At 67.9% G+C, this 114,975-nt stretch carries 108 protein-coding genes, 1 pseudogene and 1 riboswitch (1 of these 110 only partly in view); of the genes and pseudogenes, 55 read left to right on the plus strand and 54 right to left on the minus strand.

Going from position 1 to position 114,975, the window contains the following annotated elements; all coding sequences use genetic code 11:
• Positions 1-100: 100 nt before the first annotated feature.
• Together RU01_RS18645 and RU01_RS18650 are read left to right on the plus strand one after the other, a co-directional pair.
• Complete coding sequence (locus RU01_RS18645; RefSeq protein WP_042576090.1) at positions 101-814, plus strand: phosphatidylserine decarboxylase; 714 nt, start codon at positions 101-103, stop codon at positions 812-814.
• An 83-nt stretch (positions 815-897) separates the two neighbouring features.
• Positions 898-1,743, plus strand: coding sequence for a CDP-alcohol phosphatidyltransferase family protein (locus RU01_RS18650; RefSeq protein WP_156149011.1), 846 nt, complete (start codon positions 898-900; stop codon positions 1,741-1,743).
• Here RU01_RS18650 and RU01_RS18655 read toward each other — a convergent pair.
• Complete coding sequence (locus RU01_RS18655; protein ID WP_042576092.1) at positions 1,740-2,450, minus strand: type 1 glutamine amidotransferase; 711 nt, start codon at positions 2,448-2,450, stop codon at positions 1,740-1,742. The genes RU01_RS18650 and RU01_RS18655 overlap by 4 nt on opposite strands.
• A gap of 39 nt (positions 2,451-2,489) precedes the next feature.
• On the opposite strand from RU01_RS18655, the gene RU01_RS18660 reads away from it, so the two are divergent.
• Positions 2,490-4,661, plus strand: coding sequence for an AAA family ATPase (locus RU01_RS18660; RefSeq protein WP_042576093.1), 2,172 nt, complete (start codon positions 2,490-2,492; stop codon positions 4,659-4,661).
• A 1-nt stretch (position 4,662) separates the two neighbouring features.
• Here RU01_RS18660 and RU01_RS18665 read toward each other — a convergent pair whose 3' ends face one another.
• A complete protein-coding gene (locus tag RU01_RS18665) occupies positions 4,663-5,412 on the minus strand; it encodes an isocitrate lyase/PEP mutase family protein (protein WP_042576094.1) in 750 nt (249 codons plus the stop codon).
• 68 nt (positions 5,413-5,480) lie between these two features.
• On the opposite strand from RU01_RS18665, the gene RU01_RS18670 reads away from it, so the two are divergent.
• Together RU01_RS18670 and RU01_RS18675 are read left to right on the plus strand one after the other, a co-directional pair.
• The gene (locus RU01_RS18670; protein ID WP_042576095.1) at positions 5,481-6,725 is read left to right on the plus strand and encodes a hypothetical protein; all 1,245 of its coding nucleotides are present in this window, start codon (positions 5,481-5,483) and stop codon (positions 6,723-6,725) included.
• Positions 6,722-8,086, plus strand: coding sequence for a hypothetical protein (locus RU01_RS18675; protein ID WP_042576096.1), 1,365 nt, complete (start codon positions 6,722-6,724; stop codon positions 8,084-8,086). The genes RU01_RS18670 and RU01_RS18675 overlap by 4 nt, the downstream gene beginning before the upstream one ends.
• Before the next feature lie 3 nt (positions 8,087-8,089).
• On the opposite strand, the gene RU01_RS18680 is transcribed toward RU01_RS18675, so the two are convergent.
• On the minus strand, positions 8,090-8,500 hold the full coding sequence (locus RU01_RS18680) for an NUDIX hydrolase (protein WP_042576097.1): 411 nt from the start codon (positions 8,498-8,500) through the stop codon (positions 8,090-8,092).
• Between the two features lie 132 nt (positions 8,501-8,632).
• On the opposite strand from RU01_RS18680, the gene RU01_RS18685 reads away from it, so the two are divergent.
• From RU01_RS18685 to mnhG, 6 genes and pseudogenes are all read left to right on the plus strand, one after another.
• Positions 8,633-11,458 (plus strand): Na+/H+ antiporter subunit A, encoded by a 2,826-nt coding sequence (locus RU01_RS18685; RefSeq protein WP_042576098.1) that lies wholly within the window; start codon positions 8,633-8,635, stop codon positions 11,456-11,458.
• Positions 11,455-12,021: a Na(+)/H(+) antiporter subunit C gene (locus RU01_RS18690; protein ID WP_042576099.1), complete on the plus strand. Its 567-nt coding sequence runs from the start codon at positions 11,455-11,457 to the stop codon at positions 12,019-12,021. The genes RU01_RS18685 and RU01_RS18690 overlap by 4 nt, the downstream gene beginning before the upstream one ends.
• On the plus strand, positions 12,018-13,649 hold the full coding sequence (locus tag RU01_RS18695) for a Na+/H+ antiporter subunit D (RefSeq protein WP_042576100.1): 1,632 nt from the start codon (positions 12,018-12,020) through the stop codon (positions 13,647-13,649). Before RU01_RS18690 ends, RU01_RS18695 begins: the two co-directional genes overlap by 4 nt.
• Positions 13,646-14,296, plus strand: a complete 651-nt coding sequence (locus tag RU01_RS18700; RefSeq protein WP_231568775.1) for a Na+/H+ antiporter subunit E — start codon at positions 13,646-13,648, stop codon at positions 14,294-14,296. The genes RU01_RS18695 and RU01_RS18700 overlap by 4 nt, the downstream gene beginning before the upstream one ends.
• Positions 14,293-14,544: pseudogene (locus RU01_RS18705) on the plus strand (monovalent cation/H+ antiporter complex subunit F); the annotation flags it as partial. The gene RU01_RS18700 and the pseudogene RU01_RS18705, both read left to right, overlap by 4 nt.
• Positions 14,545-14,636: 92 nt before the next feature.
• Positions 14,637-14,978: a monovalent cation/H(+) antiporter subunit G gene (mnhG, locus tag RU01_RS18710; protein WP_042576101.1), complete on the plus strand. Its 342-nt coding sequence runs from the start codon at positions 14,637-14,639 to the stop codon at positions 14,976-14,978.
• A gap of 3 nt (positions 14,979-14,981) precedes the next feature.
• Here mnhG and RU01_RS18715 read toward each other — a convergent pair whose 3' ends face one another.
• The 4 genes from RU01_RS18715 to RU01_RS18730 all read right to left on the minus strand — a co-directional run bounded on the left by RU01_RS18715 (position 14,982) and on the right by RU01_RS18730 (position 17,847).
• Positions 14,982-16,121 carry a glutamate--cysteine ligase gene (locus RU01_RS18715; RefSeq protein WP_042576102.1) on the minus strand — a complete coding sequence of 380 codons (1,140 nt, stop codon included), beginning with the start codon at positions 16,119-16,121 and terminating at the stop codon, positions 14,982-14,984.
• Positions 16,122-16,136: 15 nt separating this feature from the next.
• Positions 16,137-16,871 carry a superoxide dismutase[Cu-Zn] gene (sodC, locus tag RU01_RS18720; RefSeq protein WP_042576103.1) on the minus strand — a complete coding sequence of 245 codons (735 nt, stop codon included), beginning with the start codon at positions 16,869-16,871 and terminating at the stop codon, positions 16,137-16,139.
• Between the two features lie 80 nt (positions 16,872-16,951).
• Positions 16,952-17,416 (minus strand): LytR C-terminal domain-containing protein, encoded by a 465-nt coding sequence (locus tag RU01_RS18725; protein ID WP_042576333.1) that lies wholly within the window; start codon positions 17,414-17,416, stop codon positions 16,952-16,954.
• A 104-nt stretch (positions 17,417-17,520) separates the two neighbouring features.
• Entirely contained in the window at positions 17,521-17,847 is a 327-nt protein-coding gene (locus RU01_RS18730) for a DUF3263 domain-containing protein (RefSeq protein ID WP_042576104.1), read from the minus strand.
• 252 nt (positions 17,848-18,099) lie between these two features.
• On the opposite strand from RU01_RS18730, the gene RU01_RS18735 reads away from it, so the two are divergent.
• From RU01_RS18735 to RU01_RS18745, 3 genes are read left to right on the plus strand one after another with little or no spacing between them, the layout of a single operon-like run.
• Positions 18,100-18,696, plus strand: coding sequence for a peptide deformylase (locus tag RU01_RS18735; RefSeq protein WP_042576105.1), 597 nt, complete (start codon positions 18,100-18,102; stop codon positions 18,694-18,696).
• 1 nt (position 18,697) lies between these two features.
• Positions 18,698-19,606 carry an N-acetylglutamate synthase, CG3035 family gene (locus tag RU01_RS18740; protein WP_042576106.1) on the plus strand — a complete coding sequence of 303 codons (909 nt, stop codon included), beginning with the start codon at positions 18,698-18,700 and terminating at the stop codon, positions 19,604-19,606.
• Positions 19,607-19,617: 11 nt separating this feature from the next.
• Entirely contained in the window at positions 19,618-20,430 is an 813-nt protein-coding gene (locus RU01_RS18745) for an exodeoxyribonuclease III (RefSeq protein WP_042576107.1), read from the plus strand.
• Here RU01_RS18745 and RU01_RS18750 read toward each other — a convergent pair.
• Positions 20,388-20,717: a GNAT family N-acetyltransferase gene (locus tag RU01_RS18750; protein ID WP_042576108.1), complete on the minus strand. Its 330-nt coding sequence runs from the start codon at positions 20,715-20,717 to the stop codon at positions 20,388-20,390. The genes RU01_RS18745 and RU01_RS18750 overlap by 43 nt on opposite strands.
• An 87-nt stretch (positions 20,718-20,804) precedes the next feature.
• Positions 20,805-21,131 carry a GNAT family N-acetyltransferase gene (locus tag RU01_RS18755; protein WP_042576334.1) on the minus strand — a complete coding sequence of 109 codons (327 nt, stop codon included), beginning with the start codon at positions 21,129-21,131 and terminating at the stop codon, positions 20,805-20,807.
• 198 nt (positions 21,132-21,329) lie between these two features.
• Here RU01_RS18755 and thiD point away from each other — a divergent pair, with 198 nt between their 5' ends.
• The gene (gene thiD / locus RU01_RS18760; RefSeq protein ID WP_042576109.1) at positions 21,330-22,184 is read left to right on the plus strand and encodes a bifunctional hydroxymethylpyrimidine kinase/phosphomethylpyrimidine kinase; all 855 of its coding nucleotides are present in this window, start codon (positions 21,330-21,332) and stop codon (positions 22,182-22,184) included.
• Here the strand turns inward: thiD and RU01_RS18765 are convergent.
• The 7 genes from RU01_RS18765 to thiO form a co-directional block, all read right to left on the minus strand.
• Positions 22,146-22,883: an adenylate/guanylate cyclase domain-containing protein gene (locus RU01_RS18765; protein WP_082043262.1), complete on the minus strand. Its 738-nt coding sequence runs from the start codon at positions 22,881-22,883 to the stop codon at positions 22,146-22,148. The genes thiD and RU01_RS18765 overlap by 39 nt on opposite strands.
• A gap of 123 nt (positions 22,884-23,006) precedes the next feature.
• Positions 23,007-24,479, minus strand: coding sequence for a M28 family peptidase (locus tag RU01_RS18770; RefSeq protein WP_042576111.1), 1,473 nt, complete (start codon positions 24,477-24,479; stop codon positions 23,007-23,009).
• A gap of 24 nt (positions 24,480-24,503) precedes the next feature.
• On the minus strand, positions 24,504-25,298 hold the full coding sequence (locus RU01_RS18775; protein ID WP_042576112.1) for an ABC transporter permease: 795 nt from the start codon (positions 25,296-25,298) through the stop codon (positions 24,504-24,506).
• The gene (locus tag RU01_RS18780; protein ID WP_042576335.1) at positions 25,295-26,248 is read right to left on the minus strand and encodes an ABC transporter ATP-binding protein; all 954 of its coding nucleotides are present in this window, start codon (positions 26,246-26,248) and stop codon (positions 25,295-25,297) included. Before RU01_RS18780 ends, RU01_RS18775 begins: the two co-directional genes overlap by 4 nt.
• A gap of 112 nt (positions 26,249-26,360) precedes the next feature.
• Positions 26,361-27,134: a thiazole synthase gene (locus RU01_RS18785; RefSeq protein WP_042576113.1), complete on the minus strand. Its 774-nt coding sequence runs from the start codon at positions 27,132-27,134 to the stop codon at positions 26,361-26,363.
• Positions 27,127-27,333, minus strand: a complete 207-nt coding sequence (thiS, locus tag RU01_RS18790) for a sulfur carrier protein ThiS (protein WP_042576114.1) — start codon at positions 27,331-27,333, stop codon at positions 27,127-27,129. The genes RU01_RS18785 and thiS overlap by 8 nt, the downstream gene beginning before the upstream one ends.
• Positions 27,330-28,406, minus strand: coding sequence for a glycine oxidase ThiO (gene thiO / locus RU01_RS18795; RefSeq protein WP_042576115.1), 1,077 nt, complete (start codon positions 28,404-28,406; stop codon positions 27,330-27,332). Before thiO ends, thiS begins: the two co-directional genes overlap by 4 nt.
• A riboswitch (TPP riboswitch) is annotated at positions 28,400-28,506 on the minus strand. It overlaps the preceding gene by 7 nt.
• A 75-nt stretch (positions 28,507-28,581) precedes the next feature.
• Between thiO and thiE the strand changes: the two genes are divergently transcribed.
• Positions 28,582-29,244 (plus strand): thiamine phosphate synthase, encoded by a 663-nt coding sequence (thiE, locus tag RU01_RS18800; protein WP_042576336.1) that lies wholly within the window; start codon positions 28,582-28,584, stop codon positions 29,242-29,244.
• A 7-nt stretch (positions 29,245-29,251) separates the two neighbouring features.
• On the opposite strand, the gene RU01_RS18805 is transcribed toward thiE, so the two are convergent.
• Positions 29,252-29,944, minus strand: coding sequence for an NUDIX hydrolase (locus RU01_RS18805; RefSeq protein ID WP_042576116.1), 693 nt, complete (start codon positions 29,942-29,944; stop codon positions 29,252-29,254).
• Between the two features lie 168 nt (positions 29,945-30,112).
• Here RU01_RS18805 and RU01_RS18810 point away from each other — a divergent pair, with 168 nt between their 5' ends.
• From RU01_RS18810 to RU01_RS18820, 3 genes are read left to right on the plus strand one after another with little or no spacing between them, the layout of a single operon-like run.
• A complete protein-coding gene (locus tag RU01_RS18810) occupies positions 30,113-31,423 on the plus strand; it encodes a hypothetical protein (protein WP_197074824.1) in 1,311 nt (436 codons plus the stop codon).
• Positions 31,423-32,391: a glutamate ABC transporter substrate-binding protein gene (locus RU01_RS18815; protein WP_042576338.1), complete on the plus strand. Its 969-nt coding sequence runs from the start codon at positions 31,423-31,425 to the stop codon at positions 32,389-32,391. The genes RU01_RS18810 and RU01_RS18815 overlap by 1 nt, the downstream gene beginning before the upstream one ends.
• 2 nt (positions 32,392-32,393) lie before the next feature.
• A complete protein-coding gene (locus tag RU01_RS18820) occupies positions 32,394-34,664 on the plus strand; it encodes a serine/threonine-protein kinase (protein ID WP_042576117.1) in 2,271 nt (756 codons plus the stop codon).
• A gap of 15 nt (positions 34,665-34,679) precedes the next feature.
• On the opposite strand, the gene RU01_RS18825 is transcribed toward RU01_RS18820, so the two are convergent.
• Together RU01_RS18825 and pta are read right to left on the minus strand one after the other, a co-directional pair.
• Positions 34,680-35,855, minus strand: coding sequence for an acetate kinase (locus tag RU01_RS18825; protein ID WP_042576118.1), 1,176 nt, complete (start codon positions 35,853-35,855; stop codon positions 34,680-34,682).
• Positions 35,852-37,954: a phosphate acetyltransferase gene (gene pta, locus RU01_RS18830; protein ID WP_042576119.1), complete on the minus strand. Its 2,103-nt coding sequence runs from the start codon at positions 37,952-37,954 to the stop codon at positions 35,852-35,854. Before pta ends, RU01_RS18825 begins: the two co-directional genes overlap by 4 nt.
• A gap of 129 nt (positions 37,955-38,083) precedes the next feature.
• On the opposite strand from pta, the gene RU01_RS18835 reads away from it, so the two are divergent.
• Positions 38,084-39,490, plus strand: a complete 1,407-nt coding sequence (locus RU01_RS18835; protein ID WP_042576120.1) for a DHA2 family efflux MFS transporter permease subunit — start codon at positions 38,084-38,086, stop codon at positions 39,488-39,490.
• Positions 39,483-39,923 carry a MarR family winged helix-turn-helix transcriptional regulator gene (locus tag RU01_RS18840; protein ID WP_231568776.1) on the plus strand — a complete coding sequence of 147 codons (441 nt, stop codon included), beginning with the start codon at positions 39,483-39,485 and terminating at the stop codon, positions 39,921-39,923. Before RU01_RS18835 ends, RU01_RS18840 begins: the two co-directional genes overlap by 8 nt.
• Here the strand turns inward: RU01_RS18840 and fgd are convergent.
• Positions 39,883-40,896, minus strand: coding sequence for a glucose-6-phosphate dehydrogenase (coenzyme-F420) (gene fgd / locus RU01_RS18845; RefSeq protein WP_042576339.1), 1,014 nt, complete (start codon positions 40,894-40,896; stop codon positions 39,883-39,885). The two genes, RU01_RS18840 and fgd, sit on opposite strands and share 41 nt — an antisense overlap.
• A gap of 146 nt (positions 40,897-41,042) precedes the next feature.
• Between fgd and RU01_RS18850 the strand changes: the two genes are divergently transcribed.
• The 4 genes from RU01_RS18850 to RU01_RS18860 are packed head-to-tail and all read left to right on the plus strand — an operon-like array spanning position 41,043 to position 44,901.
• A complete protein-coding gene (locus tag RU01_RS18850) occupies positions 41,043-42,152 on the plus strand; it encodes an LLM class flavin-dependent oxidoreductase (RefSeq protein WP_042576340.1) in 1,110 nt (369 codons plus the stop codon).
• Positions 42,149-42,778, plus strand: coding sequence for an FAD/NAD(P)-binding protein (locus tag RU01_RS23420; RefSeq protein ID WP_231568777.1), 630 nt, complete (start codon positions 42,149-42,151; stop codon positions 42,776-42,778). The genes RU01_RS18850 and RU01_RS23420 overlap by 4 nt, the downstream gene beginning before the upstream one ends.
• Positions 42,678-43,970, plus strand: a complete 1,293-nt coding sequence (locus RU01_RS18855) for a hypothetical protein (protein ID WP_231568778.1) — start codon at positions 42,678-42,680, stop codon at positions 43,968-43,970. The genes RU01_RS23420 and RU01_RS18855 overlap by 101 nt, the downstream gene beginning before the upstream one ends.
• Before the next feature lie 13 nt (positions 43,971-43,983).
• Positions 43,984-44,901, plus strand: coding sequence for a TauD/TfdA dioxygenase family protein (locus tag RU01_RS18860; protein WP_042576122.1), 918 nt, complete (start codon positions 43,984-43,986; stop codon positions 44,899-44,901).
• Between the two features lie 6 nt (positions 44,902-44,907).
• Here RU01_RS18860 and RU01_RS18865 read toward each other — a convergent pair whose 3' ends face one another.
• Positions 44,908-46,254 (minus strand): HNH endonuclease signature motif containing protein, encoded by a 1,347-nt coding sequence (locus RU01_RS18865; RefSeq protein ID WP_042576123.1) that lies wholly within the window; start codon positions 46,252-46,254, stop codon positions 44,908-44,910.
• Positions 46,255-46,325: 71 nt separating this feature from the next.
• Between RU01_RS18865 and RU01_RS18870 the strand changes: the two genes are divergently transcribed.
• The 3 genes from RU01_RS18870 to RU01_RS18880 are packed head-to-tail and all read left to right on the plus strand — an operon-like array spanning position 46,326 to position 48,097.
• Positions 46,326-46,994: a hypothetical protein gene (locus tag RU01_RS18870; protein ID WP_042576124.1), complete on the plus strand. Its 669-nt coding sequence runs from the start codon at positions 46,326-46,328 to the stop codon at positions 46,992-46,994.
• Positions 46,991-47,767: a 2-phosphosulfolactate phosphatase gene (locus tag RU01_RS18875; RefSeq protein WP_042576125.1), complete on the plus strand. Its 777-nt coding sequence runs from the start codon at positions 46,991-46,993 to the stop codon at positions 47,765-47,767. The genes RU01_RS18870 and RU01_RS18875 overlap by 4 nt, the downstream gene beginning before the upstream one ends.
• Positions 47,768-47,821: 54 nt before the next feature.
• Positions 47,822-48,097, plus strand: coding sequence for an ANTAR domain-containing protein (locus tag RU01_RS18880; protein ID WP_042576126.1), 276 nt, complete (start codon positions 47,822-47,824; stop codon positions 48,095-48,097).
• A 63-nt stretch (positions 48,098-48,160) separates the two neighbouring features.
• On the opposite strand, the gene RU01_RS18885 is transcribed toward RU01_RS18880, so the two are convergent.
• From RU01_RS18885 to RU01_RS18915, 7 genes are all read right to left on the minus strand, one after another.
• Positions 48,161-49,132: an isopenicillin N synthase family dioxygenase gene (locus RU01_RS18885; RefSeq protein ID WP_042576127.1), complete on the minus strand. Its 972-nt coding sequence runs from the start codon at positions 49,130-49,132 to the stop codon at positions 48,161-48,163.
• Positions 49,133-49,270: 138 nt separating this feature from the next.
• Positions 49,271-50,065, minus strand: coding sequence for a DUF1684 domain-containing protein (locus RU01_RS18890; RefSeq protein ID WP_042576128.1), 795 nt, complete (start codon positions 50,063-50,065; stop codon positions 49,271-49,273).
• Positions 50,062-51,183, minus strand: a complete 1,122-nt coding sequence (locus RU01_RS18895) for an LLM class flavin-dependent oxidoreductase (protein ID WP_042576129.1) — start codon at positions 51,181-51,183, stop codon at positions 50,062-50,064. Before RU01_RS18895 ends, RU01_RS18890 begins: the two co-directional genes overlap by 4 nt.
• A complete protein-coding gene (locus RU01_RS18900) occupies positions 51,180-52,490 on the minus strand; it encodes an NtaA/DmoA family FMN-dependent monooxygenase (protein ID WP_042576130.1) in 1,311 nt (436 codons plus the stop codon). Before RU01_RS18900 ends, RU01_RS18895 begins: the two co-directional genes overlap by 4 nt.
• On the minus strand, positions 52,487-53,386 hold the full coding sequence (locus RU01_RS18905) for an LLM class flavin-dependent oxidoreductase (RefSeq protein ID WP_042576131.1): 900 nt from the start codon (positions 53,384-53,386) through the stop codon (positions 52,487-52,489). The genes RU01_RS18900 and RU01_RS18905 overlap by 4 nt, the downstream gene beginning before the upstream one ends.
• A 111-nt stretch (positions 53,387-53,497) precedes the next feature.
• Positions 53,498-54,697 carry a GNAT family N-acetyltransferase gene (locus RU01_RS18910; RefSeq protein WP_042576132.1) on the minus strand — a complete coding sequence of 400 codons (1,200 nt, stop codon included), beginning with the start codon at positions 54,695-54,697 and terminating at the stop codon, positions 53,498-53,500.
• Entirely contained in the window at positions 54,697-55,389 is a 693-nt protein-coding gene (locus tag RU01_RS18915; RefSeq protein WP_042576133.1) for a GNAT family N-acetyltransferase, read from the minus strand. The genes RU01_RS18910 and RU01_RS18915 overlap by 1 nt, the downstream gene beginning before the upstream one ends.
• Before the next feature lie 172 nt (positions 55,390-55,561).
• Between RU01_RS18915 and RU01_RS18920 the strand changes: the two genes are divergently transcribed.
• Positions 55,562-56,323 carry an HAD-IIA family hydrolase gene (locus RU01_RS18920; RefSeq protein ID WP_042576341.1) on the plus strand — a complete coding sequence of 254 codons (762 nt, stop codon included), beginning with the start codon at positions 55,562-55,564 and terminating at the stop codon, positions 56,321-56,323.
• Complete coding sequence (locus tag RU01_RS18925) at positions 56,320-57,399, plus strand: isochorismate synthase (RefSeq protein WP_042576134.1); 1,080 nt, start codon at positions 56,320-56,322, stop codon at positions 57,397-57,399. Before RU01_RS18920 ends, RU01_RS18925 begins: the two co-directional genes overlap by 4 nt.
• A gap of 7 nt (positions 57,400-57,406) precedes the next feature.
• Here the strand turns inward: RU01_RS18925 and RU01_RS18930 are convergent, their stop codons facing one another.
• Together RU01_RS18930 and RU01_RS18935 are read right to left on the minus strand one after the other, a co-directional pair.
• Positions 57,407-58,609, minus strand: a complete 1,203-nt coding sequence (locus tag RU01_RS18930; protein WP_042576342.1) for an O-succinylhomoserine sulfhydrylase — start codon at positions 58,607-58,609, stop codon at positions 57,407-57,409.
• Positions 58,609-59,019 carry a rhodanese-like domain-containing protein gene (locus tag RU01_RS18935; protein ID WP_042576135.1) on the minus strand — a complete coding sequence of 137 codons (411 nt, stop codon included), beginning with the start codon at positions 59,017-59,019 and terminating at the stop codon, positions 58,609-58,611. Before RU01_RS18935 ends, RU01_RS18930 begins: the two co-directional genes overlap by 1 nt.
• 82 nt (positions 59,020-59,101) lie before the next feature.
• Here RU01_RS18935 and RU01_RS18940 point away from each other — a divergent pair, with 82 nt between their 5' ends.
• A complete protein-coding gene (locus tag RU01_RS18940; RefSeq protein ID WP_042576136.1) occupies positions 59,102-60,790 on the plus strand; it encodes an MDR family MFS transporter in 1,689 nt (562 codons plus the stop codon).
• Here RU01_RS18940 and RU01_RS18945 read toward each other — a convergent pair.
• Together RU01_RS18945 and RU01_RS18950 are read right to left on the minus strand one after the other, a co-directional pair.
• The gene (locus tag RU01_RS18945) at positions 60,773-61,174 is read right to left on the minus strand and encodes an Rv0361 family membrane protein (RefSeq protein WP_042576137.1); all 402 of its coding nucleotides are present in this window, start codon (positions 61,172-61,174) and stop codon (positions 60,773-60,775) included. The two genes, RU01_RS18940 and RU01_RS18945, sit on opposite strands and share 18 nt — an antisense overlap.
• Before the next feature lie 28 nt (positions 61,175-61,202).
• The gene (locus RU01_RS18950) at positions 61,203-62,282 is read right to left on the minus strand and encodes an alkene reductase (RefSeq protein WP_042576138.1); all 1,080 of its coding nucleotides are present in this window, start codon (positions 62,280-62,282) and stop codon (positions 61,203-61,205) included.
• 246 nt (positions 62,283-62,528) lie between these two features.
• Between RU01_RS18950 and RU01_RS18955 the strand changes: the two genes are divergently transcribed.
• Entirely contained in the window at positions 62,529-63,908 is a 1,380-nt protein-coding gene (locus RU01_RS18955) for an FAD-dependent oxidoreductase (RefSeq protein WP_042576139.1), read from the plus strand.
• A 45-nt stretch (positions 63,909-63,953) separates the two neighbouring features.
• Here RU01_RS18955 and RU01_RS18960 read toward each other — a convergent pair whose 3' ends face one another.
• A complete protein-coding gene (locus RU01_RS18960; RefSeq protein ID WP_042576140.1) occupies positions 63,954-64,823 on the minus strand; it encodes an SMP-30/gluconolactonase/LRE family protein in 870 nt (289 codons plus the stop codon).
• A gap of 66 nt (positions 64,824-64,889) precedes the next feature.
• On the opposite strand from RU01_RS18960, the gene RU01_RS18965 reads away from it, so the two are divergent.
• The gene (locus tag RU01_RS18965; RefSeq protein ID WP_042576141.1) at positions 64,890-65,624 is read left to right on the plus strand and encodes an amidohydrolase family protein; all 735 of its coding nucleotides are present in this window, start codon (positions 64,890-64,892) and stop codon (positions 65,622-65,624) included.
• Between the two features lie 13 nt (positions 65,625-65,637).
• Here the strand turns inward: RU01_RS18965 and RU01_RS18970 are convergent, their stop codons facing one another.
• Together RU01_RS18970 and purT are read right to left on the minus strand one after the other, a co-directional pair.
• A complete protein-coding gene (locus RU01_RS18970; RefSeq protein WP_042576142.1) occupies positions 65,638-66,120 on the minus strand; it encodes a DUF456 domain-containing protein in 483 nt (160 codons plus the stop codon).
• Positions 66,117-67,346, minus strand: a complete 1,230-nt coding sequence (gene purT / locus RU01_RS18975) for a formate-dependent phosphoribosylglycinamide formyltransferase (protein ID WP_042576343.1) — start codon at positions 67,344-67,346, stop codon at positions 66,117-66,119. The genes RU01_RS18970 and purT overlap by 4 nt, the downstream gene beginning before the upstream one ends.
• Here purT and RU01_RS18980 point away from each other — a divergent pair.
• From RU01_RS18980 to RU01_RS19000, 5 genes are all read left to right on the plus strand, one after another.
• Positions 67,345-67,917 (plus strand): DinB family protein, encoded by a 573-nt coding sequence (locus RU01_RS18980; RefSeq protein ID WP_042576143.1) that lies wholly within the window; start codon positions 67,345-67,347, stop codon positions 67,915-67,917. The two genes, purT and RU01_RS18980, sit on opposite strands and share 2 nt — an antisense overlap.
• 62 nt (positions 67,918-67,979) lie before the next feature.
• On the plus strand, positions 67,980-69,068 hold the full coding sequence (locus RU01_RS18985) for a CaiB/BaiF CoA transferase family protein (RefSeq protein WP_042576144.1): 1,089 nt from the start codon (positions 67,980-67,982) through the stop codon (positions 69,066-69,068).
• A complete protein-coding gene (locus RU01_RS18990) occupies positions 69,069-69,671 on the plus strand; it encodes a class I SAM-dependent methyltransferase (RefSeq protein ID WP_042576145.1) in 603 nt (200 codons plus the stop codon).
• 126 nt (positions 69,672-69,797) lie between these two features.
• A complete protein-coding gene (locus RU01_RS18995; protein WP_042576146.1) occupies positions 69,798-71,633 on the plus strand; it encodes an acyl-CoA dehydrogenase in 1,836 nt (611 codons plus the stop codon).
• A gap of 137 nt (positions 71,634-71,770) precedes the next feature.
• Positions 71,771-72,241: a DUF4383 domain-containing protein gene (locus tag RU01_RS19000; protein ID WP_197074825.1), complete on the plus strand. Its 471-nt coding sequence runs from the start codon at positions 71,771-71,773 to the stop codon at positions 72,239-72,241.
• A 24-nt stretch (positions 72,242-72,265) separates the two neighbouring features.
• Here the strand turns inward: RU01_RS19000 and RU01_RS19005 are convergent, their stop codons facing one another.
• The gene (locus tag RU01_RS19005; protein WP_042576147.1) at positions 72,266-73,351 is read right to left on the minus strand and encodes an ABC transporter ATP-binding protein; all 1,086 of its coding nucleotides are present in this window, start codon (positions 73,349-73,351) and stop codon (positions 72,266-72,268) included.
• Between the two features lie 190 nt (positions 73,352-73,541).
• On the opposite strand from RU01_RS19005, the gene RU01_RS19010 reads away from it, so the two are divergent.
• Positions 73,542-74,348, plus strand: a complete 807-nt coding sequence (locus tag RU01_RS19010) for an NAD-dependent epimerase/dehydratase family protein (protein ID WP_042576148.1) — start codon at positions 73,542-73,544, stop codon at positions 74,346-74,348.
• Between the two features lie 43 nt (positions 74,349-74,391).
• On the opposite strand, the gene RU01_RS19015 is transcribed toward RU01_RS19010, so the two are convergent.
• Positions 74,392-75,573 (minus strand): hypothetical protein, encoded by a 1,182-nt coding sequence (locus RU01_RS19015; protein ID WP_042576149.1) that lies wholly within the window; start codon positions 75,571-75,573, stop codon positions 74,392-74,394.
• 42 nt (positions 75,574-75,615) lie between these two features.
• Here RU01_RS19015 and RU01_RS19020 point away from each other — a divergent pair, with 42 nt between their 5' ends.
• The 6 genes from RU01_RS19020 (at position 75,616) to RU01_RS19045 (ending at position 82,088) form a co-directional block, all read left to right on the plus strand.
• A complete protein-coding gene (locus RU01_RS19020; RefSeq protein WP_042576150.1) occupies positions 75,616-76,719 on the plus strand; it encodes a dienelactone hydrolase family protein in 1,104 nt (367 codons plus the stop codon).
• A gap of 91 nt (positions 76,720-76,810) precedes the next feature.
• Positions 76,811-77,761 carry a carbohydrate ABC transporter permease gene (locus RU01_RS19025; protein WP_042576151.1) on the plus strand — a complete coding sequence of 317 codons (951 nt, stop codon included), beginning with the start codon at positions 76,811-76,813 and terminating at the stop codon, positions 77,759-77,761.
• A gap of 6 nt (positions 77,762-77,767) precedes the next feature.
• Positions 77,768-78,646 (plus strand): carbohydrate ABC transporter permease, encoded by an 879-nt coding sequence (locus RU01_RS19030; RefSeq protein ID WP_042576152.1) that lies wholly within the window; start codon positions 77,768-77,770, stop codon positions 78,644-78,646.
• A gap of 44 nt (positions 78,647-78,690) precedes the next feature.
• Positions 78,691-80,022 carry an ABC transporter substrate-binding protein gene (locus tag RU01_RS19035; protein WP_042576153.1) on the plus strand — a complete coding sequence of 444 codons (1,332 nt, stop codon included), beginning with the start codon at positions 78,691-78,693 and terminating at the stop codon, positions 80,020-80,022.
• Between the two features lie 56 nt (positions 80,023-80,078).
• A complete protein-coding gene (locus RU01_RS19040; RefSeq protein ID WP_231568779.1) occupies positions 80,079-81,218 on the plus strand; it encodes an enolase C-terminal domain-like protein in 1,140 nt (379 codons plus the stop codon).
• A 72-nt stretch (positions 81,219-81,290) separates the two neighbouring features.
• Positions 81,291-82,088 (plus strand): IclR family transcriptional regulator, encoded by a 798-nt coding sequence (locus RU01_RS19045; protein WP_042576345.1) that lies wholly within the window; start codon positions 81,291-81,293, stop codon positions 82,086-82,088.
• Between the two features lie 3 nt (positions 82,089-82,091).
• On the opposite strand, the gene RU01_RS19050 is transcribed toward RU01_RS19045, so the two are convergent.
• From RU01_RS19050 to RU01_RS19090, 9 genes are all read right to left on the minus strand, one after another.
• Positions 82,092-82,895: an HpcH/HpaI aldolase/citrate lyase family protein gene (locus tag RU01_RS19050; RefSeq protein WP_042576155.1), complete on the minus strand. Its 804-nt coding sequence runs from the start codon at positions 82,893-82,895 to the stop codon at positions 82,092-82,094.
• Positions 82,892-83,365 (minus strand): MaoC family dehydratase, encoded by a 474-nt coding sequence (locus RU01_RS19055; RefSeq protein WP_331386546.1) that lies wholly within the window; start codon positions 83,363-83,365, stop codon positions 82,892-82,894. Before RU01_RS19055 ends, RU01_RS19050 begins: the two co-directional genes overlap by 4 nt.
• Positions 83,362-84,522, minus strand: coding sequence for an acyl-CoA dehydrogenase family protein (locus RU01_RS19060; protein WP_042576156.1), 1,161 nt, complete (start codon positions 84,520-84,522; stop codon positions 83,362-83,364). Before RU01_RS19060 ends, RU01_RS19055 begins: the two co-directional genes overlap by 4 nt.
• Positions 84,519-86,513, minus strand: coding sequence for an acetyl/propionyl/methylcrotonyl-CoA carboxylase subunit alpha (locus RU01_RS19065; protein ID WP_042576347.1), 1,995 nt, complete (start codon positions 86,511-86,513; stop codon positions 84,519-84,521). Before RU01_RS19065 ends, RU01_RS19060 begins: the two co-directional genes overlap by 4 nt.
• A gap of 8 nt (positions 86,514-86,521) precedes the next feature.
• Entirely contained in the window at positions 86,522-88,114 is a 1,593-nt protein-coding gene (locus tag RU01_RS19070; protein ID WP_042576157.1) for a carboxyl transferase domain-containing protein, read from the minus strand.
• A 75-nt stretch (positions 88,115-88,189) separates the two neighbouring features.
• On the minus strand, positions 88,190-88,693 hold the full coding sequence (locus RU01_RS19075; RefSeq protein ID WP_042576158.1) for a flavin reductase family protein: 504 nt from the start codon (positions 88,691-88,693) through the stop codon (positions 88,190-88,192).
• A 109-nt stretch (positions 88,694-88,802) separates the two neighbouring features.
• Complete coding sequence (locus tag RU01_RS19080; protein WP_052493372.1) at positions 88,803-90,539, minus strand: VanW family protein; 1,737 nt, start codon at positions 90,537-90,539, stop codon at positions 88,803-88,805.
• Between the two features lie 167 nt (positions 90,540-90,706).
• Complete coding sequence (locus RU01_RS19085) at positions 90,707-91,966, minus strand: reverse transcriptase family protein (RefSeq protein WP_197074826.1); 1,260 nt, start codon at positions 91,964-91,966, stop codon at positions 90,707-90,709.
• Between the two features lie 304 nt (positions 91,967-92,270).
• Complete coding sequence (locus RU01_RS19090; protein ID WP_042576159.1) at positions 92,271-93,569, minus strand: acetyl-CoA C-acetyltransferase; 1,299 nt, start codon at positions 93,567-93,569, stop codon at positions 92,271-92,273.
• Positions 93,570-93,715: 146 nt separating this feature from the next.
• On the opposite strand from RU01_RS19090, the gene RU01_RS19095 reads away from it, so the two are divergent.
• Together RU01_RS19095 and RU01_RS19100 are read left to right on the plus strand one after the other, a co-directional pair.
• Positions 93,716-95,065, plus strand: a complete 1,350-nt coding sequence (locus tag RU01_RS19095; protein ID WP_042576160.1) for a 3-oxoacyl-ACP reductase — start codon at positions 93,716-93,718, stop codon at positions 95,063-95,065.
• A gap of 5 nt (positions 95,066-95,070) precedes the next feature.
• Positions 95,071-95,952, plus strand: coding sequence for a MaoC/PaaZ C-terminal domain-containing protein (locus RU01_RS19100; protein WP_156149004.1), 882 nt, complete (start codon positions 95,071-95,073; stop codon positions 95,950-95,952).
• 31 nt (positions 95,953-95,983) lie between these two features.
• On the opposite strand, the gene RU01_RS19105 is transcribed toward RU01_RS19100, so the two are convergent.
• Together RU01_RS19105 and RU01_RS19110 are read right to left on the minus strand one after the other, a co-directional pair.
• Positions 95,984-96,568: a TetR/AcrR family transcriptional regulator gene (locus RU01_RS19105; protein WP_042576162.1), complete on the minus strand. Its 585-nt coding sequence runs from the start codon at positions 96,566-96,568 to the stop codon at positions 95,984-95,986.
• A 69-nt stretch (positions 96,569-96,637) separates the two neighbouring features.
• Positions 96,638-97,813: a glycoside hydrolase family 3 N-terminal domain-containing protein gene (locus RU01_RS19110; protein WP_042576163.1), complete on the minus strand. Its 1,176-nt coding sequence runs from the start codon at positions 97,811-97,813 to the stop codon at positions 96,638-96,640.
• Positions 97,814-97,899: 86 nt separating this feature from the next.
• Here RU01_RS19110 and RU01_RS19115 point away from each other — a divergent pair, with 86 nt between their 5' ends.
• The 3 genes from RU01_RS19115 to RU01_RS19125 are packed head-to-tail and all read left to right on the plus strand — an operon-like array spanning position 97,900 to position 102,831.
• Positions 97,900-98,373: a universal stress protein gene (locus RU01_RS19115; RefSeq protein ID WP_042576164.1), complete on the plus strand. Its 474-nt coding sequence runs from the start codon at positions 97,900-97,902 to the stop codon at positions 98,371-98,373.
• A 7-nt stretch (positions 98,374-98,380) separates the two neighbouring features.
• Positions 98,381-98,548, plus strand: coding sequence for a DUF2613 domain-containing protein (locus RU01_RS19120; RefSeq protein WP_082043264.1), 168 nt, complete (start codon positions 98,381-98,383; stop codon positions 98,546-98,548).
• Positions 98,545-102,831, plus strand: coding sequence for an alpha-(1->3)-arabinofuranosyltransferase (locus tag RU01_RS19125; protein WP_197074833.1), 4,287 nt, complete (start codon positions 98,545-98,547; stop codon positions 102,829-102,831). The genes RU01_RS19120 and RU01_RS19125 overlap by 4 nt, the downstream gene beginning before the upstream one ends.
• Here RU01_RS19125 and RU01_RS22630 read toward each other — a convergent pair.
• The gene (locus tag RU01_RS22630) at positions 102,714-103,904 is read right to left on the minus strand and encodes an acyltransferase family protein (RefSeq protein ID WP_156149005.1); all 1,191 of its coding nucleotides are present in this window, start codon (positions 103,902-103,904) and stop codon (positions 102,714-102,716) included. The genes RU01_RS19125 and RU01_RS22630 overlap by 118 nt on opposite strands.
• 119 nt (positions 103,905-104,023) lie before the next feature.
• On the opposite strand from RU01_RS22630, the gene RU01_RS19130 reads away from it, so the two are divergent.
• Positions 104,024-105,166, plus strand: coding sequence for a DUF3068 domain-containing protein (locus RU01_RS19130; RefSeq protein ID WP_042576167.1), 1,143 nt, complete (start codon positions 104,024-104,026; stop codon positions 105,164-105,166).
• Between the two features lie 17 nt (positions 105,167-105,183).
• Here RU01_RS19130 and RU01_RS19135 read toward each other — a convergent pair whose 3' ends face one another.
• From RU01_RS19135 to RU01_RS19145, 3 genes are read right to left on the minus strand one after another with little or no spacing between them, the layout of a single operon-like run.
• Positions 105,184-106,161, minus strand: coding sequence for an alcohol dehydrogenase catalytic domain-containing protein (locus RU01_RS19135; RefSeq protein ID WP_042576168.1), 978 nt, complete (start codon positions 106,159-106,161; stop codon positions 105,184-105,186).
• A 15-nt stretch (positions 106,162-106,176) separates the two neighbouring features.
• A complete protein-coding gene (locus RU01_RS19140) occupies positions 106,177-107,136 on the minus strand; it encodes a fumarylacetoacetate hydrolase family protein (protein WP_197074827.1) in 960 nt (319 codons plus the stop codon).
• A complete protein-coding gene (locus RU01_RS19145; protein ID WP_042576350.1) occupies positions 107,133-108,368 on the minus strand; it encodes a lipopolysaccharide biosynthesis protein in 1,236 nt (411 codons plus the stop codon). The genes RU01_RS19140 and RU01_RS19145 overlap by 4 nt, the downstream gene beginning before the upstream one ends.
• A gap of 6 nt (positions 108,369-108,374) precedes the next feature.
• Between RU01_RS19145 and RU01_RS19150 the strand changes: the two genes are divergently transcribed.
• Positions 108,375-110,078, plus strand: a complete 1,704-nt coding sequence (locus RU01_RS19150; RefSeq protein WP_052493374.1) for a hypothetical protein — start codon at positions 108,375-108,377, stop codon at positions 110,076-110,078.
• Here the strand turns inward: RU01_RS19150 and RU01_RS19155 are convergent.
• On the minus strand, positions 110,047-111,252 hold the full coding sequence (locus tag RU01_RS19155; RefSeq protein ID WP_042576352.1) for a glycosyltransferase family 4 protein: 1,206 nt from the start codon (positions 111,250-111,252) through the stop codon (positions 110,047-110,049). The two genes, RU01_RS19150 and RU01_RS19155, sit on opposite strands and share 32 nt — an antisense overlap.
• A gap of 132 nt (positions 111,253-111,384) precedes the next feature.
• Between RU01_RS19155 and RU01_RS19160 the strand changes: the two genes are divergently transcribed.
• The 3 genes from RU01_RS19160 to RU01_RS19170 are packed head-to-tail and all read left to right on the plus strand — an operon-like array spanning position 111,385 to position 113,940.
• Positions 111,385-112,203 (plus strand): class I SAM-dependent methyltransferase, encoded by an 819-nt coding sequence (locus RU01_RS19160; RefSeq protein WP_042576170.1) that lies wholly within the window; start codon positions 111,385-111,387, stop codon positions 112,201-112,203.
• Between the two features lie 27 nt (positions 112,204-112,230).
• Positions 112,231-113,001 carry a class I SAM-dependent methyltransferase gene (locus RU01_RS19165; RefSeq protein ID WP_042576171.1) on the plus strand — a complete coding sequence of 257 codons (771 nt, stop codon included), beginning with the start codon at positions 112,231-112,233 and terminating at the stop codon, positions 112,999-113,001.
• A 24-nt stretch (positions 113,002-113,025) separates the two neighbouring features.
• Entirely contained in the window at positions 113,026-113,940 is a 915-nt protein-coding gene (locus RU01_RS19170) for an ROK family protein (protein WP_042576353.1), read from the plus strand.
• Between the two features lie 44 nt (positions 113,941-113,984).
• Here the strand turns inward: RU01_RS19170 and RU01_RS19175 are convergent, their stop codons facing one another.
• Positions 113,985-114,975, minus strand: the 3' portion of a protein-coding gene (locus tag RU01_RS19175; RefSeq protein ID WP_042576172.1) for a phosphoenolpyruvate carboxykinase (GTP). It continues 839 nt past the right edge of the window; only the last 991 of its 1,830 coding nucleotides appear in the window; its start codon lies off the right edge, out of view — the gene reads right to left on this strand; the stop codon is at positions 113,985-113,987.

The raw sequence follows: 114,975 nt of genomic DNA on the forward strand, positions 1-114,975 counted from the left end.
GAGTCGGGGCCCCTCACGTAATCTGTGAGGGGCCCCGACCCGTACGGTCACCATCTTCGGGGCGCGTACCTACTCGCCCCACCCGACGTTAGAGGAGCCTGTGGCCCGCCGACCTGTCCCAGCTGGTACACCCGAACCGACCGGAGCAGGACACCTCGTCGACCTGATTCGCAGGAGTGTTCCGCCGCTGCATCCGGCAGGAACCCCGTTCGTCGCGGTGCCTCTCGCGCTCGCCGCCCTCGGCCGCCGTCACCGCAGCGTGCGCACCGCGTCGCTGCTCACGGCCGGTGCCATGGCGGGATTCTTCCGGCATCCCCCGCGCGTTCCGCCGAACCGCGCCGGCATCGTGGTCTCGCCCGCGGACGGTGAGGTCGCCCTGGTCGACACTGCCGTTCCCCCACCGGAACTGAACCTCGGGACAGCTCCGCGTCCCCGCGTCAGCATCTTCCTGTCGGTTCTCGACGTCCACGTGCAGCGGGTTCCCGTCTCCGGCACCGTCGAGGCCGTCGTGCACAAGAACGGTCAATTCCTCTCCGCCGACCTGGCCGACGCCAGCGAGGTCAACGAGCGCACGAGTATGCACCTGCGCACCACCGGCGGACACGATCTGGCCGTCGTGCAGATCGCGGGCCTGCTGGCCCGACGCATCGTGAACAACACCTCGGTCGGTGACTCGCTCACCATCGGCGACACGTACGGCCTCATCCGGTTCGGTTCGCGCGTCGACACGTACTTCCCGGAGGGGTCGACGACCACGGTCCTGGTGGGCCAGCGCGCCATCGGAGCCGAGACGGTCCTGGCCGAGCTTCCGTGAACGCAGCCCGCGAGAACACCGACGAGCTGGGTGGCAGACAGGGCGCGGTCCGGCTTCTTCCCAGTGCGGTGACCGTACTGGCCATGTGCGCCGGGCTGTCCGCCGTGAAATTCGCACTGGACGGCCGGCTCGGCCTGACTCTGGCCATGATCGGCGCGGCCGCGGTGTTCGACGCTCTCGACGGTCGCATCGCCCGCATGCTCGACGCCACCAGCCGCATGGGCGCCGAGCTCGACTCCCTGGCCGACGCCATCTCGTTCGGCGTCGCCCCGGCACTGGTTCTGTATCTGACGCTGCTCGAGGGGAGCAGCGGCGGATGGGTCGTCGCCCTGATCTACGCGGTCAGCATGGTGCTGCGACTCGCGCGGTTCAACACCCTGATAGACGACGACTCTCGGCCCGCCTTCGCCGGCGAGTACTTCGTCGGTGTTCCCGCTCCGGCGGGCGCCCTCGTCGTACTGCTGCCGCTGGCGGTGGAACAGCAGTTCGGCGACGGATGGTGGTCGTCGTACTACGTCGTCGCCACGTGGACGGTCTTCTCTGCGCTGCTCGCCGTGAGCCGCATCCCGACGTTCGCGATGAAATCCGTCTCGGTTCCCCCGCGCATGGCCGCGATCCTGCTGGTGCTGGTCGGTCTCGCCGGCGCCGCGCTGATCACGTTCCCGTTCGTGCTGCTCATCGTCCTCATCGCCCTGTACCTCGCGCACATCCCGTTCTCGATCCGCTCGCGGCGATGGGTAGCCGCACGGCCCGAGACATGGGAGGCCAAGCCCGCGGAGCGTCGCGCCGTCCGCCGCGCGGCACGCCGTGGCCGCCCGACGCGCACCGGTATCGCGCGCCGACGCACCACCTCTCGCGCGGGTGTGTCGTCCGCGCGGCTGCGGCTGCGCTCCCCCGAGCAGCGCGGTACATCCAGGGACGAGAGCTAGCGGAACCCGGCGGCCCGGTCGAGGAACACATCGACGAGCCTGCCGCACGCCTGCCGTGACGACTCCTCGCGTGCGGCGACCTCGGCGCGGATCGCCTCGACGTCGACAGACGCTTCCACCTCGGCACGGACACCGCGGGCATCCCATCCCTGCACCCACGACTCGAAGACGTCGGCGGTGATCTCGGGGTGGAACTGCAGGCCGAGGTGCGGACCGTGGACGAACGCCTGCTGTGCTGCGGCAGTCTGAGCGACCGACAGACCGTTCGGCGGGACGGAGAACGTGTCGTCGTGGAACTGCATCCACGGTCCGGACGGAATCAGATCACGATCGTCGGATTCGACGTAGACGAACCCGTGCTCCGACTGCTCGGCGCGCGTGACCGTCCCACCGAGCACCCGCGCGAGCAGCTGACCGCCGAAACACACACCGAGGACCGGAACTCGATGCGCCACCGCGCTGTCGATGAACTCGACCTCCTCTGCCAGCCAAGGCAACGAGTCGTCGTACGCGGCGTCGGGTGACCCCATGAGGACGACGACGTCGAACGCCTCCGCGGGCGGGCGCTGCGCGTCGCGGCTGTCTCCTTCGAAGGAGAACGTCGTGGTCTCGAACCCTCGCTCCCGAAGGGCCGGGCCCAGCGACCCGACGTTGCGTACTCCCAGATCGTGGTCGCGTTCGTGGAAGACGACGGCTGCGCGTGACATGAGCGCAGCGTAACGGTGTGCGGTCGATAGGCTCGTCCGGTGAGCTCCCCCGATCTCTCCCTGACCGTCCGCCTCACGACGTCCGCAGCCGATGCCCGACGCGGTGTCGTGCGCGTCCACGCGGAGGTGCTCACCGCGCTGGGCCTGCGTGAGTGGGACGCGATAGAACTGATCGGGTCGCGCCGCACGGCCACCGTCGTCGCCCAGGCTCCGCCCGGAACACCCACCGGCACTGCACTACTCGACGATGTCACGCTGTCCAACGCCGGACTGACCGAGAACGCCTCGGTGGTCGTCGCACCTGTCGCGGTCCAGGGTGCCTCGGTGGTCACCGTCACGGGATCGGCCGGCACTGCCGCGCTCGACGACGCCACGTTGCGACGCGCCCTGCTGGGCAAGGTCGTCGTCGCCGGTGACGCGGTGTCCCTTCTTCCGCGAGATCTCGGACCCGGGACGTCCACGTCGTCGGTGTCGAAGACCCTGTCGCAGACGGTCGGCGTCGCGTGGACGACCGAGCTGCTGACGGTCACCTCGACCGACCCCGCGGGCGCGGTGAGCATTCAGCCGAACACCTCCGTCACCCGCGGGTCGGCCCCCCGAACTGTTCCCGCACCGGCCGCGCCCGCTCCGGAGCACGATGTCGTCGACGTCCAGGATCTTGTCGGCGTGCAGGAGCAGGCGTCGAAGGTCACGGAGTGGCTCGAACTGGCACTGGACCGACCGGAGCTCCTGCAGTCTCTCGGCGCTTCGGCACAGCTGGGTGTGCTGGTGACCGGGCCCGGCGGAGTCGGGAAGTCCACTTTCGTCCGCGCGGTGGCGTCGACACGTCGCGTCATCGAGATCGACGGGCCGTCGGTCGGTTCCCTCGCCGCAGAGGAGCGCCTGGCGGCCGTGTCGGACGCGGCCGACCGTCTGGCCGGGAGTGCCGACGGCGCCGTGCTTCTCGTGACCAACGTCGACGCTCTGCTTCCTGTCGCCGCCGAAGGTCGACCGGCCGATCCCGTGTCGACACTGATCCTCGACCGTCTTCGACGCGTCGTAAGGACTGCCGGAAACGCCCTGCTGTGCACCACGTCTCGACCCGATGCCGTCGACGCGCGACTCCGCGCACCGGACCTGTGCGACCGGGAGATCGCCCTTCCCCTTCCGGGAACGTCAGGACGCACCGCACTGATCGAGATGCTGCTGCGTGACGTACCCACCCGCAAGATCGCGGCACACGATATCGCGCTGCGCACACCGGGTTTCGTGGCGGCCGACCTGGCGTCGCTCTGCCGCGAGGCCGCGGTCGGTGCGGCACTGCGCGCACACCGGGACTCGTCCGAGCCCGTGCTCACACAGGAGGATCTGGTCGCTGCGCTGGCGGTCATCCGTCCGCTGTCACGTTCGGGTACCGAGGAACTCGCGGTCGGCAGTGTGACGCTCGACGACGTCGGGGACATGGTCGAGACCAAGCGGGCACTGACGGAGGCCGTGCTGTGGCCGCTGCGGCACCCCGACTCGTTCGCTCGACTCGGCGTCGATCCGCCTCGCGGGGTGTTGCTCTACGGACCACCGGGATGCGGCAAGACCTTCGTCGTACGCGCGCTCGCCAGCTCGGGTCAACTCAGCGTGCACGCCGTCAAGGGCGCCGAGCTGATGGACAAGTGGGTCGGATCGTCGGAGAAGGCTGTGCGCGAGTTGTTCCGCCGTGCACGCGATTCAGCGCCGTCCCTGATCTTCCTCGACGAGGTGGACGCGCTGGCGCCGCGCCGCGGCCAGACCGGTGACTCCGGCGTCGGCGACAGAGTGGTCGCGGCGCTGCTGACCGAGATGGACGGTGTGGAGCCGCTGCAGGACGTCGTCGTGCTGGGCGCCACCAATCGGCCCGAGCTCATCGATCCCGCGCTCCTGCGACCCGGTCGTCTGGAGAAGTTGGTGTTCGTACCGCCGCCGGACGCCGAGGCTCGACGCGCCATCCTGTCCACGGCCGGCAAGTCCGTCCCGTTGGCCGACGACGTCGACCTGGATGCTCTCGCGGTGGACCTCGAGGGCTACTCGGCCGCGGATTGCGCTGCACTGCTGCGGGAGGCGGCACTGACGGCGATGCGGCGCGACGTCGACACGGCCGTGGTGACGGCCGACGACGTCGCGGCAGCGCGCGACGCCGTCAGACCGTCCCTGGATCCTGCGCAGGTGGCTGCTCTCGAGGCCTACAGCACCCGCGAGTAGGTCACGCCCAGTCGGCGAGAACGTCCTTCGCACGCTCGGCGAGGACCATCTGGAAGATCGGGCCGAAACTGACACGGCCGACACCCAGCTGTGCGAGCGCGGACTTCGAGTTGTTCACCGGGTGGCCGATGGCGTTGACCGGCAACGGAAGTTCCGCGGTGAGTCGCTTCTGGTCGTCGTCCGAGTGGAAGCCGACCGGGTAGAGCACGTCGGCACCGGCTGCGGCGGCGAGCTTCAGTCGAGCGATCGCACGGTCGACACGGTCGTTCTCGTCACCGATCTGCTTGACGAAGAGGTCGGTGCGGGCATTGATGACCACGTGGACGTCGGTGGCATCCGACGCCGCGCGCAGTGCTCCGACGAAGTCGGCGTGTTCCTGCGCCTCACGCAGACGGCCACTCTCGCTGTGCACGGTGTCCTCGATGTTCAGGCCCACGGCGCCGGCGTCGATCAGGCCCTCGATGAGTCGTTTCGGGTCCTCGCCGTACCCGGACTCGATGTCCACGGAGATCGGCACGTCGACGGCCGCGGTGATCTGACGGATGCGGGTAAGCAGTTCGTCGAAGGTGATGCCCTCGTTGTCGGGCTTGCCGATCGAGTCGGAGACCGGATGCGAGCCGACGGTCAGGGCGGTGAAACCGGCGCTCACCGCGAGGTTCGCGGACCAGGCATCCCAGACGGTCGGCAGGATCACCGGGTTTCCGGGGACGTGCAGTTCGAGGAGTGTCGTGGCCTTCGTTGCGAGTGTCATGTCCGGGGCAACCGCCGACCGCCTCGGTCGATTCCCGTTCCCGGACAGAGACCGCTAGGTTTCCTCGCATGGGTCGCCTCCGGACCGTGTCCACGATGGTCGCTCTGATCGTCGGCGGCCTCGGCGCCGTGTACGCGGTGTGCGCTCCAGATGTCCTGCTCGGCACCGACTCGGCCCCCGCCGCGGTCCCCGCCGCCGTGCTCGCCGCGCTGTTCCTGTCCCGCCGCATCGGAAGAGTGCCGACGACCCTGGTTGCTGCTCTCGGTGTCGGAGCCCTGGCCGTCGCCGTTCTCGGACCGAACGACGCACCGATATCGCTGGTCGGCGGGCTCGGGTCGGGACTGGTGCTCGGCGCGCTGGCTGCGTTGGCCGCGGCGCGCCGTGCGCTGATCGCGATACTCGGCACGAGCGTGGTCGTGGGATTCGTCCTCGCACGCAGCGTCGCCTCGGTCGTCCCTCGACGCTATGCCGACTACCTCCCCGCCATGCCCCCGACCGCGTCGGCCGGCGCTGTACTGGGCGCACTGGTCGTCGCCGTCGTCGCGGTGGCTCTGGCGGAACATCGGGAGCGGTCCGCGTCCTCGACTCTGTCGACATCGGTGGCGCTCGCCATCTCCCTCAACGCACTGGTCCCCGTGTTCGTCAGCAATCTGTCAGCGGCTGTCGGCGCCGCCGGGATCACCGGCCCGGTCGCCACGTCCAGTTCCTGGATCCTGTCGACAGTGCTGGTCACGGCGTTGATGGTCGCCGCGGCGGTGGCGGTGCCGTCCGCGGGTGCACTGATCTTGGCGGGGACCGTGCTGTGGTTACTGCTCCGGACGGCGGCGCTCACGTTCCTCACCGCCTCGCGCGGTATCGAGGCTCTCGATCCCCGGCTCGCCGCGGTGGTCGTGGTGTCGGCGTCTCTCGGAGCCGTCGCCGGTGTCCTGGCACGCCCCGGGATCGGAGTTCCCGTCGCGATCCTGTGCGCTGCTGCCGCTGTCGTCGCTGTTCACCTCGGCGGGACGGGAAGCTGGGGTGCTGTCGTCGCCGTCGCTGCAACTGCCGGCGCGGTCGTCGGAGGATGCTCGAGTGCCACGGACGACCACCCGGCGCCGACCGTGGTAGCTGCGGGACTGCTGGTCCCGCTCGCGCTCTCCGACATGCCGTCCTCCCCGATCACCGCAGATTTCGGGTGGACCGCGTACACCCCGCTGACCCTGCAGCCGGACTCGATCACCGTCGCCGACCCGACGGCAGGGACACTGGTGGCGATGATCTCCCTAGCTCTGTGCGCCGTGGGCGCCGAACTCGTCCGACGGCGCCGCGCATGAGAACTGCGAGTGCACTCCTCGCCTCCGCGCTGGCCGGTGCTGTCGCCGGGATCGCATGGTCGGGTCCCCGCAGCGACAGGTGGCCGTTCGCCGCGACGGTCGACGACCTCATCGGATGGTCCTCGACTCAATCCACCGCCACCACGGTCGGTCAACTACTGGTCGTGGTCACCGTCGCGCTCGCCGCGGCGATGCGTCTGTCCGCTCGCATCACGCCGTGGGTGCTCGCCGCCGTCATGCTGGTCGTCCTCGCGTTCACCAAGGTCGCGCTCCCCGAGGCCGCGAGTCTCTCCGTCTTCACCGCACTGCACATCCTCAAGTCCTGCGCGGCCGGACTGCTGGTCGGACTGGTGCTCCATGCGACGCGTCGTTCCAGGGCGGGGTGGGTCGCGCTCGCGACGGGACTGTTCGGCGGCACGCTGCTGGCCTCGGTCGGAACGATCGCGACGTCCGACTCCTTCGTCGCGTCCCGGCTCGACAGTTCCAGTGTGTTCGGCGAACCCGCCTGGTGGCTGCTCGGCGCGGCATTCGTGCTCTGTGTCGCGGCCGCCGCGCTGTACCGCCCGGGTGTCGACGACAGTGCCGATCCGTCCCGCAGCGAACTCACCCGACTCGTCGTCTACGCCGGCATCGTCGCGCTCGTGTGCCGACTCTGCGTCGAGTTCGTCGGGACCTCCGAGTACCAGCTGTGGAAGGCGATCACCGTGCTGGTCGTCGCCCTGCTCGTCATCGACCGTGTGGCCGCGCGATGGGAAGCAGCCGACGCCCGAACCGTGATCATCGGTGTGCTGATCACCGCGTCGGCAATCGCGATGTGGAACGCCGGGGCGCGCACGACGATCGACCCGCGAGTTCTCACCGCCGCCGGAGTCGCCGGCCTCGTCGTCGGGGCAGCGATCGCTTGGCGGTTGCCCGTCGGGCAAATCACCTCGTGGGTAGCGGCAGCTGTGCTGGCCGCCGTCCCGATGATCGCGGCGGCCGTCCACGTCGACGCGGTCACCGCCGTCGCGCTCGGAGTGGTCGCCGCGCTGGTCCCGATCGCACTGACCGCCGTCACAGCGGATCCGCATGCGTCGGTGCGACCGTTGGCAGTGTCGCTGCCGGGGCTTGCGATCCTCGTCGCCGCGGCGGTGCCGGTCCCGGTGGGAGTCGCGACCACCCGCGATCTCAGCCAGTCCGACCTCGACGCACTGCTAGCCGATCCCACCGCCGGTGCGACCGATCTGCTGCAGGGAAGCGCCGTCCTCACCAGCACCGATCTCACGTCGGCCTACCTCGCGCTCGCGGTCGGGGTGCTGTGCACACTGCGCATCGTGTGGCTCTCCCGCCGCCCGGACTCACCCGAGCCGGGCACGGCGTGACGCTCAGTTCACGAGCCCCCGGGCCTGCAGGTGGCGGAAGACCAGCATCGAACCCGGCGCCACGTCGGGCATCGCGGCGTATTCCGCAACGGTGAACCAGCGGAGTTCGGCGATCTCGCTGGTCGCGGCGGGCTCGCCGGTCAGGTCCGCGGTGAAGCAACTCATGTGCAGTTCCCGGCCCTGCGGGTCTCCGAAGGCAGGGCACTCGAACACCCCGAGTAGTTCGACCGTAAAACCGACGACGTCGACTCCGAGCTCTTCGCGGACTTCGCGCTGCAGCGCGTCGATCGGCGTCTCACCGGGGTCGATCTTGCCGCCGGCCATGTAGAACGCACGCTTGCCGTGCGATCTGGCCTGAAGCATCCGACCGTCACGGACGAGAGCCAGAGCAGCGGTGCGGAGAGGTCCGTTCATAGCGAGCAGACGATACCCGTACCGGGGGCGGGTATGACGATCGCGACTGCGGTTCACGTCCCCCGTAGTATGGACTCCGAAGGATTCACGTCCTGACACCCCGCCGCCCCGACGTCCCCGACGGAGTGCCACTTGCTTTTCATCCTCGTTGCCCACGCGGTAGCAGCGCTTGTCGCGCCCGTTCTCGTCCGGTTCTGGGGTCGTCATGCCTTCCTCCCCCTCGCCGTGGTGCCCGCCGCGTCACTGGGATGGGTGGCCGCGAACTGGAACACCGAGCAGCGGTTGTCGATCGAATGGGTTCCCGGCCTGTCGATGAACATCGACCTGCGATTCGACTCGCTGGCCGCGGTCATGTCGACTCTGGTGCTCGGTATCGGCGCCCTCATTCTGCTGTACTGCGCGCGCTACTTCGAGGACGACGAGCCCCGCCTCGGCATCTTCGCCGCAGAGCTCGTGGCGTTCGCCGGCGTGATGTTCGGTCTGGTGACCAGCGACAACATGCTGATGCTCTACATCTTCTGGGAATTGACGACGGTGTTGTCGTTCCTCCTGGTCGGCCATTACGCCGAGCGCGCCTCGAGTCGCCGCGCCGCGACGCAGGCCCTGCTGGTCACCACGGCGGGTGGACTCGCAATGCTCGTCGGCATCATCGTGCTGGGCGAGATGGTGGGCAGCTACAACCTGTCCGACGTCGTCGAGGCCGCACCTCGCGGGTGGCTCGCCGGCACGGCGCTGGTCCTGGTCCTGGTCGGCGCATTGAGCAAGTCGGCCATCGTTCCGTTGCACTTCTGGCTCCCCGGCGCCATGGCCGCACCCACACCCGTCAGTGGCTATCTGCACGCCGCCGCGATGGTCAAGGCCGGCATCTACCTCGTTGCCCGGCTCGCCCCGGGCTTCGCCGACGCAGGACCGTGGCGTGTCACCATCCTCGTCCTCGGATTGGGGTCGATGATCATCGGCGGCTACCGCGCGCTCCGCGCGTACGACCTGAAATTGATCCTCGCGTTCGGCACGGTCAGCCAGCTCGGCTTCCTCGTCGCCATCGTCGGCATCGGGTCTCGCACGGCGATGCTGGCGGGCCTCGCCATGGTGTTGGCACACGGCTTCTTCAAGGCCGCGTTGTTCATGGTCGTGGGCATCATCGACCACTCCACCGGCACCCGCGACGTCCGTAAGCTCGCCCACCTCGGCGACCGTGCCCCGGTGCTGGCCGCAACGGCCGTCGTCGCTGCCGCCAGCATGGCGGGCCTCCCGCCGTTCCTCGGATTCATCGGCAAGGAAACCGCGTTCGAATCGACTCTGGACTCCGACGCGATGGGCCCGCTGGCCTCGGCACTCGTCCTCGCCGCGATGGTGGTGGGGTCGATCCTGACCGTGGCCTACAGCCTGCGGTTCGTGTGGGGCGCATTCGGACGGAAGAAGCTCCGCGGCCCCAGTGCGGCTGTCGCCGGAATGCACGCCCCGGGAGCGTTCTTCCTGTTCCCGCCGGTGCTGCTCGCAGTTCTGGGCGCCGTAGCGGGACTGGCAGCACCTGTTGTGGACACGCTGATCGCCCCGTACAGCAAGACTCTCCCGACGTACGGCGCGAAGGACTACCACCTGGCGCTGTGGCACGGCGTCAACCTCCCGCTGATCCTGACCGCTGTCGTCATCGCCGCCGGCGTTCTTCTCTACCGGGTGCACAAGACCATCGCGCGGACGGTCCCGGCGGTTCCGCTCAATGCCGACCGCGTGTACGACCGGGTCCTCTACCTGATGGATCTGCTGTCGCTGCGCCTCACCGGAACCACTCAGCGCGGTTCGCTGCCCGGCACGCAGGCCACGATCCTGGTGACGCTCGCTCTGTTCCCGCTGATCTCGCTCGTGGTCTACACCCGCGACGGCGTGCAGGGACGGCTGGCGGACTCCCCGATCCAACTCATCGTGGGCGCCATCATGGTGGCCGCCGCGATCGGTGCGGTCGTGATGCGGAACCGCCTCGCGGCCGTCCTGCTCGTCGGTGTGACCGGGTACGGCTGCGGGGTGCTGTTCGCCATCCACGGCGCCCCCGACCTGGCCCTCACACAGTTCCTCGTCGAGACGCTGACGCTGGTCGTCTTCGTCCTGGTGCTGCGCAAGCTGCCCGCCGAGATCGACGAGGGCCGCAGCTTCGGACGCAAGAAGTTGCGCGCCGCACTGGCCGTCGTCGTCGGCATCACCGTCACCGTGGTGGGCGCCTACGCGATGAACGGGCGCAGCACCCGGCCGATCGCGGACCTGCTCCCGGACGCCGCCTACAACCTGGGCAACGGCAGCAATGTCGTCAACGTGATCCTCGTCGACATCCGCGCGTGGGACACCCTCGGGGAGATCTCGGTTCTGCTCGTGGCCGCCACCGGCGTCGCGAGCCTGGTGTTCCGCAATCGCCGGTTCGGTAGCGCCCCCCGCGTGTCGGACGCCCCGTCGTCGATGGACGGCCAGCAGGTGGCGTCGGAAATCACGTGGCTGAGCGGCAGCGATCTGATCGATCCGAGGCATCGAGTGCTGGTCCTCGAGATCACCACCCGACTCGTCTTCCCGACCGTGATGATGTTGTCCATCTACTTCTTCTTCGCCGGACACAACGCGCCCGGCGGTGGTTTCGCGGGTGGGCTCACCGCCGGTCTGGCTCTCGTCCTGCGGTACCTCGCCGGTGGTCGGTACGAACTCGGCGAGACGCTGCCGTTCGACGCCGGCAAGATTCTCGGCATCGGACTGCTGTTCGCCGGAGGCACTGCCGCGGCGTCCCTGTTCCTGGGTGCACCGGTGCTCTCGTCGGCGACCTTCGAGCTGACGCTGCCCATCCTGGGTGACATCAAGATGGTGACCGCCCTGTTCTTCGACCTCGGCGTCTACCTCATCGTCGTCGGACTCGTCCTCGACGTCCTGCGCAGCCTCGGGGCTCGCCTGGACGCACAGATCGAAATGAGTCGCCAGTGACCGCGAACATCGGAATGCTCGTCCTCGTCGCCGCGCTCATCGCGGCGGGCGTCTACCTGCTGATCGAACGCAGCATCATCCGCATGCTTCTCGGCGTGCTGCTGATGGGCAACGGTCTGAACCTGCTGATCCTCACCTCGGGCGGCGGTTCCGGTAATCCGCCGGTGGTCGGCCGAGTCTCGGAGGTCGCCGAGGGCGACGCCGATCCGTTGGCGCAGGCCCTGATCCTCACCGCGATCGTCATCACCATGGGTATCGCGGCGTTCGTGCTGGCATTGGCCTACCGCTCGTACACCATCAACGTCGCCGACGTCGTCGAGAACGACCCGGAGGACACCAAGGTCCTCACCCGTCGCAGCCTCGCGGACGCACCGGACCGCGACAAGTCCGACGATCCGATCACGGGCGAACCCGGCGAGGCCGGCGACGCCTTCGACAAGGACGGAAATCCCATTCCCCTGGACAAGCTGGCCAACCGCGAGGACCTCGAGTGCTACGAGGACCTGCACGAAGGCAAGTTCCGTGATCGCGACGACGTGGAGACCGGCGGTACCAGCCGATGACACTGTCACCCGACATCATCGGGACGCTGACGCCGCTCCCCGTCCTGATTCCACTGCTCGCTGCGGCGCTGTGCCTCGTCCTGGGCCGCAAGCCTCGTGCTCAGCGGGCGGTCACGATTCTCGCGCTGGTCGCGGTCACCGCGATCTCCTGCGTGCTGCTCTACCTCGCCGATCGCGACGGCACCACTGCACTGCAGGTGGGCGGCTGGGAAGCCCCGATGGGCATCACCCTCGTCGTGGATCGACTGTCGGCCCTCATGCTCGTGGTCTCGACCATCGTTCTACTCGCGGTCATCGTCTACGCCGTCGGGCAGGGCATTCGCGACGGCGACGCCAACCAGCCCGTGTCGATCTTCCTGCCGACGTACCTGGCCCTGACCGCCGGTGTCTGCAACGCGTTCCTCGCCGGTGACCTCTTCAATCTCTACGTCGGGTTCGAGGTCCTGCTCGTCGCATCGTTCGTGTTGTTGACGCTCGGTGCCAGCGCCGAGCGTGTCCGGGCGGGCGTCTCGTACGTCATGGTGTCGGTCGTGTCGTCGATGATCTTCCTGGCGGGCATCGCCGCGACGTACGCCGCGACCGGCACGTTGAACTTCGCTCAGCTCGCACTGCGATTCGACGACATCCCGCACGGCACGCGGTTGGCCATCTTCTCGATCCTGCTGATCGCCTTCGGCATCAAGGCCGCGGTGTTCCCGTTGTCCGCCTGGCTTCCCGACTCCTATCCGACGGCCCCGGCTCCCGTCACCGCGGTCTTCGCCGGGTTGCTCACCAAGGTCGGTGTCTACGCCATCATCCGGACGCACACGCTGCTGTTCCCGGACGGCGCGATGGACAACGTGCTGCTGGTCGCCGGCCTGCTGACCATGGTGATCGGCATCTTCGGTGCCATAGCGCAGAGCGAGATCAAACGACTGCTGTCGTTCACACTGGTCTCCCACATCGGCTACATGATCTTCGGCGTCGCGTTGTCGACGAAGGCGGGACTGTCGGGGTCGGTCTACTACGTCGCGCACCACATCCTGGTGCAGACCACGCTGTTCCTCGTCGTCGGACTCATCGAGCGTCAGGCCGGCTCGTCGTCGCTCCGGCGGCTCGGCGGCCTCGCGGCGGCCAGTCCGCTGCTGGCGATCCTCTTCCTCGTCCCGGCGTTGAACCTGGGCGGTATCCCCCCGTTCTCGGGCTTCATCGGCAAGGTTGCCCTGCTCCAGGCCGGCGCGGAGAAGGCGACGTCGCTGGCGTGGATCCTCGTTGCCGGCGGAACCGTCACCAGCCTGCTGACGCTCTACGTCGTGGCACGTGTGTGGACCAAGGCGTTCTGGCGTGCACGCGCCGACGCGCCCGACGGCGACATGTCCGACGACTCCCCGAACGCGCTGTTGGACAACGCGAACGACGTGGACTTCGGCAGTCGGACGGATCCGGGCAGGATGCCGATCGGCATGCTGATCCCGACGGTGGGCCTGGTCGCGGTCGGCCTGTCCCTCACGGTGTTCGCCGGACCGTTCATCGGCATCAGTGATCGAGCGGCGGACGATCTGCGGGATCGGAACGTCTACATCTCCGCGGTGCTCGGCACCGTGGACGATCCGGTCACGTACGCGGACGGCCGGGAGGGCGAGCGATGACCATGATGAGTCGCGACATCGCGCTCAAGGCAGCGTTGCTGGCCTGGCTCACCGGTGTGTGGGTGTTGCTGTGGGGCAACGTCTCTCCCGCGAACATCCTGGGCGGCATCGCGGTCGGCATCTTCGTCATGACCGTTCTGGCCCTGCCTCGTGTTCCCGTCGAGGGCCGCGTGCACCCGTTGTCCATGGTCAAGCTGATCGGGGTCCTGGTCTATTACGCCGCGGTCTCCAGCGTGCAGGTCGCGTGGGCTGCGGTTCGACCCGGTCCGCCTCCGGTCAACGCCGTTCTGCGGTATCCGGTGCAGATCAAGTCGGATCTGGTGCTGACGTTCATGGTGGACGCGCTCAACATGGTGCCCGGCACGATGGTCCTCGACATCGACCGCGAGGACCGCGTCCTCTACATCCACGTGCTGGACGTCGCGAAACCCGATGCCGTGGACCAGTTCCGCACCATCGTGCGGGCCTACGAGACCGCGTTCATCTCCGCCTTCGAGCGTGACCCGGAATGGCACCCCGCTGTCGAGACCACCTCCACGGCCGACACCGACGTCGATTCGGTGGCCGAGACCGTCGAGGACATCTCGACGGACTACTCGGAACACGGCACGACCTCGAGCCCCGACGACAAGGACGAACGATCATGACCGTCGTACTCGTGGCGTCCGGCATCATGCTGCTGGCTGCCGCGGTCATCACCGCGTATCGCCTCCTGGCGGGCCCCAATTCGCTGGACCGCCTCGTCGCGGTGGATACGCTCATCGCGCTGACGGTGTGCGGGGTGATGGTGTGGGCGGTGTACAGCCGCGACACCACCCTGGTGCCGTCGATCGTCGCGCTGTCGGTCGTGGGATTCGTCGGGTCGGTCAGCGTCGCCCGGTTCCGCGTCGCCGACTCCCCCGAGACACGTCGCGCCGCCGCGGCGGCCGCAGCCCGCACTCCCCATCCGCCGCGTGAAAGCGGCTCACGCGATCGGCGGGAGAACTCGTGAGACTCGTTCTGGACATCGTCAGCGGCACGTTCATCATCCTCGGATCGGTCCTCGCGCTGACAGCAGCCATCGGTGTCGTGCGCTTCCCCGACACTCTTTCTCGCATGCACGCTGCCACGAAACCTCAAGTGGTGGGGCTGATCCTGATCCTCATCGGGGCGTTCATCAGCCTGCGAGGGAACGTCGACATCTGGATGATCTTCCTGGTGGGCGTCTTCACCGTGCTCACCGCGCCGATCATCGCGCACACCGTCGGCCAGGTCGCCTACCGGGAGCAGAGCAGCCGCGACGACCTGTTCATGATCGACGACCTCCGCGAGGACGAGCGCAACGACTGAACGTCAGGCCAGTTCGGCGATCAGAGAGTCGACGACGGCCACCAGGTCGCCGCCCGACGTCCGGGCCACCTCACGCTGGCGTTGATACGACGCTCCCTTGCGCGGGATGTCCGCGACGCTCGCCAGCTCGTCGGAGCATCCGAGTCGCACGGCGATCGGGGTGAGCTTCTCGAGCAGGTCGTTCAGGTCGTCGGTCATCAACCGCTCGTTGCTGTCCGCGTCGAGCACGATCTCGGCGTCGAGGCCGTATCGCGCTGCGCGCCACTTGTTCTCCTGCACGTGCCAGGGCGGGATGGTGTGCAGCGTCTCGCCGGCGTCGAGGCGCTCGTCGAGGTAGACGACCAGGCAGTGGATGAGCGCGACCAGAGCGCCGAGTTCGCGTTTGGTGGACACGCCGTCGCACACGCGGATCTCGATGGTCCCCAGCCGAGGTACCGGCCGGATGTCCCAGTGCATGCCCCCGAGCTGAGAGATGACGCCGGTCTTCATCTGGTCGTGCACGAAACCCTCGAACTGCGACCATTCCTCGAACTGGAACGGCAGTCCGGCCGTCGGCAGCTGCTGGAACATCAAGGCGCGGTTGCTGGCATACCCGGTATCGGAGCCCGCCCACATGGGCGACGACGCCGACAGAGCCAACAGGTGCGGGTACTGCAAGAGGATCGAGTTGAGGATCGGGAAGACACGGTCGGCAGAGCGCAGTCCGACGTGGACGTGCACTCCCCAGATCAGCATCTGACGCCCCCACCACTGGGTGCGCTCGATGAGCTCGTCGTAGTGAGGCGCGGCGGTGAGTTGCTGCGACGACCACTCCGCGAACGGGTGCGTGCCGGCACAGAACAGGTCGACGCCCAACGGATCTGCCGCTCGCCGAACGAGATCGAGCGATTCGCCCAGATCGTCCATCGCTTCGCCGACGGTGTCGCAGATGTCGGTGACCAGTTCGACGGTGTTGCGCAGCAGTTCCTTGGTCACCCTCGGTGTCGCACCACCGGCGAGCTCGACCACCCCCTCCATGACTTCGGAAGCGGTGTTGGAGAGGTCGCGTGTCGTCCTGTCGACGAGCGCGATCTCCCACTCGACGCCGATGGTCGGACGCTCCGACCCGGCGAACGGAACCCGGGTGTCGCGGGGCGATGTCAGAGCGACGGTCCTGCTCTACTCGGACTCGACGACGGCGCAGGCGACGCGGCCGCCTGCGTCACCGGTGCTGAGCGTGGTGGCGTCGGGCACTGCGGCACCGTCGGGGAGCGTGTAGCGGTTCGGGATGTTGGCGAAGTTGTCGGCACCGGCGTGCACGATGACCGCGACGCCGCCGCTCAGATCGTCCAGGGTGACCGAGTCCGTGGTGGTGGTGAGGTCGGCGGTGCCGTCCTCACGGACCTGCAGCGACGTCAGGTCGCCGCTGGCCGGGTGTCCGGTGTTGCCGTTCACCTGGAGGTGGCCGCCCGCGGACAGGAAGTTGCCGGGCTCGCCGCCGGTGGGTGCTACCGAGTTGGGCTCGCACACCGGGTTCTGGTGCATGTGGAGGCCGTGGAAGCCGGGGGTCAGGCCTTCCGCCTCGACGGTGACGGACAGGTGGCCGTCGACCTCGGAGAAGGAGACCGTTCCGACGGTGGCGCCTTCGGGGTCGCGCAGATCGCCCGTCATGGCGACCTCGCCGCCCTCGGCGCTCGCGCCCGACGCACTGCCCTCTTCGCTGTGCGACTCGCCGCCGTGGCTCTCCATGCCTTCCGGGGCGGCGGAGCTGGTGAACACGGGCGGGGTGGTGCCGGCGACGTCGCTGGCCTCCTCGCCGTTGCTGCAGGCCACCAGGCCGAACACGGCGACGGCGGCGAGAGGAGCCACCACGAGGTGGCGACGGGCGACTCGGCTGCGCTTCGAGCTGGCCATGGTGGAGGTCTCCTTGACAGGTGGGACGTGTGTGGAATCGACTCTAGTCAACGGTGGGGGCAGGTCCGTCGGTCGGGGAGCTACTGCGTGACGATGACGATGATGCCGGGCGCGGAGGATTCGATGCCCTCGAAGCGCGGCTGCACCTCGTAGCCCAGAACCGTCCCGATCCGCTCGGCCTCGGCCTGCTGCCCGGACACCGCGCTGTCGTAGTAGACCGTCGACGCGGAGATGGTCCCGCTGCTGTAGTTGCCGGTCTCCCCGACGGTGAAGCCGGCCGATTCGAGTGTCTGCGCGGTCTCCGCCGCGAGTCCGCTGACGTTGCTGTTGTTGAGAACGCGGACGCTGTCGGACGCGGCTGCGGCACTGGTCGTGGGTGTCGCCGTGGTGGTAGCCGGTGCAGGGGTCGCTGCCGGCGCGGCGACCGCGGAACTGGTGGTGGCGCTGGTCGCGGCGGCCTCCGCGGGAGCGGTCTCGTCACCGGAGTCGGTCAGCGAGAACGCACCGAGCCCCAGGAACACGATCGCGAGGGACAGCAGAACCATCGCGAGCGCCCGCAGCGGCGGACCTGAGTTCTCCGGTGTCCGACTGTCGGGATCCGGACTGCCCGGGGTCTGGTTACTCACGCTGTCGAGCCTAGCGACCGGAGTCAGATCTCGAATCCGAGGCGCCTGGCGGCACGTGCCTTCTGACGGCTCGCCCGCAGTCGTCGCAGGCGCTTGACCAACATGGGGTCCGCGGCGAGCGCCTCGGGCTTGTCCACCAGTGCATTGAGTACCTGGTAGTAGCGCGTAGCCGACATGTCGAACAGTTCCTTGATCGCTTCTTCCTTGGCGCCGGCGTACTTCCACCACTGGCGCTCGAAGGACAGAATGTCGTGTTCCCGACGGGAGAGTCCGTCACTCGGATCGTCGGTTCCGGAACCCTCGGCTCCTGTGCCGGATCGTCCGTGACTTCGCGCTGCAGCGCTGTCCATCTCGCTCCTGTCGTCTGTGTCGCCCGACCTGCCGTGTACTGCGGGCAGGCGTGATACTCGGGCTACGCCGTGTTCTCGCGCGCGTTCCCCCGGACCCCGAAAGGTCCGCGCACGGCGGTGAATCACATCCGTGTCGTTCGTCGCCAATCTAACCACGGACGGACGCCCCGGACGCGCCGACACTTCCGGCGCGTCGACACCGACGACAGTGGACGAAAGTGTGCCCGGGAGTGGGCAGTATCCTTACCGACCATGGCAATTCTCCCCATCCGCATCGTCGGCGACCCGGTGCTGCACACCCCGACCCAGCCCGTCACGGCGTCGCCCGCGGAACTCGAGACGTTGATCGCCGACATGTACGACACGCTCGAAGCGGCCAAGGGTGTCGGCCTGGCTGCCAACCAGGTCGGAGAGTCGCTGCGACTGTTCATCTACGACTGCCCCGATCACGCAGAGGACGGCACGGTGACGCGTCGCCGCGGCGAGGTGATCAACCCGGTCCTCGAGACGTCCGCGATCCCCGAGACGATGCCGGACCCGGACGACGACGACGAGGGCTGCCTGTCCGTTCCCGGCGAGCAGCATCCGACCGGCCGCGCCGAGTGGGCCCGGGTCACGGGCACCGACGCCAAGGGCGAACCCGTCGACATCGAGGGCCACGGTTTCTTCGCCCGGATGTTGCAGCACGAGGTGGGCCACCTCGACGGCTTCCTGTACGTCGACGTCCTCGTCGGCCGCAATGCTCGCGCGGCCAAGAAGGCCATCAAGAAGCAGGGGTGGGGCGTCCCCGGGCTGAGCTGGATTCCGGGAACCGTGGCCGATCCGTTCGGTCACGACGACGACGACTGACGTGGCCGATCCGGCACCGGGCACCCGGGTAGTGGTGCGCTACCGGCTGCCGGAGGGCTCGACGCCGCCGCTCACCGACGTCATCGGCCGACTCGACGCCGCGGGCGAGAGCCTGGTCGTGCAGCCGGAGTCGGGCGAGGCGGTGACGATCCCGCGCGATCGCGTCGTCGTCGTCAAGGCACTCGCTGCCCGTCCCATCCGGAATTCGGAGATCCGGAATCTCGAGAGTGCCGCCGCCCATGCGTGGCCCGGCGTCGAGCAGGACTGGCTCGACGGATGGTTGCTGCGCGCGGCCGACGGCCTCACTCTCCGTGGGAACTCCGCCGTCCCGGTGCGTCCCGACGCGTCCGAGGCCTCCCTTCCCGACATCGAGCGGTGGTATCGAGATCGGGGCCTGACTCCTCGACTGTCGTTGCCGGACAGAGTCTTCCGGCCACCGTCCGGGTGGACGCTCACGGACGCAGCCGTGGTGCTGACCCGCCCTCTGACGGACGCGCGTGCCCCGAGGGACGCCGTCGCGACGACGACACCCGACGATCGTTGGCTCGCCCATCACCCGCGTTACGACGCTCCGGCCGGTGTCCCGCTGCTGACCTCGGTGGTCGACGGGGTCACCGCGTTCCTCCGGCTCGACGATGCTGCCACTGCCCGCGTCGCCGTCACGTCGGCTCCCGACGGCAGGCGCTGGGCGGGCATCACCGCCGTGACGACGCACCCCGAGCGGCGTCGGCAAGGATGGGCGCGGCGGATCTGCGCCGAGGCGTGCGCGTGGGGTGCGGAGAACGGCGCGACCCACGGGTACGTCCAGGTGGAGGAATCGAACGCGGCTGCTCTGCGGCTCTACGACGGTCTCGGCTTCGGCGAGCACCATCGCTACCGCTACGCGGAGCCGGGTCCGTCCTCGAGTTAGTCTCGCTCACCGTGCGCATCGCTACGTGGAACGTGAACTCCGTCCGATCCCGAGCAGATCGCATCGTCGACTGGCTGGGGCGGTCCGACGTCGACGTCCTGGCGATCCAGGAGACGAAGTGCAAGGACGAGCAATTCCCCTACCAGCGCTTCACCGACATCGGATACCAGGTCGCCCACGTCGGGACGAGTCAGTGGAACGGTGTCGCCATCGCCTCCCGTGTGGGCTTGGACGACGTGCAGATCGGCTTCGAGAATCAGCCCGGTTTCAGCAAGGACCCGGAGGTCCCGCCGGCCGACGAGGCACGCGCGATCGGTGCGACATGCGGGGGCGTGCGGATGTGGAGCCTCTACGTTCCCAACGGTCGGTCGCTCGACGATCCGCACTACCGCTACAAGCTGGACTGGCTCGCCACCTTGCGTGACGACGCCCGGTCGTGGCTGGCCGCCGACCCCGACGCCCGCATCGCGCTGGTCGGGGATTGGAACGTCGCGCCCACCGACGACGACGTGTGGGACCCCGCGCTGTTCGAGGGACGCACTCACACCTCACCGGACGAACGTGCAGCGTTCCAGGCGGTGGTCGACGCAGGGTTCGCCGACGTGGTCCGCCCGTTCACGCCGGGCCCAGGGGTGTACACGTACTGGGACTACACGCAGCTACGGTTCCCGCGCAGGGAAGGCCTGCGGATCGACTTCGTGCTGGGATCGCCCGCACTCGCGGCCCTGGTCACGGATGCGTCGATCGACCGCCAGGAACGCAAGGGGAAGGGTGCGAGCGATCACGCACCGGTCGTCGTGGAACTGAGCGACGCCGGATCCTGATCGGCGACCAGGTCGAGGTACTCGATGTTGGCACCGATGAACCGTCGGACATAGGTGCAGACGGGCCACACCGTCAGATCGCCGATGCGCAGGATGTCGAGCGCCCCTCGGACCAGCACCGCGGCCCAACCGTGGTCACCGAATTCTTCTCTGACGACCGTGTGCTGCAGCACGACGGTGGTGGTTCCGGGTGCGACCTCGTAGGCCAGGATGCCCACGAGCTCGTCGTCCACCGTCAGTTCGAACCGCGAGCGGCTCGGATCGTCGGACACGAGACTGTTGTGCATGACAACAGTCCATCACCGATTCTGTGACTCATGGGACTGAAGTTGCAGTTGATACGCTATCGCGACCGTATCGACACCGTGTCGAGATCAGTCGGAGGTGACCATGTCCCGGTATTCGGGGTTCTCGGCGACGAACCGCTGGACGTAGGTGCACACCGGCTTGACCTTCCAGCCGTAGCTGCGGGCGGCGTCGAGCGAGTTGCGCACCATGATGGCCGCGAGTCCGCGATGACCGAAGTCCTCGGTGATCACCGCGTGCATGAAGCTGACCACCGGTTGACGGCGCGCCCCGCGCCCCACGGAGTCGACCGGGAAATATCCCACGATGCCGACGAGGTCGCCGTTGAGCCTGAGCTCGAAACGGTTCTGATGGGGGTTGTCCGTGACATCGGTGACGGGCGCATCCGACAGCATCATTCATTCTCCTGGCGACCATGGTTCTGTGCGAACACGTGGAACGGGGCGATACACGTGCAGCCTCGTTGCCGCGAGCGTGCGCGTCACGTGGGTGTGTGACGTAGGCCACTATTCCACAGGTCGGCGTTCTTCGCCGGTGGAGCAGGCAAATATGTGGCGAAGTCACTGCGAACGGGCTCGAGTACAGTTCCGCGTGTGACACTGCTCCCGCTCGCACCGTCCGGCTCCACTCCGCTCCGTGTGCTCACGATCGCCGGAACCGACTCCGGTGGCGGCGCCGGAATCCAGGCCGATTCCCGCACGATCGCCCTGTGCGGACTGCACGCATGCGTGGCCGTCGCGGCCGTCACGGTGCAGAACACGGTCGGTGTCAGCGGTTTTCACGAGATCCCGCCCGAAGTCGTCGCTGCTCAGGTCCGAACGGTGGTGTCCGACATCGGGATCGGCGCGGCGAAGACGGGCATGCTCGCCTCGACTCGGATCATCGACGCGGTGACGGACGTGTGCCGCGAGGTCGGCATCGGGCGCGGTAGCGCCGTACCCCTGGTGGTCGACCCGGTCTCGGCATCCATGCACGGCGACTCCCTGCTGCACGCCGACGCGCTGGATGCGTTGCGCAGCAAGCTCATTCCTCTGGCCACCGTGGTCACGCCCAACCTCGACGAAGTGCGGCTCCTCACCGGCATCGAGGTCGTCGACGAGCGGACCGCACGGTCCGCCGCCGAGGCGCTGCATGCACTCGGAGCTCAGTGGGCCGTGGTGAAGGGCGGCCACCTCCGGTCGTCGTCGGACAGCACGGACCTGCTCTACGACGGTGATCGGATGCTCGAGTTCACCAACCCCCGCATCGACACGGGGAACGACCACGGCGGCGGCGACACCCTGGCGGCTGCGCTGGCGTGCGCGTTGGCACACGGATGGTCGGTTCCCGACGCGTTCGCCTTCGCCAAGGAGTGGGTGACGAAGTCCCTGGAGGCGGCCTACGACCTCGGCGGCGGCCACGGACCGGTGTCACCGCTCTGGCGTCTGCACCAGTCTCACGATGCGTAGATCCTCCGGCACCCCGGTCAGCTTCGGCGAGAACAACCCGCGCCGATAGGGCTTCACCGACAGCTGCGCCGCGTCGAGCACCTGCGGCGACACCAGATCCATCGCGGTGTTCGAGATCATGACGTTGCCGTCGGCGCCCGTCTGCATGACGCGCGCGGCGACCGTGACGTCGACTCCCAGCCAGTCGGACCCGACGGCGCGGGGACAGCCCGTGTGGATACCGACGCGCATCCGCGGGGTGTAACCGTTCACGTCGACCCGCGCGAGCGCCGCCTGTGCCTCGAACACGGCCCGCACGGCGTTGTCCGCGCTGGGGAACACGGCCATCAGACCGTCGCCGAGCCGTTTGACGATGTGCCCGCCGCGGTCCAGCATCGGACGCTCGACCGCCCGCGCGACCTGCTTGAGCAGCACCAACGTCGTCGCGTCGCCGGCGCCCAGCGACCAGGTGGAGAAGCCGACCAGATCGGTGAAGACGATGGTCACCTCGCGTTCGCCGCGGCCGCGGCCGGTGCGCTCGAGCAGCGCCTGCCACACCTGGAGTGCGCCGAGCGACATCTCCTTGGAGGCGCCGGGGGTGTCGCTCTGCAGCCGATCGGTCACTCTCGCGACCATGCGTGCGGCTCCCGGCCCCGCCGTGGACAGCGGATCGCCGAACGACGGATCGCCGGGAAGCGCGCCGCGGACACGCTTGACCATCTCCACCACGCGCGGAGTCCTGTTCACGGTGCGGGCAGTGTCGGCTACCTTGCGGAGGGCGGCACCGACATCACGATTCACCTGGCAACCATATCTTGTCGTTACTCGGGGTGACAGTAATTGTCACTCGGGTTGGCGGGCGGCGACCCTGTCCGCACCCACCGGAACCCCGTTCGCGCCGGTCACGGACTCGGCGTATGTGCCGATTCCGTACGCCACGGCCTTCGCATTGATCTCCAGAGCGTCGCGGTCGACGTTCTCCAACGTGTCCTGCGCGGTGTGATAGTTCGGGTCGAACTGGGCGTCGGCCTCCCCGCCCCACTTCTGCGCCTGCTCCGCCGTCTTGTTCTCGTCCGCACCGCTGAACACACCACCCGACGGGATACCGACCTCGATGAACGGGCCGTAGTCCGAGCGGCCGTCGAAGTCGGTTCCGTCGGCGTCTTCCCGTGCCAACGTCTCCTCGAAGACCCGCTCGATGGCGTCGGATCCGTCGGGACCGGCAGGCTCGCCGGTCTTGTCGGAGTCGTCACCGTCGTAGACGAGGTAACCGGCGTTGTTCGACCCGACCATGTCGAAGTTCAGGTACAGCGCGATCGCGTTCCTGTCTTCGTCCGACAGCGACTCGACGTATTTCGTGGACCCGACGAGGCCCAACTCCTCCGCGCCCCAGAACCCGAAGCGCACGGCGTTGGTGACGTCGGGCGCCCCGCCCATCTGCAACGCCGTCTCGAGAACCGCCGCGGTGCCGGTGCCGTTGTCGTTGATCCCCGGCCCCTCGGGTACCGAGTCGAGGTGCGCACCCGCCATGACGACGTCCTCGGTGGATCCCGTCGTCGTCTGCGCGACGATGTTGCGACTCTTCGTGGTCTCGGTCTCCGCCGCGACGGTGATCACCGCAGGGCCGGGGGCCGCGGCCAAAGCTGCGCCGTCCTCGCGGCTCACACCGACCGACGGGATGCGCGCGTCCTCCTTCGACCCCAGGGTGCCGGCGTCGAGCGGGCCGTCCTCGTTGTTCGAGACGACGACGGCGACAGCACCGCGATCCGCCGCGATCTGCCCCTTCTGCGCGAACGAGCAGACACCGCGCGGAACCAGGACGACCGCGCCGGTGACCGGCAGTCCGTCGTAGTCGGACGCTTCACAGCCCGGCGACTCGTCCGCCGGGGCTGCGACGATCGGACCGGTCACCCCGCCGGTGGGTGTGGCCGGGGAGTACGTGAACGCGTTGACCTCGACGTCCCGGTCGAGCGCACGGAGCGCGACCGAGTCGAGGGTGTAACTGTCGAACTGGAACTCGGGTGTCTCGACGTCGAAGCCTGCATCGCGCAGCGCACCGGCCACGTAGTCGACGCTGGCGTCGTATCCGGAGGTTCCCGCCGCGCGGTTGCCGTCGTTGGCATCCGCGATGTCCGTGAGCTTCTGCAGGTGGCCGACGACGGCGTCGAGCGAGACGGCCTCGGACAGCGACGAACCCGTGACCGGTGCGGCCACGGGTTCGTCGGACGATTCTGCGGTGTCACTGCTGCACGATGCCAGGGCCAGAACCCCGGCGGCGCACATCGCGAGGGACAGGGTCGACCGTTTCGTCCGCATACGTCACCCTAACGGGAGACACCGTCATGCGTCGCGCTTGTTCACCACCACCACGGCCGCGCCGAAGATGACGACGACGAAGGCCGCGAAGTAGGCGAGACTGCCCCACGGACCCCAGTGGTACTCGACCCCGCCGGGCGATCCGAGGAAGTTGTTCGCATTCATGAACGGCAGGAACGGCATGATCTCGCGCCCGACGCTGCCGAAGAGGTTGAACAGCGACTCGATGAGCAGCGGCCAGAGCAGGAGAAGTGCCACCGCGGCTGCCGACTGACGCAGCAGCGCACCGACACCGACGGCCAGCACGACGCACAGGAACGCGTAGATCGGCACACCGTAGATCGCCCGCCACGCCTCACCGCCCTCGAGCACCAGAGCCGACCCCGCATCGGGTCCTGCGAACGCCTTGGCGACGTAGAACGCACCGAGAGTGAGCACGAAGGACAGCACCGCCCCGAAGACACCGATCAGAAGGGCTTTGACACCCAGAACCGATGCGCGAGAGGGGATTGCCTGGAACGTCGTGCGGATGATGCCGAACCGGTACTCGCTGGTGATCGCCAGCGCGGCCAGGATCATGAGCACCAGGACGCCGAAGCCGCTGACGCCCGCGACGGCGTCCGGCAGAGTCGGCAGGAAGGGCTCGAACCCGGGGTTCTCACCACTGGTGACGTCGTTCTGGAACGACGAGAAGGACGACTTGGCGGTGATGCCGATGACGGCGCCGATACCCAGTCCGAGCACGACGATGATCACCGTGCACCACCACGGGGATTTGGTCGACGTAAGCTTTATCCGTTCCGCTGCAAGAACACTCATCGCAGTGCCCCTCCCATCGAGTCGTCGCCCGCGCCGGCACCGTGGTACTGCACGTCGTCACCGGTCAATTTCATGAATGCTTCTTCGAGCGACCCGTGCTGCGACGCCAACTCGTGCAGGACGATGTTGTGACGAGCCGCGATCTCACCGATCGCCTCGGTGGTCGATTCCGACACCACGAGGGCGGGGTGCACCTCGTCGAGGCTGCTGGGTTCCTTCACCGTCAGACCGGCGGATGTCAGCGCACTCCGGAGCGCGTCGAGCTGCGGGCTCCGGACGCGCACCGAGGACTCCGATGCATGGTCGACAAAGTCCTGCACGGACGAGTCGGAGATGAGCTTGCCGCGGCCGATGACGATCAACTGCTCTGCGGTGAGCGCCATCTCGGACAGCAGGTGCGAGGACACCAGGACCGTGCGGCCCTCGGATGCCAGGCGCTGCATGAACTTCCGGATCCAGACGATCCCCTCGGGATCGAGGCCGTTGACCGGCTCGTCGAACATGAGGACCTTCGGATCTCCCAGCAGGGCGCCGGCGAGGCCGAGCCGCTGGGACATACCGAGGGAGAACCCGCCGGCCTTCTGCTTGGCCACCTCGGTCAGCCCGACGAGCCGCAGCACCTCGTCCACGCGGGACGAGGAGATGCCGTTCGACGCGGCCATCCACTGCAGGTGGGCCTTGGCGGATCGGTTGGGGTGCACCCACTTCGCATCGAGCAGCGCACCGACGGACCGGAGCGGGTTCTTCAGCTCACGGTAGGGCCGGCCCTCGATGAGAGCAGTTCCCGACGTGGGCTGGTCGAGCCCGAGGATCATCCGCATCGTGGTGGACTTACCGGCGCCGTTCGGCCCGAGAAAGCCTGTCACGATGCCGGGGCGGACCGTGAACGACAGATCGTCCACGGCTTTCTTGGCACCGAACTGTTTGGTCAAGCCTGTCACTTCGATCATGTGCACCACCATGCCCGTGCACACTGCCGTCGCACATCAGCCCCGGGTCTCGACCCGGGTCATCCGAAGGGATGACGTACACCCCGACCCGTCCCTTAGCGGTCCCCCGAGATCAGTCCAGGTCGGGGGAGGACGCCTGGGCCCAGAACCGCTTCGGAATGCGCCCCGCGAGCCGAGCCTGCCGCCCACCGGCGACGGCGTTCGCCATGGCGCAGGCCATCATCCGCGGATCCCGTGCCCGGGTGACGGCCGTGGCGAGCAGGACCGCGTCGCACCCCAACTCCATGGCCAGCGCAGCATCGCTCGCGGTGCCGATCCCCGCGTCGAGCACCACCGGAACCCCCGCGGCGGAGGTGATCATCTCGATGTTGTGCGGGTTGGCGATACCCAGACCCGTACCGATCGGTGAACCCAGCGGCATCACCGCCGCGCATCCCACGTCCTCGAGTCGTCGCGCCAGCACCGGGTCGTCGGTCGTGTAGGGCAGCACCACGAAGTCGTCGTCGACGAGTTCCTCGGCTGCCCGCACCAACTCGATGGCGTCGGGAAGCAGTGTCCGGTCGTCGGCGATGACTTCCAACTTGATCCAGTTCGTGTCCAACGCTTCTCGGGCCAACCGGGCTGTGAGAACCGCCTCGGCGCTACCGCGACACCCGGCAGTGTTGGGCAGGAGCGCGATGCCGAGCCGGGTCAGCAGGTCCAGCACGCCGGTGCCGCCGCCCGCGTCGACGCGGCGCAAGGCGACCGTCGTCAGTTCGGTTCCGGAGGCCACCAACGCTTCTTCGAGGACAGCCAGGTTCGCGGCACCGCCCGTGCCCATGATCAGCCGGGATCCGAAGGAGCGGCCGGCGATCTCGAGGGCATCCGACGCCTGTTGTTCAGCCACCCTGCACCGCCGTGAGCACGTCCACGGTCCATCCGCGTCCGACTTCCTCACCCCACCGGGCGCGCGGGAACACCACGCCGTCGACGGCGACGGCGATTCCCTTGTCGGGGAGACCGAGGCTCGACAGCATGGTGTGCACCGTCGTTCCCGGATCCAGAACGTGCTCGGCACCGTTGACGGTGACTCCGACAGGAATCATGACTGTGCTCCTACTGTCATCGAGAATCGTTGGGGCAGAGCGCATCGCGCCGCGGCGAGAGGCGCGCCGTCCAGCTCTGCGACCACCGCGTCGGCCGTGACGGGCGCGAGGAGGACACCGTTGCGGCCGTGTCCGGCAGCGACGACCACACGGTCGTCGACGGAGCCGATGATCGGGATGTTGTCCGGGCTGCCGGGTCGCAGTCCCGCCGCGGCTTCCGCCAGTTCGTAGTCGCCGATGGCGGGGAACACCGCCTCCGCGTCGGCGAGCAGATCGCGAACACCGCCGACCGTGACCGCCGTGTCGTTGCCGTGCTCGTACTGGGTAGCCCCGACGACCAGACCGTCTCCGCGGGGAACGAGGTAGACGGCGCGTCCGTTGACGCTCGCACGAATCGTCCGGGTGGGCGCGGCGGCCGACCCACTACGAGCGCGGAGCCGCAGGATCTCGCCCTTCACCGGGCGGACGGGAAGTCCCGGCACCAGCGACGCGGCGGCCCACCCGGCAGCCACGACGATCCGCTCGGTCGTCACGGCCCCGAGATCGGTGACGGGTTCTCGCGACACCCGGACGCCCGCGGCCAGGATCTCGGCTTCGAGAAAGGCCACCACCGCACGATTGTCGACGGCCATCTCGGCGGGAGCCGACACCCCGGCCCGCACCCGTGGCGACACGGCCGGTTCCAGTCCGCGGACGTCACTGCGGGAGAGCATCGTCAGGTCGTGCCCCTGCGCGCGCACCCAGTCGGCGGCGGTACGCAGGTCGGCGGCGTCGGCCGCGTCGAAGGCGACGGTCACCGAACCGGTGGACGTGACCACACCCGGCCCCGGGTCGATGTCGTGCCACCTGCGCAACGACTCCGCTCCCAGCGAGAGAAGATCGTGCTCACCGGGCCACCCCTCGGACAGGGGCGCGAGCATGCCGCCGGCGACCCAGCTCGCCGCTCCGTCGCCGACGGTGCGGTTGCCGAACACCGGGTCGTGCAGAGTGACCGACCATCCCGCCGTCGCGGCGGCCCGGGCGATGAACAGCCCGATCACTCCTCCGCCCACGACGGTCACGGATCGCTCCACGGAAACTCACTTCCTCCGCCGGCATGACCCGGGTCAGGTATTTACGGTCTGGGCCTGCGGCCCACTCTCAGCCCCCAGCGGGACTCCCGTGTTCGTTCGTCGTCCACTCTATCCGGTGAGCGTGTCGTCCCGTACCGGCCCACGTACTAGGTTCGTGCTCGTGACCACCTTGGGAATGACTGCCCGCGAGCGGCTCGCGACCGCCCGCCTGTACCTCTGCACCGATGCGCGCCGGGACACCGGCGATCTGGCGAAGTTCGTCGATGCCGCACTGTCCGGTGGAGTCGACATCGTCCAGCTGCGAGACAAGGGTTCCGCGGGCGAGAAGAAGTTCGGGGCCCTCGAGGCCAAGGAGGAGCTCGCCGCCCTCGCCGTCATCTCCGCTGCCTGCCGACGGCACGGCGCGCTGATGGCCGTGAACGACCGCGCCGACATCGCCTTGGCGTCGGGCGCGGACGTGCTGCACCTCGGCCAGAACGATCTGCCCGTCCACTACGCGCGGCGCATCGTCGGCCCGGACGTCGTGATCGGCCGGTCCACGCAGAACCGGTCGCAGGCCACTCTCGCCGACATCGAGGACGGCGTCGACTACTTCGCGACGGGCCCGGTCTGGGCCACTCCGACCAAGCCCGGTCGGTCCGCGGCGGGCGTCGACGTCGTGCGCGAGGTCGCCGACTCGCATCCGACTCGCCCGTGGTTCGTGATCGGCGGGGTGGAGATGTCGACGGTGCAGCACGCACTCGACGCGGGAGCCACCCGCATCGCCGTGGTCCGCGCGATCACGCAGGCACGTGATCCCGAAGCGGCCGCGAGGGCACTGCTCGATCTCCTGCCCTGAGCGTCGGTCAGAGCGACTCGGGGGCGAGGACCGTCACGTCGGCGGAGACGGCCCCACGGACCGCGTCGTCGGCGGTGACGACGACGGTGTGCAGCTCCGTCGGGTGCTGCGCCGCGGCGACGGCCGATTCCACGTCGTCCGCGGCGACGACGTCGACGACCCAGCCGAAGCGTCCGACGTCGAGGCGAACGGTTCTCGCGCCCAGGTCGAGCGACGCGTCCGGCGCCAGCACGGCACGGACCGCGACGGTGCGCAGCGACGGCCAGCTGACGGCGAACGCGGGATGCAGCGGCAGGCTCTCGACGTCCTTCTCGGCCACCCAGCGCAGCTCGGTGCTCTCCCCGTTGGGCACGGTGTCCAGTTCGTGGTCCGTATCGGCGACGACGGTGGTGTACGACCACCCGGAGTCCTCGACGGCGGTGACGTGTTCTGCGCGGACGGTCAGCAGGTCGTCGGTGATGCCGGCTTCCTCGCCCGCCTCGCGCACGGCGGCGTGCTCGGCGCTCTCGTGAGAATCCCGCGCGCCCCCCGGTAGAGCCCACGTTCCGCCCTGATGGCTCCATGCCGCGCGATGCTGCAACAGCACCGACGACTCGCCGGATCCGCTCGGCGCGCGCAGCAGCAGACCCGCCGCACCGTGCCGACCCCAGTGCCGGCTCCCGTCGCTGCTGAAGACCCAGCCGTCGCCGTCACCGCGCATGGTTCACCGTCCGCATCGCTCCACCCTATTCGTCTTCTCGATTCGTCCGCCCGGCCGTGAACGGCAACGCAGGTAGGCATGTGTTCGAGCGCAGGTGGGCCTATGCTCGAATCCGGACACGGTTCCACCTGTGAGGTAGGGCCCGGCGCTCGTGGGGAAGGGGTTCTGGTGTCGCAGCAGTCGAGTGCGCTGACTCTTCGCGCGCCTGTCGACACCCGCTCCGAGCGATCGGAATTCCTCCGGTCCACACCCGTCCGCCTGCTCACCGTCGGCCTTCTCGTCGTGGTGACGCTGGTGACGACGGCGCTGGTCACCACGCTGTCCGTCTCCGATCGCCAGCGCACTCTCGAACTCCTCCTCGCCCGCACCGAGCCTCTGTCCGATGCGGCCCAGAATCTTTACGTCCAGCTGTCCGTCGCCGACGCGACCGCGGCGACGGCCTTCCTGTCCGGGGGACTCGAGCCGGGCGACGTCCGCGGCCGCTACACCGAATCGCTCGGCGCGGCCGCGGGTGAGGTGGTCCGCGCATCGACGGGACTCGCGAGCGACGACGCCACGTCGAGGATGCTTCTCGCGACCATTTCCACGAACCTGCCGCTGTACGCGGGCCTGATCGAAACCGCGCGGACGAACAACCGCGTCGGCAACCCGGTGGGGTCGGCCTACCTCGCCGAGGCGTCGACCCTCATGCAGCGGACGGTGCTTCCCTGGGCCGAGCAACTGCACGCGGAGAAGTCGGGGGACGTGTCCGACGCCCAGCGTCAGTTCGCCACACCTCCGTGGTCGGCGTTCCTGATGTTGGCCGTCTCGGTCGCCGTCCTGATCGCCGCGCAGGTCTTCCTGAGCCGGCGCACTCGACGCACCGTCAACGTCGGGTTCGCGGGCGCGACGGTGGGCGTGGTGGCGCTGCTCGGCTGGATGCTGGTCGCGGGCCTGATCTCCTCCACCGCCACCGACCGCGCGTTGGTCCGCGGCGCCGAGCCCCTCGACCTGCTCACCACCAGCCGGATCCTCGCCCAGCAGGCCCGCGCCGACGAGACCATCGGCATGACGCGGCGCGGTGGCAGCCTCGACTACGAGCAGCAGTACGCCGATTCCGTCGCCGGCCTCGCGAACACGCTCGACATGTTGGCGCACGACGACGACACACACAGTGTGCGACTCGATGACGCCCGCGCACTGGTGTCCCTGTGGTCGACGTCCCACGACCGCATGAACGCCGCGCTGGACGTGGGTGACTTCGACACCGCCGTCGACATCGCGACCGGCAGCGCCGCCGGGGATTCCACCGACGTGTTCGGTCGACTGGATTCCAGCATCGTCGGTGAGATCGATTCCGCTCGGCTGTCGTTGCGGGACGACGTGCAGCGCGGCGCGAGCGTGCTGTCCGGTCTGACCGTGGGTACCGGCATCATCTGCGGGCTGGCCGTCGCCGCCGTGGCGGGTGGCATGTGGTCGCGCGTGCGGGAGTACCTGTGATGCGCCGGGCCGCCCTGGCGGCTCTCGCACTGGTGGCGCTGACCGGGTGTTCCTATGCGACACCGGTGCCCGAGGCCCCCGATCGAGCGACGGTCGCGCAACCTCTTCCCGACGGCGCCGCCGGCGTCACCACCGGCGCACCCGTCCCACCGGCCGCCGAGTGCGGGGACCCCCGGGCGAGTCTTCGCCCGAACTACGCTGCGCCCGACGGAGCTCCGGTTCCCGCACCCAACGTCGACGCCATCCGCGCGAGGGGCCGACTGATCGTCGGATTGGACACCGGCAGCAACCTGTTCAGCTTCCGTGATCCGGTCAGCGGTGAGATCACGGGTTTCGACGTGGACATCGCCCGCGAGGTTGCCCGCGATCTCGTCGGTGACCCCGAGAAGCTCGAGTACCGGATCCTGTCGTCCGCGGAGCGGTTGGATGCGCTGGCGAACGGCGACGTCGACATCGTCGTCAAGACCATGACCATCACGTGCGCCCGACGCGAGCGGGTGACGTTCTCCACCGTCTACTACCAAGCGGATCAACGGGTGCTGGCCGTCAAGGGGTCCGGGATCCGCGGTGTCGACGACCTCGGTGGACGACGAGTGTGCGCGGCGGCCGGCACGACGTCACTGCTGCGCATCCAGCGCCTGCAACCGAGCGCGCAGATCACCACCGTCCCCAGTTGGGCGGACTGCCTGGTCATCCTGCAGCAGGGTGGTGTCGACGCCGTGAGCACCGACGACGCGATCCTGGCGGGTCTGGCGACACAGGACCCGTATCTGGAGATCGTCGGATCGTCCATCGCCGCAGAGCCTTACGGCATCGGCATCACCCTCGGACACGACGATCTGGTGCAGCTGGTGAACAGGACACTCGAGCGACTGCGGAACGACGGCACCTGGAACGCCATCTATGCCCGGTGGCTGTCCGTTCTGGGGCCCTCACCCGGTGCCCCCTACCCGGTCTACGGACGCTGATCATGAGTACGGAACCCGACCTGGACGCCACGCGTGCATCGCTGCGCGAGGACACCGACGCCACCCGCGCGTCACTGCGTGAGGACACCGACGCCACGCGGGCGTCGCTGCGCCCGGAGACGACGACGCGCTCGTCACGCCCGAGTCGTCGCGTGCGGACCGGTTCTCGCCGGCGCCTCGGCGGTGGACTGGTGGAGCTCCCTCGCATTCCCGAGGTCGATCCCGCGACCGCGGTCATGTCGGATCCTCGTGTCCCCGAGAGCAAGCGGTTCTGCTGGAAGTGCAACGCCCCGGTGGGACGGAGCGTCGACGGACGCCCCGCCGACCCGGCGGGCGACTGCCCCCGCTGCGGAACCCACTTCGATTTCTCGCCGCTGCTCGAGCCCGGAGAGATGGTGGCCGGCCAGTACGAGGTGCAGGGCTGCATCGCGCACGGTGGGCTGGGCTGGATCTACCTGGCGATCGACCGCAACGTCAGTGACCGCTGGGTCGTGCTGAAAGGGTTGCTGCACTTCGGCAATGCCGAGGCTCATGCCGTCGCGATGGCCGAGCGGCAGTTCCTCGCGGAAGTGACGCACCCCGGCATCGTCAAGATCTACAACTTCGTCGAGCAACCCCGCAAGGGGGCCGCCGAGTCGGCGGGGTCGACCGGATACATCGTCATGGAGTACGTCGGCGGGCGCACGCTGCGCCAGATCATGACCGACAATCCTGCGCGCACCAAGCTGCCCGTGCAGGAGGCTATCGCCTACCTGCTCGAGGTCATGCCCGCCATGGCGTACCTCCATTCGATCGGGTTGGCGTACAACGACCTCAAGCCCGAGAACGTGATGGTGACCCAGGATCAGATCAAGCTGATCGACCTGGGTGCGGTGAGCGCGCTGGAGGACTACGGGTACCTGTACGGCACGGCGGGATACCAGGCCCCCGAGATCGTCCGGACCGGACCGACCGTCGCCTCCGACATCTTCACCGTCGGTCGGACGTTGGCCGTGCTGACCCTCGATGTCCCCTCCGAGCACGGACGCTACGTCGACGGTCTTCCCGAGGATTCGCCGGTTCTGGCAGAGTACGAGTTCTACTCCCGACTGCTGCGACGGGCGACGTCCGCCGACCCGACTGCACGCTTCCGCAGTGCCGACGAAGCCGCCAGCCAGCTCAGTGGCGTTCTGCGCGATGCACTCTCGCAGCAGACCGGCGATGCGCACCCGTCGCTGTCGACCGTGTTCAGTCCACAGCGCACGACGTTCGGAACCGACGAGCAGGTGGCGGTCACGGACGTCTACATCGACGGCCGGCACCGTGTCGCACGACTCAATCCTCGCGACGTCGTCGCAGCGCTGCCCGTGCCGCTCCTGGACACGTCCGACCCCAGTGCGCACCTCATTGCCGCCGCCGTGCACAGCGAGCCGCATCAGACTCTCGACTCGCTCCGACTCGCCCGCGAGAACGGACTCGACCGTGTCGTGGGCGAGGACACGATGGGATCCGTCGAGGCCGTCCTGACCGAGACCCGGGCGTATCTCGATCTGGGAGAGGGTGACTCCGCTTCCGAGGTGCTCCGCAGACTGGATGACGTGACGGGCAACTGGCGCGTCGACTGGCACCGCGGCACCACCGCCCTGCTGTGCCGGAACTTCGTCGACGCCGCGGAGCGTTTCGACTCGGTGCTCTCCGCGATGCCCGGGGAGATCGGCCCGAAGCTGGCGCTCGCCGCCACCGCGGAACTCCTGGCGCAGCAGACGTCAGACGACGACCACACCACCTGGTGCGCACTCGCCGAGACCATGTACACCACGGTCTGGCGTACCGATCGGAGCATCGTGAGCGCGGCATTCGGGCTCGCCCGGCGCCTGACCGAGCGCGGCGCTCTGCTCGACGCGATCTTGACGCTCGATCTGGTTCCCCCCACGTCGCGGCACTTCTCGATGGCCAGGATGACCAGCGTGCTGACGTTGCTGTCCGGGCCCGCAGCCGAGACCGACGAGGGCGCACTCTACGAGGCCGCCCGGCGCGTCGAGGCGCTTCCTGCCCGCGAACCCCGTGCGCTGCAACTGCGTACGGTCGTGCTGGGCACCGCGCTGGAGTGGATGGAGGCGGGGCACACGCCGGAGTCGTCCGCGCCGATACTCGGACTCCCGTTCACGCGGGACGGTCTGCGGACCGGAGCGGAAGCAGCCCTCAGATCGCTCGCCCGCACGGCGCGCACCCGGTCGCACCGCTTCGCGCTGGTCGATCTGGCGAATGCGGTACGGCCCAAGTCGCTGTTCTGACCTAGCCCACCGGGCCTATCCCACCAGGGCTACAGCCGCACGTGCGATGGCGAGTTCCTCGTTCGTCGGGACGACCAGGACGGTGATCGGCGAATCGTCGGTCGAGATCGTGCGAATCCCCCTGCCGCGCTCGGCATTGCGCGCCTCGTCGAGTTCGATCCCGTACATCTCGAGGTCCGCCAGCGCCGCCGCACGCACCTCCGCGGAGTTCTCCCCCACCCCGGCGGTGAAGGTGATGACGTCCACGTGCCCCAGTTCGATCATGTAGGCACCGATGTACTTCCGCAGCCGGTGGATGTACACGTCGAACGCGAGGGCGGCCGCGGTGTCGCCGTCGTCGATCGCCTGTCGCAGTTCACGGAAATCGGTCACTCCGCTCAATCCCTTGATGCCCGACCGGCGGTTCAGCAGTTCGTCGATGGCGTCGACGTCCATGTCCGCGCTGCGCCTCAGATGCATGACGATGCCCGGATCGATGTCCCCGCTGCGCGTACCCATCACCAGGCCCTCGAGCGGGGTCAGCCCCATCGAGGTGTCCACCGCGACGCCGTCGCTGACAGCGGACGCGGACGCACCGTTCCCCAGATGCAGCACGATCTGGTTCACCTCGTTGCCGACATGATCGGTGACCGCCGAGCTGACGTACTGGTGGGACGTTCCGTGCATGCCGTACCGCTTGATGTCGTGCGCCGCAGCGACATCCGCGTCGATCGCATACGTCGACGCTGCCGCGGGCAGCGTGTGGAAGAAGGCGGTGTCGAACACGGCGACCTGCGGGAGGTCGGGAAGTTCACGGCGCGCGACCTCGATTCCGCGCAGGTTCGCCGGATTGTGCAGGGGCGCCAGCGAACTCAACTCGTCGATGGTGGAGACCACGTCGTCGTCGATGAGGACCGGTTCGCTGAACACCGTCCCGCCGTGCACCACCCGATGTCCGACGGCGGTGATTCCCGCGTCCGTCAACGACAAGCCGGCGTCGGCCATCATCTCGAACGCCAGCCGCAGCCCCGTCTCGTGGTCGGGGATGTCCGTCGTCTTCTCGGTGGTGTCGTCACCCCGAGTCACCGCGACACGGCCGTCGGAGTCACCGATGCGCTCGACGATTCCGTGCAGCGCGCACTCACCGGAGTCGGGATCGACCACCTGGAACTTCACCGACGACGATCCCGAATTGATCACCAGAACGCTCACGAGTTCATCCCCTGTGCCTGAATGGCCGTGATGGCAACGGTATTGACGATGTCCTGCACCAGCGCCCCTCTCGACAGGTCGTTGACCGGCTTGCGCAACCCCTGCAGAACCGGGCCGACCGCGACCGCGTTCGCCGAACGCTGCACCGCCTTGTACGTGTTGTTGCCGGTATTGAGATCCGGGAAGACGAAGACGGTCGCCCGCCCCGCGACGTCGGAGTCGGGAAGCTTGGACTTCGCCACCGACGGGTCGATGGCCGCGTCGTACTGGATGGGGCCCTCCACCAGAAGATCCGGCGCGCGGTCGCGGACCAGGTCGGTGGCCTCGCGCACCTTGTCCACGTCGGCGCCGGATCCCGAGTCTCCCGTGGAGTAGCTCAGCATGGCGACACGGGGTTCGATGCCGAACATCGAGGCCGTCGTCGCCGACGACACCGCGATGTCCGCGAGCTGCTCCGCGGTGGGATCGGGGACGACGGCGCAGTCGCCGTACGCGAGCACCTTGTCGGCCAGGCACATCAGGAAGATCGACGAGACCGTCTTCACGCCGTCCATCGTCTTGATGATCTCGAACGACGGCTTGATGGTGTGCGCCGTGGTGTGCGCGGCCCCGGACACCATGCCGTCGGCAATACCCTTGTGCACCATCATGGTCCCGAAGTAGGAGATGTCGGCCATGACCTCGCGGGCCTTCTCCTCCGTCATCCCCTTGTGCTTACGGAGCTCGGTGTACTCGGCGACGAAATCGTCGGTGTACTCGGAGTCCGTCGGGTCGAGCACGGTGGCGGCGGACAGGTCGACGCCCAACTCGCTCGCGCGGCGGGTGATGGCGGCCTCGTCGCCGAGGATCGTCAGGTCGGCCACCTGCCGCTGCAGGAGTCGAGCGGCGGCGCGCAGGATGCGGTCGTCGGAACCCTCCGGGAGCACGATGTGCTTGCGGTCGGCGCGGGCCCGGTCGATGAGTCGGTACTCGAACATCTGCGGCGTGACCACCGACGGCATCGACACCCGCAGGCGCTTCAGGATTTCCGACGCGTCGACATGCTGCTCCATGATTCCCAGAGCGGTATCGACCTTGCGCTGCGACCCGACGGCCACCCGACCACGTGTCGACGCGGCGACGCTGGCCGTGTCGAAGGTACCGAGGTCCGTGGTCAGGATGGGAAGACGCGGCTGCAGCCCTTCGATGAGCTTGGCGATCATCGGGTGCGGCGTCAGCCCTCCGTTCATGACGATGCCGGCGAGCGACGGGAAGCCCTCGGCCTCGTGAGCGTTGACCAGGGCCAGCAGGACGTCGGACCGGTCTGCGGGGGCGATGACGACGACGCCCTCGGTGAGGCGCTCGAGAATGTGCTCGGCCGTCATGCCGCCGACCATCACCCGCAGCGCTTCTCGCTGCATCAGTTCGGGGTCACCACTGAACAGCGACGCATCCATGGCGTCGTGCAATTCACCCATCGTCGGAGCGACCAGCAGCGGAACCTCGGGGAGCGCCCACGCCGGGACGTCGTCGGTGGCGAGGTGCTCGATGATCTCGTTCAGGGAGTCGGGGTCGCAGCGGTTGGCGACGATCGCCGCCAGATGTGCTCGGTGCGTCGACAATTCGGACCGGCAGACGTCGGCCAGATGGGCGATCTCGTCGGGTGTCCGACCGGACCCGCGCAGGGCCAGCAACACGGGGGCGCCGAGGTTGACGGCGATGCGCGCGTTGAAGCCCAGTTCGCTGGGGCTCGCGATGTCGGTGTAGTCACTGCCCACGATGACCACGGCGTCACACTGCGACGCCATCTCGTGATAGCGACGCACGATCTCGGCGAGCGCTGCGTCGGGGTCGGTGTGGACCTCGTCGTAGGTCACGCCGAGCGACTGCTCGTAGGTGGTGTCCGACGTCGTGTGGTCGATCATCAGCTCGAGGATGTAGTCGGTCTCGGACGACGACCGGGCGATCGGACGGAAGACACCGACGCGGGCGGTCGAGGCACCGAGCATCTGCAGCAGGCCGAGGGCGATGGTCGATTTGCCGGTATCGCCCTCCGGAGACGCGATGTAGATGCTGGAGAGATCGTTCGAGCTGGGCGGTTCTGCGGGCGCGGCGACCATGACGTCAGCCTAGACGGGAGACCACGCCTGTGATCCGAAGCACTGAGCGGATCTTTCCTTAGCCAGAGCAAGCATAATACTTGTGTGCTTACAACTGTCCCGTCGGGCGACCCCGATCATCGTCGCAAGATGATCATCCTGGCCACGTGCTGCCTGAGCCTGCTGATCGTGTCGATGGACGCCACCATCGTGAACGTCGCGCTGCCCGCCATCCGCAGTGATCTCGGTGCGTCGGTCTCGCAACTGCAGTGGACCATCGACGTCTACACGCTGGTGCTGGCGAGCTTGCTGCTCCTGTCCGGCACCACCGCCGACCGCGTCGGCCGACGCCGCGTCTTCCAGATCGGCCTGGTGAGTTTCGCCGTCGGCTCGTTGCTCTGCAGTCTCGCGCCGACCGCCCCGGTGCTGATCGTGGCCCGGATGATCCAGGCCGTCGGCGGATCGATGCTGAACCCGGTGGCGATGTCGATCATCACCCAGGTGTTCACCGGCAAGGCGGAGCGAGCTCGCGCGATCGGCATGTGGGGCGCCGTGGTCGGAATCTCGATGGCACTCGGCCCCATGCTCGGCGGCCTCCTCATCGACGTCTCCGGATGGCGATCGGTCTTCTGGATCAACATCCCCGTCTGCATCGCGGCGTTCGTTCTCGCCGCCGTGTTCGTTCCCGAGTCGCGCTCCCCCGTCGTGCGCTCGTTCGACCCGCTGGGTCAAGCGCTCGGCGTGACGATGCTCGCGGCACTGGTGTTCGGCCTGATCGAGGGCCCGTCGCTGGGGTGGTCGTCGCCCGTCACTCTCGGCGTCTTCGCGCTGGCGCTCGTCGCCTTCCTCGGATTCGTGACCTACGAGAGGCGCCGCACCAACCCCTTCATCGATCTGCGCTTCTTCCGCAGCATCCCGTTCTCGTCCGCGACCGTCGTCGCGGTGTGTGCGTTCGGCGGATACGGCGCGTTCCTGTTCCTGATGTCGCTGTATCTGCAGGAGGTTCGCGGACTCAGCGCCGTCCGCACGGGCCTGTCCTTCCTCCCGCTGGCCCTGGCCACGCTGGTGTGTTCACCGCTGTCGGGCCGGATGGTCGCGCGGTGGGGAGCGCGACCGTCGATGACCGTCGCGGGCACCGTCATCGCCGTCGCCGGGCTCGCCCTCACGCGTCTCGACGCCTCGACGACAACGACCGAGCTGGCCGTCATGTTCACGATCTTCGGCATCGGCTTCGGGCTGGTCAACGCCCCGATCACGAACGCCGCCGTGGGCGGCATGCCCCGTGACCGCGCCGGCGCCGCCTCTGCCGTCGCGTCCACCAGCCGACAGATCGGCGTCAGCATCGGCGTCGCGCTGTGCGGGAGCCTCACGGCCGCCGGTGCGGTGGCCGGTTCGGGCGAGGAGTTCACGTCCTCCACCCACACGGTGTGGTGGGCGCTCGCCGTCATCGGGATCGTCGTCGCCGCACTCGGGATCTTCAGCGCCAGTGCGCGGGCCACACGATCCGCCGACGGTGTCGCCGAGCTCTTCCGGTCCGAGGAGCCCGCCCGTGTCTGACCCCGTCGACTCGGCGTGGCGCGCGATGACGTCGCTGGTCTTCGAGAACCGGGACACCTGGCGGCGACGGGTCGCGGACGAGGTCGGCATGCCCTTCAGCCGTGTACGCGTACTACGCCGCCTGATGTCGGGATCGCTCACCATGACCGAACTGGCGTCGGCCGCGGCGATGGACGCCCCGGCGACGACGGTGTGCGTCAACGATCTGGAGAAGCGCGGCTACGTCCAGCGCACGGTGGAAGCCGATCGACGCAGCAAGCGCGTCACGGTCACGGACGCCGGCCGCGCGGTCATGGAGCGTGTCGGCGACATCAGCGATCCGCCTCCGGCATCTCTACAGCACCTGAGCACCGAGGATGCGGCGCACCTGCACCGCATCCTCGCGCGAGCGGTCAGCCCAGTCGGCGCAGACGGGGTTCGAGATCGGTCTTGAACAGCTCGAGGAACCGACGCTGATCATGGCCCGGCGCATGGAACACCAGGTGGTTGAGACCGGCGTCGACGTACGGCTTGACCTTCTCGACGGCCTCGTCGGGATCGGACGCGACGATCCACCGCTTGGCCACCTGCTCGATCGGCAGCTCGTCCGCGGCCTTCTCCATCTCGATCGGGTCGTCGATGGAGTGCTTCTGCTCCGGCGTCAGTGACAGCGGAGCCCAGAACCGGGTGTTCTCCAGTGCCGCATCAGGATCGGTGTCGTACGAGATCTTGATCTCGATCATGTGATCGATGTCCTCGACGGGCCGCTCCATCTTCGCCGCACCCTCGGCGACGGCCGGAATGAGCTTGTCGGTGTAGAGCTCCATGCCCTTGCCCGAGGTGCAGATGAAGCCGTCGCCGCTGCGTCCCGCGTAGCGTGCGACCACCGGGCCACCCGCCGCGATGTAGACGGGAACGCCGCCCTCGGGCACGTCGTAGATCGATGCGCCCTTCGTCTTGTAGTACTCACCCTCGAAGTCGACGCGGTCGCCGAGCCACAGCTCGCGCATCAACGACACTGCCTCGCGCAGGCGCGCGAACCGTTCCTTGAACTCCGGCCATTCGCCGTCGAATCCGGTCGCGATCTCGTTCAGGGCCTCACCGGTGCCCACGCCCAGCATGATCCGGTTCGGGTACAGGCACGCCATCGTCGCGAACGCCTGGGCGATCACGGCCGGGTTGTAGCGGAACGTCGGAGTCATCACCGACGTGCCCAGCTGCAGGGTCTTCGTGCGCTCACCGACGGCCGTCATCCACGCGAGCGAGAACGGGGCGTGGCCGCCCTCGTGGCGCCACGGCTGGAAGTGGTCGCTCACGGTCGCCGAATCCATGCCGGACGACTCCGCGAGAACGGCGATCTCCACGAGCTCGCGGGGGCCGAACTGCTCGGCCGATGCCTTGTATCCCAGCTTCAATGCCTGTGCCACACCGAACTCCTGTCTCTTCGCCGGTAGGGATCCGACTCCTGTCATGTCTATCAGTAACGACGTTCGAATCGTCGTGCGCGCAACCCTGTGCGCCCGGGCTCCTCTCCGGCACCGTGGAACGGTTGCTCGAGAACGAGGAGTTCGCTGTGCGTTTTCAGATCCTGGACATCATCTTCAACCCGCCGCACCCCGTCACGGGCGAGTCCGTGCCCGCAGCCGACCGGTTCGATCGCGTCGTCGAGCTCGCGGTCCTTGCCGACGAACTGGGGATCGACTCCTACTCCGTCGGTGAGCGGCATGCCGGTGACGTGCTGTCGTCGAGTCCGACGGTGATCCTCGGTGCGTTGGCTCAGGCCACGAGCCGCATCCTGCTGTCGACGGGCGTCACGGTGTTATCCGTCCTCGACCCGGTGCGGCTCGCGGAAGACTTCGGCACCGTCGATCAGCTCAGCCGCGGCCGACTCGAAGTCGTCATCGGCAAGGGCAACGAGGTGCTGCAGTACCCGCTGTTCGGCAAGGACATCGCGAAGCAGTACGAGTACCTCACCGAGAACTACGAGTTGTTCCGACGGCTCATCAGCGAGGAGAACGTCGACTGGTCCGGGCAGCACCGCAGCCCCCTTACCGACGCGACCACCCTTCCGCGGCCCTACGCCGGGCCCTTCCGAATCTGGCACGGCTCGGCGACGTCGACGGAGGCAGTGGATCTGGCAGCGCAGTGGGGCGACCCGATCGTCTCGGCCAACGCGTTCCAGCCGCGCGAGAACTATGCCGTCCTCATCGACAGGTACCGCGAGAAGTACGCCGAGTACGGGCACGACCCGGACTACGCCTTCGTCGGGTCCGGATCCGGAGGCCTGTTCCTCGCCGACACCACGGAGAAGGCGATCGAGGAGTTCCGGCCGCTGTACGAGGGCGCCGTCGCGCAGGCCGACAAGCGTCGACACGATCCCGCGGCCAAGGGAAAGGTGACCAGCTTCCGCACCGTCGAGGAGGCCGTGGACCGCGGACCGTCACTGGTCGGATCGTCCGAACGCGTAGCCGAGAAGATCGTCGACTACCACCGATCCTACGGCCATGTGCTGCAATCGGTCTCGATCAACCATCTGCTCGATCCCGAGCACCAGAAGGACATCCTCCGGCAGTTCGCCGAAGACGTCATCCCCCGCGTCCGCAAGGAAATCCCCGAGCCGCTGCTGTGGAGCGAGCGGGATGACCGGCGCGCCGTGGGATTCACCGCGGAGTCGTGGTCGTGAGCATCGCCTTCGTCGGCGGCGGCCCCCGCGCCACCGGCATCCTCGAACGGATCGTCGGACGCGCCGACGACCTCGCCGAACCTGTCGACGTCCATGTCATCGATCCGCACGCTCCCGGAGCCGGACGGATCTGGCGGCGCGACCAGGACCCGCTGCTGTGGATGAACTCCGTCGCGGCCGATGTCGCGATGCTCCCCGACGGGTCCGGTGGCCCCACGTTGGCCGAATGGGTGCTGGCCAATCGGGACACCCTCGTCACCGATCCAGCGCTGCGTGAGGAAATTGCGCGATTCACGCCGTCGTCGTTCGCGTCCCGGTCTCTGCAGTCTCACTACCTCGCCCACGTCTTCGAGTCGACCGTCAAGGCTCGCCCAGACAAGGTGCGGGTACACGTGCACCGGGCCACGGTTGTCGATGTCTCCGAACACTCGGGGCTGCAACGCCTGTCGTTGGATACCGGCGAGGTCCTCGAGGTCGACGACGTCGTGCTCGCGCAGGGACAGCCCGACACGGAGCCGCCCCCGGATGTCACCGCCCTTCGCGAACTTCGCCGCCGACCACGGTCTGCGCTACATCGGGCCCGGGTACACCGCCGACCTCGATCCGACCGTCGTCCCCGAGCGTGAACCGGTACTGGTCTCCGGACTGGGGCTCGCCTTCGTCGACTGGATGGTGCTGCTCGCCGAGTCACGGGGCGGCACGTTCTCCCGGTCGGACGACGGAACCCTCGTCTACGCCCCGTCGGGACGGGAACCCGTGGTGTACGCAGGTTCCCGGCGCGGAGTGCCCTACCACTCCAAGATCTCCTACTCCATCGCCGACGCGGCTCCCCCGTTGCCGCGCTTCTTCGTTCCGGAGGCATTTCCCGGCACCGACATTCTCGACTTCCGCGCGGACATCTGGCCGCTCGCAGTGACCGAACTGGCGTGGGCGCACTACTACGAGTTGTTCGCGTCCTATCCCGACGCGGTTCGCGGGTCGTTCGCCGACCTGGAAGCAGCGTTGGAACGAGACGGCGCCGCGGCGGTCGGCGACCTCGTCGAGCGGATGGTTCCCGACCCTGCCGATCGTTTCGACATCGACGTGCTCGACCGGCCGTTGCAGCACGAGCGGTTCGACTCGCTGGACGACGCGGCCGACCGGGTCCATGCCTATATCGACGCGGACCTCCGGCGCCGGCGGGACCCACGGTTCAGTGCCGACGCCGCCGTCTTCACCGGGTTGCTCTCGGTCTACCGCACCGTCGGCGAGCTGGTGCGTACACAACGCCTCGCCCCCACCGACGTCGCCACGCAGGTGGAGGGAAATCTGCACTCGTTCTTCAGCTTCATCGCCAGTGGACCACCGCCCGAACGACTCGAACAACTGCTCGCGCTCGGCAGGGCCGGGGTGATCCGCTACCTCGGACCGAACGTCCGCTTCGACGTCGACGCCGACGGGTTCCGAGCCACGTCGACTGCACACCCGGACATCGTGCGGGCGGGAACGTTGATCGAGGCCAGATTGCCGGCTGCCTCCATCTCCGCCAGTGCCGACGTGCTTCTCCGATCGCTGCACGAACGCGGCGAGGTCCGCGAAGTGCGCGCATCGCCGACCAGCCCTGCCAAGCTGGCCGTCGACGGGTCGTCACGCGTGATCGACGCGTCGGGCACAGCTCACCCACGTCGATACGCCGTCGGAGCCTGGGTCGCCGGACACGCCTGGTCCGGGGCGTTCGCCCGCCCCGGCATCGACGCAGGATTCTTCCGGCACAACGACGGCATCGCCGCTGATCTGATCAGCTCGAGCACAACCGTTCAGGACCGACGCGCCGTGTGATGTTCTGTGTCGCATGCCAACTCACATCACTGCCACCAAACTCGGCGCCCATATCGGAGCGCGTATCGACGGGGTCCGCCTCGGCGGGGATCTCGACGCGGACACCGTGGACGTCGTTCGCCGTGCCCTGCTGCAGCACAAGGTGATCTTCTTCCGCGGCCAGGATCACCTCGACGACGAGTCCCAGTACGCGTTCGCCGAGCTGCTCGGAGCCCCGACGACGCCGCACCCCACCGTGACATCGCACGGGACGAAGACTCTCGCCATCGACTCGACGTACGGCAAGGCGAACAGTTGGCACTCCGATGTCACCTTCGTCGACCGCATCCCGAAAGCGTCCATCCTCCGTGCGGTCACGCTGCCCGAGTACGGCGGCAACACCACGTGGGCATCGCAGGTAGCCGCGTACGATTCACTGCCGCAACCACTCCGGGCGCTGGTCGACAACCTGTGGGCGGTGCACACCAACACCTACGACTACTCCGCCACGGCTGCCGATGCTGTGCGCGACGAGAACTCCGCGGCGTACCGCCGAGAGTTCCAATCGACCCGCTACGAGACGGAGCATCCCGTCGTGCGTGTCCATCCGGAGACCGGTGAACGGACCCTCCTCCTGGGACACTTCGTCAAGAGCTTCGTCGGACTGTCCACCAAGGAGTCGCACGCACTGTTCACCCTGCTGCAGGATCGAGTGACGAAGCTGGAGAACACCGTTCGGTGGCAGTGGCAGCTGGGCGACGTCGCGATCTGGGACAACCGCGCGACGCAGCACTATGCCGTCGCGGACTGGGGCGACCAGCACCGACGACTGGAGCGCATCACTCTGGCCGGCGATGTCCCGGTCAGCGTCCACGGTGAGCCCAGCCGCGTCATCGCGGGCGACGCATCGCACTACTCGCCGCTCGACAAGCCGACCCTCGTCGCCGTCTGACGACACCTATCCAGCCCACCTCTCGGTCACCAGTTCCTCGAGCCGAGCTTCGACGGAGGACGACGACATCGGGCGCGGCGGCACCGGCGCCGCGGAGTCGTAGGTGTGGCCTGTCGCGGTGCGGAAGCGGACGATGTGCAGGCCGGCGACGTCCTCTCGGATCCTCGTCGTCTCCCATCCGTCCGCTTCCTTGGCGTAGTTGCAGGCAGCGCAGAGGCCCATGCCGTTGTCGGCGGTGGTCGGTCCACCGAACCGGTGTGGGGTGATGTGGTCGTGGTGGCGGATCGGCGCATCGCACCACGGCGTCCTGCACGTCCGGTCCCGGATGTCGATGTACAACGCAAGCCCTGCGGGGAAAGTCCGCGCACTGGACTCCATCGCCGTCAGGTGCCCGGTGGTCGGGTTCGCGTACACCCGCCGCAAGGTCGCACCGGCCCCGCCGGTGTCCACGCTGTCCGCTACGAGTTTGCGGGCCGACGCCGCAGGAACGGTGCCGTAGCCGGGAACGTAAGCAGCCTCGTCGCCGCCCGCGAGCAGCGTTTCGTCGGACATGACCATCTGCACGGCCACGGGGGCGCCCTGTGCCGCGGAGGCTCCGGTCACCCGCTCGAACAGCAGGTCTGCCATGACCTGGTCCCTGGTCCGATCTCCCGCCAGACCGGACCCCACCATCGCGTCGGCGTCTCGTCGGAGCGTCGCGTAGACGCACACCGCCTGATCCATCGGCATCAGAGCATTCACGTAGGCCATGAACTCGGGTGCGGGCCGCACGCTCACCCGACGCTGAGACTTCGCCCGAGCATTGCGCTTCACCACCGACGCCGCATCCAACTCCTGTGCGGCGGCGGCGGCCATCGCGACGATATGCGCGTCTCCCTTCCCGTCGAGGGTCGCCGCCTCGGCACACAGACGCCGGTCGACCTCGCGCCGATCCTCCGCCGACAGGTGTGCGGTCTCCCGGACCAGGAGCGTCGCTCGATACTCGTTCAGCAGGCCTCTGCGCATCAAGGCATGGGTGTGCGGCATCTCCTGCACCACCGCCCGCGCCAGGCCCAGATAGGTGCCGCCTCGATGGTGGGATTCACGGCGCGCAAGACCCACCTGCGACGCGATGCCGGCGTCCCATTTGTTCTGCGCCACCCCACGATCGCGGCGATCGGCGCGAATGACCGCGGAGACATGATCGGTCACCGAGGCCTGCGCCGCGGCCCCCACCGACTTCAACTCTTCCAGAGCCCTCACGGCGTCGATACCCGATGCGGCTGTCTCGTAGTCGTCGACAAGGCTCAATCGCGTTGCGAACTGGCGTATCTCGGCCACCGTCGGTGCTTCGAGCACTGCAGATTCGATCATGAATTCCCCCCGGATCCCTGAGTCCACCCGAAGGTAGACCAAGGGTCCGACACGATCGTTAGAGTCGTCCCATGAGCAGGCTTCCCGCCGCGAACGACCCCACCGACCGACTGGCTCGGCACATCGTCGGCACGTACTTCGCCCTTCGCGCGGCGCTGTCCGTCCTCGCGGTCGGACTGCCGATAGTCCTCGTCGGGTGGTCGATTCTCGACGCCGACCTGCCCGTCCTCGGGTCCATGAGCGAGTACTACTACAGCCCCGTGCGCGACGTGTTCGTCGGCGTGCTCGTCGGGACCGGGATCACGCTGATCTGCTATCGCGGGTACGGCCCGCTGGAGAACGGACTGCTGAACGTGGCCGGTTCGCTTCTCGTCGTGGTCGCGCTGGTCCCCACTGATCCACCGGGAGAGAGCGAATTCGGGCTCCGCATGGCGGTCCATGCCGCAGCGGCCGTCGGATTCTTCGTCAGCTTCGCCGCGTCCGTGTGGTGGTGCGCCGACGACACTCTCGACACGTCCCGGGACTCTGCTGCCCGCATCCGCCGCTATCGCATGGCCTACCGGGCGGTGGCCGTGATCGTGGTCGTCGCTCCTGTCTCGGCACTGGCGCTGGTGCTCGTTCTCCGCCAAGGCGCGTTGGCGGTGCTCGTCGTCGAAGCCGTAGCCGTGGCGACCTTCGGCATCTACTGGGCCGTGAAGTCGTACGAGCTACGCGGAACCGAACTGGCCGAGCAGCCGTGAACCCCGCACATCGCCAGCATGCATACCGCGAACGTCTCGAGTGGGGATTACGCGGCGCCGACGCCATAGCCGCCGACGCGGACATCGCCGTTGTCGTCGACGTGCTGTCGTTCACCACGACGGTCAGTGTCGCGCTCGACCGAGGTATCCAGGTGGTGCCCCATCGGTGGAGTGACGCCGAAGCGGTCGCCCGACGCTTCGACGCAGCAGTAGCCGTCCCTCGCTCGCAGTCGGGCCCCGGCCGAATCACGTTGTCCGCATCGTCGATCCGTTCGGCCGACCCGGTTCCGCAACGTCTGGTCCTTCCCTCCCCCAACGGATCGACCATTGCCGAGGCCTTGGCTGCCGCCCCCGTAGTGATCGCTGCGTCCCTTCGCACGGCGACCGCGGTTGCTCGATGGATCGCCCGGACGGCACCACCGGATGCCACGGTCGCCGTCGTCGCGGCGGGTGAGAAGTGGCCCGACGGGTCGCTGCGTCCGGCGATCGAGGATTTATGGGGTGCGGGGGCTGTGCTCGCGGCCCTCGACGCGGAGCGCGGCCTGTACTCGCCGTCGCCCGAGGCCCTCTCGGCACGGGCGGCGTGGTTGTCGATCCGCGGTGACGCGACAACAGCGTTGCGAGACTGCAGCTCCGGCCGAGAACTCGAGGCGATCGGCTTCGGCGACGATGTCACAGTCGCCGCGGAAGTCGACCGGAGCACGTGCGTGCCCATCGTCCGGGGCGGACTGTTCGTCGACTCCGATCACGCCGATCCGAACCATCGCCGGTAGCGCCACGACGAGCAAGACTGTGCGCAGCAATCCCGACGGAGAGCAGGAGCGACCATGAGCTACACACCCGATGCCAACGTCCACCGCCGAGAGATCGATCTCGCGGTCGGCGTACTCATCGCGCTCCGATCGGTCAGCGAGGGCGACGCTTTCGTCGAGCTGGCCGACCATGCTCGCTCGACCGGATCGGGTCTCGTACCCAGCGCTCGCGCCTTGGTGGCTCTCGCACGCGGTCACCGATCCGACACCCCGGCAGGACGCGCAGCCGAACGTCGGTGGGGATCGGCGCTGAACCACCGATCACCGGCCGTACACACCCCCGCAGCCTGAAAGGCCGTGGCCTGTCCGCCTTGAAAGACTACGGCGTTCCAGTCAGCGGTGGGTCGGACGCTCTCAGCGCATGATTCCGTGATGCCGTTCTGCCACATCGGGATGCGCGCGAGTGCGGGACTTCCACGCGTTCTCGCCGTAGGTCGTGAAGATCGGGTTGTCCGGGTCGGCTTCGACGCCGCGTGAGCGGGCCTTCAGGTCGGGCGGCAGATCGATCACCGACACACGTGCGTCGAGGGCAGGGCTGAGGAAGTAGGGAATCGATATGCGGTCGGATCCGGGCATCGGCGCGAGCACGCGGTGCCGTGTGGCCCTGAGGTAGCCACCCGTCGCCACCTCGAGCAATTCCCCGACGTTGACGATGAACGCTCCCGGCACGGGCGGGACGTCGATCCAGTCGCCGTTGCGCAGTTCCACCTGCAGACCCTGCGACTCCGGCTCCACGAGCAGCAGTGTCAACACACCGGAATCCTTGTGCGCGCCCACACCTTGCGGATTCTCGGCACTGCCCGGATACCGGACCACCTTGATCAACGTGGCGGGGAGATCCGCGAACGCGGCATCGAAGATGCTTCCCGACGCCCCGAGAGACACCGCCCAGTGCCGCAGAAGCCGCAGCCCGACCTCCGACAGTGCCCGGTCCCACGACTCGAACGCGGCGCGGAGTTCGGGCAACGCCGACGGCCACTGGTTGGGGCCCTGCAGGTTCCAGTACCCTTCGGCACCCACGATCACGTCGCGCTCGGGTCCGATGTCGATCTGTTCACGCCAGTCGACGGCGCCGTTCGTCAGTTCACCACCGAGCCGCGTGTAGCCCCGGAACTGCGGTGAGTTCAGTTGGCTGATCTCGTCTTTGGCGTCCGCCGGCAGCGCGAAGAAGGTGCGCGCCAGCGACAGGACGGTCGACATGAGCTCGGGATCGACACCATGACCGGTCAGGTAGAAGAACCCGTAGTCGTGCGTTGCTTCGCGCAGCGCTGAGCGGAACTCGTCGACATCGGTGGTCGAGATGTCGAGAACGGGCAGAGCTGTCATCGTCGTCCTGTCGTTCGCCTACGGACCCGGGCCGGCCGGTGATTCTGCTCCCTTCGCACGAAGTATCGGCGGGATCCCGCGCGGGTTTCCGTCGAGAGGAGCACAACCACCACCAGTCGTGCTAGATGTACCCGGCCGTCACCGGATCGGCAGCTTCTCGCCGGCCTCGACCGCGACGGACAACCGGTTCTCGGGCGGCGCCACCGGGCACGTCGCGTAGTCCGTGAGAGCGCACGGCAGGTTCGAGGCGCGGTTGAAGTCGAGGGTCACACGGCCGTCGCTGTCCGGATCGGCCACGGCGAGTGATCGGCACGCCCGATACGTGGTGACGCCGCTGGTCTCGTCGGTGAACAGGATGTGGAAGCCGCTCGCCTTACCGCGGAACGCGACGAGCTGTCGCGGCGCTCCGGCCAACTCGAAATCGATGACACCGAGACCCGCGTGATGATGTTCCAGCCCTTCGACCACGGCACCGGTGGTGATGGTGCGTACATCGTCGAACGGGGTGAACGTCCCTGTCACGAGCCATCTCTCGTCCGGCTCGAACGTGGGTATGCCGCCGAAGGCAGCCAGGGTCGGCGCCTTCGGATCGTGCACCCGCAACGCGACGGATCCCGTGCGGCGGATGACCTCGATGCGGCGATCACCGGCCGCGACGAGGAGCCCCGGTGAACCCTCGACGGGATGCAGCACCGTAGTCCCGTCGACCGGGACGCCGTCGACCGACAGGCCCTCGGAGATATCGGCACCGACGTACACCGCATCGTCGTCGGCACGCCACAGGCCGGGCAGGTCGTCGACGGCGGCGTCGGTATCAGTGAGCCAGAACAGGCCTGTCAGCGCAACCCATCCCAACGGATCTCGGAAGTAGGCCTCCCGATCCACATGCCAGGCATGCCAGTCCTGCTCGAACGACGTGAGTGAGAGTGTCATGACGCGAACTCCTTCTGCTCGTGAGATCTGATTCTGCTCAGGACGGCGCCGACATGCCGCGCTTCCTCGATATGCGGATAGCCGGACAAGATGAATTCGTCGACCCCGGCGTCGCGGTACTCCTCGAGGCGCTCCACGATCTCGTCGTTGCTGCCGACCAGCGCGGTTCCTGCGCCGCCGCGGACCAGACCGATGCCTGCCCAGAGATTAGGACCGACGATCAGGGCGCGGCGATCTCCGCCGTGCAGGGCCGACATGCGGCGTTGGCCCTCCGACCCCAACGCCGACAACTGGGCGTGCCGCGTTGCGATCGTCGCGTCGTCCACATCGGCGATCAGCTCCTCGGCGCGGTCCCATGCCTCGCCGGCCGTGTCGCGGGTGATGACGTGGATGCGCAGCCCGCCCCGCACCGTTCGCCCGTGCTCCGCGGCGAGCGAGCGCACGCGGGTCAACTTCTCTGCCACAGCGTGAGGCGGTTCACCCCAGGTCAGGTACACGTCCGCGTGCTTGGCCGCGACGCGAAGCGCAGCGTCGGAGGATCCTCCGAAGTACACGTCGGGAAGCGGGACGGGTGCCTGGCCTGCGAATCCGCCGCCGTTCGGGCGATCCACCGTGAAGTACGTGCCCGACGCCGTGACGGAAGCACCGTCACCGACCGCACGCGCGATGCGCAGGAACTCGTCGGCGCGCGCGTAGCGCTGGTCCTTCGCCAGCGTGTCGCCGTAGGCGCGCTGCTCCGCGTCGTCGCCGCCCACGACGACGTTGAGTAGGACGCGGCCGCCGGACAACCGATGGAACGTGCTCACCATCTGCGCGGAGGTCACCGGCGACACAGCGCCGGGCCGGAACGCCACCAGGAACTTCAGACGAGTGGTCGCCGGAATCAGCGCCGCGGTGACCAGCCAGGCGTCCTCGCAGTGCCCGCCCGTCGGAGTGAGCACGGCCTCGAAACCGAGTTCCTCGACGGTCACGGCCAATTCGGTCAGGTACTCGAGCGTCGCCTCCCGGTGTCCGTCGACAGATCCAGCCGTGGACGCGCCGCCGATCGAGACTCCGTGCGAGCGCGCACCGAGCCTCTCGTCGTCACCCCCGGTGGGGAGGAACCAGTGGAATCTCACTCGCCGATACGGGGTCGACGCAGTCCGAGGTGCTCCCTCAAGGTCGACCCCTCGTACGCGGCCGGGTACGAACCACGTTCCTGCAGCTCGGGAACCAGCTTGTCGACGATGTCGTCGAGCCCGCTCGGCACGAGGTACGGCGTGATGTTGAAGCCGTCGCTCGCCCCTCCGCGGACCCATCGGGTGAGCTCGTCCGCGACCTGGCTCGGTGTACCCGCGAATCCGGTACGCGCCGACGTCTCGATGACGACCTGCCGCAGCGACAGGTTCTTCGCCTCGGCGAGCGACCGCCACTCCCGCACGCGTGCATGCACATCGATGCCGTTGAACGCCGACCCACGAGCACCGACGACGCCACTGACGATCGGGTCCTCGGTGGGGAGCGGTCCGTCGGGATCACGATCGGACAGATCGCGCCCCCACACCTGGCCGGCGATCGAGAGCGTCGTCGGGCCGGTGAACTGGCCTTCCTTCACCCAGCGCACCTTCTCGTCCACGTCCCGCTCGTGGTCCGCGAGGACGATCTGCGTGCCGGGCAGGATCTTGATGTCGTCGTCCGGTCGTCCACGGGCCACCAGTCGCGCGCGGATGTCGTTCGCGAAGTCGAGTGCGTCGTCGAAGTGGGTGCCGTGCGCGGAGAAGATCACGTCGGCGTGTTGGGCGGCGAAGTCGCGGCCGGTGCTGGAATCTCCCGCCTGGAAGATCACCGGGTGGTCCTGCGGACTGCGGGGAATCGTTGCAGCAGAGTCGATGTCGAACTGCGAGGACTGGATGCGCACGGATTCGGGCGTGCCTCCTGCGTTCCACAACGCCCTGGCGACGTCGAGGAATTCGCCGGCGCGCACGTACCGGTCCGCGTGGTCGAGGTAGCCGCCGCGTCGGAAATTCTCGCCCGTCCACGCGTTGTCCGTCGTCACGACGTTCCAGCCGGCGCGACCACCGGACAGCACGTCCAGTCCCGACAGTCGACGCGCGAGGTCGACCGGTTCGTTGTACGTGGTGTTCTGGGTGGCCACCAGTCCGATGTTCGTGGTGATGCCGGCGAGCGCCGCCAGCTGCGTGATGGCGTCGGGACGACCGGCGATGTCCAGGTCGAGGATCTTGCCGCCCTGCTCGCGCAATCGCAGTCCTTCGCCGAGGAAGAAGGCGTCGAACAGTCCGCGCTCGGCGGTCGTGATCAGCCGACGGAACGTCTCGAAGTCGATCTGCGAGCCACTGGCCGGGTCCGACCAGATCGTCGTGTGGTTGACGCCCTGGAAGAAGACACCCAGGTGGACGGTGGCGTCGGGACGGAGGAGATCGGTCATCGCGCAGCCTCGAATCGGTTGACGGGGCGGGCCAGGCCCAGAGTGGAACGCAGAGTCGTCGCCGGCACCGGCCGATGGGCCAGCCCTCGCTCGAACAGCTGCGGAAGCAGATACCGCGCGGCAACGCGGAGATCGTCGTCGACCGACGCGGGCCGCAGCCTGATTCCGCCGATCGCATCGTCGAGGGCAGCGATGCGCTCGACGAGAGCCGCCGCGGCCGCCGGATCACCGGGGGCCTCGACGTCGAGAACGACGTGCGCCCCGGTCACCGCGCGCGCGTCCGCCTCGTTCTCCACAAGGACGACGTCGAGCAGATCGGTGTCGATCTCGCCGAATCGACCGAACACCACCACCTGGCCCTGCGGCGGCCGCGGCACGATCGCGGGGCCCTTCACCGAGTACTTCTCCCCGACGAAGTCGACGTAGTGCAGCTTCTGCTGGTTCAGGAACCGCCCCGTCGGAAAGTCGCGGATCACAGCGTCGTCCTCCCAGGAGTCCCACAGCCCGCGCGCCACCGTCACCGAATCACGCTGCTCGCGCGCCAGACCGACGTCGGTCGAGACGACCTCGCGACCCCAAGCTGCCGCGACGTCGGGTGTCAGCGACCGGGCCGCCACCCATCCCGCCCGGCCGCGGGACGCATAGTCCAGCGACGCGAGCTGCGACGACAGGTGGAACGGTTCCGCGTAGGTGGTGCTCGCCGTGGCGACGAGGCCCACCGTGCTGGTGGTCGCGGCGACGAAAGCCGCCCGCGTGATCGCGTCGACACCACCCGTCGCCAGATCGTCGTCGTCGAACGTGACGTAGCCGAAACCCGCGTTCTCGGCAGCGGACGCCGTGGCGGCCGTGCCGACCCCGACCCCGATGTCGATGCCGAGTGTCACCGTCGTACTCATCCTGCACTCCCTCGTGTGTCCCCCGGAACGATCACGGTAGGACCGCGACGGCACGCGCACACGAGTTGAAATCGCACAGATGCGAACGGAATGAACCGGGTGTTCGGTGCGTTAGAAACCCACCCCGGCGAAGGGGGCCTGCGGAGTCCGGAACAGATCGTCGGCGGCCGACGGCTCACCCTGCGCGAGCCCCGCGGTGACCAGCGCCGCCCACGACGTGCCGCCGAGCAGCACCGATGCTAGGTCTCGGACGTGCACCGTCAGCTCCGGCGCCGCGTCGACCACCTGCACGCCGTCCTGCCCCACGCTGTAGGTCGCCGCGTTCTCCGGCAGGTCCGCGTCGTGCACCCCGATGGTGACGCTGGGGCCCGGACCGTACGAGCGGGCGGACAGCGCTGCCGACACGTCGAGGATGCGCAGCCACGTCTCGTCCTCGGTGCGGTTCAGGCGCACCGACCGGCGGTCGTCCATCAGCATCGGCAGCACCGTGTCCACGGGCAGTTCGGGGAACGTGATGCGGTCGACCAGATCGAGCCGCAGCAGGAACCGGACCAGATCGGTGAAGACGGCGTCGTTCGGAGCGTGCCAGTCCTCGACGACGACCTGGCGGGCGTCCCCGGACCACCACTGGCGTGGATCCAGCGGGCGGTATCGGACGTAACCGTCGTCGACGCCGTCGGTGGAGTGCACCCCGATCCACACCGGATCGGTATCGGACCGCGCACGCAGGCGCGACGCGTTCCACCAGATAGGCAGCCGGGTGATGGACCCCGGCCGCGCCGACGGATGCGCCGTGACGATGTCGGCCTGCACATCCAGCGCAGTGTCGTTGTCGACGATGCGCACGACACCGCTGGAGGCGGCGCCGTCCCGCACCGACGCACGGGCGGTGACGACGTCCGCGGACACACTCGACGTGGCGACGCCGTATCCGTAGCGCCCGTAGATGACGGCCTCGGACGCGCGAAGTGAGGCGACGACATCCCCGGCTGCGCGCGCGTCCCGTAGTTGCCGACGCAGCAACGCGGAGACGACACCGCGGCGCGTATGGGTCGGGAGCACCCCGACGTGCGTGACCGCCAGGTGTGGAACGCAGGCACCACCCGGCAGGGTGAGGGTTCCGCGTGCGGAGTCCGTCGTCCCGATCAGCTGTCCGCCGTCGAAGGCTCCGTAGGTCTGTCCCGGCTCGCGCAGGCTCTCGATGTCGTCCTCGGTGACGTGCAGGGTCGGCAGTCCCACCATGGCGGCCCGGAACACGCGCTGCGACTCCAGCAGGTCCGACCGCGACTCGAGGATTCGGATGTCGACCATCACGCGACCTCGGCGATCGTCAGCGTGGTCTGTCGGCGCAGCACGAAACCGAGCGCGTCGTACAGCGCGATGGCAGTCGTATTACCGGCGCTCGTGTGCAGGAACGGCACGTCCCCGCGCTCCCGGATGCCGTGACCGACCGCGCGGATCAGCCGCGTCGCCAGCCCGCGACCGCGGTAGGCGGGATCGGTACACACGGCGCTGATCTCGGTCCACCCCGCCGGGTGCATGCGCTCGCCGGCCATCGCGATGAGGCGCCCGTCGTCGCGGACCCCCAGGTAGGTCCCCATCTCGATCGTCCGCGTGCGGAACGGGCCCGGACGAGTGCGCGCGACGAGGTCCAGCATCTCGGGCACGTCCGCCGCGGTCAGGACGACGGCCTCCGGTTCCGGGGTCACCTCGAGTGCGGTTCCGTCGAACTGCACCAGGGCGATGCGGTCGCGAACCCTCCACCCGGCGGGCGGGTCGATGGCGTCGCCACGCAGTGCGGCCTGCTCACCGGCAGGCAACAGGTCGGCGAGATCGGACCAGTCGTCGGCATCCATGTCGGCTGGGTGCCCGAAGAAGCCGGCGACATCCGGGTGATAGCGACCGATCCGGCCCTTCCACTCGGCGAATCGAACATGCGCTCCCAGCAGGGACGATCGGATGGGATCGTCCAGCGGGTGCGTGTCCTGCAGGGTCGGGGTCACCGGGGGTCGTTCGTCACAGTGCACTCGGCCCACTGTAGGTGGACGGGCGCGAGCTTCTGCGCGTTGTACTCACCGTGATTCGACAGAGAGCAGAATGGAGGCCGTGAGCCCTGAAGTCAGACATTCGGACGACGACCCCTCGACCACCGGAACACCACCGTGGACGTACCTGATGGACATGGACGGCGTCCTGGTGCACGAGGAGCACCTGGTGCCCGGCGCGGACCGGTTCCTGAAAGAGCTCCAGGACACGAACACGCCGTTCATCGTCCTCACGAACAACTCGATTCGCACGCGTCGCGACCTGCAGGCACGGCTGCGGCGCACGGGCCTCGAGATCCCCGAGGAGTCGATCTGGACGTCGGCGCTGGCCACGGCGACATTCCTGGGTAACCAGCGTCCGAACGGCACCGCCTATGTGGTCGGTGAGTCCGGACTGACGACGGCTCTACATGACATCGGCTACATCATCACCGACATCGATCCCGACTACGTGGTGCTGGGTGAGACGCGCACGTACTCGTTCGAAGCCATCACGACGGCCATCCGACTGGTCGAGCGCGGCGCCCGCTTCATCGCGACCAATCCCGACGCGACCGGTCCGTCGCGCGAAGGGTCGCTGCCCGCCACCGGATCCGTCGCCGCCCTGATCACCCGCGCCACCGGACGCGAGCCGTACTACGTCGGCAAGCCGAATGCGCTGATGATGCGGTCGGCGCTGCGAGCCATCGGTGCACACTCGGAGAACACGCTGATGATCGGCGACCGTATGGACACCGACATCGTGTCCGGACTCGAGGCCGGTCTGCAGACCATCCTGGTGCTCACCGGCATCTCGACTCCGGCCAGTGTGGAGATGTTTCCGTTCCGGCCGACGCGCGTCATCGACTCGGTCGCCGATCTCATCGGGCACACGGCGGACCCCTTCGGATGAGGTTCCTGTACTCGCGACCCGATCGCAGCGTCGACGCCCGGGGCGTCCTCCAGTCGTTCGACCACATCGACGACGCGCGGGATGCACTGGCCGAGGGCTCGGTCCTGGTGGGCGCCATCGGGTTCGACGCGAGCACGCGCTGCGCCCTGGTGGAGCCGAAGGAGTTCCGGCGGTACGACGTGCCGCGGACGCCGGAGCCGGCCACACTTCCGGTCGCCGTCGTCGCGTCGCAGAATCCGCCGCCGGACAAACATGTAGCTCGCGTACGACGCGCCTTGACCGTGCTCCAGCATCCCGGCTCGGCGCTGCACAAGGTCGTCCTGGCCCGGTCGATCACCCTCGTCTTCGACTCGCCCCTGTCGCCGGTCATGCTGGCGGACAAGCTCATCGAGGACAACCCGATGCACAACGGGTTCGCCGTCGACCTGACCGCGGCGGGCGGGTCCTACTTCGGCCGACACTTGGTGGGTTCGTCGCCGGAGTTGCTGGTGCGGCGCACCGGGACCGAGGTGGTCTGCCGACCCTTCGCCGGAACCGCTGCGCGTCAACAGGATCCGGAAGACGACAGGCAGGCGGGCGCCGATCTCCTCGCCAGCGCCAAGAATCTGGCAGAGCACCGCTTCGTCGTCGACGCCATCGCCGACGCCTTGGCGCCGCTGTGCTCGGAGGTGTCCGTCCCCGACGGGCCGACGCTGACCAGCACGCCGGCCGTGTGGCATCTGGCCACACCGATCACGGCGACACTGCGTGACTCGTCCACCACCGCACTGGATCTGGCCCTCGCTCTGCACCCGACGCCCGCCGTGGCCGGCAGTCCGACGGACCTGGCTCTGCAGACCATCGACATCATCGAATCGGGCCGCAGCCGCGACTTCTACGCCGGCATGGTCGGCTGGTGCGACGCCGACGGTGACGGCGAGTGGATGGTGGCGATCCGCTGCCTCGACATCGCTGCCGACGGTCTCAGCGGAGTCGCGACGGCCGGAGGCGGCATCGTCGCAGCCTCCGATCCGGACGCCGAACTCGGAGAGACCACGGCGAAGTTCGCCACGATCCTCTCCGCGTTCGGACTCTGACGACGGGTCAGCTCAGCGCGCCACCGATGTCGCCCAGCAGGTCCTCGAGATCTTCGAGTCCGACGGAGATCCGTACGACGCCGTCCGTGATCCCCACTGCTGCACGACCTTCCGGACCCATGGCCCGGTGGGTCGTGGTGGCGGGGTGGGTCGTCATCGACTTCGCATCGCCGAGGTTGTTCGAGATGTCGATCACCCGCAGCTTGTTCAGGAAGTCGAAGGCACTGCGCTTTCCGCCCTCGAGCTCGAAGGTCACGACGGTTCCGCCGCCGCTCATCTGCGACAGCGCCAGCTGGTGCTGCGGATGCGACTCGAGGAACGGGTACTTCACCCAACCCACACCGGACTGCGTCTCGAGGAACTCCGCCACGGCCTGAGCCGACGCATTCATGTGCCGTACGCGCAACGGCATCGTCTCGAGACCCTTGAGCAGCGTCCACGCATTGAACGGACTGAGTGCGGGACCGGTGTGCCGCATCAGTGTCTGCACCGGCCCGTCGATGTACTCCTTCGATCCCAGGATCGCGCCACCGAGCACGCGTCCCTGCCCGTCGATGTGCTTGGTTCCCGAATACACCACCACGTCGGCGCCCAGCTCGAACGACTTCTGCAGCACCGGCGTCGCGAAGACGTTGTCCAGCACCACCTGTGCGCCGGCGGCGTGCGCCATCTCGGTCACCCGTCGCACGTCCACGAGCGACTGCATCGGGTTGGACGGCGTCTCGAAGAACACCGCGGTCGTGGGCACGGACAGCGCCTGTTCCCACTGGTCCAGGTCTTCGCCGTCGACGAAGACGGTCTCGATGCCCCAGCGCGGCAGGATCTCGTTGCACACCACGAAGCACGAGCCGAACAGGCTGCGAGCGGCCACCAGCCGGTCCCCGGCCTTCAGCAGCGCACCGAGCGCGGTGAAGACGGCGGACATACCGCTCGAGGTACCGAAGGCAGCTTCCGCACCGTCGACCAGACGCAGCCGTTCCTCGAACATCGACACGGTGGGGTTGCCGTAGCGGGAGTAGACGAAGTGGTCGATGTCGCCGGTGAACGCCTGCTCGGCCGCCTCGGCGCTCTCGTAGACGAACCCGGAGCTGAGATAGAGCGCCTCGGCGTTCTCCTCGAATCCGGAACGGTTCAGACCTCCTCGGACGCCGAGAGTGCCCTGGCCGACGCCGTCGGGAAGGGGCTTGGAGAAGCCGCCGCCGGTGGGAATCACTTCTGCCTCCAGGGGAGTCCGACCGCACGCCACCCGGTGCTGCCGCGGTGACCGTCGGCGTCGGTCGCGCCCTCGAAGCCGTCGAGCACGTTGTACGCCGGGCCGAGGCCGGCCGCCGTCGCCGCTTCGGCCGCCCCGATGGAGCGTTGACCGGAACGACACAGGAAGACCACGGGCCCCTTGTCGACGCCGGCAGCACGCACCTCGTCGACGAAGTTCTCGTTCTTCGCCCCGTCGGGGTAACTCACCCACTCGACGAAGGCGGTCGGCTTGTCCAGGGACGAGATGTCCGGGACACCGACGTAACTCCACTCCGCGTGCGTGCGGACGTCGACCAGTGACGCTTCCGGATCGGTGCTGAGAATTTCCCAGGCCTGCTCGGGCGTGATGTCTCCTGCGTAGCTCACTGGTCAAGTTTCGCACACGGTCGGATCAGCCCGATATGTCCGATAGTCGCAGCGTACGGCCATATGGGGGCAAGATGATCCGATGACCGACGAACACGTGCAGGACGCCGACACCGGCCAGTTCACGCACCGACAGATCATGACGATCATCTCCGGCCTCATGCTCGGCATGTTCCTTGCCGCGTTGGACCAGACCATCGTCTCGACGTCCATCCGCACCATTGCCGACGACCTGCAGGGATTCTCCATCCAGGCATGGGTCACGACGGCCTACCTGATCACGGCGACCATCTCGACGCCGCTGTACGGGAAGCTCTCGGACATCTACGGCCGCAAGCAATTCTTCCTCACGGCCATCACGATCTTCGTCATCGGGTCGGCGCTGTGCGGGTTCGCCACCTCCATGTACCAACTCGCCGCGTTCCGAGCCTTCCAAGGCCTCGGCGCCGGCGGCCTGTTCTCGCTGGCGCTGACCATCGTCGGTGACATTGTTCCTCCGCGGGAGCGCGCGAAGTACCAGGGTTACTTCCTGGCCGTCTTCGGCACGTCCAGCGTCCTCGGTCCGGTCATCGGCGGCGTCCTGTCCGGTCAGAGCGAGATCCTGAACATCACCGGCTGGCGCTGGGTCTTCTTCGTCAACGTGCCAATCGGTGTCGTCGCGCTGTTCGTCGTCGCGAAGGTGCTGAACCTGCCCCGGCGTCACGGGAGCGCGGTCGTGGACTGGGCGGGCGCAGCGGCACTGGCCGTCGGCCTGGTCCCGCTGCTGATCATCGCCGAGCAGGGCCGCACCTGGGGGTGGGGCTCGGGTCGCGCCATGATCTGTTACGCCATCGGCGTCATCGGTATCGCCGCGTTCATCGCGATCGAGATCCGCATGAAGACCGACGCTCTGATCCCGATGCGCTTCTTCCGCAATTCGACCTTCAGCATCGGCCTGGTGCTCTCCGTCATCACCGGCGCCGCGATGTTCGGCGGCATCACTCTGCTGCCGCAGTACCTCCAGGTGGTCAAGGGGTCCTCGCCCACCCTCGCCGGATTCCAGATGTTGCCCCTGGTCCTCGGCATCATGGTCGCGTCGATCTTCTCCGGTCAGATGATCTCCCGGACCGGGCACTACCGCCCGTACCCGATCATCGGCACCACTCTGATGACGGCGTGCATGTTCGCGTTCTCGCTGATCAAGTTCGACACACCGCTGTGGATGATCATGCTGGCGATGTTCGGATTCGGCTTCGGACTCGGCAACCTGATGCAGCCGCTGACGCTCGCGATCCAGAACGCCCTCCCGCCGAAGGACATGGGCGTGTCGACGTCGTCGGCCACGTTCTTCCGTCAGATCGGCGGCACCATCGGTGTCGCGGTGTTCCTGTCCTTGCTGTTCTCCCGCGTGACCGACGCGATCGCCTCGGCACTGCGGTCCGTCGCCGAGACACCCGAGTTCCGCGAGGCCGTCGGTCAGGCAGCGTCCAGCTCGGATCCCGCGGTGTCGGGACTCGCGCAGGGTCTGGCGTCCGGTAACGGGTCGGCCGCCGGCGGCATCCTGGACGACACGTCGTTCATCCAGAAGCTTCCCGACGCGTTGGCCGCACCGTTCCAGATAGGCTTCTCCGACGCCATGGACTCGGTCTTCGTCGTCGCCGGCTGCGTGTTGGCCCTGGCGTTCGTGATCAACCTGTTCTACAAGGAGATCCCGCTACGCACCCAGGGCGGCCTGGCCGCGCAGGCCACGGAGAAGTCGCAGACGACGGAGAAGCTAGGGGCTGCAGAGTAGCCAGTCGTCGCCGACGCGCGTCGCGCTCCAGGTGAGGGATTCCTCGGTTCCGTCGAGGCTGACGCGCACGTCGGCCTCGGCGGTGTCGTCCTTCACGCGAACTTCCTCGATGTTCTTCAGCTCCACCTCGGTGCCGGCGTCGGCCAGCGGGGCATTCACGATGCCGGGGCACTGCAGGGCAGCGACTGCCGCGGTGTCACCGGACTTCGTAGCCTCCACGTAGGCCGCGACGGCGGTGCCCACGCGCTGGTTGTCACTGACGTTCTCGTCGGGTGACCCGGTGAGGGAGAGCACGGCGATGATCACCGCCACGACGACCACCACCGCAGCGGCCGCGATGATGGGCGCTGCGGTGGTGGAACGTTCGGGTTCAGGGTCGGTCATGACCCGATTGTGTCAGCCTGCTGCAGGACTATCCCTCGAGTGTGGGGTAGTCGGTGTAGCCCTCGGCGCCGCCGCCGTAGAAGGTGCTCTCGTCGGGCGTGTTCAGCTCGGTGTCGTGTGTCCACCGCGTCACCAGGTCCGGGTTCGCGATGAACGGGCGGCCGATCGCCACGGCGTCGGTGATCTCGTCGGCGACGAGCTTCTCGGCCTCGTCCCGCGTGCTGACCTGTGCGAACCCGGTGTTCAGGACGAAGGCGCCGCTCCAGGCGGAACGGAGCTTGCCCAGGAACGGATCCTCGGCGTCGATCAGCACGTGCAGGTACGCCAAGCCGAGTCCGTCGATCTGGGACAGCAGAGCCTCGTAGGCACCGGTGGTGTCGTCCTCGGTGATGCCGCTCGCTTCGCCTCCGGGAGAGATCCGGATACCGACCTTGCCGGCGCCGATGGCGTCGGCCACCGCGCGGACGACCTCGACGACGAATCGGGCGCGGTTCTCGGGGCTGCCGCCGTAGGAATCGGTGCGGTGGTTGGAACCGTCGGCGAGGAACTGGTGCAGCAGGTATCCGTTCGCGGCGTGGATCTCGACGCCGTCGAGACCGGCGGCGACCGCTCGTGTCGCTGCGTCGACGAAGACCGCGACCTGCTCGGCCAACTCGTTCTCCTCGAGCGCGCGGGGCGCCGGGATCTCCTTCGAGCCGTCCTTGGTGAACATCTCGATGCCGGGCGCGATCGCGGACGGAGCCACTGCTTCGAGGCCCGAGTTGTCCGGGTGGGACACGCGCCCTGCGTGCATCAGCTGGACGACGATCCGGCCGCCCTCTCCGTGCACCGCATCCGCGATCTTCGCCCATCCGGCCTGCTGCTCGTCGGTGTGCAGACCGGGCGTGTTGGTGTAGCCCTTGCCGACCGCGGAGGGCTGCGTCCCCTCGGACACGATCAGACCGGCACCGGCGCGCTGGCGGTAGTACTCGACGACCAGATCGCCGGGAACTCCGTCGTCGCCGCTGCGGCTACGAGTCAGCGGGGCCATGAAGACGCGGTTGCGCGCATGGATATCGCCGAGGTCGAGGGGCTGGAGAAGTGCGGAATCGGGGCCGAGTTCGCTCATGTGTATCTGCCTTTCACGATGCAATCGCCGGACGGCGTTCTCTCCGGACAAGCTCGTCGGAGCCGAAGTCGATGCCCGGTTGTGTGCCGGATCACAGGGCTCGCCCAGAACTTCGCGGCCTCGTCTTCGCACACGTCACGGCCACCTGAGGCACCGAAGCCGTGACCTCGTCACTTATGCTGGGGTGTCCGCGTCCGATGCTCCATGGGCGGCCAGCCGATGACGATGTTAGGTAGATCCACGCTGATGACAGACCAGACCCGCCCTCTCCGAGTGGCCATCGTGGGCGCAGGACCGGCCGGCATCTACGCCGCCGATGCGCTGATGAAGTCCGACCACAACGTCTCGGGCCCCGGCGTGAGCATCGATCTGTACGAGCGCATGCCCGCACCCTTCGGTCTGATCCGCTACGGCGTCGCTCCCGATCACCCGCGTATCAAGGGCATCATCACCGCGCTGCACAAGGTCCTCGACAAGCCGCAGGTCCGCCTGCTCGGCAACATCGACTACGGCACCGACATCGATCTCGAGACCATGCGCCGCTTCTACGACGCCGTCATCTTCTCCACCGGCGCCAACGCCGACCGCGCCCTGAACATCCCGGGCATCGAGCTCGACGGCAGCTACGGCGCCGCCGACTTCGTCTCCTGGTACGACGGACACCCCGACGTGCCGCGCACCTGGCCGCTCGAGGCCGAGAAGGTCGCCGTCCTCGGCGTCGGCAACGTCGCCCTCGACGTGGCCCGCGTATTGGCCAAGACCGGCGACGAACTGCTGCCCACCGAGATCCCCGCCAACGTCTACGAGGGCCTGAAGGCCAACAAAGCCGTCGAGGTCCACGTGTTCGGCCGCCGCGGCCCCGCGCAGGCCAAGTTCACGCCGCTCGAGCTCCGCGAGCTCGACCACTCGCCCAACATCGAGGTCATCGTCGCTCCCGAGGACATCGACTACGACGAGGGTTCGGAGAAGGCCCGCCGCGAGTCCAAGCAGGTCGACATGGTCGCGAACACGCTGCAGGACTGGGCGATCCGCGACGCCGGCGACCGGCCGCACAAGCTGTTCCTGCACTTCTTCGAGTCGCCCACCGAGATCCTCGGCGAGGGCGGCTCCGTCGTGGGTCTGCGCACCGAGCGGACCGAACTCGACGGCACCGGCAACGTCAAGGGCACCGGCAAGTACACCGACTGGGACGTCCAGGCCGTCTACCGCGCCGTCGGATACCTGTCGCAGAACATCGCCGACCTCCCCTTCGACGACCTCGCCGGCACCATCCCCAACGAGGCCGGACGCGTCAAGAACACCGACGGTTCGTCCGTGGATGCCACCTATGTCACCGGCTGGATCAAGCGCGGACCCGTGGGCCTCATCGGCCACACCAAGGGCGACGCCAACGAGACCGTCGCCAACCTGCTTGCCGACGCCCCCTCGTTCGCGGGTGCGACCGAGCCCTCCGAGGACGCCGTCGTCGCGTACCTCGAGGACAAGAAGGTCCCGTTCACCACGTGGGACGGCTGGTACCGCCTCGACGCACACGAGCGCAGCCTCGGCGAGCCCCAGGGCCGCGAGCGCGTGAAGGTCGTCGAGCGCGAGGACATGCTGCGCGCCAGCGAGCCCGACAAGGCCTGACAGTCGGACCCCGACAAGGCCTGACGGGCTCGCAGGCGGTCCGGGTCAGACCCGGACCGCCAGCAGCCTGCCCTCCCGCTGGTCCTTGCGTGCGTGCTCGTTGAAATCCGGTGCGGCGCAGACGAACAGGGTATGTCCGTCGTGTCCACCGAAACCGCACGCGAACACCCCCGTGTCGAAGGTCAGTTCGTCGACCACGCCCTCGCCCTCACGGATCTGCACGATCCGCTGCCCCAGGGCGTCGGCCGCCCACAGCGTGCCGTCCGGCGCGAGAGCGCAACCGTCGGGCGCCACCACGACCTGCCCGATTCCCTCGGCCATGTCCGTCGACTCCGGCATCGGTCCCAGCACGGCCCAGTCGCGCCGCGGACCGAGAACTCCGCCGTCGCCGATGGCGAACGCACTGATGCGGTTGCCCAGCGTCTCGTCGACCAGGAGATCACCCGAGGCCGTCACCGCCATGCCGTTGGGGAAGTGCAGACCCGTCGCGTCCTCGTGCACGCTCCCGTCGGGTTCGATCCGGATCACCGACGCCGTCTCGATCGGCGCCATGTTCATGAGGTCGAAACCGAAGTGCCCGACATAGGCGCGCCCCTCGGCGTCGACGTGCATGTCGTTGGCATTGCCGGTCGCATAGTCCGACAGATCGGCGTGCACGACGAGTTCGCCGTCGGCCTCTCGGCGAAGAACCTTCTTGTCCCGCATCGACACCACGAGCAGTCGGCCGTCGGGTAGCCACCCCAGCCCCGACGGCTGCTCGGGTACCTCCGCCTCCACCCTCACGTCGCTTCCGTCCTCCTCGGCGGAGAGCACCTGGAAGGTGTAGAAATCCGACACCCAGATGCGCCCGTCGTGCCACCGCGGGCACTCGAAGTAGGTGTATCCCTCCAGGACCACGGTCGGATCGGCCTTCATGCGGACTCCTCGCGAATATGCGGATGTGACGTGTGCCTCATCTCTCTATGAGGCATCCTGGCAGACGTGTTCGACAGCCACGTCCACATCATCGATCCTCGGTTTCCGTTGGTGGTCAATGACGATTACGAGCCCGAGCCGTTCACCGTCGACGACTACGAAGCGGAGACCGACGGGCTCGGTGTGGTCGGAGGAGCCGTAGTCACCGGGTCGTTCCAGGGCACCGATCAGTCCTATCTACTGGCCGCTCTCGAGGAGCTGGGCCACGGGTGGGTCGGTGTCACCCAGCTGCCCGTGGACGCCACCGACGACGACATCTCCGCACTCGACGCCGCGGGGGTCAGGGCGCTCCGGTTCAACCTCCGTCGCGGCGTCGCCGACATCTCGTCTCTGACCGAGCAGGCGATACGGGCCCACGAGGTGGCGGGATGGCACTCCGAGTTCTACGTCGACGCGGGGCTGCTGCGCTCGCTCGAGCCGATCATGTCGAAACTGCCCGCCGTGAGCATCGACCATCTCGGCATGGCCGAGGAAGCGATGCCCTACCTGCTGGATCTGGTCGACAGAGGTGCACGCGTCAAGGCCACCGGATTCGGCCGCATCTCGCACGACCCCGTCGACGCCATGCGCCGCATCCATGCCGTGAACCCGGAGGCCCTGATGTTCGGCACCGACCTTCCCAGCACCCGCGCGGCGCGTCGCTTCGACGTGTCCGACCTCGACCTCGTTGCCGACGCGGTGGGGGGAGACCTTCAGGCAGTGCTGTTCCAGAATGCTCGCGCCTGGTACCGCGAGCCCTGATCGGCGGCGGAACTCACAGCACGAGGACGGCGACGACCCACACCCCGGCGGCGAGCAGACCACCGAACAGCTCGACCAGGATCGACAGTCCGACGGCCTTGGTCGCGTGCACGGTCGACTGCCAGGCCGAACCCGAGGTGCGGGCACGAGGAAGTTCAGCCAGGTAGACACCGAGGGGGAACCCGAGGAACAGACCGACGACCGGCACGACGAAGAATCCGACGATGCCGACGACACCGCCGAGCACGATCGACCGCGTCGGCACACCGGCCGTCTTCAGGCGTCTGCCCGGCCAGAGGTATCTGACGACGCCCGACGCCACCAGCAGCGCCGTCGCGATGCCGAACACCGTCCACGCCGATGCGGTGCCGACGACGAAGGCCCAGACGCCGATCGCCGCGAAGATCAGGATCACGCCGGGGAGCACCGGGACGACGATCCCGATCAGACCGATCAGGATCACCAGTCCGACGAGGACCTCGGCGCCCGCGGTCATGTGGCCGAGACCGGTCGTACCCGGCCGGCGGCGTCACGAGCCCGTGCGCGCGCCGTCTCGACATCCGGACCGGTCGAGAACGCGACGCCCATGCGACGCGACACGAAGCTCTCGGGCTTGCCGAACAGCCGAAGGTCGGTTTCCGGAACCCGCATGGCCTGATCGACACCCTCGAAGGCGATGCCCACCTCGTCGAGTCCGCCGTAGATGACGGCCGATGCCCCCGGGAAGAGCAGCGTCGTGTCCACCGGGAGGCCGAGGATCGCCCGCGCATGCAGTTCGAACTCGGAGAGCCGCTGGGTGCCGAGGGTGACCAGTCCCGTGTCGTGCGGACGGGGGCTGACCTCGGAGAAGAAGACGTCGTCGCCCTTGACGAAGAGCTCGACACCGAAGATGCCGCGGCCACCGAGCGCCGCGGTCACCGTGCGAGCGACGTTCCGCGAGGCCTCGAGCGCGACCGGCGACATGGGCTGTGGCTGCCAGGACTCGATGTAGTCGCCCGACTTCTGGAGGTGGCCGATGGGCTCGCAGAAGAAGGTCTCGTCGGCACCGTTCTCGTCGACCCCGCGGACGGTGAGCTGAGTGATCTCGTAGTCGAAGTCGACGAATCCCTCCACGATGACGCGTCCCAGATCCACCCGGCCCCCGGCCTGCGCGTAGTCCCAGGCCCGCTGGACGTCGTCGGCGCTCTTCACGACCGACTGTCCCTTGCCCGACGACGACATCACCGGCTTGATCACCGCGGGAAAGCCGGTGCGGCCGAGCGCGGCACGAACCTCGTCGACACTGTCGGCGAAGGCGTACGGCGACGTGGGAAGGCCCAGCTCCTCGGCCGCGAGTCGGCGGATGCCCTCGCGGTTCATCGTCAACTGGGTAGCCCTGGCCGTCGGAACGACGGTGGTGACGCCGCGATCCTCGACGACGGACAGAGCCTCCGTCGCGATGGCTTCGATCTCCGGGACGACGTAGTGCGGCGCCTCCGCCTCGATGACGGCGAGCAGAGCCTCGGGGTCGCTCATGTCCACGGTGTGGGCCCGATGAGCAACCTGGTGGCCCGGCGCGTTCGCGTACCGGTCCACGGCGATGACCTCGACGCCCAGGCGCTGGAAGGCGATGATCACTTCCTTGCCCAGCTCCCCCGAGCCCAGGAGCATCACCTTGGTGGCGGACGGAGAAAGCGGAGTACCGATGCGGGAGGACGTCACGCTTGGAATGCTATCGGGCATGACGGACACCGAGGACTTGCTCACCTACCTTCAGCGAGGTCGGGACGCGGTGGTGTGGAAACTCGACGGCGCATCGGAGTACGACATCCGGCGACCCCTCACCTCCACCGGCACCAACCTGCTCGGCATCGTGAAACATCTGGCCATGACCGAAGCCGGGTACCTCGGCGCCACGTTCGGGCGACCGTTCCCCGAGGAGATCGCCTGGTCCGACCCGTCCCTCGAACTCAACGCCGACATGTGGGCCACGTCCGACCAGTCCCGCGACTCGCTCGTCGGGCTGTACCGCCGGGTGAACGCACACGCCGACGAGACGGTACGCACCCTCGGGCCGACCGCCGAGGGAACGGTCCCGTGGTGGACGGCGAAGAACCCGGTGACCGTCGAGTACATCCTGGTGCACCTGATCGCCGAGACTCACCGCCACGCCGGTCACGCGGATATCGTGCGGGAACTCGTCGACGGCAGCGCCGGCATGGCCGTCGGCAACTCCAACCTTCCGGACGTCGACGCGGACTGGTGGGGTGACTATCGGTCGCGGGTGGACGACGCCGCGTCGGAGTTCCTCTGAGTCTCCCGACCCGATCGGTCCGGTCCTGTCGTCGGGCGAGTTCCGGTGGATAGGGTCGCGGCATGACTACTGCAGGTGGACCGCTCGCCGGAATCAAGGTCGTGGAGCTCGCCGGGATCGGACCGGGCCCGCACACGGCGACGCTGCTGTCCGATCTCGGGGCGGATGTCGTCCGTGTCCAACGCCCCGGCGCACTGCCGGCCGAGGGCATGCACGGCGACCCGCTGATCCGTAACCGCAGGATCGTCGAGGCGAACCTGAAGGACCCGGCCGATCTGGAGCGGGTGCTGGCGATGATCTCGCGGGCCGACGTGCTGATCGAAGGCTTCCGACCCGGGGTGACCGAGCGCATGGGCCTCGGTCCCGACGCGGTGGCGGAGCGGAACCCGGGCCTCGTCTACGGACGGATGACGGGGTGGGGTCAGGACGGGCCGTGGTCCCAGGTGGCCGGGCACGACATCAACTACATCTCCGTGACCGGCGTCCTGCACGCCATCGGCCGGGAAGGAGAGCGTCCCGTCCCCCCGCTGAACATGGTCGGTGACTTCGGCGGTGGCTCGATGTTCCTGGTCATGGGCATCCTGGCGGCGCTGGTCGAACGTGGCGCGTCCGGCAAGGGTCAGGTCGTCGACGCCGCGATGGTGGACGGCACCGTCGCGCTGTCGCACATGATCTGGGGCTGGCGTGGTCTCGGACTGTGGTCGGACCAGCGCGGAACCAATCTGCTGGACACCGGCGCCCCGTTCTACGACACGTACGAGACGTCCGACGGCAAGTACGTCGCGGTCGGAGCTCTCGAACCGCAGTTCTACGCCGCCATGCTGCAGGGCCTGGGCATCGATCCCGCCTCGTTGCCCCATCAGATGGACCGCGAGCAGTGGCCCACCCTGCGCACGGTCTTCACCGACACCTTCGCGACGCGGACGCGCGACGAGTGGGAGTCCGTCTTCGACGGCACGGACGCGTGCGTCACGCCCGTCCTCACCTTCGACGAGGCGACCCGGCATCGGCACATGGCCGAGCGGGAGAACCTGATCGACATCGAGTCGGTGACGCAGCACGCGCCCGCACCGCGGTTCTCGCGTACCCGGCCGTCGACGCCGGGCGGCGCCGCACGGTCGTCCGTGGATCCCGATCAGGTCTGGGTCTGAGTGGACGCGGCCGACTGGGACCGCAAGTACGACGGTGCGGAGCTGAGGTGGGGAGCGCCTCCCAACGAGGTGGTCGTCGAGTTCTGCACGTCGCTGCCCCGCGGTCGCGCGCTCGACCTCGCCTGCGGAGAGGGCCGCAACGCCCTGTGGCTGGCCACCCGCGGGTGGGAGGTGGACGCTGTCGACTTCAGCACGGCCGCGCTGTCGAAGGCCGTGAAGGTCGCCGCCACGGCGACGGCGTCCATCCGCTCGCGGGTCCGGTGGGTCCACGCGGACGTGACCACACTCACACCTGAGCGGAATTATGATCTCGTTGTCATCGCCTACCTGCATTTATCGCGTATCGAGCGTGAGAACGTCCTGGCGACTGCCGTCCGGGCGTTGAAACATGAGGGAATCCTCGTGATCGTCGGACACCATTCCGACAATGTGAAGAATGGCGTCGGCGGACCTCAGGATATCGAAATCCTCTACAGTCCAAGCGATCTCGTCGACGACCTGCACAATGGCGTGCGCATTCTCGTGGCCGAGGAGCGACACCGGCCGGTAGGTGATTCCACAGCGATCGACACCGTTCTGATGGGACAGGTTACCGACGAGTAGACCGCTATTGGCAGAGCTCTCGAAGCGGCGTAACATAGCCATAAGTTACTGGCGAGTAGGTATCGCCGCAGAACACCGAGGCGGTACCGAGGGCGGACCGCACCACTGAGACGGAGAGCATTCACCATGGGCCATTACAAGAGCAATCTTCGAGACCTCGAGTTCAACCTCTTCGAACTCTTCGCCCTGGACAAGACGCTCGCGTCCGGCCAGTTCGGCGACCTCGACGTCGAGACCGTCCGGGACATGCTCGGAGAGGTCCGTCGTCTCGCCGAGGGCCCGCTGGCCGAGTCGTTCGCCGACGCCGACCGCAATCCGCCCACGTTCGACCCCGAGACCCACTCGGTCACGCTCCCCGAATCCTTCAAGAAGTCCTACCGCGCGCTGCAGGATGCCGGCTGGGACCACCTCGGACTGGACGAGGAGCTCGGCGGACTGCCCGTTCCCCGCCAGGTCTTCTGGGCCGTGGCCGAGATGCTGCTGGGCTCGAACCCCGCCGCCTTCATGTACTCCGCGGGCCCCGGCTTCGCGCAGATCCTCTTCGACAACGGCAACGAGCAGCAGAAGAAGTGGGCCGCTCTGGCAGCCGAGCGCAACTGGGGAGCCACCATGGTCCTCACCGAGCCCGACGCGGGTTCCGACGTGGGCGCCGGCCGCACCAAGGCCATCGAGCAGGCCGACGGCACGTGGCACATCGAGGGCGTCAAGCGCTTCATCACCTCGGCGGACTCCGACGATCTCTTCGAGAACATCTTCCACCTCGTTCTCGCGCGTCCCGAGGGTGGCAAGCCCGGAACCAAGGGCCTCTCGCTCTTCTTCGTCCCCAAGTTCCACTTCGACAGCGAGACCGGCGAACTGGGCGAGCGCAACGGCGCCTTCGTCACCAACGTCGAGCACAAGATGGGCCTCAAGGTCTCGGCCACGTGTGAGCTCACCCTCGGCGGACACGGCGTCCCGGCCAAGGGCTGGCTCGTCGGCGACGTCCACAACGGCATCGCGCAGATGTTCGACGTCATCGAGCACGCACGCATGATGGTCGGCACCAAGGCGATCTCGACGCTCTCCACCGGCTACCTCACCGCTCTCGACTACGCCAAGCAGCGCATCCAGGGTGCGGACCTGACGCAGATGACCGACAAGGCCGCCCCTCGCGTCGCCATCACGCACCACCCCGACGTGCGCCGCTCGCTGATGACGCAGAAGGCGTACGCCGAAGGCCTGCGCGCAGTGTTCCTCTACACCGCCGCACACCAGGACGAGGTTGCTGCACTGCACGTTTCGGGTGCCGACAAGGACACCGCGTTCCGCGTCAACGACCTGCTGCTCCCCATCGTCAAGGGTGTCGGCTCCGAGGTCGCGTACGAGCAGCTCGCGCAGAGCCTGCAGACACTCGGCGGTTCCGGCTTCCTGCAGGACTACCCCATCGAGCAGTACATCCGCGACGCCAAGATCGACTCGCTGTACGAGGGCACCACGGCCATCCAGGCCCAGGACTTCTTCTTCCGCAAGATCGCTCGTGACCGCGGCGTCGCGCTGGCCCACGTCGCCGGACAGATCAAGACGTGGATCGACAGCGAAGCAGGCAACGGTCGCCTCAAGTCCGAGCGTGCCCTGCTGAACACCGCGCTCGAAGACGTCCAGGGCATGGTCGCGACGCTGACGCAGCACCTCATGGGTGCGCAGGAGCAGCCGACCGAGCTGTACAAGGTCGGCCTCGGATCCGTGCGCCTGCTCATGAGCGTCGGCGACCTGATGATCGGCTGGTTGCTGCTGCGCCAGTCCGAGATCGCCATCGCCGCACTCGACAACGGTGCGAGCGACAAGGACAAGGCGTTCTACGAGGGCAAGATCGGCGCAGCGTCGTTCTTCGCCAAGAACATCCTGCCCCGCCTGACCTCCACCCGTCAGATCCTGTCCGATCTGGACAACGACGTCATGGAGCTCGACGAAGCAGCGTTCTGATCCGAACGTTCCTACGGCCCGGCTGGTTTCGACCAGCCGGGCCGTTTCGCGTCTCGGGCGTTCAGCACGTTCTCCGAGGGCTATCCCGACGCGCACGGTGGGATCCGCTCAACGTGTGAGAACAGGGAGGCAAGACCATGGCGAACACCAACCGGGCCGGCCGCACAGTGGTGCGTCGGTCACCGATCCAGTGGGGTGCGCTGCTCGTCGGCGTCGTGTTCCTGGCCGTCGGCATTCTCGGGTTCATTCCGGGGATCACGTCGGACTACGACATGTTGACGTTCGCCGGGCACCACTCCGGCGCGCATCTCCTCGGAATCTTCGAGGTGTCGATCCTGCACAACATCGTCCACCTGCTGTTCGGTGTCGCCGGCATCGCACTGTCGCGGAACCCGTCCACAGCACGGACTTTCCTCATCGGAGGCGGTGTCGTCTACCTCGTGCTGTTCGTCTACGGCCTCGTGATCGACCGTGACAGCAGTGCCAACTTCGTTCCCGTCAACAACGCGGACAACTGGCTCCACCTGGTGCTGGGTGTCGGCATGATCGGGCTGGGCCTTGCCCTGCCCCGCGTCGTCACCGGAACGACGGCCACGCCGGCACGCTGACTCTCCTCGCCTCTTCTCCACCGCTCAGTCGATGAGACGCTCCCCGGTAACGGTGGAGAAGAGGTGCGTGCGCTCCGCTGCGTAGGCCAGTGTGACCTTGTCTCCGCGCAGCGGCGGAACGCGACCGTCGGCACGGACGACGATGAGCTGCTCGACACCGTCGATCGTGATGCGGCCGTACGCATACGCGTCGGCACCGAGTTCCTCGACGACGTCGATCGTCATCTCCAAGCCGCCGACACCGTCGCCGACGATCTCGAGATCTTCGGGACGGACTCCCAGCGTCACCGAACTCTCGCCGATGGTCGACAGGCCGGTTCGCGGAATGGGGACCACGATTCCGCCGAACCTGACTCCGCCGTCCACCAGGGGCAGCTCGAGAAGGTTCATCGCGGGCGATCCGATGAATCCGGCGACGAAGACGTTGTCCGGGTGCTCGTACATCCGGCGCGGGGTATCGCACTGACGCAGGACGCCGTCCTGCAACACGGCGACGCGATCACCCATCGTCATGGCCTCGACCTGATCGTGCGTGACGTACACGGTGGTCGTGGCGAGTCGACGCTGAAGCGCTGAGATCTGCGCACGTGTCTGCACCCGCAACTTGGCATCCAGGTTGGACAGAGGCTCGTCCATGAGAAAGACCTTGGGCTTGCGAACAATGGCGCGCCCCATGGCAACTCGCTGACGCTGTCCACCGGACAGTGCCTTCGGTTTGCGATCCAGATACGAGGTCAGGTCGAGAATCTTGGCGGCGTCGGTGACCCGACGCTTGATTTCCGCCTTGTCCTCACCGGCAATCCGAAGGCCGAAGCCCATGTTCTCCCCGACCGTCATGTGCGGGTAGAGCGCGTAGTTCTGGAACACCATCGCGATGTCGCGATCCTTGGGTTGATGTTCGGTGACGTCGTCGCCTCCGATCGAGATGGTTCCACGATCCACGTCCTCGAGACCCGCGAGCATGCGGAGCGACGTCGACTTGCCGCAACCGGACGGCCCGACGAGAACGAGGAATTCACCGTCCTCGATGTGCAGGTCCAAGTTGTCGACGGCCGCCTTCTCCCCTCCGGGAAAGAATTTGGTGACGTTCTCGAATGCGACGGTTGCCATGATGTGTCCTCTCACCGACAGGAACGTGTCGGACGATCCGAGTGAAGGTACGAAGGCGCTCGGCTCAGATCCCTGAGACTCTCCGCGCGTTCATGTATGTGAATGCCAATCAATATGCTGACTTCGATTCGAAGTATGTACTACCGTGATCTGCATTACAAGGATTCGAGAGAAAGCGAGACAGACCGCCATGACGACGACAGTGCTGATCACCGGGGCCGCCGGGAACATGGGGCGGATGCTGCGACCCTTGCTCCGTCGGTCGGACCGTACTCTCCGCCTGTTCGATATCGCGGGGATCACCGACCTCGATCCCACGGAGGAATACATCCAGGGCTCCGTCACCGACCGCGCAGCGGTCGCCCGCGCCGTCGAGGGAGTCGACGCGATCGTGCACCTGGGCGGACTCAGCACCGAGGACTCGTGGGAGAACATTCTCGCAGTCAACGTCGACGGCACCCAGGCGATCTTCGACGCCGCGGTCACTCACGGTGTCACGCGCGTCGTATACGCGTCGAGCAATCATGCAGTCGGGTTCTGGACCCACGACGAGTCCGACGGCATGCTCGCGGGCGATGTCGCGCCCCGACCAGACGGGTTCTACGGGTGGAGCAAAGCGGCAGGTGAGGCGCTCGCGCGGCTGTACCATGATCGGTTCGGGATCGACGTCGTGAATCTGCGGATCGGGTCCAGTTTCGACCGACCACCGAACTACCGGGGTCTCGCATCATGGATGTCGCCGGCCGACACCGCGCGATTGATCGAAGCGTCCCTGTCCGACAGCGCCAAGGGGTTCCACATCGTGTGGGGAATCTCCGCCAACACCAGGGCCTGGTGGTCGGGAGCCGAGGGCGAAACCATCGGGTATGTGCCACAAGACAATTCCGAAATCTTCGCGGACGAGTTCCTCCGGGACCACGAATGGACCTTCGACGACCCGATCCTTCAGCGCGCCGGCGGAGCCTTCTGCGATCACCCCCTGGGACAACGCATGTGAGAACCGACGGGGGTGGCCGGACCGCAGTGCCACCCCCGCAGCGTTACTTCCGCCAGTCCTTCACCACGTGCGCCAACGCGTCGAGCTGAGCGGCATTCACGAGCCCGAGGTGGTAGAGATGCAGCTCGTTGGCACCCGCCTCGACGGTCGCGGCCACATGCGCTCCGACCTCGTCCAACTTCTTCGGGGGCAATACGGACACGTATGCACCGACGTCGACCGACGTCCCCACCATCTCGCGCGTCGCCGCGACGACACGGACGGCTTCCTCCGTCCCGGGCCACGCGGACACCAACACGGCATCCACATCGCCGCTCGCCGACGGTGTGAGAGCAGGCGACGGTCCCGTCTTCCACTCGTCGGGATGGCCGTGCAGCGTGACTCTCGCCTGCGGCGCGTGGATGCGAACCGCATTCAGTACCTCACCGCGCAGGACATCGGCATCGCGGCGGCGGGTTGCGAGCACGGCCGCGGCATCGAAGTCGGTCAGCACGTCGGTGATGGAGGAGGTCGGCGCGAGCCGACCGTCGACGACGCTGGCGACTCCCTCCTTCAATGCCCGGACGACACGGTCCGGATCCGCCCCGCGCGACGACCATTCGGCACGTTCGCGATCGGTACAGCTGACCGACATCAGCGTGTCCCCGATACCGGGGAAGGCGCCGTCGGTCTTCTCGTGATGTCCCGCGTGGGCGAATCCCAGCTGACCGCACGCCTCGATGGATACACCGTGGACAGCGACACCGCGGAGGGCCTCGGCAGTGAGGGTCGCGGCGTATCGCACGACGTCGGGGTGGCCGGGCGAGAGTGCGTACGGGTAGGAGTCTCCGGTGCAGTTCGTCACCGTGACGTCAGGGTGAGCGTGGCCGAGGATCGTGCTGTGCGTCAACACGATCCACGCATTCACTGTCATCCCCGCATCGATCAACGTGGTCGCTGCCGCTGCGAACGCGTCGTCGGCACCGGCCCAGTCGGCTGCCACGGCGCGAATCCGGTGACCGCTCCAGGCGTCGTCACGCACCGGTCGGTACAACGCCGCGTGACGTGCGTCGACGATCTTGTGGTCGGGGTGGAACGGAGTGGCGGCGCGAGTGGAGTGATAGGTGGCGGCGAGGGAGATCTCGTCGACTCCGAGTGCCCGCGCACGGTCCACGAAGGACGGATCGCCCACCACGTCCCAGGGGTAGGCGTGAGCAACGATGCGGTCGACTGTCGATCCGGGCATGGCGGCCTTTCTTGAATTCACGTGCAGAGATGGAGTTCACACATGAGAACACGCGACGGCGACCGCTGTCCACGATCGACGCTTCTGCGACAGCGCATCGCATCGGCGCTCGGCGTCCGCCCCGCGGCACCGGCGACCGTGCGGACGGGTCGATCGTGGACACGCGACGGAATCGACGGGATCGAACTCTCATGGGCCGTCGACAACGGGCCGGAGACCGAAGCGCGAATCGTCCGGCCGACCGGCCGCGACGACGACCTACCGGCAATCCTCCTCCTCCACGCCCACGACGGCGTCAAGTTCTACGGCAAGGAGAAGGTCTCGGACGGCCCGGAGGGAGTTGCGCCCGGAGTCGAGGAATTACGGCAGCGAGGATACGGCGGGCTCTGCGTCGCAACAGAACTCGCGCGTGCCGGGTTCGCCGTACTGGTGCACGACGCCTACCAGTGGGGCAGCCGACGCGTGGAATGGTCCGACCTTCCCGAACGAGCCCGGGCAGCGGGAATGTCCGCCGTTCCCGCGGCGTCGTCGCCCGACGACCTCCGGCGACGATACGACGCGGCGGCGCGGGAACACGAACACGCCCTCGCGAAGATCGCGATCCTCACGGGCACGTCCCTCGCGGCACTCGTCGCCGTCGACGACCTGACCGCACTGGCGGTGTTGCGCGCCGCGCCGGGCGTGGACGCTCGCCGGATCGCCGCGGTGGGCTTCTCGGGCGGCGGCGCGCGAGCGGCACACCTTCTGGCCTGCTCCGAACCGGCTGACCTGCAGGCAGCGGTGATCACCGCATCGATGAGTACGTTCGCCGACATCGCCGACGGGCACGCCGACGGAACCTCGTGGTCGATGATCACGCCGGGCCTGTCCGCGGTCTGCGACTGGCCGGACGTCGCCGGCTGCGCGGCACCGGTACCCCTGTTGGTGCAGTACGCATCTCACGATCCACACTTCGGGCACGCCGGGATGCTGGCGTCGGAAGAAGCTTTGACCAGCATCTACAGCGGGACCGGTGCGTTGACCACCACGTGGTACGACGAACCGCACCGATTCGGGGCCGCCATGCAGAAGGAAGCCGCGCGGTGGCTCACCGACCGATTGGTCTGCGGAAGCCTTGACAGCCCGTGTGACAGCGATCATAGTTGACCGCAGTTCACGTAGCCGTCACATGTTCATATATGTGAACCGTGAAACATCCGCCCGCCGGTGACGCCGGCCAGATTTCGGAGCGTGCCTCTTGGTCACCACCATCACCCCCGGTACGGGAGGGACGCCGACTGCGACGTCCCCTGCACCGGTACCTCGGAAGCGATCGAGTCGACGCATCAGCGCGCCGTACATCCTGATCGCTCCCGTCGTCCTGCTGCTCGTCGTGTTCATCTTCTATCCCGTCGGCAGCGTCTTCTACTACAGCCTGCAGTACTACAACCCGACCACGCCGTGGGAGAACGGGTTCGCGGGCCTCGAGAACTTCCGACTGATGTTCGCCGACGAGCTGTTCTGGACGTCGTTGCTCACTACCGGCAAGTGGGTCCTGTTCCAGGTGGTCTTCCAGCTGGTCCTCGGGCTCGGACTCGCGCTCCTCGTCAACGAGGTCTTCCGCGGCCGGGGCCTCGCCCGAGCACTGGTGTTCTCGCCGTGGGCCGTGTCGGGTGTTCTCACCACCGGCATCTGGCTACTCATCTACAACCCGTCCACAGGAATCTTCAAGCTGTTGGGCGACATGGGGATCGGAGACGGTACGGCTGCTCCTATCGCGGATCCGGACACCGCGTTCTGGGCTACCGGCGTCGCCGAACTGTGGCGCGGAGTTCCGTTCTTCGCCATCCTGATTCTCGCCGAACTGCAGAGCGCACCGAAAGATCTCTACGAGGCGGCCAACGTCGACGGAGCGAGCCGGTGGCAACGCTTCCGATTCGTGACGCTCCCGCACCTCAAGGCGGTCATCATTCTCTCGACGTTGCTGCGCGGCGTCTGGGAGTTCAACAACGTCGACCTCCTGTACACCCTCACGGCCGGCGGGCCGGCGGACGTCACGACCACACTGCCGCTGTACGTCTCGCAACTCGCGATCACCGCGCAGGACTTCGGATACGGATCGGCGCTGACCACGGTCGCGTTCCTCATCCTGCTGTTCTGCTCGATCCTGTACCTCCGCCTGAGCAAGTTCAATGCCGAGAAGGGCTGATCGACCATGACGACTACTGCCGATCGCCCCACGATCACCGCGTCGGAAAGCACCGAACCTCCACTGCGCGTGTACAAGACGAAGCCTCGCTATCTCAGCGTCGGCCTCCCGCTGGCCATCTACCTGCTCTTCACCCTGGTGCCGTTCTACTGGATGATCGTGTTCGCCTTCCGCCCCGCGGAATCGAATTCGATGCTCCCCTGGCCCATCACGTTCGAACACTTCGACACGGTGTGGAACACCCTCGGGTTCAGCTTCTTCTTCAAGAACTCGATGATCGTTGCGGCGCTGTCCCTGGTACTCACCACGTTCGTCGCTCTCGCCACCGGATATGCGCTGGCTCGCTTCAAGTTCCGGGGCAGACTCGCCCTCGTCATGGCACTGCTGTGCAGCCAGTTCGTTCCCGGCGCGATGTTGCTGATTCCGTTGTTCGAGATCTTCCGTGAGATGAGCCTGATCAACAATCTCGCCGGCCTGATCGTGGCCGACACAGTCTTCCAGCTCCCCCTCGCCGCCATGCTCATGGCCGGCTTCATTGCACAGATCCCCGTCGAACTCGAAGAAGCCGCGATGGTCGACGGGTGTTCGCGTCTGAAGGCGTTCCGCATCATCATGCTCCCGTTGCTCAAACCCGGCCTGATCGCCGTCGGCTCGTTCGCCTTCATCGGCAGCTGGAACAACTTCCTCTTCGGTCTGATGTTCATCAGCAGCCAGGAGAAGTTCACGTTGCCCGTCGGCCTCAGCTACACCATCGGTTCGTACAACGTGGACTTCGGCGTGCTCGCTGCCGGTGGCCTCATCGCCGCCGTTCCCGTGGTTCTCGTCTTCGCCGTCATCCAGAAGTACCTCGTCCAGGGCCTGAGCGCCGGCGCGGTCAAGGGCTGACCGGACATGCGAATCCCTCACCAGCCTTCCATCCAAGGAGTGTCATGAAGCCTCTCGACCGGAGGACGCTGCTGCGTACCTCCCTCATGGGTGCGGTCGCGACCCTCGTTCTCGCGTCGTGCAGTTCCGCGACATCGCTGCCCGACGGCGCACTGGGCGACCCGAACAACGCCACACTGACGTTCTGGGACAACAATGCGGGCCCCGACCGGACCCCGTTGTACGAGGAGCTGATTCGCAGGTTCGAAGCCGCGAACCCCGGCATCGACATCGAATACGTCGGATTGCCCTCCGACAGTGCGCAGCAGAAGTACCAGACTGCTCTCGCCGGCGGGTCGGCTCCCGACCTCGGCATCGTGTCCACCGCGTACCTCGCGCCGCTGGTGGCGCAGAATGCCGTGATCCCGCTGGACGACTTCCTGGCAGCCTCGCCGCAGCGCGACGAGTACGACACGGGGATCCTCCAGTCCGCGCGCGAGTCCGGAGGCGGAGACAACGTCTATGGACTGCCGTACACGAGCAACAACGCCACCCTGTGGTACCGCAAGGACTGGTTCGCCGAAGCCGGGATCGAGCCGCCGGACGACTACGACGAGTTCTTCGACGCCGCCGCGACCCTGACCGACAAGGACGCCGGCCGTTACGGTTTCACCATCCGCGGCGGCGCCGGGTCCATCTATCCGCTGCTGCAATACATGTTCGCCAGCACGGGAACCACTGCCTTCTTCGAGGACGGTAAGTCCACGTTGAACAGACCCGAGATGGTCGAGGCGATCGAGAAGTTCGCCGCGCTGTACGACGTCGACACTCCGACCGCCGACGTCAACAACGGGTTTCCCCAGATGGTGGCCAGCTTCGGCGGTGGATCGGTGGGCATGATGCAGCACAACCTCGGCTCGCTGAGCAACCATCGTAAAGCCATGGGCGAGAACGCCGGAGCTGTAGCACTACCGCGGAACGAGAACGGCGTACGCACCATCATGACCGACCCGTTCCCCTCCTACACCGTCTTCCGCAGCAGCCCCCACCAGGCAGCCGCTTGGAAGTTCCTCGAATTCATGACATCGGCGTCATCGCAGTCGTACTGGAACGGTGCAGTCGGGCAGATCCCGGTCAACAAGGCAGCACGAGCGGCGCCGGAGTTCGATGCGATGCCGTCGGTCCAGGCGGCGCTGACCGCTCTCGACGATCCGGCCACGGTCCTGGTCACGCCACCCGACTACCTCTCCGACTTCGGGAAGATCGTCCAGGTACAGATGGTCGGCCAGTGGCAGAAAGTCCTGATCGGCCAGCTCAGCGCACAGGATTTCGCCGACGACTTCGCCGAGAAGCTCGACCGCTCTCAAGCCAAGTACGACGCACGCAACGGCAAATGACGCACGCCGCACACGAAAGAAAAGGGTCGATCCCGATGAGCGCAACTATCGAGCGCGTGAGCGTTCAGGTATTCAAGACCGAAGCTCGCACCACGGTCGATTCGTACGGTCACCGTCACCCGGGGCCGTCGGCGCAGACCACGCAGGCTCTGCTGTCGATCACCACGACCGACGGCGCGGTCGGGCGGGTTCTGGGCAAGCCCAATTATCTCCGGCGCGATCAGATCGAGCAGCACGTCGGCCCGGTTCTGGTCGGATCCGATCCCTTGGCGCGTGAATCGTTCGAGAAGCAGTTCGCCATCCGCCAGCGCACCCGGGCAGTCGAACTACCCGAACATTCGCTGAGCTATGTCGATCAGGCACTGTGGGATCTCGCAGGCGTCATGTTCGGCACCCCGGTCTGGAAGCTGCTCGGCGGGGCTCGCGAGAGCGTGAAGGCGTACGCCAGCACGATGTGCGGGGACTCGCTGGACGGCGGACTGTCGAGTCCGCAGGACTACGCGACTTTCGCGGTGGAGCTGAAAGCGCGGGGCTACACCGGAATCAAGCTCCACACCTGGATGCCGCCGCTCGACAATGCGCCGAACCTCGCTCGGGACATCGAGGCGTGCGCCGCGGTGCGGGATGCGGTGGGACCCGACTTCTCGCTGATGCTCGACGGATATCACTGGTATTCACGCACCGAGGCGCTGACTCTCGGGCGTGAACTCGACAGGTTGCGCTTCGACTGGTTCGAGGAGCCGATGGACGAGTTCTCACTCCGCTCCTACAGGTGGTTGTCCGAACAGGTCGCGACGCCGGTGATAGGTCCGGAGACCGTTCCCGGCCGCCACCGTTCGCGTGCGGAATGGATAGTCAACGATGCGTGCGACATTCTCCGGGTGGGGGCCATGAACGGAGGCGGCATCACACCGGCGCTCAAGACCATGCACATGGCGGAGGGCTTCGGGATGGAGTGCGAGGTGCACGGGAACGGCGCACCGAACCTGGCGCTCGTCGGAGGCTCGAGCGTGGCTCACTGGTACGAGCGCGGGCTACTGCACCCGCTCGTCGACTACGACTGGGTACCTCCGCACCTTCTGTCGATCGTCGACCCTGTCCGCCCCGACGGAACGGTTGCCATGCCCCTCGCTCCAGGGCTCGGCGAGGCCGTCGATCTCGACTACGTCGCCGCAAACCTGGTCGAGGAGTACTGAGTGCCGACGGTTCAAGTCGACGAACCGGAGTCGCCCTGTGATATCGGGTTCGGAATGGGGAATAGTGTCCTCATGGCGACACGAGACACGACTCCCTCGGTAGCGGATTCGCAGCCGGTGAAGTCCGCCGAGCGGACCATCCACATCCTCGAGACGCTCGCTGCGTCGCCGACGCGCATGAGCCTCGGTGAACTGCAGGAGGCGTGCAAGTACCCGCGCTCCAGTCTGCACGCACTATTGCGCACGCTGAAGGACCTGAGATGGATCGAGGCGGACGAGTCCGGATCGCGATACGGCATCGGCACCCATGCTCTCCTTGCCGGGACGTCCTACCTGGACAAGGATTCCGTCGTCGGTCGCGCTGCGGCAGTACTGGAGACACTGCGCGCCGAGATCGGTCACACCGTGCACTTCGCCCGCCGGGACGAGTCGAGCGTCATCTACCTGGCCAGCCGAGGATCACGAGCGGAGGTGCGTCGGATGCACCGAGTGGGTCGCAAGCTGCCGTGCCATGCCACCGCACTGGGTCAGGCTCTGCTCGCCGAACTCACAGATACCGAGGTTCGTGGACTCCTGCCGCCTGTGCTGGAACAGTTCACGGACGACACGATCACCGACCCCGACACGCTGATCGCCGAACTCGGCGACGTCCGCGCGCGGGGATGGTCCCTCGAGAAGGAACAGGGGACCGCCGGCATCGTGTGCGTGGCCACGGTTGTGCCCTACCGGATACCCGCCACCGACGCGCTGAGCGTGTCCATGTCGGCCGACATTGCGTCGTATCCCGCCGAGATCTCGCGCATCGCCGACGTCTTGACACGCCACGCTGCCGCCTGGGCTCGTGAGATGCGCACCGAAGGCATCCGCTGAAAGTCAGCGGACCCCACGCAGGATGCGGTCGGCGTGCCGGATCACCGGCGCGTCGACCATCCTGCCGTCGACCGTGAAGACACCACGTTCGGTCGAGGCCGCAGCGACGACTCGCCTCGCCCAGTCGACCTGGTCGGCGGACGGGGTGTAGCACTCGCGGATGACGGCTGCCTGTGACGGATGCAGTGCCACCTTCGCGCCGAATCCGACCGCGACGGCGTCCTCGGATTCCGCACGCAGACCGTCGAGATCCGGGATGTCGAGATACACCGAATCCAGCGCCAGGCGCCCGAATGCCGATGCCGCCAGCAGGGCTGCCGATCGGGCATGGACAGCGACGTCGCGGTAACGGCCGTCGCTCCGGCGTGACGACGCGCCCCCGAGAGCCGCGATGAGGTCTTCCGCGCCCCACATCATCGCGACGCATCCGTCGGTCGCGCAGATCTCCGGCGCCCGCAACACCCCGAGCGGAGTCTCGACCAGGGCGACGACCGACAGCGGCGCCACTGCCCGGACATCCTCCGCCGATTCACATTTGGGCACCATCACGTGCCGGTACTGCGTCGTGAGCACCGCAGCCAGGTCCGCATCGAAGTAGGGCGTCGACCGCGGATTGATCCGGACGACAGTCCTCTCCGGATCGAGCGGGGTGTCGAGCACGGCCTGACGCGCGGCATCCTTGTCCGACGCGGCGACCGCGTCCTCGAGGTCGATGATCACGACGTCGGCCGCGGCGGCGGCTTTCCCGTAGCGCTCCGGCCTGTCGGCGGGACAGAACATCCAGACGGGCCCGGCATCGATCGTCATCGCGCGGGATCCAACTGCACGAGCGTCTTGCGCACCGCCCGAGCGACGATGTCACCGCGCTGGTTGCGGCCCGTGTGCTCGAAGGTGACCACACCTTCGCCCGGCCGCGATGCCGATTCCCGCTTGTCCGCGATGAGTGTCTCGGCATAGAGGGTGTCGCCGTGGAACATCGGCGCCGGGAAGCTGATCTCGGAGAATCCGAGGTTGGCGACGATCGTCCCCTGCGTCAGTTGCGCCACCGACAGGCCGACCAGTGTGGACAGCGTCCACATCGAATTGACCAGTCGGTCACCGAAGGTCGTGTCCGCGCTGTACGCCGCGTCGAGATGCAGCGCCTGGGTGTTCATAGTGAGGGTGGTGAACAGGACGTTGTCCGCCTCGGTGACGGTGCGCCCGGGCCGATGTTCGTAGACGGTGCCCACCGTCATCTCCTCGAACCACAGGCCGCGCTGCACCACTCGATCGCTCACAGGCCCAGCTGCCGTGCGATCAGCATCAACTGCACCTCCGTGGTGCCCTCGCCGATCTCGAGGATCTTACTGTCACGGTAGTGACGGGCGACGGTGTACTCGTTCATGAAGCCGTACCCGCCGTGCACCTGCGTCGCGTCCCGCGCGTTGTCCATCGCGGCCTCCGAGGACACGAGCTTGGCGATGGCTGCCTGCTTCTTGAAAGGCTTGCCCGCCAACATGAGTGCTGCCGCGTCGTAGTAGGCCGTCCTGGCCGCGTACGCGCGCGCCTCCATCCGCGCGATCTTGAACGCGATGGCCTGGTTGCGCCCGATCGCGGTGCCGAAGGCTTCGCGCTCCTTGGCGTACTTCACGCTCTCGTCGACGCAGCCCTGCGCGACGCCGGTCGCGAGCGCGGCGATCGCGATACGTCCCTCGTCGAGAATCTGCAGGAACCCGGCGTAGCCGCGCCCCTCGTCGCCGAGGAGGTTCTCCAGCGGCACCCGGACATCGGTGAACGACAGCGGGTGCGTGTCCGAGGCGTTCCATCCGACCTTGTCGTACGCGGGGCCTGCCTCGAACCCCGGTGTCGACGTCGGCACCAGGATCGATGAAATCTGCTTGCGACCGGCAGAATCCGTGCCGGTCACCGCCGTGACGGTCACCAGCGAGGTGATGTCGGTGCCGGAGTTGGTGATGAACTGCTTGGACCCGTTGATGACCCAGTGGTCGCCGTCCCGGACGGCGGTGGTCTTCGTACCGCCCGCGTCACTGCCGGCACCGGGCTCGGTCAGCCCGAAGGCGCCCAGCGCTCGGCCGGAGGTGAGCTGCGGGAGCCACTGCTCCTTCTGCGCGTCGGTTCCGAAGCGGTAGACCGGCATGGCGCCCAGGGACACGCCCGCCTCGAGGGTGATCGCGACGCTCTGGTCGACCTTGCCCAGTTCCTCGAGCGCGACGCACAGGGCGAAGTAGTCGCCGCCCATGCCGCCGTACTCCTCGGGGAACGGCAGACCGAACAGGCCCATGTCCGCCATGCCGCGGACCACCTCGTACGGGAAGGTGTGGTCCTTGTCGTGCTGCGCCGCAACAGGTGCGACGACCGTCCGAGCGAAATCCCGGACCGATGCCGCGAGCTGTGCATACTCGTCGGGCAGAACGCCCGCCAGTGCTGATGTCATGATCGACCTTCCTCGCCGCTCGTCGTCACACGTGCGAGCACGTGGTTCACCGTGACCTGATCGCCGCGAGCGACCAGGAGTTCCACCACACCGTCGGTCGGTGCGGTCAACGCATGTTCCATCTTCATCGCCTCGACGACGACCACCACCGACCCGGCGGTGACATGGTCACCGTCCGCGACCTCGACGGCGATCACCGTTCCGGGCATCGGACTGCGGACCGACTCGTCGAGCTCCGACTCGGCGCCGTCCACCAGATCCACCTCCGCCGCCGGCGTCATGTGCCAGACGCCGCGCGCACCGGCCAACCAGAGCGACCCGTGTTCGGTTGCCACGGAATACGACTCGCGCCGACCGCCCAGAGCGATCGTCAACCGGTCTCCGTCGACGTGCGCCGTGAGTGGTCTCTCGTCCCCACCGTCGACCGCCACGGTCGCGTCGGTGGGAGTACCGACGATGGTCACGGTCCGCCGACGGCCCGCGTCCTCGACCACGATCGTCGTGGGCGCTCGTCGACCACCCAGTCGCCACCCGCCGCGGTCGGACCACGGATCGGCCGCACTGTCCGGCCAGTCCGCGCACCATCGGTACACCGCTGCCGCAGCGGCCACCTCGTCCGGCGCCGTGGGTGCCGCGTAGTCGGGCGCGACACGGTCGAGAAGTTCGGTATCGAGCTCTCCGGCAACGACATCGGGGTCCGACAGCAGGTAGGACAGGAAGTCGACGTTGGTGCCGACGCCCATGATGGCCGTCTCGCCCAGGGCCCGCCGCAGGATGCGCAGTGCCTCCGCACGATCGCGCCCGTAGGAGATGACCTTGGACAACATGGGGTCGTAGTCGCTGCCGACGACGGTTCCCACCGACAGCGACGAGTCGACGCGCACTCCGTCGCCCACCGGTTCGTGGAGTCCGATCACGCGGCCTCCTGTAGGAAGGAACCCGTTGCCGGGATCCTCCGCGTACACGCGGGCCTCGATCGCATGCCCGGTCAGCGTGACGTCCTGCTGGCGTAGCGCCAGGTGCTCGCCCGCCGCCAGCCTGATCTGCAGTTCGACGAGGTCGACCCCCGTGACCATCTCGGTCACAGGATGTTCCACCTGCAGACGGGTGTTCATCTCCATGAAGAAGAAGTCGTCCGGGGCGTCCGCGGAGACGATGAACTCCACGGTTCCCGCGCCCACGTAGTCGACGCTCCGTGCCGTCGCGCACGCAGCCTCGCCGATGCGGGTACGGGTGGCCTCGTCGAGAAGCGGAGACGGCGCTTCCTCGATCACCTTCTGGTGCCGCCGCTGCAGCGAGCACTCCCGCTCACCGAGATGGATGACGGTCCCGTGAGCATCGGCCATCACCTGGACCTCGATGTGGCGCGGGCGCAGAACGAATCGTTCGAGGAACAGGGTGTCGTCACCGAACGAGGACGCCGCTTCCCGGCGCGCACGGATCAGGGCGGGGCGCAGGTCCTCGTCGCGCTCGACGAGGTGCATTCCCTTGCCGCCACCGCCTGCGGACGGCTTGATCAACACCGGATAGCCGATGTTGCTGGCTGCGGCGACCAGGGCGTCGTCGGACAGTCCGGGCTCCGCGATACCGGGGACCACGGGAACGTCGAAGGCGGACACCGCCTTCTTCGCGGTGATCTTGTCGCCCATCGTCTCGATCGCACGCGTGGGCGGCCCGATGAAGGTAATGCCGTTCTTCTCGCACGCCGCCGCGAATGCTGCGTTCTCCGAAAGGAATCCGTATCCGGGATGGATGGCGTCGGCACCGGACGCCAGCGCCGCCTCGATGACCTTGTCGATGTCGAGGTAGCTCTCCCTGGCGGGAGCCGGCCCCAGTCGTACCGCGGTGTCCGCAGCCCGCACGTGCAGAGCGTCGGCATCCGCGTCGCTGTACACCGCGACGGAGCGGATTCCCATGGTGCGCAACGTCCGGAAGACCCGGACGGCGATCTCGCCGCGATTGGCGACGAGGACGGTGTCGATCGTTGTCATGGCAGTGCTCACATCCTGAAGACGCCGTAGGACACCGGCTCGAGCGGTGCGTTGGCACACGCCGACAAGGCCAGCGAAAGAACGGTTCTGGTGTCGGCGGGGTCGATGATGCCGTCGTCCCACAGCCGAGCCGTCGAGTGGTACGGGTTTCCCTGCTCCTCGTATTGGCGACGGATGGGCTCCTTGAAGTTCTCCTGGTCCTCGTCCGACCACGGTTCGCCCGATGCGGACCGCTGATCGCTGCGCACAGTCGCGAGCACCGACGCCGCCTGCTCACCGCCCATGACCGAGATGCGGGCGTTCGGCCACATCCACAGGAACCGGGGCGAGTACGCGCGTCCGCACATCGAGTAGTTGCCCGCGCCGTAGGAGCCGCCGATCACGACAGTCAGCTTCGGCACCCTGGCACAGGCCACCGCGGTGACCATTTTCGCGCCGTGCTTGGCGATGCCCCCGGCCTCGTACTCGCGGCCGACCATGAAGCCGGTGATGTTCTGCAGGAACAGCAACGGCACCGACCGCTTGTCGCACAACTCGATGAAATGTGCTCCCTTGACGGCGGATTCGCCGAACAGCACACCGTTGTTGGCGACGATGCCGACCGGGTGTCCGTTGATGTGGGCGAACCCGGTCACCAGCGTGGTGCCGTACTCGGCCTTGAACTCCTGGAACTGCGCACCGTCCACGAGACGGGTGATCACCTCGTGCACGTCGTACGGCGTGCGGGGGTCGGTGGGAACGACGTCGTACAGCTCGGTCTGGTCGGCAGCCGGCCGGGGAGTGCGGACCTCCCACGGAGCCGGCGTGCGAGGACCGAGCGTGGCGACGATGGCGCGGACCCGGCGCAACGCGTCGCGGTCGTCCGTCGCGAGATGATCGGTGACACCGGAGATCTTGGAGTGCACGTCGCCGCCGCCGAGATCCTCGGCCGTGACCACCTCGCCCGTCGCGGCCTTCACCAGTGGCGGGCCACCGAGGAAGATCGTGCCCTGGTTGCGGACGATGATCGCCTCGTCGCTCATCGCGGGCACGTAGGCGCCGCCGGCGGTGCAGGACCCCATGACCGCGGCGATCTGCGCGATTCCCTTCGCGCTCATCGTCGCCTGGTTGAAGAAGATGCGGCCGAAGTGCTCACGGTCGGGGAACACGTCGTCCTGCATCGGCAGGAACGCGCCGCCGGAGTCGACCAGATACACGCAGGGAAGGCGGTTCTGAAGTGCGATCTCCTGCGCACGGAGGTGCTTCTTGACCGTCATCGGGTAGTAGGTGCCGCCCTTGACCGTGGCGTCGTTGGCCACGATCATCACCTCGCGCCCGGACACCCTGCCGATCCCGGCGATGACCCCCGCACCCGGGCACGCGTCGTCGTACATGCCGTTGGCGGCCAGCGGGGCGATCTCGAGGAAGGGACTCCCGTCGTCGAGAAGCGTGTCGACGCGGTCACGCGGGAGCAGTTTGCCGCGAGCGACATGACGCTCGCGGGACGCCTCGCTACCCCCACGGGCAGCCGACGCCATCGCCGCGGCGAGCTGCTCGACCAGCGCGCGATGGTCCTCGCGCCTCCGTGCACGTTCGGATCGAACGCCGTTCGCCACCGTCATGTCGCCGCCTGTCCATCAGTTAACTCCCGTTAACCAGAACAGTAAACGATGATTAACCGAAAGTCCACGGCGGCATCAGTGGTGCTCGACGACCAACTTCCGGAACTTGCTTCCCTGGAACACGATGGGATCGACGCCCGAATGCACCTCGAGCGCATTGATACGCAGCAGCACGATGGCGTGGTCGCCAGCCGGGATCTCCTGCTCGATCGTCGTGTCGAGCCACGCGGATGCACCGTCGATGAAGATGGCTCCTTCGGGCGTCGTCTCGATGGTCAGACCGGCGAACCGGTCACCCGTCTTCGCGGCCAGACTTCGGGCCGCGACGTCGTGCGCCTCACCGAGGACGCTGATCCCGATATGCGCCGCACCCGTGAACTTGGGCCACGTGGTCGACGTGTTCTGGATGCAGACCGCGACCAGCGGCGGGTCGAGAGACACGGACACGAAACTGCTGGCCGCCAGCCCGACCGGGACATCGTCGATCCGTGCGGCGATCGCGACGACCCCGCTGGGGAACGTGCCGTAGGCCTGACGCAGCGTCGCCTGGTCGAGATCGGAGGAGGTGGTCGGAGTCATGAACTCAACGGTAGGGCCGCGAACACCCCTCCGCTACCACCCGGCCGTCCGAACTGGGCAAGCTCACAGCGCCACGATTCGAATCACGCCGAGCGGAACGGCTCCCGCGCTACTCGCACCGGACGATGGGCACCGGGTCGTACTTCACCGTGCGCGTCTTCCGCGAGATCTCCGAACCCGTCGCAGCGTCCGAGATCACCCGGGTGTCACTCGTGGTGAACCCCGGGGCACCACTCGACGCGACACACTGCTCACCGCGCGGCAACCGGACCGTGTCCGGAGTCGTCGGCCGCGTGCGATCCCCCGTGATCGACTCGACGTCGACGGTCTTCGTTCCCCACAGTCGGACCGTGACCGACGACCCGTCGGCAAAGGACTCGATGACCACGCCGGTGTCCGCCGGGTTGCGGAAGACCAGGTCGATGGCCCCTTCGAAGACCGTCGCCTCCCGCGCCTCGGGATAGCGGCTGATGTAGTAGCTGTGCTCGGTGTGGTCGACGTCGTCCATGCCGCCGAAATACCCGGCGTTGTAGAGGGTCGTCGCGAACTGGCTGATGCCGCCGCCGACCGCGCGATCCGGCCGACCGTTGTCGATGATTCCCGACTCCACGAAGCCCTGTGCCGTTCCGCGCGGACCGGTGTACCCGTTCAGCGAGAAGCTGTCGCCCGGCTTCACGACGGCGCCGTTCACGAGTCGTGCGGTCAGGCCGATATTGACGCCGGATGCGTATTCGAATCCACCGGTCGTGTACTCGCTGATCACCTCTCGGATACCGAGCGCGTTCGCCGCGTCCGTGGTCAGCGCTGCAGGCAACGGTCCGTACTTCGCGGCGGTGGACCGTGCGTCACCCGATCCGGCGAGCAGGGCGGGCAGATCGGTCAGAGTCGACTGCCAGTCGATCGCCGTTCCGTCGACCGAGGGCACCACCGTGGGAGAGCCCGAGGAGAAGTCGAAGCGGGCATCCACCGGACGAACCTCGGTCTGCGCCACCTGCGGGGCAAGCAGCCGTGTCGCGGCCTCGACGTCGTAGGCCGGCTCGAGTCCACCGTCGCCGTCGGGCGCGAACGTCAGCACCTCGCCGACGCGGTCGGGTGCCAGGGTCGCGACGGCACCGTTCGTGCCGGTCACCAGCACGGGTTTCGACACGGCCGGTTCGGCGATCTCCGTCAGCGCCGTGTCGATGGCGTCCGGGGCAACCGTCGCACGCTCCCCGGACTCGACGACGGGCAGATCGAGCGGGCCGCCCTCGGCCCATCGGTCGACGAGTACCGCGGAGGCACCGTCGACGTCGAGCGTCCTGCCCTGGACCGGCTCGACGGCACGTGGCACCCCGCCCTCGATGACGATGCCGCCCTCGACGGTCACCCGGTCGAACTGCGGCGCGAGTCCGGACACCGCCGCGGTCAGCGCTGCCTCGTCGACCGTCGACACCACACCGATCTCTCGCGATCCGAAGAACGACGCAATCCTGGTGATGGGCGAGAGTGGCTGATCGCCCGCGCGCGCCACCGTGGCAGCCCAGTCGATCTCGAGTCCGGCAGCGGACGGAACCACGGAGGCTGTCGTGTCGTCGACACGCACCTCGACGGGTTGCGACGACCGATCACCGAGTACCGAGCGCAGAGTGGCCTCGCCGTCGGCGGCGCTGCGCCCACCGACGTCGATACCGGCAACGGTGACGCCGCGAGGAAGTTCCCCGATCGAGGTGATCTCGTCCGCGGCGTACAGAACGACGCCCACGGCCAGCACTCCCCCGGCGATCAGGGCTGCAAGGCGAACTCCGGACAGTCGGGACGGATCGGAATCGGGTCGGTGCGCGCCGCGCTCCGGTTCGTTCTCGGTCACCCGGCTCCTGTCATGTCGGCTCTTCTGGGGGCCCAGTCTCGTGTTCGAGCCTACCGAGCACGGAAACGGCTCCGCACTGCTGCCGGGTCGGGGGTCAGGCAGCAGTGCGGAGCCATCCTGAGTATCGCCGCCGCCCCGGAAGCGTTACACCCTCGCAGAAGTGCAGCTCACGCGTCCCAGTCGACGCTCGCCGCCATGCCCTGCAACCGCGCCCGACGAGCAGGGCTGCTCTCACCGACCCACGCGATGAGCCCGTACACGTGCGCCCGGAAGTCGGGCAGCTCGTCGCGATTCTGGGCGGCCGCGCCGGTCCGGGCAGCGTTGTGCAGCAACGCCCTGAGGTCGTCGTACCGATCACGCGGGACCGCGGCGGAACTGTTGACCACCAGACCGGCCAGCGTCTGCCGGGTATGCGACCGGCGGACGTGCGTCTTGGCGGCGTTGACCTCGAAGCCTTCGTCGAGCGCAATGTGTTCGAGCGCCCACAGGAGCGTGCCCACATCGGTGGACGACGGCCCCGACAGCGCGAGATCGTCCGCATACCGCGTGTAGGTGAGGCCGCGAGCACGGGCGAGACCCGCGACTCGACGGTCGAGTCCGCGGGCAACCAGATTGGCGAGCGCGGGCGAGGTCGGGGCACCCTGCGGCAGATGCGGCGTCCGCATCACCGCGGCGCGGCGGGTGGTCAGCCTCGTCGCCTCGTCCACCGGCATCGCGGTCGTGCAAATTCCGGCCAGCAGGGCCGCCACCTTCGAGGGATACCCGCAGGCTTCGAAGACCACCCGCACGCGCGGGGCGGTGACCGTCGCGAAGAAGTCGGCGAGGTCCACGCGGACCACTACGTCCTGCTGCTCGTGGGGTCGGGCGAACGTCACGGCGCTGCGACCGGCACGGAAGCCGTGCGCGGCGGAGTGCGGCTCGACGTGGTCGACGATGCGATGCAGCACGCGGCGCTGCATCTCGCGCATCCGCGGCTTCGGCACCTCCAGAATCCGAATGTTCCCGAGATCCGACCGGCCTCCGGCCTTCCCGCCCGCCTTCTTCGGCACCTCGACCGCCCGGTAGTGCCGCAGCGGCGGCGCAGCGCGTCGGAGCCATCCGCCGAGGTCGGCGAACCAGTCGAGTTCGGGGACGGTCACATCGAGTGACGTTGCGAGGTCCGCGGGCGTCGCGATCTCGGGGACACCGAAGCGGTAGGGGCGGATGCGCGGCGGCGGCGTGGGGATGAACGGCAACCCGGGATAGCCGATACCTTCCAGCAGCTCGACCGCTGCCTCGACACTGTCGGGTGCGTCGCGGACAGCGTCGGACAACCGGGTGATGAGGGTTTCGACGTCGAACCATCGGTCGAAGGGTCCGAGGGCTTCACCGAGCTCGACACCGGTCCACGGCAGGTCGACGAGCCGGGGCGCGATCCTGCCGATCAACCGCGAACGCCAGAGATTCTGCACGGCTAGGCGGCCCGGTGTGCGGCGGTGCGGGGCGACCGAAGACTGTCGTCGTCGTCGCGCGGAGGCACGCGGAGCGTGCTCGGGCGCGTCGGAAGCAGTGACCGGTTCTGTGATTGTTCCCGAGGGTTTCCCTCGAGTCGGGTCTCGCAGGACCCACTCTCGCCCCGGCACCGCTGCACGCCCCCACTGTGCCAGACCGAACGGTTCGTTGCAGCAGGTACAGAGAAGGACCCGGCCACCCCTCGCAGCCGGGTCCTCTCGTAGGCGATACGGGCGGAGCTCAGGCCTCCACGATGGCCGTGATGCCCTGACCGCCGGCGGCGCATATGGAGATGAGTCCGCGACCGGACCCCTTCTGCGCCAACATCTTCGCGAGCGTCGCGACGACACGTCCGCCGGTAGCGGCGAACGGGTGACCCGCCGCGAGCGACGAGCCGTGCACGTTGAGCTTGCTGCGGTCGATCGACCCCAGCGCGCCGTCGAGACCCAGACGCTCCTTGCAGTACTCGTCGCTCTCGAACGCCTGCAGCGTCGCGAGCACGACCGAGGCGAACGCCTCGTGGATCTCGTAGTAGTCGAAGTCCTGCAGTGTCAGACCGTTGCGGGCCAGCAGACGCGGGATGGCGTAGGTCGGCGCCATGAGCAGGCCGTCCTTGTAGGAACCGTTGCCGTGGACGTAGTCGACGGCCGCGAACTCGGAGTCGACGAGGTGCGCCAGCACGGGGAGGTTGTGCTGCTCGGCCCACTCGTCCGTCGACAGCAGCACCGACGATGCGCCGTCGGTCAGCGGCGTCGAGTTGCCGGCCGTCATCGTGGCGTCGCCGAGCGAGTTGCCGAAGACGGGCTTGAGCTTGGCCAGCTTCTCGGCCGTGGAATCGGGGCGCAGATTGTCGTCGCGCGTCAGGCCGAGGTACGGGGTGACCAGATCGTCGAAGAATCCGCTGTCGTACGCCTTGGCCATGTTCTGGTGGCTGGCGGCAGCCAGGGCGTCCTGGTCCTCGCGGCGGACGCCGAACTCCTTGGCGGTGACGGCGGCGTGATCGCCCATCGACATGCCGGTGCGCGGCTCGCCGTTCTTGGGGATCTCGATGCCCAGCATCGACGGACGCACGTTGGCGAGCAGCTTGATGCGGTCACCGGTGGACTTGGCCCGGTTCAGCGACAGCAGGAACTCGCGCAATTCGTTGTTGACGCTGATGGGCGCGTCGGAGGTGGTGTCCACGCCGCTGCCGATGCCGACGTCGATGCGGCCCGACGCGATGGCGTCGCCGACCGCGATGACGGTCTGCATGCTGGTGCCGCAGGCCTGCTGCAGATCGAAGGCGGGGGTATATGGGCTCAGCGCACTGCCCAGCACGACCTCGCGGGTGAGGTTGAAGTCGCGGCTGTGCTTGAGCACGGCGCCGCCGGCCACGAGACCCAAACGCTCGCCCTGCAGGTTGAAGCGGCTGACCAGTCCGTCGATCGCGGCGGTCAACATGTCCTGGTTCGAGGCGTCGGCATACACCTTGTTCGAGCGCGCGAACGGTATTCTGTTTCCACCGAGGATCGCGACGGGGCGCTTTTCTTTGCTGGTCATCGAACGATTCTCCCTGTACGCAAGTGATACGGCCACAGTTGGGACCGCTTCGTCGTGGACTCTATTCTTACTCACGAGTAAGTTACTTGTCGATACCCGTCCTTCTCCACGACGGTTCCGTACAAACACGACACGAAGGTAGGAACATGGCAGCCACCAAGGGAGCCCCTGACCTCTACTCGCAGTTCCTCTCCTCTGCTCCGGGCGCGTTCCTGGCCAAGCAGGCAGGACTGCCGAAGCCGGAGACTCTGCGCCGCTACGAGGAGGGTGAGCCGCCGCTCGCCGGTCCGGTCCTGATCGGCGGCACCGGTCGCCTCGTCGAGCCGCTGCGAGTTCTGCTCTCCGACTACCCGTCGGCCAGCCCGCACGACGACAAGCTCGGCGCCCTGGTCTTCGACGCCACCGGCATCGAGAACATCGAGCAGCTCGAGCAGCTCTACCAGTTCTTCCAGCCCGCCGTCCGTCGCCTCGGAGCTTCGAGCCGTGTCGTCGTCCTGGGCACCACGCCCGAGGAGACCACCGACGTCGAGGCGCACATCGCGCAGCGTTCGCTCGAGGGCTTCACGCGCAGCGTCGGCAAGGAACTCCGTCGGGGCGGCACCGCCCAGCTCGTCTACGTCTCCGCGGACGCCGCACCGGACCTGTCGGGTGTCGAGTCCACGCTGCGCTTCCTTCTGTCGGCCAAGTCGGCGTTCGTGTCCGGCCAGGTCATCGCCGTCGGCAAGGATTCGTCCGAGGCTCCCGCATCGTGGGACAAGCCGCTCGCCGGCAAGGTCGCACTGGTCACCGGTGCCGCCCGCGGCATCGGTGCCACCATCGCCGAGGTCCTCTCCCGCGACGGCGCCCATGTCATCTGCGCGGACATCCCCGCCGCCGGCGAAGCTCTCTCGCAGACCGCCAACAAGGTCGGCGGCACCTCGCTCGCCCTCGACGTCACCGCACCCGACGCCGCCGACGTGCTCGAGAAGCACATCAAGGAGCGTCACAGCGGCGGCCTCGACATCGTCGTGCACAACGCCGGCATCACGCGCGACAAGCTGCTCGCCAACATGGACGACGGCCGGTGGAACTCCGTCATCGGCGTCAACCTCGCCGCTCCCCACCGCCTTACCACCGCCCTGGTGGCGTCGGGAACGCTGAACGAGGGTGGCCGCGTCGTCGACGTGTCCTCCATCGCAGGCATCGCCGGCAACCGTGGACAGACCAACTACGGCACGTCCAAGGCCGGCGTCATCGGCCTGGTGCACGCCGAGGCTCCGGAACTGGCGAAGAAGGACATCACCATCAACGCGGTGGCGCCCGGCTTCATCGAGACGGCCATGACGGCAGCCATCCCGTTCGCCACCCGTGAGGCCGGACGACGGATGAGCTCGCTGCTGCAGGGCGGCCAGACCGTCGACGTCGCGGAGACCATCGCGTACTTCGCGAGCCCCGCCTCCAACGCCGTCACCGGACAGATCGTCCGCGTGTGCGGTCAGTCGCTGATCGGAGCGTGACCGGCGTGAGCACCGTGATCGCTCTCGACGCTCCTCCGAAGATCCGCGACATCTACACCCGCGCGGCTCTGGACTCGTTGCCGATCATCGGCGGCGGGAAGCGCACACCGTCCGTTCCGGACACCACCTACACGCTGAAGGGAATCCGCGTCGATCGGGAGAACCTCGCGGCGTACGCGAAGGTCACCGGCCTGCGCCTGTCCGACGCACTGCCGATCACCTATCCGTTCACCCTGGTCTTCCCGACGGTGATGGCCCTGATGGTGTCCAAGGACTTCCCGTTCGCCGCCATGGGATCCGTCCACGCCGAGAACGTCATCGAGAGCTTCCGGCCGATCGGCACCTCGGAACCACTGGACATCGCGGTGCACGCGGAGAACTTCCGTGAGCATCGCAAGGGTCTGATGGTCGACGTCGTCAGTGACGTCTCCGTGGGTCGGGAAGTGGTGTGGCGCCAGACGTCGACGTTCCTGAGTCTGCAGAAGACGTCCCTGTCCGGTGGTCCGCGGGAGGCACCGCCTGCCGACGAGGTCCCGCCGCCCCCGACGTCCACGCTGCGCGTCGATCAGAAGACGGTCTCGCGGTACGCCGGCGTCAGCGGTGACCGGAACCCGATCCACATCTCGTCCCTCGGCGCGAAGGCGTTCGGTTTCCCGGGAACCATCGCGCACGGAATGTGGAGTGCTGCAGCAGCATTGAGTTCCGTGGACGGAAAGATCGCGGACAAGGTGACGTACTCGGTGCGCTTCGGCAAGCCGATCGTGCTGCCCGCCAAGATCAACGTCTACGCCGAGCGTGTCGGCACCGGCGAAGGTCCCGGCCAGTGGGATGTCGCCCTGAAGCACCCGAAGAAGGGCTACCCGTTCCTGACGGGCACCCTGCGCTGAATCACCGACGCAGTGACTCGCGGGCGGGGGCTCAGGCTCGAAGCCCCCGCCACGCGAGACTCTCGAGCAGGTCGACTGCTTGGTGCACGTCGATCTCTCCACCGGCCACCCTGTCGGCCACGGCTTCGCCGGCCCCGACCAGGGCGACTGCCATCAGTCCGAAATTGTGTTCCGGTCGCGGATCCTTCGTGCTCATCTCGAGCAACGACGCCGTCAGACTGATCAGACGGTCTCGGCTGCTCTGCACCTGACCGGCGAACGCCTGCTGACCGATGGCCTGGCGGTACAACACCATCCACGACGACCGATGCTCGTCGACGAAGGTGAGGAAACCGAGCAGGGCCTTGCGGAGCTGCTCGCGCGGCGTGAGCGTCGGGTCGGCCGCGGGCGTCATCGCCTGGACGAACTCGAGTCCTTCGCGGTGGATGCACGCGGCGAACAGTTCGTCCTTGCTCCCGTAGTACAGGTAGAGCATCGGCTTGGAGATCTCGGCGCGAGCCGCGATGGAATCCATCGACGTGCTGTGGAAGCCGTTCTCGGAGAAAACCTCGATCGCAGCGTCGAGCATCTGCTGCTCGCGGACCGCACGCGGCAACCGCTTGGTTCCGCCCGCCATCCGTACCTCCCCGACTCTGCCCTCTGTTCGGGCCGAACGTCCCCTCTGCCCAGAAAGCTCGACTCTACGTCACGAGCAACCGAGCGCCCCCTTGGCAGCGAGCACAGTCCGCGCGGCCTCGTCGACGCGGCTGCTCGGCAGTTCACCGGACGCCACGGCGGCCTCGAGGTTGTCGAGAACGCTGGTGACGGCGTCGGTGGTGATCCACAGGGCGACATCGGCGCCGGCGACGAGCGCGGTCTTCACCGCCTCCTCGATACCCAGTCGGGACGTGATCGCGGCCATTCCCGACAGGTCGTCGGTGAAGATGGGCCCGGTGAACGGCGCGGCTCCGTAGCCGGTTCCGTCCCGCAGCAACGACATCACGGCGGGACTGATGCTGGCGGGGACACCGTCCGTCGTCAGACCCGGAACGTCGAGGTGGCCCACCATGACACCGACCCCCGACGCGGCGAGGTCGCGGAACGGCACCAGGTCGCGGGCCTGCAGTTCCTCCAGCGGAGGCGTCGTGACCGCGCCGGTGTGCGAGTCACCCGAGCCCGCGCCGTGGCCGGGGAAGTGCTTGAGCACCGGGAGGACGCCCGCGTCCCGCAGTCCCCTGGCGGCAGCGCTCGCGTAGGCCACCACCGTCGCCGGGTCGTCCGAATACGAGCGGTCACCGATCACGGAGTCGTCCGGCTGACTGCTGACGTCCACGTCGGGCGCGAAGTCGACTGTGATGCCGAGGTCGCGCAGTCCGCGTCCCCGCTCGAGCCACATCTCGTAGGTCTGGTCGGGTGTCATCGTGGCGGCCGTCTCGCGTGCCGACGGGATGTCGCCGAGCAGGTCCTTCGCGCGGGACACCCGCCCGCCCTCCTCGTCGATGGTGACCATGACGGGCACACTCGACGCCTGCTGCATCTGCGCGACTCCGCCGCCGGTCAGCATCTGCTTGTCCGTCCAGCTGCCGACGAACACACCGCCGACCTGCTCCGACTGCACCACGGACACCGCATCGTCGGTGCCGGTCACGCCGACGGTCAGCAGCTGAGCGAGTCGTTGGCGCATCGTGAGGGCGTCGATCGCCGACGCGCACGCGTCCGGTGCGGGGACCGCGGGCGCCGGCAGCGGCGACGACGATGCGGCAGCCGACGGGGTCGGAGCGTCTGTCGTCGTCGGTGCCGGGGCGGCCGTGTCACCGGCTCCGCACGCCGTCGTGGCCATCGCGCAGGCCGCGAACAAGGACAACATTCGGCGTCGGGACATGACCGAAACGTTATCGCGGAGCCACGCGCGTCGACGACCCGCGACGGTAGAATCCGTGACCACCGCCGATCATCGGGAGGCCTCTCATGTCGTGTGACGTCATGCTCATCGCGTACGACGGTTCGGACAATGCGCGGCGGGCGGTGGACTACGCCGGCAGATTCCTGCAGGCGAAACGCGCCATCGTCCTGACTGCGTGGGAACCCATGGTCCGCCAGGCAGCCCGCATGTCGGGCCTGTCCGGAGTGATGGCGCCGGAGTGGCTCCCCGACGAGCAGACCGAGGACATCGCGCTCGCCGACGCGAGGGTCACCAACACCGAGGGTCTCGAACTGGCGAAGCGCGCCGGCATCAACGCGGACGGGCGGTGCGAGGAATCCCATTCGGCGATCTGGACGACCATCGTCGAGACGGCCGACGAAGTGAACGCCGACATCATCGTCACGGGAACGCGCGGTCGGACCGGTCTGCGGTCACTGTTGCAGTCCTCGTGTGCGGACCTGGTGCTCAAGCACAGTCATCGCCCGGTCCTCATCGTGCCGCCGGGTCGCTCGGGGTGATAAGTTTCTGGTCGTGAAGACCGCAGCGATCAGTGCAGTTGTAGGGGCCGTTCTGGGCGTTGCCGTCGTGTTCGGCGCGACGGCTGCTGCCTCGTCGAACACCCGCCCGGATGTCGATCGTTCCGGTACCGCCGACTCCTCCCTTCTGAACCAGGTCGAGTACGGCAGCCGCTGACGTCGTCGGCTCCCGCCACCGCGCCCGTCGGGCCTCGGTGGCGTTTCTTCTCTGCGCTGGGTGCGCTGGTTCTGGCGTTCGTCCAGGCTCCGGGCCTGACGGTCGCGGACACCAAGTACGACCTGACGCAGAACCCGCTCGGCTTTCTTTCTCGCGCGTCTCATCTCTGGACGTCCGACGCCACGTTCGGGCAGGTTCAGAATCAGGCGTACGGATACTTCTTTCCTCACGGTTCGTTCTTCGCGCTCGGTGACATCCTCGGGTTGCCCGGCTGGGTGACCCAACGCCTGTGGTGGGCGGTCCTGCTGTTCGCCGGGTTCTGGGGCATCATCCGATTGTGCGAGGCCCTCGGGGTGGGCAGTCGCGGATCGCGAGTGGTCGCGGCGCTGGCGTTCGCGCTGGCCCCTCGGGTGATCACCACGCTGGGTTCCATCAGTTCGGAGTCGTTGCCGATGATGCTGGCGCCGTGGGTGCTGATCCCCCTGGTGCGTGTCTTCTCGGGCAAGCCGGTGTCGATACCGCGCGCGGCGGCATCGTCGGCCGTGGCGGTCGCCCTGATGGGGGCGGTGAACGCGGTCGCGACCGCAGCGGCGACCCTGGTCGCGGTGGTGTGGTGGCTGGCGCATCGCCCCGATGCCCGCTGGAGACGCTTCACGCTGTGGTGGATCCCGGCGCTGGTCGCCGCGACGTCGTGGTGGGTGGTGTCGCTGTTCATCCTCGGCGGCGTGAGTCCGCCGTTCCTCGACTACATCGAGTCCTCGGGGACGACGACGCAGTGGGCCTCGCTCACGGAAGTTCTTCGCGGGACCAGCAGTTGGACGCCGTTCGTCTCGCCCGAGCGCATCGCGGGAGCGGTGGTGGTCACGCAACCGGCGGCCGTCATCGCGTCCTGCGTCGTCGCCGCGGCAGGGCTGGCAGGTCTGGCGATGCGGTCGATGCCGGCGCGCGGACGCCTCGTGCTCGTCCTGATGGTGGGCATTGTCGGCATGACCGCGGGCTACGTGGGCGGCCTCGCCTCTCCCGTGTCGGAACCGGTCCGCCTGTTCCTCGACACCGCGGGCGCGCCGCTGCGCAACATCCACAAGCTGGAACCGGTGATCCGCCTTCCGCTGGTCCTGGGGCTGGCGCACCTGCTCACCCACGCGCCGCTACCCGGCACCGTGTCGTCCCCGCGGTGGCGCCGCGCGGCGTCGCACCCTGAGCGCGAACCGTTGATGGCGTTCGCAGCTCTGATCCTGGTGGCACTCACCGTGGCGACGTCGTTGGCATGGACCGGTCGTCTCGCACCTCGCGGAGCGTACGAGGCAGTCCCGGCGGAGTGGTCCGAGGCCGCACAGTGGTTGTCCGACAACGCCGGAGAGGCTCCGGCGCAGAGCCGAGCTCTCGTGGTGCCCGGTGCACCGTTGGCGGCCCAGCTCTGGGGACTCACGCGTGACGAACCGCTGCAGGCGCTGGCATCGTCGCCCTGGGCGGTCCGCGACGCCGTACCGCTGGTCCCGCCCGGAGCGATTCGAGCCCTCGACTCGGTGCAGCGCCTGCTGGCCGACGGGCGACCGTCCGACGGCATGGCCGACACGTTGGCCGGGATGAACATCCGATACCTGGTGCTGCGCAACGACCTCGACCCGGAGACGTCGCGGTCCACCCGCACCTCACTGGCTCACCAGAGCATCGAGAACTCGCCCGGCCTCACCCGCGTCGCCACGTTCGGCGACGACATCGGACCGGGCCGCGTCGAGGGGATCGTCGCGGACTCGGATCTGCGTCCGACCTACCCGGCGATCGAGATCTTCGCCGCCGACCCCGACTACGACGCAGTCGTCGGTCCGTACACGGTCGCCGCATCCGACGTCCCGCGAGTGCAGGGAGGACCGGAAGTGTTGGCCCGTCTGGACGACCACCGCGAACGCGGCGGTCTGAATCCGGTACCGGCCGGACCCGTTCTCCTCGACGGTGACGCGCGAGCCGCCGGGCTTCCCGCCGACCGCGTGCTGGTCACCGATACCCCGATGAACAGGGAAGTCGACTTCGGATCGGTCGACGATCACAGCAGCGCCCTCAGAACGCCCGACGACCCTCGGCGGACATTGAACCTCGTTCCCGACTACCCCGTCGACGCGGCCCCGCTCGTGCAGGGCTCCTGGACGGGGGCACGGGTCACGGTGTCGTCCTCCGCATCCGATGCGGTCCAGTTCGGTGGTGCGGCGCCGGGGAACGGGCCGGCGGCGGCCGTGGACGGAGACACCACGACGAGCTGGGTGAGCAGCGGCCTCGAAAGCTCTGTCGGACAGTGGATCCAATTGGACCTGGACGAGACGATCTCCTCGGGAGTGGTCGAGTTCCGCACCAGCCCCGGAGCCCTGGGATCTCCGGTGAAGTGGGTCGAGGTCGAGACGGACAACGGCACCGCTGCCGCTCGTATCGGCGAGCCCGGCGACGTGGTGACCGTGGCGCTTCCCGCAGGCACGACGTCACGCGTGCGCATCACGGCGACCCAGACCGAGAACGGTTCCACCGGAGCCCAATTCGCGATCAGCGATCTTCGACTGACCGATTTCTCCGACAGCGACGCTCCGACGCTCGTGACGATCCTTCGCGGCACCGCGATGCCGGACCCGGCGCCCGGGGTGAGCGTCACGGGATGGGACCTGGGGCAGGAACTGTCGGGGAGAACCGGCTGTGTGGACACTCCGGACAGGGTGCGCTGCGCGGGTGGTATCGCGGTGGAACCTGAGGAGCTGGACAGCTTCGAGAGAACTCTGTCGGTTCCGACCGGCACCGCGGTCACCCCGGAACTGTGGCTGCGGTCCCGGCAGTCACCTGCGTTGGCCGACCTGCTGGACGACGGGACGGGTCCGCGCGCTCGCGGCGCCGCAGAGGTCTCGGACGTCCGGGGCTCGGCGTTCGCGCTGACCGACGGGGACGAACGAACGTCGTGGACAGCCGCCCAGGACTCCGTCGACGGACGCGCCGGGACCTCCCCCACCGTGACGGTGACGCTGCCTCGGCCTACGCTGGTCGACGGTCTCGAACTGGCGCAGTCTTTGGGAACGCTGCCTGCCCACCCCACTCGCGTCGCGGTGAATCTGGGAACGGGTCCGCAGGTCCGTGACATCGACGACTCGGGACGGACGACGATAGATCTCGAGCCCGCCGTGACCGACTCGATCGTGCTGTCGATCGTCGACTGGGACGACGTGATCGACCGCACCGCACTGGGATTCGACCAGATCCGCCCTCCCGGTCTCGCCGATCTGACAGTGCTCCCCCGAACGACTGCGGCGCCGTTCGACCCCGATCGCGTCATCGAGCTTTCCTGCGCGCAGGGCCCCACGATGACCGTGGCGGGCCAGTTGGTGCAGACCGCGGTCTCGACCACCGCGGGAGCGCTCGCGAGCAGCGCACCGATCCGGGCGCAGGTGTGCGCGGGCGATGTTCCGGTGTCCGCGAACGTCTCCAATCCTGTTCCGCTGCCGGCCGGGTCGCACTCGGTGTCGGTCGACCCCGGTGACGCGTTCGTCGTGGACAGCATCGCCCTGCGTGTCGCACCGCTCGCTGCTACACCCGGGCCCACTCCGAAGCCTGTTGCCGTGTCGTCCGGCGAGTGGACTGCCGATACCCGACGCGTCGTCGTGGCCGGATCGGACGAGGACCGCATCCTCGTGGTTCCCGAGAGCACGAACACCGGGTGGGTGGCGACGCGGCCCGACGGCTCGACGCTGACGCCGGTCGTCGTCAGCGGGTGGCAGCAGGGGTGGGTTCTCCCGGCCGGACTCTCCGGTGAGGTGACGCTGTCGTATCCGGCCGACACCTGGTATCGCCTCGGAATCGTCTGTGGCCTTCTGCTTCTCGTCGGACTGGGGCTCTTCGCGCTACGGCGACGCGAGCCGGATCCGGCGACGGACCCGACGCCGACCCGGGGCAGTCCCTGGCTCGCCGGCGCAGCGCTGCTCGCTGCCGTGTGGGTGATCGGGGGGATCGCCGCTCTCGGCTGGGTCGTGCTGCTCGCCGCCGCCGTCACGGCCGTCGGTCACAGGTGGGGAGAGCGCGTCCGGGGTCGCGTGCTGGTGGCGGTCGCAGGGCTGGGCCTGTCCGTCGCCGGCGCCGCGCTGTCCACCGGGCCGTGGCGATCGGCAAGCGGGTACGTCGGGCACTCGGCGGGAATTCAGCTCGCGGCGCTGCTCGGGGTGGCCGCCGCCGCGCTCGCTGCAATACCTCCGTTGCGACGACGATCTTCCCGTCGACGGAGCGCAACGCGGACAGGTTCCTCGACCAGCGCATAACTGGCCGCTGCGACCGGCAGGGTCAGCGCCAGTGTCACGCCCGCAAGGACGAGGAACTGACCGTCGAACGGCGCGATGCCGAGGACCGGGAAGACGACGGCGAGCACCGCGAGGTGCCAGATGAAGATGCCGTAGGACCACCGCCCAATCGTCAGCGCGAAGGGTCCGGCCAGCCACCGCGTGCGCACGCCGACACCGAGTACGAGTGGAGCGATCAAACAGAAGGCCACGACCGCCCCCAGCAGGACCTTCATCGCGAACTGCCATGCAGCCGGCGTCGTCAGCCCCTGCTCCCCGGCGAGCGGCGTCGAGGACACGGCGAAGGCCACCGCGGCAACGCCCGTCAGAAGCCATCGTCTGCTCGCGATGCGGACCAGCACGGAATCACCGGCCGTGTTCGCGGCCGCCTCGGCGACGATCATCCCGGCGCCGAACCACGCCAGGTAGCCGGGCATCCAGTTCTCGATGTTGACCCCGGCCTCCGTGGCGATGGGCAGGAAGGTCCAACCGAGCGAGATCACCGACACCGCCAGGATCACCGGGATGCGGAACCGGGCACGGGCACCGGCGAGAGATGCCATCGCGAGGCCGATCAGCGGAAGCAGCAGATAGAACGCCACCTCCACCGACAGCGACCACATCTGGGTCATTCCCTCGGTCAACGTCAAGGGCACGAACACCTGCACCAGCGTCAGGTTGGCCAGCCAGAGCCGGACGCCCCCACCGGCGCCGGGCAGCAACGTCAGCACGACGGCCACCACCAGCCAGTACGCGGGCAGGATACGAGCAGCCCTGTGCAGAAGATAGGTCCTGGTCGACGGCCGGGACCGCAGTCCCCGCGCGGCCGCCGCGTGCGGTCGCCACAGCAGGAAACCCGACAGTGCGAAGAACACCGCCACCGCCAGATCCAGTCGACCCAGCGCGGCGCCGATCACCGGAACGGACGTGGTCCCGGTCTGGAATGCGACGTGGGTCAGCAGAACACCCACCGCCGCGAGACCGCGCATTCCCTCGAGAGCCGGCACGAATCCGCTGGCCTGCCCGCTCGGACGGTCGTTCTGCACTGTGGTCATCGTGAGTCGAGTCTGCCGCATCACGTCCGAACGACGAACCCCCCGATGCGTTAGTGTTCGACCCATCATCGGCAGCACGCATCACATCGCGGTGCACAGCTCACAGGGGGACCCTCTTCATGGCGAACAGATCATCACCGTCGCGTGTGATCCCGTCGATCCTCATCGGCCTCGGTGTCTTCTTCCTCGTCGTCGCCATCCTGATCCCGCTGTACACGGTCGGCCGTCTCGAGAAGACACCGCTGGATCTCGAGATCACCACCGTCTCCACCGGCACCGGATCGGTCCTCGATTCCCGGTCGCTGGCAGCCGGGTCGGCGAAGGTCGATCAGAACGTTCCTCTGGTCTCCCAGCGCTTCGTCACCACCGAGGAGCCCTCGGGTGCGGACGCCGTCACCGTCCAGGCCGGTTCGACTCTGCGTCGCACCGACCGACAGGGTGACACCGGCCTGCTGACCGCGACGGTCGACCGCGTGACCCTCGACCGTGTGACGTCGATGCCCGTCGAGCCGGTCGGGTCCATCCAGAGCCAGAGCGACAAGCCCGCTGAGGAAGTGGCGCACGACGGATTGCAGTACAAGTTCCCGTTCGACGCCCAGAAGCAGACGTACCCCTTCTTCGACATCGTCGCCCGCCAGAGCTACGACATGACCTTCGTCGAGGAGACGCAGATCGAGGGCGTCACCGTCTACCACTACACGCAGAAAATCCCGGCGGTCGATCTCTCCGCCGTCGTGAACTCGCCGGCCAACAAGGTCGCCCTCCCCGCCAGCACCTGGGGCGTCGAGGGCGGGGCCACCCCGATCACGATGACCCGGTTCTACGAGAACACTCGCGACATCTACGTCGAGCCGGTCACCGGAGTCGTCGTCAAGGGCCAGGAGGACGTGCACCAGTACTACGCACGTCGCGCCGGCACTCCCGAGGTCGACGTCATCAAGGGCGTCATCGGCTTCGACGACAACACCGTGACCTACCAGCTGGGCCGTGCACGTGACGGTATGGACGAGATCGCCCTCATCGGCCGCACGGTTCCCATCGTCGCCGGTGTGCTCGGCATCGTCCTGCTGGCGGCGGGCATCCTGCTTCTCCTCCGCAGTGGCCGCTCCGGCCAGGGAACCCGCGCGACGAACGCCGGTCCCGGACCCCGCCCCGACGGACCCGGAACGCCGTCCGACACCGGTCGTGGTGCTGCACCGGATCACGACTGGACCTCGGACCGCACCGAAGAGATCCCGCGGACGGACCTCCGCAAGCACTGAGCACTGAGCACTGAAGGTCAGGGGTGCAGGAGCGTGACTCCTGCCGACGCACCGAGGGCGTCCAGCGCATGCTGGGCGCCCTCGAGCCGTTCGTGGCGGGCGATCATCGAGGCGACCGCCGCGTGAGGCAACTCGCGCAGCAGTTCCGGATACTCCCGCGCCGACAGTCCGTGACTGCCCAGCACGTCGATCTCCTTGGCGATCACCACATCCATCGACACGTGCGCCCCACCGGGCAGCAGGCCGATCTGGACGTGGCGGCCGCGGCGCCGCAGCGCGGCGATGGCGGCATCGGCCAGTCCGGCGTTCCCCGAGCATTCGAGCGAGACGTGCATGTCGTCGATAACGCGATCGGACGTCGACGCAGCGCCGAGCCGACGCGCCAGCTCGCGAGCGTCGGAGGACGAGTCGACGGCCGTGACGACCGCCCCGACGGCGGACGCGATGATCACCGCGGACAGGCCGAGGCCGCCGCAGCCGTACACGGCCACCCGTTCGCCGGGCAGCACCCTGGCCCGCCGGTGCACAGCTCTCCACGCCGTGGCGTACCGGCAGCCCAGCGTCGCCGCGACATCGAACGACACGGCGTCGGGAAGCGCGACGAGGTTGGTCTCGGCGTACCGCACCGCCACGAACTCCGCGTACGACCCGTCATGGGTGAACCCGGGTTGCTGTTGGTTCGGGCAGACCTGATGGTCACCGGCAGCGCACGTCTCGCAGGTTCCGCATGCGCACACGAACGGCGTCGTCACGCGGCGCCCGATCCACCGGCGGTCGACGTCGGCGCCCACCGAGACGACGGTCCCCGCGAACTCGTGACCGGGGACGAACGGTAGGGAGACGTCGCTGTCGTGGCCCTGCCAGGCGTGCCAGTCACTTCGGCACACTCCGGTGGCCGCCACCTGGACGACGGCACCGTCGGGTGCCGCGTCCGGACGCTCCACCTCACGGACGACGCCGGCCCGACCGAACTCCTCGATGACCAGTGCGCGCATGCACGCGAGCGTAGATCAGCCGCGCTGGGCGACCGTGTTCGTGACCGAGCCGATGCGTTCGATCTCGAGGCGCACGACGTCTCCGGGCTGGATCCACCGATCGAGTTCCATCCCGCATCCCGACGGAAGGGTGCCCGAGGTGAGCAGTTCACCGGGGCCGATGTCCTCGGCTCGGCTGGCGTAGGCGAGCCCGTCCGCGACGGACCAGCGGCCGCCCTCGGTGGACGTCTGCGTCCAGACCTCGCCGTTCACCGTGACGCTGCCGCGAAGGTTGCCCAGGTGCGGCAGGACCTCGTCGGCGGTGACCACCTCGGCGCTCATCGAGCTGCCGAACGTCTTGGTCTTCACCACGGGTCCGAACGGACCGTTCCGCTGCTCGTCCCACTGGACGTCGCGAGCGCTGAAGTCGTTGAAGACCACGAAGCCGCCGATCGCGGCTTCGGCCTCGGCGGGCGACGCGTCTCTGACCGGTCGGACGACGAGGGCGCCGTACTCGAGTTCGAAATCCAGCAGCTCGGTGTATCCGGGCCAGAGCATCGGCGCACCGTCGCCCACGACGGACAGATGGTTGCCCGTGTAGTAGATCGGGTGCTCGAAGACGGCGGACCCCGGCCGGAGCGGAGGGAAGGGCTTGCGCATGATCGCCTTGTACGTCTTGGCGAGAGGAAGCACGGCGGGCAGATTGCGCCGCACCATGCTCTCGGCCGCCTGATGCCAGTGCGTGTCCCACCCTGCGAAGCATCGCAGCGACCGTGGCTCGAACGGCAGCGGGGAGAACGTCGTGGCCGTCGCCGTTCCGGCGGTCACCGCGCGATCGACGAGTTCCCGTGCGGTGTCCCGAGCACGCTCGCCGAGACCCAGGAACTCGACGACCGACACCGGAAGACTCTCTCCTCCAGCGGCTTTCAGGTCGATCCAGCTACCCGTCGGCTCGTGCAGTACATCGATACCCGTCGCGCCCCTACGCAGCCTCACGGACCCACCCCTCGACTCGTCCCCGCACGATCCACCTCCGTCGATCGTGTCACACGCGAACCGGACCGAGTGCTGGTGAAAACCACAACAGTTGCGGCCGCGGCACATGCCGTCGCCACGACGATCAACTCGACGACGCCGTCCACGACGGACAGGACGAGGACGGCCTCGACGACGAGCACGGCCCACGCGATCAGTGCCGATCGGGTGTCACCACGGGCGACCGACGCGACGAGGCCGCACTGGACGATCGCGAGGAGCGCGCCTTGCGCGGCGAACAGCCACAGCAGGTGCCGCACGGGGGCGTACTGCTCACCCATCACGAGCGGCACCACCGGGCCCACCACCGCCGCACCGAGAACGACGACGGATCCGACGCCCAGCAGCACCAGGACAGCCGTCCGGACGGCGTCGGCGGACTGTCTCGGGTCGGCCATCCGTGGGTAGAGGACCACTCCGACGGACTGCGGCAGCCAGAACGCCGCTTTCGCTGCGACCGCTCCGAGGGCATAGATGCCGGCCGACTCGGGATCCAGCACGCGGCGCGCCAGCAGGAGGTCGACGGACGACAGGGCGACGATCACCAGCTGCACCTGCGACGCGGCGAGGACATCGCGCCACCGGGTCGCGCTCCCGCCCCCATCCCTGTGCGTGGCGCGTCGAGTCACCACGATGCGGACGAGAAGAGCCGTCACCGCTGTTCCGACGGCCCCGGCCAGGAGCGCCGGCCCCGCGGATCCACCCAGCAGCAGCGTCGTGACGGCAGGAACGACCTTGGCCAGCCCGCCGGCGGCGAGAACGACACCGAGGGCGCCGAACAGCGAATCACCCTGCAACACGCCCTGTTCCGTCGCGAGGAGTACCAGGAAGGGTGCCGTGCACAGCGCCGCGGCCGTCGTGGCGACACTCGTGTCGAGCAACGCCGCCACGAAGGGTGTCGCGACGATCGCGAGCAGTCCGACCACCGCGGCCTGGATCGACCCGAGACGCCGCACATCCGCGAGCGCAGCGCCCCGGACCCTGTTGCGGGCGACCACGGTCTGCACGGCCAACGCCGGCACCGCCAGTACCAACTGCGCCGCCAGCAGCGAGGCGAACTCGCCGTACCCCTCCGGACCCAGCAGCCTGCCGGCGGGAACGTGCAGGAAGTACGACGCGATGTTCGCCAGCATGGATCCGGCCGTCACGATGCTCACCCCGGCCACGACGGTGGACGAGCGCGCGGGGATCATGCCCACATGATGACAGGGCCGAGCGTGCGGGCAGGGGCGTGGTCGGCCGGGTGGTCCACCGTTCTGGCCGCCGCGGCGCTCGGACCGCTTCTCGGCGCGCTGCTCCCCGGCGGCGGATACCTCCTGCTGCGCGACGCCGTGTCGACACCTCGCTCGCACCTCACCGAGTCCGTCCTCGGGCTGTCCGACGCGGCAGCCCGCGCGGTCCCGCAGGACGCCGCGGTCGCCGCGGCGACCACCGTGATGGACGGCGGCACCCTCGTGATGGGTGTGCTGTTCCTCGCGCTGGCCGCGGCCGGCTCGGGTGCGGCGAGGATGACGTCGCACCTGCTGGATACCGACGCGACGAGCCCCTCGCTGGTGGCCGCGACGGTGGCGGTGTGGAACCCGTACGTCGCCGAGCGCCTGCTGCAGGGTCATTGGAGCCTGCTCGTCGGGTACGCCGCGTTGCCGTGGACCGTGTGTGCAGCGCGTCGTCTCCGTGAGCGGGGCGATCTGCGGGCAGCGGCGCCGCTCGTACTGTGTCTCGGCATCGCCGGGCTCACCCCCACGGGTGTGCTGATGTGCGCAGCTCTGGCCCTCGTCACGCTGAGCGCTCCCGGCGGCGTGCGCCGCGGGTGGCGAGTGGCCGTCCTCGTCGTATCGACCGTCGTCGTGTCGGCGCCGTGGCTGGTCGCCACCGCGCTCTCCGGGGCCGGGGCCGGTTCGGACCCGTCGGGAGTCGCCGCGTTCGCCGCGCGCGCGGAGCCCGGCCTGGCCACGATCGGGTCCCTCGCGGGTCTCGGCGGGATCTGGAACGCCGACGCGGTCCCCGCGTCCCGGACCACCCTGTACGCCGTCGTCGGCACCGCCGTGCTGCTCGGTCTGGCCGCCGCCGGACTCCCCCGACTACGCCGGACCGCATCGCCCGTGGCCGCGGCGCTCCTGCTCACCGGCGCGGTGTCCGTCGTGCTGATCGCCCTCGCCGCCACTCCGATCGGGCTCGATCTCGGCCGATGGGCTGCGGAGTCGGTACCCGGTGCCGGGTTGTTCCGCGACTCCCAGAAATGGGTCGCCCTGTGGATGCCCGCACTTGCACTCTGCGCGGGCGCGGCGGTCGACGGCCGACGTCTGCGCGGCGCCGTCGTCGCGGTCGCGGCACTCGTGATCGTCCTCCCCGACCTGGCGTGGGGAGTGCACGGCGCGATGCGCCCGGTCCGGTATCCGACGGGATGGGCCGAGGTGACCGACCGGGTGGGCACGTCCGACGCGTCGGTCGCCGTCCTGCCGGGCGGCACGTTCCGCCGGTTCGACTGGTCCGGGGAAGCGCCTGTACTCGACCCGGCTCCGCGATGGTTGCGCGCCGACGTGCTGCAGACCGGCGATCTGCCGGTGGGGGCTGTCACGGTGCAGGGCGAGAGCACGGTCGCGCGGCGGGTCGAATCACTGCTGCTGCGTGGTGCCCCCGCGTCGGACCTGGCGGATCTCGGCGTCGGGTGGATCCTCGTCGAGACGTCGCCCGGCGAACTCGGCGACTCCGCGCGCACTCTCACCGGACTCGACCGTGTCTACGCCGACGACGATCTGGCGCTCTACAACGTTCCCGACCCCGCGTCCCGGGTGGCGAGTCCGGTGTGGCCGGTCGGAGCGGCGCACGTTCTGTGGGCTCTGGCGATCGTCGCCGCCGGCGCCGTGTCCATCAGGGAAGTTCGCCGCGACCGGATTCGGTGAGAAGGCCGGTGACCGGACGCCCGCGCGCGTGATCGGTCAACACCGACTCGACGGCCCGCGAGCACTGCGCCCACGAGAATTCCCGCGTACGCAGCCGTGCCTTCTCCCCGAGCTGTCGACGCAGATCGCCGTCCTCGAGCAGCGTGCTCACGGCGTCCGTCAGATCGGCGACATCGGTGTCCTGACCGACCCACTCGTCGCCCACCAGCACCCCGGTGACCCCGTCGACGACGGAGTCGGTCAGACCGCGCGAGTGTCGGTAGCCGACCGTCGGCACGCCGTGTTGAGCGGCTTCGACGACGGCTAGTCCCCACCCCTCCTTGCGGGACGGCAGAACGTGGACCCAGCTGCGCGCCAGAATCCGGTGCTTCCGCGTCTCGGACACGTGCCCGTGGAAGGTGACGGCGTCGCCGACACCTCGTGAAGCAGCATGGGCTCGCAGGTTCTCGTCCCACCACCCACCACCGATCACGTCGAGTCGCAGCTCGGGGAACGATCGGCGCAGCGTCGCCACCACGTCGATGGCGTCCTCGATCTGCTTGTGCGGAACCAGCCGGGACAGAACGGCGAGCGTGGGGACGTCCGCACGTGTCGCCACGTCGCCCGGCACGACGTCCGCCGGGATCTCGTCGACGCCGTTCCGGACGACGGCGACCCTGTCACGGTCGACGCCCAGGGCGATGAGTTCGTCGGCGGACGGGAGCGACACGGTCAGGTACTGCGACCGACGGTGGACGCGCGGGGAGAGTCGGGACTCGATCCACCATCCGACCTTCGCCATGACGGGACCTGCCACCGGCCACTGCTCGCGGTGGCAGTGGTGCACCAGGACGGTGACCGGGGCCGAGGTGACCAGCCGGGCGAAGAACGGGATGCCGTTCTGCGTGTCGATCACCGCGTCCGGGCGCAGACCGGCCAACGGTCCGATCCCGAGGCGACCCAGTGCCAATGAGGCGAGCGCCCGGGGATAGACGGTGTACCGGCCGCCGGCGCGGCTGATCCTGATGCCGTGCACGGTCTCGGACGACGGAGCGCCGGGGTACGACGCGGTGCGCAGGGTCACGGCGATACCGCGCTCGGCGAGCCCGGCGCCGACGTGTTCGAGATAGCTCTCGCTACCCCCGCCTTGTGGATGGCCACTGTCACGCCAGCAGAGAAGTAGCACCTCTCGCAACTCTGATACCACCTGTCACCCCCGCGACACTGATTCATTCGAACGACCGACACCGAATGGTCCACGGGCCCGGAAAAAACCGATAAGTTCTGTTTTATCTCCAACCAATCCGGTTAACAGTGAGGTTTTGTCGTGACTTCTGGACTGATCGACGGAAACACCCTCGACGGGGTATCTTCCACGACCCTCTACACCCTTCATAACCGGGCCGCGTTCGCGTCCGGTTCGAAGTCCGTCATCGACGACCCCATGGCAGTGAACATCCACCGGTCGATCGAATACGACTGGTCGAAGTTCGGCAAGCCGGCCGCTGCCGCTGCGCTCCGCGCACGGACGTTCGACTCCGCCGTCCAGGCCTACCTCGCCTCGCGCCCGCACGCGTCCGTGGTCGCGCTGGGAGAGGGACTGCAGACCGCCTACTGGCGCCTCGGCCGCCCGGACAACGACTGGTACTCCGTCGACCTCGAACCCGTCATGAACTTGCGTGCCCGCGTTCTGCCTCACGAGGACAGGATCGTTCCGGTCGCGAAGTCCGCCTTCGACCTGAGCTGGGCCGACTGCATCGATCCCGAACCGGGCGTCTTCGTCTCCGCGGAGGGCCTGTTGATGTACTTCGACGAGCGCATGGCCATCGACCTCATCACGCAGTGCGCCGCACGCTTCCCCGGTGGGGGCATGATCTTCGACTCCATTCCCGAGTGGCTGTCCCAGCGGACCGTCGCCGGAGTCCACCTGACCGAGCACTACACGATGCCGGCCATGCCGTTCAGTATGTCGTCGCGTCGAGGGGCGTCGCTCGCCGCGGAGATCCCGGCAGTCGTCTCCGCGACCGATGTGCTGTTCCCGACGGGTCCCGGCTGGTGGCGCTTCAACTCCATGCCTACGCTGGCGAACAACCGTCTCATCCGCGACCGACGCACGTCCGTCACGGTTCTCCGTTTCGCCGCCTAGCACCGGCAGGCTCTACAGTCAGCGTCCGTGCCCTCGTCCTCCGTCACCGCTGCACTGGCTCGACGAGCGACGCTGCGGCGTTCGCTGAGGCTCGTCTCGGACTTCCGCTTCGAGCAGAGCGACCCGGCCAGGTTCTACGGCGCCCTCGCCGACGACACGGCGCGGTTGATCGACGAGCTGTGGACCGGGGCCGCCGATCGGTCGCTCGCCGGCTGCACCGTGCTCGACGTCGGGGGTGGCCCCGGTTACTTCGCCGATGCGTTCGCCGCGGCCGGCGCGACCTACGTCTCGGTCGAACCCGATGCGTCGGAGATGCATGCCGCGGGTCTCGACGCCCGTGGCTCCGTGCGCGGATCCGGCACAGCCCTCCCCATACGATCCGACAGCGTGGACATCTGCCTGTCCTCCAATGTCGCCGAGCACGTGCGCGAACCGTGGATGATGGCGGACGAGATGCTCCGGGTGACCGCGCCGGGTGGGCTCGTCGTGCTGTCGTACACGATGTGGTGGGGACCCTTCGGGGGTCACGAAACCGGTCCGTGGCACATCTTCGGGGGCGAGCGCGCGGCCCGGCGCTATCGACGCATCCACGGCAAGGAACCGAAGAACCGGTTCGGCACATCACTGTTCCCGATCCGCGCTTCGGACGGATTGCGCTGGGCGACAACGACTACCGAGGGAACGCTGCTGGCAGCGTTCCCTCGGTATCACCCACGATGGGCGTGGTGGTGCGTCCGCGTTCCCTGGTTCCGCGAGATCGCCGTCAGCAACCTCGTTCTGGTCCTGCGCCCGCGCTGACGGACCGCCGTTAGGGTGGGAACGATGACGACCTCGACCAGGCCCGTGCTCGCCCTCGACATCGGGGGGACCAAGTTCACCGCCGCCATGGTCGGTCCGGACGGTCGCCCGCAGAACCCCGTCGTGGTGCCGACTCCGACCGAAAACGTCTGGGCCGCATGCGAAGAGCTGCTCCTGCAGGCCGTGTCCGCAGCCGGCGTCGAGTTCGACGACATCGAGGCGGTGGGGATCGCGTCGGCGGGTCCGGTGGATGTCGTGGCCGGGACGGTGGGCCCGATCAACATCGCCGAATGGTACGAGGGGTTCGCTCTCGTCGACGCGGTCCGCTCGGTCCTACCGCACGCCACGGTCACCTTGGCGCTCGACGGTGCGTGCGCCGCGCTGGCCGAACACCGTTTCGGCGCAGCGCAACACGCGGAGAACCTGCTGGGCATGGTGGTGTCCACCGGCATCGGCGGCGGACTGGTCCTGGGCGGGCGCATCGTGTCCGGGCGGAGCGGCAACGCCGGGCACGTCGGTCACATCGTCGTCCCCGGGTCCATCGAACCGTGCACGTGCGGCGGTGTGGGATGTGTCGAGACGGTCGCGAGCGGGCCCAATTCGGTGCGGTGGGCGCGGGAGAACGGGTGGACGGGAACCACCGGTATCGAACTGGCGGCCGCCGCTCGTGACGCCGAACCGGTGGCAGTGGCAGCGCTCCAGCGCGCGGGCGTGGCCATCGGTCAGGCAGTGGCGTCGGCTGCGGCCCTGCTGGACATCGAGACGGCCGTGATCGGTGGGGGCTTCAGCGCGGCGGGTCCCGCGTTGTGGAACCCCATCCGGGAGACGGTGGCGCTGCATGCCCGGCTCGACTTCCTGCGCGGGTTCACCGTAGTGCCGGCCGCACTGGGCGCACTGGGAACTCTGACGGGCGCAGCGGCGCTGGTGACAGACGCCTGACGCCCGCCCCCGGAAATCGGGAGCGGGCGTCAGGTAGGGGGGATCTAGGCGTTCAGGCGCTGCTTGAGGGCCTCGAACTCGTCCTTGATGCCGGTGGGGAGCTTCTCGCCGACGAAGTCGAACCACTCCTCGATCAGCGGGATCTCCTTCTTCCACTCGTCGACGTTCACCGCGAGCGCCTCGGCGACGTCCGCCGCAGCCACGTCGAGTCCCTCGATGTCCAGGGCGTCCGCCGTCGGCACGACGCCGACCGGCGTGTCCACACCGGCAGCCTTGTGCTCGATGCGCTCGACGATCCACTTGAGCACGCGGGAGTTCTCACCGAATCCGGGCCACAGGAAGCGCTTGTCGTCGCCGCGGCGGAACCAGTTGACGTAGAACACCTTCGGGAGCTTCGACTCGTCGGCGTTCTTGCCCAGGTCGATCCAGTGCTGGAAGTAGTCGCCCACGTTGTAGCCGAGGAACGGCAGCATCGCCATCGGGTCGCGTCGGATGTCGCCGACGGTGCCCTCGGCCGCGGCCGTCTGCTCGGAACCGACGGTGGCGCCCATGAAGACGCCGTGCTGCCAGTCGCGCGCCTCGGTCACAAGGGGGACCGTGGTCTTGCGTCGACCACCGAAGAGGATGGCCGAGATGGGCACGCCCCGGGGGTCGTCCCACTCCGGTGCCATCGAGGGGCACTGGGACATGGGAACGCAGTACCGCGAGTTGGGGTGTGCGGCCTTGGTGTCGGACTCCGGCGTCCACTCCTTGCCGGTCCAGTCGATCAGGTGCTGGGGGTCGCCCTCGAGGCCTTCCCACCAGACGTCACCGTCGTCCGTCTGCGCGACGTTGGTGAACACCGCGTTGCCCTGGTCGATGGTGCGCATCGCATTGGGGTTGGAGTCCCAGTTGGTGCCGGGTGCGACACCGAAGAAGCCGAATTCCGGGTTGACGGCGTAGAGGCGACCGTCCTTGCCGAAGCGCATCCAGGCGATGTCGTCGCCCACGGTCTCGGCGCGCCACCCCGGAATGGTGGGCTGGATCATCGCGAGG

The organism is Rhodococcus sp. MEB064 (genome assembly GCF_000834565.1).
Lineage (GTDB): Bacteria > Actinomycetota > Actinomycetes > Mycobacteriales > Mycobacteriaceae > Rhodococcoides.

What these genes read in the sequence shown, in the direction of transcription:
- RU01_RS18650 (WP_156149011.1), top strand. Translation starts at nt 898, where the DNA reads ATGTGCGCCGGGCTGTCCGCCGTGAAATTCGCACTGGACGGCCGGCTC.
- RU01_RS18655 (WP_042576092.1), bottom strand. Translation starts at nt 2,450, where the DNA reads ATGTCACGCGCAGCCGTCGTCTTCCACGAACGCGACCACGATCTGGGA.
- RU01_RS18665 (WP_042576094.1), bottom strand. Translation starts at nt 5,412, where the DNA reads ATGACACTCGCAACGAAGGCCACGACACTCCTCGAACTGCACGTCCCC.
- RU01_RS18670 (WP_042576095.1), top strand. Translation starts at nt 5,481, where the DNA reads ATGGGTCGCCTCCGGACCGTGTCCACGATGGTCGCTCTGATCGTCGGC.
- RU01_RS18675 (WP_042576096.1), top strand. Translation starts at nt 6,722, where the DNA reads ATGAGAACTGCGAGTGCACTCCTCGCCTCCGCGCTGGCCGGTGCTGTC.
- RU01_RS18680 (WP_042576097.1), bottom strand. Translation starts at nt 8,500, where the DNA reads ATGAACGGACCTCTCCGCACCGCTGCTCTGGCTCTCGTCCGTGACGGT.
- RU01_RS18695 (WP_042576100.1), top strand. Translation starts at nt 12,018, where the DNA reads ATGACACTGTCACCCGACATCATCGGGACGCTGACGCCGCTCCCCGTC.
- RU01_RS18700 (WP_231568775.1), top strand. Translation starts at nt 13,646, where the DNA reads ATGACCATGATGAGTCGCGACATCGCGCTCAAGGCAGCGTTGCTGGCC.
- sodC (WP_042576103.1), bottom strand. Translation starts at nt 16,871, where the DNA reads ATGGCCAGCTCGAAGCGCAGCCGAGTCGCCCGTCGCCACCTCGTGGTG.
- RU01_RS18725 (WP_042576333.1), bottom strand. Translation starts at nt 17,416, where the DNA reads ATGGTTCTGCTGTCCCTCGCGATCGTGTTCCTGGGGCTCGGTGCGTTC.
- RU01_RS18730 (WP_042576104.1), bottom strand. Translation starts at nt 17,847, where the DNA reads ATGGACAGCGCTGCAGCGCGAAGTCACGGACGATCCGGCACAGGAGCC.
- RU01_RS18735 (WP_042576105.1), top strand. Translation starts at nt 18,100, where the DNA reads ATGGCAATTCTCCCCATCCGCATCGTCGGCGACCCGGTGCTGCACACC.
- RU01_RS18750 (WP_042576108.1), bottom strand. Translation starts at nt 20,717, where the DNA reads ATGCACAACAGTCTCGTGTCCGACGATCCGAGCCGCTCGCGGTTCGAA.
- RU01_RS18755 (WP_042576334.1), bottom strand. Translation starts at nt 21,131, where the DNA reads ATGCTGTCGGATGCGCCCGTCACCGATGTCACGGACAACCCCCATCAG.
- RU01_RS18765 (WP_082043262.1), bottom strand. Translation starts at nt 22,883, where the DNA reads ATGGTCAAGCGTGTCCGCGGCGCGCTTCCCGGCGATCCGTCGTTCGGC.
- RU01_RS18770 (WP_042576111.1), bottom strand. Translation starts at nt 24,479, where the DNA reads ATGCGGACGAAACGGTCGACCCTGTCCCTCGCGATGTGCGCCGCCGGG.
- RU01_RS18775 (WP_042576112.1), bottom strand. Translation starts at nt 25,298, where the DNA reads ATGAGTGTTCTTGCAGCGGAACGGATAAAGCTTACGTCGACCAAATCC.
- RU01_RS18780 (WP_042576335.1), bottom strand. Translation starts at nt 26,248, where the DNA reads ATGATCGAAGTGACAGGCTTGACCAAACAGTTCGGTGCCAAGAAAGCC.
- thiS (WP_042576114.1), bottom strand. Translation starts at nt 27,333, where the DNA reads ATGATTCCTGTCGGAGTCACCGTCAACGGTGCCGAGCACGTTCTGGAT.
- thiE (WP_042576336.1), top strand. Translation starts at nt 28,582, where the DNA reads ATGACTGCCCGCGAGCGGCTCGCGACCGCCCGCCTGTACCTCTGCACC.
- RU01_RS18805 (WP_042576116.1), bottom strand. Translation starts at nt 29,944, where the DNA reads ATGCGCGGTGACGGCGACGGCTGGGTCTTCAGCAGCGACGGGAGCCGG.
- RU01_RS18815 (WP_042576338.1), top strand. Translation starts at nt 31,423, where the DNA reads ATGCGCCGGGCCGCCCTGGCGGCTCTCGCACTGGTGGCGCTGACCGGG.
- RU01_RS18820 (WP_042576117.1), top strand. Translation starts at nt 32,394, where the DNA reads ATGAGTACGGAACCCGACCTGGACGCCACGCGTGCATCGCTGCGCGAG.
- pta (WP_042576119.1), bottom strand. Translation starts at nt 37,954, where the DNA reads ATGGTCGCCGCGCCCGCAGAACCGCCCAGCTCGAACGATCTCTCCAGC.
- RU01_RS18835 (WP_042576120.1), top strand. Translation starts at nt 38,084, where the DNA reads ATGATCATCCTGGCCACGTGCTGCCTGAGCCTGCTGATCGTGTCGATG.
- RU01_RS18855 (WP_231568778.1), top strand. Translation starts at nt 42,678, where the DNA reads ATGTCACCGCCCTTCGCGAACTTCGCCGCCGACCACGGTCTGCGCTAC.
- RU01_RS18860 (WP_042576122.1), top strand. Translation starts at nt 43,984, where the DNA reads ATGCCAACTCACATCACTGCCACCAAACTCGGCGCCCATATCGGAGCG.
- RU01_RS18865 (WP_042576123.1), bottom strand. Translation starts at nt 46,254, where the DNA reads ATGATCGAATCTGCAGTGCTCGAAGCACCGACGGTGGCCGAGATACGC.
- RU01_RS18870 (WP_042576124.1), top strand. Translation starts at nt 46,326, where the DNA reads ATGAGCAGGCTTCCCGCCGCGAACGACCCCACCGACCGACTGGCTCGG.
- RU01_RS18880 (WP_042576126.1), top strand. Translation starts at nt 47,822, where the DNA reads ATGAGCTACACACCCGATGCCAACGTCCACCGCCGAGAGATCGATCTC.
- RU01_RS18885 (WP_042576127.1), bottom strand. Translation starts at nt 49,132, where the DNA reads ATGACAGCTCTGCCCGTTCTCGACATCTCGACCACCGATGTCGACGAG.
- RU01_RS18890 (WP_042576128.1), bottom strand. Translation starts at nt 50,065, where the DNA reads ATGACACTCTCACTCACGTCGTTCGAGCAGGACTGGCATGCCTGGCAT.
- RU01_RS18900 (WP_042576130.1), bottom strand. Translation starts at nt 52,490, where the DNA reads ATGACCGATCTCCTCCGTCCCGACGCCACCGTCCACCTGGGTGTCTTC.
- RU01_RS18905 (WP_042576131.1), bottom strand. Translation starts at nt 53,386, where the DNA reads ATGAGTACGACGGTGACACTCGGCATCGACATCGGGGTCGGGGTCGGC.
- RU01_RS18910 (WP_042576132.1), bottom strand. Translation starts at nt 54,697, where the DNA reads ATGGTCGACATCCGAATCCTCGAGTCGCGGTCGGACCTGCTGGAGTCG.
- RU01_RS18920 (WP_042576341.1), top strand. Translation starts at nt 55,562, where the DNA reads ATGGACATGGACGGCGTCCTGGTGCACGAGGAGCACCTGGTGCCCGGC.
- RU01_RS18925 (WP_042576134.1), top strand. Translation starts at nt 56,320, where the DNA reads ATGAGGTTCCTGTACTCGCGACCCGATCGCAGCGTCGACGCCCGGGGC.
- RU01_RS18940 (WP_042576136.1), top strand. Translation starts at nt 59,102, where the DNA reads ATGACCGACGAACACGTGCAGGACGCCGACACCGGCCAGTTCACGCAC.
- RU01_RS18945 (WP_042576137.1), bottom strand. Translation starts at nt 61,174, where the DNA reads ATGACCGACCCTGAACCCGAACGTTCCACCACCGCAGCGCCCATCATC.
- RU01_RS18950 (WP_042576138.1), bottom strand. Translation starts at nt 62,282, where the DNA reads ATGAGCGAACTCGGCCCCGATTCCGCACTTCTCCAGCCCCTCGACCTC.
- RU01_RS18955 (WP_042576139.1), top strand. Translation starts at nt 62,529, where the DNA reads ATGACAGACCAGACCCGCCCTCTCCGAGTGGCCATCGTGGGCGCAGGA.
- RU01_RS18960 (WP_042576140.1), bottom strand. Translation starts at nt 64,823, where the DNA reads ATGAAGGCCGATCCGACCGTGGTCCTGGAGGGATACACCTACTTCGAG.
- RU01_RS18970 (WP_042576142.1), bottom strand. Translation starts at nt 66,120, where the DNA reads ATGACCGCGGGCGCCGAGGTCCTCGTCGGACTGGTGATCCTGATCGGT.
- RU01_RS18980 (WP_042576143.1), top strand. Translation starts at nt 67,345, where the DNA reads ATGACGGACACCGAGGACTTGCTCACCTACCTTCAGCGAGGTCGGGAC.
- purT (WP_042576343.1), bottom strand. Translation starts at nt 67,346, where the DNA reads ATGCCCGATAGCATTCCAAGCGTGACGTCCTCCCGCATCGGTACTCCG.
- RU01_RS18985 (WP_042576144.1), top strand. Translation starts at nt 67,980, where the DNA reads ATGACTACTGCAGGTGGACCGCTCGCCGGAATCAAGGTCGTGGAGCTC.
- RU01_RS18995 (WP_042576146.1), top strand. Translation starts at nt 69,798, where the DNA reads ATGGGCCATTACAAGAGCAATCTTCGAGACCTCGAGTTCAACCTCTTC.
- RU01_RS19000 (WP_197074825.1), top strand. Translation starts at nt 71,771, where the DNA reads ATGGCGAACACCAACCGGGCCGGCCGCACAGTGGTGCGTCGGTCACCG.
- RU01_RS19005 (WP_042576147.1), bottom strand. Translation starts at nt 73,351, where the DNA reads ATGGCAACCGTCGCATTCGAGAACGTCACCAAATTCTTTCCCGGAGGG.
- RU01_RS19010 (WP_042576148.1), top strand. Translation starts at nt 73,542, where the DNA reads ATGACGACGACAGTGCTGATCACCGGGGCCGCCGGGAACATGGGGCGG.
- RU01_RS19015 (WP_042576149.1), bottom strand. Translation starts at nt 75,573, where the DNA reads ATGCCCGGATCGACAGTCGACCGCATCGTTGCTCACGCCTACCCCTGG.
- RU01_RS19020 (WP_042576150.1), top strand. Translation starts at nt 75,616, where the DNA reads ATGAGAACACGCGACGGCGACCGCTGTCCACGATCGACGCTTCTGCGA.
- RU01_RS19030 (WP_042576152.1), top strand. Translation starts at nt 77,768, where the DNA reads ATGACGACTACTGCCGATCGCCCCACGATCACCGCGTCGGAAAGCACC.
- RU01_RS19035 (WP_042576153.1), top strand. Translation starts at nt 78,691, where the DNA reads ATGAAGCCTCTCGACCGGAGGACGCTGCTGCGTACCTCCCTCATGGGT.
- RU01_RS19045 (WP_042576345.1), top strand. Translation starts at nt 81,291, where the DNA reads ATGGCGACACGAGACACGACTCCCTCGGTAGCGGATTCGCAGCCGGTG.
- RU01_RS19050 (WP_042576155.1), bottom strand. Translation starts at nt 82,895, where the DNA reads ATGACGATCGATGCCGGGCCCGTCTGGATGTTCTGTCCCGCCGACAGG.
- RU01_RS19060 (WP_042576156.1), bottom strand. Translation starts at nt 84,522, where the DNA reads ATGACATCAGCACTGGCGGGCGTTCTGCCCGACGAGTATGCACAGCTC.
- RU01_RS19065 (WP_042576347.1), bottom strand. Translation starts at nt 86,513, where the DNA reads ATGACAACGATCGACACCGTCCTCGTCGCCAATCGCGGCGAGATCGCC.
- RU01_RS19070 (WP_042576157.1), bottom strand. Translation starts at nt 88,114, where the DNA reads ATGACGGTGGCGAACGGCGTTCGATCCGAACGTGCACGGAGGCGCGAG.
- RU01_RS19075 (WP_042576158.1), bottom strand. Translation starts at nt 88,693, where the DNA reads ATGACTCCGACCACCTCCTCCGATCTCGACCAGGCGACGCTGCGTCAG.
- RU01_RS19090 (WP_042576159.1), bottom strand. Translation starts at nt 93,569, where the DNA reads ATGACCAGCAAAGAAAAGCGCCCCGTCGCGATCCTCGGTGGAAACAGA.
- RU01_RS19095 (WP_042576160.1), top strand. Translation starts at nt 93,716, where the DNA reads ATGGCAGCCACCAAGGGAGCCCCTGACCTCTACTCGCAGTTCCTCTCC.
- RU01_RS19105 (WP_042576162.1), bottom strand. Translation starts at nt 96,568, where the DNA reads ATGGCGGGCGGAACCAAGCGGTTGCCGCGTGCGGTCCGCGAGCAGCAG.
- RU01_RS19110 (WP_042576163.1), bottom strand. Translation starts at nt 97,813, where the DNA reads ATGTCCCGACGCCGAATGTTGTCCTTGTTCGCGGCCTGCGCGATGGCC.
- RU01_RS19115 (WP_042576164.1), top strand. Translation starts at nt 97,900, where the DNA reads ATGTCGTGTGACGTCATGCTCATCGCGTACGACGGTTCGGACAATGCG.
- RU01_RS22630 (WP_156149005.1), bottom strand. Translation starts at nt 103,904, where the DNA reads ATGACCACAGTGCAGAACGACCGTCCGAGCGGGCAGGCCAGCGGATTC.
- RU01_RS19130 (WP_042576167.1), top strand. Translation starts at nt 104,024, where the DNA reads ATGGCGAACAGATCATCACCGTCGCGTGTGATCCCGTCGATCCTCATC.
- RU01_RS19135 (WP_042576168.1), bottom strand. Translation starts at nt 106,161, where the DNA reads ATGCGCGCACTGGTCATCGAGGAGTTCGGTCGGGCCGGCGTCGTCCGT.
- RU01_RS19145 (WP_042576350.1), bottom strand. Translation starts at nt 108,368, where the DNA reads ATGATCCCCGCGCGCTCGTCCACCGTCGTGGCCGGGGTGAGCATCGTG.
- RU01_RS19150 (WP_052493374.1), top strand. Translation starts at nt 108,375, where the DNA reads ATGATGACAGGGCCGAGCGTGCGGGCAGGGGCGTGGTCGGCCGGGTGG.
- RU01_RS19170 (WP_042576353.1), top strand. Translation starts at nt 113,026, where the DNA reads ATGACGACCTCGACCAGGCCCGTGCTCGCCCTCGACATCGGGGGGACC.